We start from the raw sequence: 115,343 nt of genomic DNA, 5'->3' as shown, positions 1-115,343 counted from the left end.
CGGGTCCTTGGCGGCAAGCTTTTCTGCGTCACGGGCGGCGGCGCCGGTGTCGATCTTGGCGAGGATCTCTTCCACGCCCATGCGGCCCGTGCCGAACGTCTCGCCGTTCAGGAACACGGTCGGCACGGCCATGATCTGGCGTGCTTCGATTTCGCCCTGATACAGCGCGCCGTCAATGGCGACGTGCTGGATGCGCGGGTTGATCACGGACATCACGTTCAGCGCCTGGACGACGTCCGGGCAGTTCTGGCACGTGAGCGACATGTAGGTCTCGAAGCGGAAATCCCCTTCGATGTTGCGAATCTGTTCGATGACGTCGGCTTCGAGCTTGGGCGCATAGCCGCCCACTTGCAGCAGCGCCAGCACGAGCGAGGTGAACTCGTGGCCGGTCGGGATGGCGGCAAAACGCACGCCCACATCCGCGCCGGTGCGGCGGATCAGGAACGACGGTGCGCGCTCGGCGGCATCGCGTTGTTCCGTCAGCACGATCATGCTGGACTGCTCGGCCACGTCGCGCAGCAGGTCCATCATGTCGCGCGAGCCCTCGCTGTCATCGACGTTGGCGACCAGCTCAATGGGCTGCACGAGGCGTTCGAGGTAGGCCTTCAGTTGGGCCTTGACATCAGCATCCAGCATGACGACTTCCTTTATTCGTTGAGTCTGTAAAAAGGCGGCGACATATGCCGCCTACCCTTAAGCAAACGGCCGGCAGTGCCGGCCGTTGCGGTCAAGCGGCAAAGCCGCTTGGAACCTGTTCACGGTCCGTAGCGAGCGACCTGAGGTTGGCGCGAGAAGCGCAGCCGTACATGGGTACGGCGAGCATCGCAGGGCCAAGATCAGGCCGCGCAGTAGGACCGTGAGCAGGTTCGCTTAGATCTTGCCGACCAGGTCGAGCGACGGCTTGATCGTCTTGGCGCCTTCGTTCCACTTGGCCGGGCACACGTTGCCCGGGTTGTTGGCGACGAACTGGGCAGCCTTGAGCTTGCGCAGGGTTTCCTTCACGTCGCGGGCGATGGCGTTGTCGTGCACTTCCATCGTCTTGATCACGCCTTGCGGGTCGATCACGAACGTGCCACGCAGTGCCAGGCCTTCTTCCGGAATGTGCACGCCGAATGCGTTGGTCAGCGCGTGCGTCGGGTCACCCACCAGCGGGAACTGTGCCTTACCCACGGCCGGCGACGTTTCATGCCACACCTTGTGCGAGAAGTGCGTGTCGGTCGTGACGATGTAGACCTCGGCGCCAGCCTTCTGGAATTCAGCGTAGTTGTCCGCTGCGTCTTCCACTTCGGTCGGGCAGTTGAAGGTGAACGCGGCCGGCATGAAGATCAGCACGGACCACTTGCCCTTGAGCGACTCATCCGTGACTTCGATGAACTTGCCGTTGTGGAACGCTTGGGCCTTGAACGGTTGGACTTGAGTATTGATCAGCGACATAGTGGTTTTCGGTTGGGTTGCTTGGTTGACAACGGAGTAGATCGTATCGTCGATCGGTGCATTGCACAAGTTGATTGATATGATTTTATCGATTGTTTTTTTCTATTGCCCTGGCAATCGAGCGTCGCCAATCCGAAGCGCGGCATGCCTGCAACGTGCGTCTGCGTGCATAGGCGAAATTACACAGCGCACCCGCAGGTTGCACACGCTGCACGTTCCATCGCAGCGCACACATCACGTCCGGCCAAGGCGGCGTGAGCAAAGCGCCACCGGCTTGTCAGCGTCTGTCTGACTGGCATAGGTCTTGCGCCAGGAGGTCGATCGCAAACCTCCGCCGCGCATCGGCGCCCTCCACTGTTGAACAGCTGGATGCAGGCCCGGCAGGCGAATTCCCCCGGGAGCATGACCTTGTCGCTGAACGTTCTCTTCGTCGCTTCGGAAGCTGTGCCGCTGGCCAAGACCGGCGGCCTTGGAGATATGGTTGGAGCGTGCGCGAGCGCGCTCCGGCGTGCTGGCATGAAAGTCACGGTGATGCTGCCGGGCTATCCCGACGCCATCACGCAGTTGCAGCACACGCGCACCGTGTGCGAGTGGACCGACCTGCCCGGTGGCCCCGCGCGCCTGCTGAGCGGGCACATGGGCGCCCAAGGCATCCCGGTACTGCTGTTCGACGCGCCGGCACTGTTCGCGCGGCCGGGCAACCCATATCTGGATGCACATGGCGAGCCCTATGAAGACAACGCGCTGCGCTTTGCGGCGTTCAGTCAGGCCGCTGCGCGCGTCGCCGCAGGCGTGCCGGGTGTGCATCGCGCCGACATCGTGCAGGCGCACGATTGGCACGCTGGGCTGGTGCCGCTGTTCGTCAAGCGGGCGCAGGTGCCGGTGAAGACGGTCTTCACCATCCATAACCTCGCGTTCCAGGGCAATTTTCCGATGCACGTGGTGCCGGACATTGGCGTGCCGCCCGATGCAGCGCACGAAGCGGAGTTCTGGGGCCAATTCAGCTTTCTGAAGGCGGGCCTGCTATGGGCCGATCGCATCACCACGGTGAGCCATGCCTATGCGCGTGAAATCCTGACCGACACGGCGGGTTGCGGCATGCAGGACCTGCTGCGCGCGCGACAGCAAGACCTGGTCGCCATCCTCAACGGCATCGACAACGATGTGTGGAACCCGTCGAAGGATCCGCTCCTGCCGCAGCCGTTTGTGGCGTCCAACCTGAGCGGCAAGCACACCGCCAAGCGCGTGCTGCAGCAGCGCTTTGGCCTGCCCGAAGACGCCAAGGCCCCGTTGCTTGCCCTGGGCAGCCGCCTGACCCATCAAAAGATGGCCGACGTGACGTTGCAGGCGCTGCCGCAACTGCTCGAATCCAACCCGCAATTGCAGGTGGCCGTGCTCGGGTGCGGTGAACACGCGTACGAGACGGGCATGGCGGAACTGGCGGCGCGCTATCCGCGCCAGGTGGCTACCAAGATCGGGTACACCGAGGCCTACGCCCATCTGCTGCATGCTGGCGCCGATATCCTGCTGCATGGCAGCCGCTTCGAGCCGTGCGGCCTGACGCCGCTCTACTCGATGCGCTACGGCACCGTGCCCATCGCCTCACGCGTGGGCGGCCTGATGGACACCATCACCGACCACGGCTCGCCCGAAGCGGCCGTGCACGGCGCCACGGGCTTCCTGTTTGACGGCGACACCGCCGACGCCATGGTCGCCGCAGTTGAGCGCGCGTTGCACATCTTCGCCCAGCCGCAGGCGTGGCGCATCCTCCAGTACAACGGCATGACGACCGACTTCGGGTGGTCGCAGCCTGCCCGCGAATACATCGCGCTGTATCGCACCCTGGTGCCGGCCGCCACGCCCATGCCCGCTGTGGCGCTGGTGCAGGCGCCCGTCGCACCGGACGCTGTGCACACACCCCGCCCCGACCAACCTGTGCGTACGCCGGCGCGGCGACGCTCGCCGGCGCTGTCCGATGAGATCCGAGCGCACGCGGTGGCGCGCGCCGCCAGTGCCGAAAAAATCCGTGCCTGACCGCGCCTGACGCCCTGCCCCCGCTTTCACGCATGCCAGAGACCAAGTCGCCCAAGCCCGTTACGCCTCGCAAAACCACAGCCGCACTGAAGGCGGCCAAGCCGCCCGGCAGCAAAGCCAAATCGGTCGCGAAGCCGGCCGCCGTGCTCGCCGAGGGCCCGCCGACTGCGGTGGAGCCCGCGTATGCACCTGCAATCTGCTACGTCCATCCATTGCAGTTGGGCAGGCTCGACCGCTGGGACGGCGTGCTCGATCGCATCGCCGCACTGGGTTTTGACCATGTGTTGATGGCGCCACCGTTTGCCGTGGGTGCGGCCGGCAACGTCTTCGTCACGCGGGACCATGCGCAACTGCATGCCGCGTTGGGCGGTGGGCCGGCCGACGCCGCGCTCGCCACGCTCGCCGAGCGCTGCCGCTCGCGCGGGCTGACGTTACTGCTGGATCTCGTGATCGATCGCGTGGCGATTGATGCGCCGCTGCGATCCGATCACCCCGACTGGTTCATCAGCCACGCCGAAGACGGCGACGCGCTGGACCCGCGCCTGCCGCCGTCCCACCTGGAGGTCGCCTCCTTCCGACACGACGACCCGCGCACCGCCGATGCCATCCTGACGTGGTGGACGCAGCAGTTGCGCAACTGGGCCGCATTGGGCATCGGAGGCTTCCGCTGCGAAGCCCCGGCCCGCCTGCCTGCCGAACGTTGGCGCACGCTGATCGCCGACGTGCGCAGGGAGGCCGCCGCCGTACGCTTCCTCGCATGGACGCCCGGCATGGATGGCGCGGCCGTCGATGCACTGGCAGGCGCAGGCTTTGACGCGACGTTCTCGTCGCTGCGCTGGTGGGATTTCCGCGCCGGCTGGATGGTGGAAGAGCATGCCCGCCTTGCCGCCGTGGCCCCGCCCATCGCCACCGTGGAAGCGCCATTTGGCACGCGCTACGGCCAGGCCTTTGGCGACGCCACGGTCCGTGAACGCGCATACCGCCGTCTCCTGCACGTGGCCGATACCCTTGATGCCGGCTGGCTGATGCCGCTGGGCTTTGAACGTGGGGCACTGCTGCCGATGCTGGCCGAGCGTGGTGATCCGTCCGACCAGCAATGGATCGACGCGCATGCCGCGTTCGACCTGAGCGACGCCGTGCGCGATGTGAATGCGACCATCCGCGCTGCCCGCGCGACGAATACCGTCGCACCGCATGCGGAACTGCGCATGCTGACGGGCCCGGACGCGCCCGCCACCGCCCTCTTGCGCGCTGATGGCCCCGACCTGCGTGCCGGCGATGCCGCCACGCTGACGGTCATCAACCCCGACCTCTACATGGGCGTGTCGGTGCATGCCGACCACTTCCTGCCCGGCGTAGCCGGCGGCTTTACGCGCGGTGTGGCGCTCGATCTGCTCACGGAACCGGTCGGCAGTTGCGACGACACCTTGCGCGCCAAGGCACGTCCGCTGGCGGAGATCGATCTGCTGCCTGGCGATGTGCAGGTCTGGCGCGTCTTCCGCAACGCCCCGGTGCGGAGTCCTGCCACGGCCAAGCCCGCCAAGATCCCGCGCGCCAAGGCCAGCGGAGCGCAGGACGCCGTCAACACAGCCATTGCCTCGCCGCGCATCGGTATCGAACAGGTGCAGCCCTCCGTTGAAGACGGACGCTTTGCCGTCAAGCGCCTGGTGGGCGACGACATCGTCGTCGAGGCCGACGTGCTGATGGACGGGCACGACAAGCTGGCCGTCCAGCTGCTGTGGCGCGCCCAGGATGAAGACTCCTGGCAGCACGTGCCGATGGTCGCGCTCGGCAACGACCGCTGGCGGGGCGCATTCCGGCCGGAGCGGTTGGGCCGGCACGTGTATGCCGTCGCTGCGTGGCGCGACGCGTTCGGCACCTACCGGTCTGAACTGGAGAAGAAGCACACCGCCGGCGTGGACGTGACGCTGGAGCTGGAAGAAGGCGCACGTCTGGTCGCACAGGCAGCCGAGCATGCGCCCAAGAATGCAGCCGCCGACGCGCTCCACAAGTTCGCCCAACTGCTGTCGGAGCCAGACCAGGCGCACCGTCTCAAGCTGCTGCTGGACCCCGTGACGGCGCTTGTGATGGCGCAGGCCTCGCACTACCGGCCGTTCTATGTCGAAAGCGTGGCGTACCCGCTCGACGTGGAACGCGCTGGCGCGGCATTCGCGAGCTGGTACGAACTGTTCCCCCGCTCGGCATCGGATGACGAACAGCGGCACGGCACGTTCGACGACGTGATCCGCCGCCTGGGCGCCATCCGCGGCATGGGCTTCGACGTCTTGTATTTCCCGCCCATCCACCCGATCGGCCGCACCAACCGCAAGGGCCGCAACAACAGCCTGCGCGCGGAGCGCGACGACCCCGGCAGCCCATACGCGATTGGCGCTGCCGAAGGCGGGCACGACGCCATCCACCCGCAGCTGGGCACGCTGGAAGACTTCCGCCGCCTGATGCGCGCGGCGCGTGAGAAGGGCCTGGAGCTGGCGCTGGACTTCGCCATTCAATGCTCGCCCGATCACCCCTGGCTGCGCGAGCACCCCGGCTGGTTTGCATGGCGCCCTGACGGCAGCATCAAATACGCCGAGAACCCGCCCAAGAAATACGAAGACATCGTCAACGTCGACTTCTATGCCGACGACGCCAAGCCCGGTCTGTGGACGGCGCTGCGTGACGTGGTGATGTTCTGGGCAGACGAAGGCGTGCGCCTGTTCCGCGTCGACAATCCGCACACCAAGCCGCTACCGTTCTGGGAATGGATGATCGGCGAGGTGCGCGCGCGCTATCCGGATACGGTGTTCCTGTCGGAGGCCTTTACGCGCCCCAAGGTGATGTACCGTCTGGCGAAGGTCGGGTTCTCGCAGTCGTACACGTACTTCACGTGGCGGCACACCAAGCAGGAATTCATCGATTACCTGACCGAGCTGACGCGCACGCCGGTGCGTGAATATTTCCGCCCGCACTTCTTCGTCAATACGCCGGATATCAATCCGGTGTTCCTGCAGACGTCGGGGCGGCCGGGTTTCCTGATTCGTGCAGCGCTGGCGGCCACGCTGTCCGGCCTGTGGGGCGTCTATAACGGCTTCGAGCTGTGCGAAGGCGCCGCGGTGCCCGGCAAGGAGGAGTACCTCGACTCCGAGAAGTACCAGTTGCGCGCGTGGGACCACAACCGCCCCGGCAACATCGTCAAGGAGATCGCACTGCTCAACCGCATCCGCCGAGCCAACCCGGCACTGCACTCGCATCTGGGCGTGACATTCCAGCCCGCCTCGGGCGACCGGATCCTGTTCTTCAGCAAATCGACGCCGCCCGTGCTGCCGGCGCGGCTGGAAACCGCACCGGCCGAACTGGCCGAACCGGCCAACGCGCTGTCGCCGGACCGCTTTGGAGACAACACGGTGTTCGTGGCGATCAACCTCGACCCGCACCACGCGCACGAATCCGACATCGAACTGCCACTGTGGCAATGGGGCCTGCCCGACCACGGCGCGCTGATGGCCGAGAACCTGGTCAACGGCCAGCGCACAGTGTGGCGCGGCAAGTGGCAGCACATCCGCCTTGAACCCGAGCAGCCGTTTGCCATCTGGCGCGTGCGCCCGGCCCTGCCTTCGGAGGAAAACCCGTCATGACGCGCAATCCGACCGCGCTGCTGGTGGACGACGCGCTCTGGTACAAGGACGCCGTCATCTATCAGCTTCACGTCAAATCGTTCTGCGATTCCGACAACGACGGCGTCGGAGACTTTCCCGGTCTGATCTCCAAGCTCGACTACATTGCCGAGTTGGGCGTGGACGTGATCTGGCTGCTGCCGTTCTATCCGTCGCCGCGCCGCGACGACGGCTACGACATCGCCGAATACCGCGGCGTGCACCCCGATTACGGCAACATGGCCGACGTGCGCCGCTTCATTGCCGAGGCGCATGCACGGGGCCTGCGCGTGATCACGGAACTGGTCATCAACCACACGTCGGATCAGCATCCGTGGTTCCAGCGGGCGCGGCGCGCCAAGCCGGGTTCTGCGCTGCGCGACTTCTACGTGTGGTCCGACAACGACAAGAAGTACGCCGGCACGCGCATCATCTTCATAGATACCGAGCCCTCGAACTGGACGTGGGACCCGGTGGCCAACGCCTACTACTGGCACCGCTTCTATTCCCACCAGCCCGATCTCAACTTCGACAACCCGCGCGTGCTCAAGGCCGTGATCGGCGTGATGAAGTTCTGGCTGAACCTGGGAGTGGACGGCCTGCGGCTCGATGCCGTGCCCTACCTCGTGGAGCGCGAAGGCACATCGAACGAGAACCTGCCCGAGACGCACGAAGTACTGCGCAAGATTCGCGCGGCCATGGACGGCGAATTCAAGAACCGCCTGCTGCTGGCCGAGGCCAACCAGTGGCCGGAAGACACGCAGGAATACTTCGGTGCCGGCGACGAATGCCACATGGCGTTCCACTTTCCGCTGATGCCGCGCATGTACATGGCGATCGCGCGTGAAGACCGCTTCCCGATCACCGACATCATGCGCCAGACGCCGGAGGTGCCGCCCGGCTGCCAATGGGCCATCTTCCTGCGCAATCACGACGAATTGACGCTCGAAATGGTGACCGACGCCGAGCGCGACTACCTCTGGGAGGTCTACGCCAGCGACCGCCGCGCGCGCCTGAACCTGGGCATCCGCCGCCGGCTGGCACCGCTGCTGGAACGCGACCGCCGCCGCGTCGAGCTGATGAACAGCCTGCTCTTCTCCATGCCCGGCACGCCCGTCATGTATTACGGCGACGAAATCGGCATGGGCGACAACATCCACCTGGGTGACCGCGACGGCGTGCGCACGCCAATGCAGTGGTCGCCCGACCGCAACGGCGGCTTCTCGCGCGCCGACCCCGAACAGCTCGTGCTGCCGGCCATCATGGGCTCGCTGTACGGCTATGAATCGGTGAACGTGGAAGCGCAGAGCCGCGACGCGCATTCGCTGCTGAACTGGACGCGCCGGCTGCTTGCCACACGCAAGCGGCATCGCGTGTTCGGGCGGGGTTCGATTCAGTTCCTGCAGCCGTCCAACCGCAAGGTGCTGGCGTATATCCGCGCGCTCGAGGGCGAAGCGCCCATCCTCTGCGTGGCGAACCTCTCCCGCGCCTCGCAGGCTGTGGAGCTGGATTTGTCCGCCTTTGCGCAGCGGGTGCCCGTCGAACTGATTGGCGGGACGGCATTTCCGCCCATCGGCCAGTTGTCGTATCTGCTCACGCTGCCGCCGTACGCCTTCTATTGGCTGGAGCTGCGCGAGAACGAGCCTGGCCCAACCTGGTCGCAACCGGCCTCAGAGCAATTGCCCGAGTTCACGACGCTGGTGCTGCGTGCCGGCTTGGATGCCCTGGCCGATACGCGACAGCGCGAGGCGCATCGCCAGTTGATCGAGCGCGAAATCCTGCCGAGCTATCTGCCGAAGCGGCGCTGGTTTGCCGCCAAGGACAGCGTGCTGCGGAGCGCGAAGTTTGCCTGGGGCGCGCCCGTGCCGGTGGATGCCTCATCGACCAACCGCCCGCTGGCTGGGGCGACGCGTCCGGAGGTGTTCCTCAACGAAGTGGCTGTCACGCTGGGCAGTCCGGACGGCACCGAGCGCGTCGAGCGCTACCTGCTGCCGCTTTCCATCGCATGGGAATCATCCACGCTGCCGGCGCTGCCCATCCAGCTTGCGCTGGCGCGCGTGCGGCGCGGCCGCCATGTGGGCTACCTCACTGACGCCTTCACCACCGAGACCTTCGCCCGCGCGCTGCTCACCAACCTCGTGCGCGGCACCACGCTGGAGGCCAATGACGGCACCGTGCATTTCGAGCCTGAGCCGAACATCGCAGAACTGGCGGAGCCGGCCGGGTCGGCTGCCAGCCCCGAAGCAGGCAGCACGCGGCCCGCGCCGCTGCCGCTCGCGCCCGACACGCCCATCCAGTGGCTGGCGGCCGAGCAATCGAACAGCTCACTGGTGATTGGCGAGTCGGTCATCGTCAAGCTCATCCGGCGTATCGCCACGGGCATCCACCCCGAGGTGGAGATGACGCGCCATCTCACGCGCGTGGGCTATGCCAACACGGCGGCGCTGATCGGCGAGGTCTCTCACCACGCTGCCGATGGTGAACGCGCCACGCTGGCCGTCATGCAGAGCTTCGTTCCCAACCAGGGCGATGCCTGGACATGGGCACTGGACTATCTGCGTCGCACCATCGACGAGCTGGCCGTGCAGATGGAGGGCGTGACCTCCGGCGATGGTGAGTCGTCTCCGGTTGCCGTGTCGGAGGCGCGCGTGGATACCGACGAGGCGCTGGCCGGCTACGTCAACTTCATCGGCGTGATCGGCACGCGGCTGGGCGAACTGCATGCCGCGCTGGCCGCGCCCACCGAAGACCCGAGCTTCGGCGCGCGCATTGCAGACGCCGACGATGCCGCCTACTGGACCGCCCGCGTGAGCGAACAGCTCACCCGCGCGCACGACAACCTGACGGCATGGCAACAGCAAAACCCCGACAGCCCGCGGCAAGCCGATGTGCAGTGGCTGCTGTCGCAACACCAGGCGCTGCTCGACGCCGCGCGCACGCATGCCGAAGACGGCCTGGGCGCCACGCTCTCGCGCATCCACGGCGATTTCCACCTCGGCCAGGTACTGGTGGCGCAGGGCGATGCCTTCCTGATCGACTTTGAAGGCGAGCCCTCCCGCCCGGTGGAAGAACGCCGGCGCAAGACCAGCCCGCTGCGCGACGTGGCCGGGCTCATGCGCTCGCTCGACTACGTGGTGGGCGCCATGCGTCAGGGCCCCGAACACGTGGCCGGCCCGGCGCAGGAACGCCGCAATCACCTGTTGGAACGCTTCCGCGCTGCGTCCACCGAACGCTTCCTAGAGGCGTATGCCGCTGCCATTCGCGGGCCCGATCTGAACGCGCCGGACCAGCCGGTGGTCGACTTTCATCTGCTCGATCTTTTCCTGCTGGAGAAGGCCGCGTACGAGGTCAACTACGAAGCATCCAACCGCCCGACCTGGCTGCCGATTCCGCTGGAAGGCTTCACGCGGGTGGCACGTCGCCTGCTGCATGCAGACCCAACATCACCCGCTGCAGAAGACTCGACCGGAGGCCCCCCGTGACAGCGCTCGACTTTGCCACGCCATCCAAAACCGCCGCCCAACCCGAAGCACCGGTCGTGCTGCCGCCCGGCGTCGACCAGATGCAGGTGGATGCGCTGACGCATGGCCGCCTGGGTGACCCGTTTGCAGTGCTGGGGCCGCATCGCCTCGACACCGAAGATGGCCCGCGCTGGGTCGTGCGCGCGTTCTATCCGGGGGCGCGCCGCGTGCAGGCCATCGACTCGCGCGGCCAGATCATCACGGAAATGAATCCGGTCGGGCGTACAGGCTTGTTTCACGGCCCGCTGCGCGCCGATGCGCAGGATGTGTATGGCCACCCGGAGCTCTATCGCCTGCGCATCATCTGGCCCGCCGGCACCGGACATGAAGCCGTGCAGGAAACCGAAGACCCGTACGCCTTCGGTCTGCTGCTGGGTGACCTCGACCTGCATCTGCTCAACGAGGGCACGCATTGGGCGCTGGCAAGCTGCCTGGGCGCGCAGGCGATGCGCCTCGACGGTATCAGCGGCGTGCGCTTTGCGGTGTGGGCGCCGAACGCGCAGCGCGTCTCGGTGGTGGGTGAGTTCAACCAGTGGGACGGCCGTCGCCACCCCATGCGCCTGCGCCACCAGGCCGGCGTGTGGGAACTGTTTCTGCCCAGCGGCCTGGGCGCGGGACCGGGCGCGCGCTACAAGTTCGAACTGATCGGCGCAGACGGCCGGCTGGTGGTCAAGGCCGACCCCGCCGCCCGCCAGACCGAACCGCCGCCCGCCACCGCCTCCGTCGTGGCCGACCCGGCGCCGCTGCGCTGGAACGACGACGCATGGATGCAAACGCGCGCCGAACGCCACAAGCCCGACGCGCCCATCAGCATTTATGAAGTGCATGCCGGCTCCTGGCTGCGCGATCTGGAGGACGGCGGCCGCAACCTGCACTGGGATGAACTGGCCGACCGGCTGATCCCCTACGTCACCGCGCTCGGCTTCACGCACATTGAACTGCTGCCAGTGGCGGAACACCCGTTCGGCGGCAGTTGGGGCTATCAGCCGCTGGGCCTGTTCGCACCGTCTGCGCGTTTCGGGGCGCCCGAGGCATTCGCGCGCTTTGTGGACCGCTGCCATCAGGCTGGCCTGGGCGTCATCGTCGATTGGGTGCCCGCGCACTTTCCGACCGACGCGCACGGGCTGGCGCAGTTTGACGGCACCGCGCTGTATGAACACCAGGACCCGCGCGAAGGTTTCCATCAGGACTGGAACACGCTCATCTACAACTTCGGCCGCAACGAAGTGCGCGGATTCCTCATCGCGAGCGGGCTGGAATGGCTGGAGCGGTTCCACATTGACGGCCTGCGCGTGGATGCCGTGGCGTCGATGCTGTATCGCGACTACTCGCGCCGCGCCGGCGAATGGGTGCCCAACCGCTACGGCGGCCGCGAAAACCTCGAAGCCGTGGCGTTCCTGCAGCAGATGAATACGGTCGTGCACGAACGCTGCCCCGGCGCCATCACCATCGCCGAAGAGTCGACCGCCTGGCCTGGCGTGACCGCGCCCGTGGAATTCAACGGCCTGGGCTTCGACTACAAGTGGAACATGGGTTGGATGCACGACACGCTGCACTACATGCAGCGCGACCCCGTGTACCGGCAGCACCATCACGACGGCATGACGTTCGGGCTGGTGTACGCGTTCTCCGAGCACTTCATCCTGCCGATCTCGCATGACGAAGTGGTGCACGGCAAGGGCTCGCTGCTGGGCAAGATGCCCGGCGATGAATGGCAACGGCTGGCGAACCTGCGCACCTACCTCGCGTTCATGTGGACGCACCCCGGCAAGAAGTTGCTGTTCATGGGCTGCGAGTTCGGGCAAGTGGGCGAGTGGAACCACGATGCATCGCCCGAATGGCATCTGCTGGACGACCCGCGGCACCGTGGCGTGCAGCGGCTGGTGCACGACCTCAATGCGCTGTACCGGAATGAACCGTCATTGCATGCGCGGGACACCGCGCCGGAAGGGTTCAACTGGGTGATTGGCGACGACCGCACCAACAGCGTGTTTGCTTTCCTGCGGCTGGATGGCGACGGGCGGCCGATGCTCGTGGTGGCAAACATGACGCCGGTGCCGCGGGAGGGGTATCGCATTGGCGTGCCACCTGCTGAAGGCGCCACGCATTGGCGGGAAGTGCTGAACACGGACGCTGCCGTGTATGGCGGCAGCGATTTCGGGAACAGCGGAGCGGTGGATGTGGACCACGTGGCCGCGCATGGGCAGGGGCAGTCGTTGGTGTTGAGGCTGCCGCCGTTGGGGGTTGTTGTTTTGAAGGTTTGATTTTGGGTTGGTGGTTTGCCTTCCTTTCATCCCCTGCCGGGGCTGACTCACTTTCTTTGTCTTGCCAAAGAAAGTAAGCAAAGAAAGGCGCGCCCGAGATGGCGAAAGACTCCTTGAATTTATGTCGCAGAGAGGGAGGGGAGGCAAACTCGCTTCGCTCAAACAGTTTCCCTTCCTTTTTCCTCTCTGCAACAGAAATTCAAGGCGCCATCTAGGGCTCCAACGGCCAAACCATCGACTACAAGTGCAGTAGGCACCAGCAGCACAACGCGAAGCAAAGCGAGCAACACAGCAACAAGCAAGTGCCACTCGGGCGTGCATACCAACGGTTCGGCCGTTGACGTTCCTGCCCTTGATGGCGCCTTGAATTTCCGTAAGCGGGCGGAAAAAAGAACGGGAACTGTCTGAGCGAAGCGAGTTTTCCCGTTCTCCGCCCGGTTACGAAAATTCAAGGAGGGGATCGCCATCTCGGGCGCGCCTTTCTTTGCTTACTTTCTTTGGCAAGACAAAGAAAGTGAGTCGGCCCCGGCAGGGGACGAAAGCGAGGCAAACCAGCAAGGCAAAGACAACCCTGACATCAATCACGAATGCTCCGCTTCCCGAAAACCCTCTCCCCCGGCAAACCATTCCCCCTTGGCGCTCATTGGGACGGCCTGGGCATCAACTTTGCGGTCTTCTCGGCAAACGCCACCAAGATCGAACTCTGCATCTTCGATCCCACCGGCCGAAAAGAGATGACGCGGTTTGCCCTGCCCGAATGCACCGACGAGGTCTGGCATGGCTACCTGCCCGGCGTGGAAGCCGGCCTCGTCTACGGCTACCGCGCCTACGGACCTTGGGAGCCGCAGCACGGCCATCGCTTCAACCCGCACAAGCTGCTGCTCGACCCCTACGCGCGCCGGCTGGTGGGCTCGCTGCGCTGGTCCGACGCACTGTTCGGCTATCGGCTCAACTCCAACCGCGGCGATCTTTCATTCGACCGCCGCGACAGCGCGCCGGCCATGCCCAAGGCCATCGTCACCGACGAATCGTTCAACTGGGGCAACGACGTCCGCCCGAACACGCCGTGGTCTCGCACCGTGATCTACGAAGGGCACGTTCGCGGGATGTCGATGCTGCGCGAAGACCTGCTGCCGCCTGAACGCGGCACGTTCAGCGCGCTCGGCGACAGCGTCTTCATCGACCGCCTGCAGCGGCTGGGCATCACCGCCATCGAGCTGCTGCCCATTCACGCCTTCCTGCAAGACCAGTTTCTGGTGGAGCGCGGCTTGCGCAACTATTGGGGCTACAACACGCTGTGCTTCTTCGCGCCAGAGCCGTCTTACCTCTCGGCACCATCGCTGCATGAGCTGAAAGTGGCGATCCGCCGGCTGCATGCGGCGGGCATCGAAGTGTTGCTCGACGTGGTCTATAACCACACGTGCGAAGGCAGCGAGCTGGGACCGACGCTGTCGTTTCGGGGCCTGGACAACGCGAGCTACTACCGCCTCGTGCCGGGCCAGGAGCGTTACTACATCAACGATACGGGCTGCGGCAACACGCTGAACCTGTCGCACCCGCGCGTGCTGCAGATGGTGATGGACTCTCTGCGCTACTGGGTCAATGCGTTCCACGTGGACGGCTTCCGCTTCGACCTGGGCGTCACGCTCGGGCGCGAGGGCAATGGCTTCGATCAGGGCTCGGGCTTCTTCGATGCCATCCGCCAGGACCCCGTGCTTTCCACCGTCAAGCTGATCTCCGAACCGTGGGACGTGGGCCCGGACGGCTACCAGGTCGGCAACCACCCGCCGGGCTTTGCGGAATGGAACGACCGCTTTCGCGATGGCATCCGCCGCTTCTGGCGCGGTGACTCGGGCCAGCGGCCCGACCTTGCCGCACGCCTGACCGGCAGTGGCGACTTGTTCGACCGCCGCCACCGCAGGCCTTGGGCGTCGGTCAATTACGTCGCCTCGCACGACGGTTTCACGCTGCACGACCTCGTCAGTTATGCCGACAAGCACAACGATGCCAACGGCGAAGACAACCGCGACGGCCACAACGACAACTGCAGCGCCAACTGGGGCGCCGAGGGCCCGACCGATGACCCCGCCATCCAAGCCCTGCGCGAACGCGTGAAACGTGCGCTGCTGGCCACGGTGTTCTTTTCCAATGGCACGCCGATGCTGTTGGCGGGCGACGAATTCGGCCGCACGCAAAACGGCAACAACAACGCCTATTGCCAGGACAACGCCCTGTCCTGGCTCGATTGGTCATTGCTGGAAAAAGACCCGGGGCAGGCGCTCGCCCGCTATACGGCGCGGCTGATCGCACTGCGCAAGGCCAGCCCTGCGCTGCGCTGGCCGCATTACGTGCACGGCAACACCGAGATCCTGCCGGGCGTGCCGGACATCGCCTGGTTTGACGAGCGCGGCCAGGTGCTTTCGCCCGACGCGTGGAACGACAGCGAGGCACGGGCGTTGGCGTTGCGCCGCGCCTGCGTCGAGACCATCGACGCGGAGGCGCGCCCGCACGTGGCGTTGTTGCTCATCAACGGTGCCGCGACAGACCTGACGTTCACGCTGCCCGAGCCTGCCATGGACTGGCTACTCGCCATCGACAGCGCAGCGCCGGAGCAAGACGCTCGGCCGCACAGCGGCAACACCCTGGACGTGGCGGGGCGCAGCGTAGTGCTGCTGCTCGCCACGCAGCTGGCCACGATCGCCCAGATTGCTGGGCAGCCGGATGCAGACGCCAGCGGCGAAACCCTCGGGCGGGTGTCCGACACACAGAACGCGCCACAGGGCGCACCGCAGAACGCCCCGCCCGAACAACCTGCGACCGACGACGAGCGCACCGCCCCCACCGCCGACCAGGCAGCGAGCGACGACAATGGAGACGCCACGCGATGACCGCACCTGCCCCCCGGTTTGCCCACGACATGCCGTTCGGTGCCACCGTCCTGGCGGACGGCAACACCCGATTCCGTTTGTGGGCCCCCGACGCGACCGCCGCCTGGATCGACTTCGACGACGTGCGCGGCGACGAGGCCATCCGCATGGACCCGGAACCCGACGGCTGGTATGCCGCCGTGGCACCCGTGGGTGCCGGAACATGCTACCGGTACCGCCTCACCAATCAGGACGGCGTGACACTGTCGGTGCCTGACCCCGCGGCCCGCGCGCAGTGGCAGGACATAGCGGGCCCAAGCCTCGTCGTCGATCCGCAGCGCTACCGGTGGCAGCACGCCGACTGGCAGGGCCGGCCCTGGCACGAGACGGTGCTGTACGAACTGCACGTCGGCGCGCTGGGCGGTTTCAAAGGTGTGCGCGGCCGGCTGCCGGAACTGGCGCGGCTGGGCATCACGGCCATCGAGTTGATGCCGGTGGCGGAATTTCCGGGTGCGCGCAACTGGGGCTATGACGGCGTACTGCCCTTTGCGCCTGACGCCAGCTACGGCACGCCGGACGACCTCAAGGCCTTGATCGACACCGCGCACGGGCTCGGCATCATGGTGTTTCTCGATGTGGTCTACAACCACTTCGGGCCGGATGGAAACTACCTGCACCACTACGCGCGCAGCTTCTTCCGCGACGATGTGCATACGCCCTGGGGCGCCGCCATCGATTTCCGCAAGCCGCATGTGCGCGAGTTCTTCATCCAGAACGCGTTGATGTGGCTGATGGAATATCGCTTTGACGGCCTGCGGCTCGACGCCGTGCACGCCATCACCGAGCGCGACTGGCTGGGCGAACTCGCCGCCCGCGTGCGACTGTCGGCCGAGCCTGGCCGGCATGTGCATCTGGTGCTGGAGAACGAGCACAACGCCGCATCGCTGCTGCGTGATGGCGACACCCACGGCGACTTCGACGCGCAGTGGAACGACGACGGCCACAACGTGCTCCACGTGTTACTGACCGGCGAGCGCGAAGCCTATTACGCCGCCTACGCCGAAGCACCGGCGCAGCGCCTTGCGCGCGTGCTGCAAGACGGCTTCTGCTACCAGGGCGAGCCATCTCCGATTCATGAGAACGCCCCGCGCGGCGAACCGAGCGCGCACTTGCCGCCCACCGCGTTCGTGCTGTTCCTGCAGAACCACGACCAGATCGGCAACCGCGCCTTTGGTGAACGGCTGACGCAGCTCGCCCATCCCGATGCGTTGTACGCCGCGCAGGTGCTGTTGCTGCTGAGCCCGCAGATTCCGATGCTGTTCATGGGTGAGGAATGGGGCAGCACCTGCCCGTTCCAATACTTCACCAGCCATCACGGCATGCTGGCCGAAGCCGTGCGGGAAGGCCGGCGCAGGGAGTTCGCCAAGTTCGAGGCATTTGCCGACCCGCACCAGCGCGAGCGCATTCCCGATCCCAACGACGAGTTGACGTTCCTTGCCTCGTCCCCCGGCGAGGCCAACCTGGCCGATCCCGCACAGCTGAACACGCTGAACCGCATGCACCGCCTGCTGGCGCTGCGCCACGCAGAGATCATCCCGCGCCTGCCCCGCGCCCGCGCGCTCGATGCGGTGGCACTGGGCCATGCCGGCGCCCTTGCCCGCTGGCGTATGGGCGACGGCAGCGTGCTCACGCTGATGGTGAATCTGTCCGATCAAGCCGTGGCGGTCCCTACGGTGCTGGCGGGCAGCCCTGCAGATCTGCTGCATGAATCGCGCGAGGGCGCCGCCGCCGCGCTCATCGCGCATCGCCTGCCGGAGCGCACGTGCGTGGCATTGCTGCACACGCCTTCACCAGCCTGACTCCAGCCCCCCTGACAACCGCAACGCGCCAACGTATCAACGCCCCCGCACACCATGGATCGCACGACCAACTCATCCGGCACGCAACGCACCCCGCTCCAGCAACTGGCCACCGAGGCCGGCCTGCTGGTGGACTGGGAAGACGCTGCGAGCCGGCCCATGCACGTGGCCGACGACGTGCTGCGGGCCGTGCTGCACAGCCTGGGGCTGCCTGCCGGCACGCCGGCCCAGGTGTCGGAAAGCCAGGCGCGCCTGCGCGCAGAAGCCGAAGAGGTGGCGATACCGCCGCTCGTGACAGGCGTGGTCGGACAGCCGATCGTGCTGCAGACTTGGGCGCCACAGGCGGCATTGCTGGACGGACAAACCTATCGCGTCGATCTGGAGTCCGGCGGCAGCACTGAGGGCAAAGTCAGCGCGAGCGCAAGCGAGCACCACGCAACGCTGCGCCTGGGGCCTGTGACTGCCGTGGGCTATCACCGCCTGACCATCGACGCCGGGCCGGGCACCGTGATCCAGGCCACGCTCGCCATTGCCCCGGCACGTTGCTACGGCGTGGCCGATGCATTACGCCAGCACAAGCGTCAGACCGACACCCGAGTGTGGGGTACCTCCGCACAACTCTATGGCCTGCGATGCGGGGCTGAGCGCGCCGCCAGCAGCGCAGGGCTCGGCGACTACACCGCTGCCGGCGCACTGGCACAGCGGCTCGCGCGGCACGGTGCAGATGCGCTGGCGCTCAGCCCCGTGCATGCCATGTTCACGGCCGACGCGCGTCGCTACTCGCCGTACTCGCCATCGAGCCGCCTGTTCATGAACGCGTGGATGATCGACCCCACCGCCCTTTTCGGAGAGGAAGCCGTCCGGCAAGCCGTGGTCGACTGCAACCTTGTCGCAGACTATGCACGCCTGGAAGCCGCTCCGCTCATCGACTGGCCCGCCAGCGGCAACGCCCGTATGACGGTGCTGCGCGCGTTGCATCACCGTTTGCTGCAGGCGCCGCTTGGAGACACCACCGCCCAGATGCTGCTGGACGATTTTCGTGCGTATTGCATCGACGGGGGCATCAGCCTGCGCGACCACGCGCACTTTGAGGCGCTGAACGCGCATCTGGGACCCGCGCACTGGAAGCAATGGCCGGAGCAATATCAGGATCCGAGCTACCTTGGCGTGCAGGCCTTCGCGCGCGAGCATGAGGATGCGGTGAATTTCCACCTCTTCCTGCAATGGGCTGCTACTCGCCAATGGGCCCTCGTGCAGCGCACCGCGGAAAGCGCCGGCATGGCCATCGGCCTGATTGCCGACCTGGCTGTGGGCACCGACAGCGCGGGCAGCCACGCATGGGCCCGCCAGCGGGACTTGCTGATCGGCGTCACCATAGGCGCGCCGCCCGACCTGTTCAACGCGCAGGGCCAGGATTGGGGGCTCACCACCTTCAGCCCGCGGGCCATGCGAACGCAGGGCTTTTCCGCGTTCATCGAAATGCTGCGTGCGGTCATGGCGGTGCCCGGCGGCGTGCGGATCGACCACGTGCTCGGACTCATGCGACTGTGGGTCATTCCGGATGGCGCACAGCCGCTGGACGGCGTGTACCTGCGCTACCCAATGCACGATCTGCTGCGGCTGGTCGCGCTGGAATCGTGGCGCAACCGCTGCATCGTCATCGGCGAGGATCTCGGCACCGTGCCGGCGGGCCTGCGTGAGACGCTGGCCGAAGACGGGCTGCTCGGCATGCGCATCCCCTGGTTTGAACGCGAATACACGCGCGACGATGCGCCCTTCAAGGCCCCTCACACGTGGGCGCCGGCCTCCGTTGCGATGACCAGCACGCACGATCTGCCCACGCTCGCCGGCTGGTGGATCGGCAACGATCTGCGCTGGCAAGTGCAACTCGGGCTGTTGCCGCCCGGCATGAACGAGACCGAGGCGTACGCGCGCCGCATGGACGACCGCGCCGCGCTCGTCGCTGCCTTTGCCGAGCACAACCGGCTGGTGCTGGCCGATGGCGGCGTGCCGATGATCGGCGTGGCGCCTCTGCAGGCTGCGCTGGAACAGGCGCGCGCCGCCAACGCAGCGCAAGCCGAAGTCATCCTGCAAGCAAGCGCACAGGACTTTGCGACGGCAGCCACGGTGTTCACGGGCGCCGCCCACACGCCGCTTGCTCTGGTGCCGCTGGAAGACTTGCTGGGGCTTGTCGAGCAGCCGAACCTGCCGAGCACGATCGACACACATCCAAACTGGCGTCGCCGCCTCCCGGCGCCCGCCCCGACGCTGCTCGACGCGCCCACGGTTCAGGCGCGCCTGTCAGCGCTGGCCAACGCGCGCATCAGCCTGTCATGAGCGAACCTACCACGCCACTCGCCCCCATCGCCCTCCAGCGGGTGCCCCGCGCCACGGTGCGGCTGCAACTGCACCGCGACTTTACGTTCGACCATGTGCGCGCGCTGCTGGACGACTTTGCAGCGCTCGGCATCTCGCACCTCTACACGTCGCCCATCACCACGGCGCAGCCGGGTTCCACGCATGGCTATGACGTTGTCGACCCGACACGCGTGAACCCGGAGCTGGGCGGCGAACCCGCCCTCGAACGCCTGGTGGAGGCACTGCATGCGCGCGGCATGGGGCTCGTTGTCGATATCGTGCCGAATCACATGGGTGTGGGTGGTGCACACAACGCGTGGTGGCTGGACGTGCTCGAATCCGGCCCTGAAAGCGCTTACGCCAACTTTTTCGATATCGACTGGCAGCCGTCACACCCCGGGCTGCGCAACAAGGTGCTCGCGCCGTTCCTCGGCGAAAACTACGCCGACGCACTGGCCGGGGGCCGACTGCAACTGGTCTACGACGAAGCGGCCGCGCGTCTGGCCATTGCGTACTACGATCACCGGTTCCCGATTGCGCTGGCCGACTACCCCGCGGTGCTGCGCACCGGCAACACGGACACCGCCACGCATGCGGTTGCCGACCGCTTTGCCGGGCTCGGCACCATCCGCTCGGTGCGAACGCGCCGCGAACGTGCAGACGAAGCACGCGATGCACTGCGCAACCTCGCCACCACCGAAGCAGGCGCAACACACATCGCCGAAGCCGTGCGCACGCTCAACGCGCAACACGATGAGCTTGATGCGCTGATGGCGCGCCAGCATTGGCGCCTTGCCCACTGGCGCACCGCCAATGACGAGATCAACTGGCGCCGCTTCTTCGATATCGGCTCGCTGGCCGGCTTGCGGATGGAGCGCGCCGAGGTATTCGAAGCGACGCACGCGCTGCTGTTCCGGCTCTATCGCCTGGGGTGGATTGACGGCGTGCGCATCGACCACGTTGATGGCCTGGCCGATCCGGCCGCATACTGCCGCCAACTGCGCCGCCGCCTGCAAGCCGAACACGCGGCACGCCCCGCCGACCGGCTAACGAATCACCCGTGGATTGTTGTCGAGAAAATCCTCGCCCACGATGAAGCCATGCGCACCGACTGGGGCGTCGACGGCACCAGCGGCTACGATTTCATGAACCAGGTGGGCGCGCTGCTGCACGACGCCCGCGGCGAGACCGCGCTCACGCAGGGCTGGCTCGAATGGATTGGTGCGCCGGTGGCGCAAGCGCCGTTTTCGGCCACAGCAGTACCTGCACGCCGCGAGATTCTGCATGCGCACTTTGCGGCAGAACTCGATGCAGCCGCGTCGGCGTTGCACGCAGTGGCACAGCAGGAGCGCAGCAGCCACGACGTGACGTGGCACGCCATTCGACGGGCGCTGGCCGAGGTGATCGTCCACTTTCCGGTGTATCGGACCTATGCGAATGCGCAACAACGCGATGCGCAGGACGCCGCCATCGTGCAATCCGCCCTGTCGGGGGCGGCGAGCTGCCTGCGGCGCGTCGACCAGCCTGTGCTCGGCTGGCTCGATGCCTGGCTGGGCGGGCAGCCGGCCGGGCAGGACAAGTTGCGCCAACTGGCGTTGCGGCGGTGTCAGCAGTTGTCGTCGCCGGTGGCGGCCAAAGCGGTGGAAGACACGGCGTGCTACCGCTACGGTCGGCTGCTCGCGCGCAACGAAGTCGGCGCGGATCCGGGCGAGTTCTCGATGAGCGCCAACGCGTTCCATCACGCCATGCAAGCGCGTGCCCTTACGTGGCCGCACGCCATGCTCACCACCGCCACGCACGACCATAAACGCGGTGAAGACGTGCGCGCCCGGTTGGCCGTGCTGTCGGAGCGGCCCGCGCAATGGTTGGCCGCCGCGCATCAATGGCGAACGGAACACGCTGCGTGGATCCGTCATCTGCCGACAGGCCCGGCCCCCTCACCTGCGGCGCAATGGATGCTGTACCAAACGCTGGTGGGCATCTGGCCGGCAGGGCTCGACTGGCGTGACGCCGATACCGTACGCGACCTGGCCGAGCGTGTCGCGCAATGGCAGGAAAAGGCCCAGCGCGAAGCCAAGCTGCGCACTGACTGGTTCGCCCCCGATGCAGACTATGAAGCCGCCAGCCGCGATTTCGTCTTGACGCTGCTGACAGGCGAGGCCGCTTCGACCTTCCTGCCCTCCCTCGCGGCCTTCGTTCAAAGCGTGGCCCCGGCCGCCGCCATCAACAGCCTCGCCCAGACCTTGCTGCGCACCACACTGCCCGGTGTGCCCGACCTGTACCAGGGCACCGATTTCTGGGACACCAGCCTGGTCGATCCCGACAACCGCCGGCCCGTTGACTACGCCGCACGGCACCGCGCATTGCGGGCATTGCAAGCGCATGCCGGAAACAGCCTGACCCCGCTGCTTGCGCATTGGACGGACGGCCGCATCAAGCAAGCCGTGCTGGCCCGTGCGCTGGCCCTGCGCGCCGCACTGCCGGCGGTGTTCGAATCCGGCGACTACCAGCCGCTTGCCGTGACCGGCAGCGGCGCACAGCACGTGCTCGCGTTTGCCCGGACGCATGGCGCCGACGCGATTGTCGTCATCGTGCCACTGCACGCGTCCGCCATGCTTGGCCATACCGCCACACCAACGTTTGCGGACGGCGCATGGCGGGACACTACGGTGAGCCTGCCGTCCGCGCTCTCGCATACCCCGCTGCATAGCGCATTCGACGGCGCGCCGCCGCTCCAGGGTCCGCGCCTGGCGTTGGGCCAGGTGCTCACGCCGTTGCCGGTCGCACTGCTCCACACCTGACCGCTTCTTCACCCGGCCGCACGGGTTAACACTGACTGCGTCGCCAGCCGGCCCGCCCTAGAATTCCTCTATTCATATAGATGACTAGAGCAATGCGTGAATCATGCGTTGCTCACGTCACCCGGAGGAGACTGCATGTTCGGCTGGTTCAAAGAGATTTCGAAAGGGGAAAAGCGCACGTTCTGGGCCTGCTTTGGCGGCTGGGCGCTCGACGCGCTGGACGTGCAGATGTTCAGCCTCGTCATCCCGACCATCATCGCGGCCTGGCACATCGGCAAGGCCGAGGCGGGGCTGGTGTCGGGCGTCACGCTGGTGGCGTCGGCGCTGGGCGGCTGGATTGCCGGCGCATTGACCGACCGCTTCGGCCGCGTGCGCACGCTGCAGATCACGGTACTGTGGTTCTCGCTGGCCACATTCGCGTCAGCCTTCGCGCAGAACTTCGAGCAGTTCCTCGTGCTGAAGGCCATCCAGGGCTTCGGCTTTGGCGGTGAATGGGCGGCGGGCGCCGTGCTGATGGCCGAGAGCATCCGCGCCAGCCATCGCGGCAAGGCCATGGGCACCGTGCAGAGCGCCTGGGCCGTGGGCTGGGGCGCCGCGGTGCTGCTGTATGCGCTCACGTATTCCTTCATTGAACCCGATCTTGCCTGGCGCGTGATGTTCGCTGCGGGGTTGCTGCCGGCGCTGCTCATCATCTACATCCGCCGTGGCGTGAAGGAACCGGTGCCGGCCGCCAAGCCGGACGCGGACGCCAACGCGATGCCGATCTCGCGCTTTCCGCTGCTCGACATCTTCCGCCCGCAGGTGCTGCGCATGACGCTGATCGGCGGCCTGTTGGGGGTAGGCGCGCACGGCGGTTACTACGCACTGATGACGTGGCTGCCGACGTATCTCAAGACAGAGCGGCACCTGTCGGTGCTCGGCACGGGCGGCTACCTGGCGGTGATCATCTTTGCTTTCTGGTGCGGCTGCGTGGCCAGCGCATGGCTGCTGGACGTGCTCGGCCGTCGCGGCAACATCCTGCTGTTCTCGTGCTGCTGCGTGGTCACCGTGCTGGTGTATCTGCTGGTGCCGCTGTCGGATGGCGCGATGCTGGTGCTGGGCTTTCCGCTAGGCTTCTTTGCGGCGGGCATTCCGGCCAGCATGGGCGCGTTGTTCAACGAGCTGTATCCGCAGGGGGTACGCGGCACGGGCGTCGGCTTTTGCTACAACTTCGGCCGCGTGGTATCTGCCGCGTTCCCGGTGCTGGTGGGCAAGATGAGCGCATCCATGTCGCTGGGCACGGCCATCGGCATCGACGCGGCCATCGCGTATTCGATCGTCGCAGTGGCTGTGCTGATGCTGCCCGAGACGAAGGGCCGTGACCTCGCTGCCGTCACGGTCTGAACTGCACCACAACATCATGACGACGCACCTGATCCGTCGCCGCCAGGAGACCCGATGCCCACCCGCCGCGCCTTCAACACCGGACTGCTTGCCATGCTAGGTTCCACCGCCCTTGCCGGCTGCTCCGCCACCGGCAGCAGCGACGTTTCGCGGGGGGGCCCCGCGCGCATCACGGCCATCGACACGCACGCACATGTGTTCGAACGCGGGCTGCAACTGGCCGATGCGCGCCGCTATGCGCCCACGTATGACGCCCCCCTGCCGGCCTATCTGGCGCAGCTCGACGCGCACGGCGTGTCGCACGGTGTGCTGGTGCAGCCGAGCTTCCTGGGCGTCGACAACAGCTACCTGCTGGCTGCACTCAAACAGGCGCCGCAACGCTTGCGCGGTGTGGCCGTGATCGACCCGGCAGCGCCCGAGACCCTGCTCACGCAGATGAACGCCGAGGGCATCGTCGGCATCCGTCTGAACCTGATCGGCGCGGCAGACCCGCAGTTGAAATCGCCCGTCTGGCAGGCCGCGCTGGCACGCCTGCATGCGCTCGGCTGGCACGTGGAACTGCACGTCGAGGCACGCCGCCTGCCTGCACTGCTGCAGCCGCTGCTGGAAGCACAGGTGAGCGTGGTGGTCGATCACTTCGGCCGCCCCGATCCTGCACTCGGCGTGGACGACCCGGGCTTTGCCGCATTGCTCGCCGCCGGCCGCTCGCGGCGCGTGTGGGTGAAGATTTCCGGTGCCTACCGGAACGGCGCAAACGGACGCGGTGAAGCCATTGCCCTGGCCGCCGTGCCGCGCCTGAAAGATGCGCTTGGCCTGGACCGCCTCGTCTGGGGCAGCGACTGGCCGCACACGCAGTTCGAATCGCAGATCGACTACGACAAGATGTGGGCCTTCGCCGGCGTGCTGCTGCCCAGCGCAGCAGACCGCAAGCAGGTGCTGGTCGACACGCCTGCGCAGCTGTTCCGCTTCGGCTGAACGCGCAACAGCTGCAGCGCCCCCCGCGCGATACCCCGTTTCGCGAATCACGAATTTCGCCGCGCGGGCCGCGCTCCTACACTGGCCGCTCCTCATCCTCTGCCGCCGTAAGGAGCAGCCATGCAGCAGCATCGACTCGTCGACCAGCAATTCGGCCAGGTCGCTCAGGCCTACCTGACCAGCGCCGTGCATGCGCGGGGCGACGATCTCGACGCGCTGGCCGCGCTGGCGCAATCTGCGCCGCACGCCAAGGTGCTCGATCTGGGCTGCGGCGGCGGGCACGTGAGCTTTGCCATGGCGCCGCACGTGGCGGTCATGGTGGCGTATGACCTGTCCGAAGACATGCTGAGCGTGGTGGCCGCCGAAGCCGCGCGCCGTGGGCTTGCGCAATTGCACACGCAGGCGGGCCGCGCCGAGCGCCTGCCCTTTGACGATGCTGCGTTCGACATCGTTGCCACGCGCTTTTCCGCTCACCACTGGTACGACGTGCGCAAAGGCCTGGCAGAAGCGCGCCGTGTACTGAAACCGGGCGGCAAGCTCGTCATCGTGGATATCGTCGCGCCGGAAGTGCCGCTGCTCGACACGCTGCTGCAGACCGCCGAGGTGCTGCGCGATGCGTCGCACGTACGCGACTACCGTGTGTCCGAATGGCAAGCCATGCTGGCCGAGGCCGGTTTCCAGTCCGACACGCCCCGCACCTGGAAGCTGACGATGGCCTTTGACAGCTGGATCGCCCGCATCCGCACCCCGCAGGTGCGGGCGGATGCCATCCGCGACCTGTTCGACCGCGCCGCCGACGAAGCGCGCACGTACTTTGCCGTGGCGCCCGACCATTCGTTTGCGATCGACGCGATGCTGATCGAGGCCACCTGAGCCACCTGAGCCACCTGAGCGGCGTAAGCGACCCGGGAGCCCTCATCCCCCCTCGTCCTTTTTGTCACACCCGTTAGAGGGGGACCGCGATGCGGCGCGGTTTTCGGGGTTTCGTTTAATCCAGAATAAAAAAAATGTGACAACGGAACACGTGTACGAACGCGGCGTTGTCGGTAGCCTTCCGGGTTACCGTCGGCTCCGGTCGGCATTGGCGCGCGGCCACTGCGCCAACTCCCCGATTCCATGTACGCCCTGTTCCCCGCCTTCGTCTCGTCGCTCTTCCTGTTCTACGGCGTCTACGTCGTGACCACGCGCGGCCGCACGCGAGCGAGCCTGGCGTTTCTCGGCATGACAACGCTCACATGCCTGTGGCAGGGCATCTGGGCGTTCCTCTTCCAAACGCACGACGTCGGCACGGCCCAGGTGCTTGCCAAGCTGGGCTGGATCGCCATCCTGATCATGCCGACCATGCTGTATCACTTTGCGGTGGAGGTGGCCGAAGCCCCGGGCGAGCGGCACTGGCTCCTGGCCGCCTATGCACTGGACGCCGCGCTGATCGGCTTGCTGCTGACCACCAACCTCGTCATCGATGGCGTGCATCAGTTCCACTTCGGTTTCTATCCAAAGGCTGGCGCGCTGGAGGCCGTGCATATCGCCCAGACGGCGGCGCTGGTCACGCGCGGCATGTGGGTGCTCTACCGCGAGCAGCGGCATGCCACCGCAGAAAAGCGCAAACGGTTGCTGACGTGCCTGATCGGTGTGGGGCTGATTTCTCTGGCGGCGGCCGACTACGCGGTCAACTACGGCATTGCGTTCTACCCGCCGGGCGTGCTCCCGCTGGCCGTTGCGCTGGGCATCATCGCCGTGGGTGTGGTCAAGTTCGACCTGATGCGCCCTTACGCGCTGGCCGCCACCGTTGCGCACGAGGTCCGCACGCCGCTGACCACCATCCGTTTGCAAGCCGCCGAAATTGCCCGCGCCTGGCCTGATGTGTACCGCGGCTATCTGCTTGCCATCGACAACGGCCTGTGCCAGCCGCCGCAGCATCCGGCCATGCTGGATCGCCTGTCCAAGCTGGCGGGTGCCATCACGTCGGAAGTCGCGTCCGCGCACAGCGTGATTGAAATGGCATTGGCCTCCGTCACGCTGGAGCGTCTCGACCGCCGCACGTTCGCGGCCCACTCGCTGCGCGAATGCGTGGAGACCGCCGTGGCGCAGTATCCGTTCCAGGCGGGTGAGCGCGAACGCGTGCACGTGCAGGCGTTCAACGCCGACTGGCGGTTCGTTGGCTCCGACACGCTGCTCGTGTATGTGCTGTTCAACCTGCTGAAGAACGCCCTGCATGCCATCCAGATCGCGCGCAAGGGGCACATCGAAATCTCCGCCCGCCAGGATGGCGACAGCTACGTGCTCGTGGTGCGCGACAGCGCCACCGGCATTCCGCCCAGCGTGCAGCGCCGCATCTTTGACCCGTTCTTCTCCACCAAGCATGTCGGCAAGGGCTCGGGCGTGGGGCTGACGTTCTGCCGCCGCGTCATGCAGGCATTCGGGGGGCGCATCCAATGTGAATCCGTGGTTGGGGAATACACGCTGTTCTCCATGCGGTTTCCCCAACCGCCTGCTATCTGACGTTTACACCTTTAGAACGTCAGGACGCGTGTGCCAGCTCCGGCAGCGTGTCCAGTTCGTACGCCTTCACACGCACGCGCACGTGCTCCGGCAACCGCTGAATGACGCGCTCGGCGTTGGCGCACACCACCTGCTGATACCCCAGCGACACCAGCCGCCCGCCTGAAACGAACCGGAACACCATGTAGAACGAGCACGGCTGCACCCGGAAGGTGTTCAGATGGCATTCCACGCGCTGAAACGGGAATGTCTCTTCAACGAATTCCTGATGCGCCAGCTTGGTCACGAAGATCACACGTCCGCTCATGAGCAGCTCAGCGTCAATGCATTCGTGGAACCAGCGCTCGCGCACCACGCCCTGCCACTCGAAATACCGGGCGAAATACGTGTTGGCGTAGGCGTTGGAATCCTTCAAATAGACATCGAAGGCGTACTGGAAGGTCTGCTGCGCAGAAATGGCTTTGGGCAGCTCGGCATTGCGCAGATAGTGGTCGACGACTGTGGCAATGGATTGGCCTGTCGGCATCGCATACTCCAAGAATGGAATTGGCTGCTGGCGGCAGCCGCGCATGCGCGGTGGACCCGCGCATGTGTCCATTCTTCCGATGCACTTGCCATTGCGTAACAAGGCAATGGCGTAGCCCTACGAACGGGCGGTCTACTCCCCGCCCACGACGCTGCGCAGACCCGGCGGACTCTGTTGAAAGCGGAACGTATTGCGTCCGCTGCGCTTGGCATCGTAGAGCGCCGCGTCGGCCCACTCGAACACCACGTCCAGGCGTTCGTCGCCCGGTGTGAGTGTGACAGCGCCAGCTGACAACGTGACGTACGGTGCGGCGACGGACGCCGCGTGCGGTTCGGCACGTTCGGCCACCAAGGCCACGGCGCGGGCCACGGCCTGGCGGGCGTCATCGCGGTTCAGATCGAACAGCATGGCGACGAATTCTTCGCCACCCACGCGGGCAATGAAGTCGTCGGGGTGACGGCATGCCGTGGCCAGCGTGTCGGCCACCATGCGCAGGCATTCGTCGCCTCGCAGATGTCCGTAGGTATCGTTGTATTGCTTGAAGCAGTCGATATCGAACAGCGCCAGCGTGACGGGTCGATTGTCGCGCCGGGCATGGTCGAACAGGCGAGGGGCCTGCGTTTCAAAGAAGCGGCGGTTGAACAGGTGTGTGAGCGCGTCGCGATTGACGTCATCCTCGAGCACAGTCAGCAAGGCCTGCGTGCGCTGCAGCTCGCTGCGCAGGGCATTCTGGGCGCTGGCCATGCCGGCGCGCTGCAACTGCTCGACCGTCACGTCGCGCAACAGCAGGAAGACGCCGGCGTGCCTGCCGCGCGCGTCGCTCAGGCCTTCAAGCGTGACTTCCAGCGTGCGCCCCGTCTCGGGCAGCCAGACCTGATGGCGGTTGGGCAGGCAAGTCCGCTCGAATTCGCGCAGGATGCCGGCCACGTCCAGCACGGCGGGCGGCATTGCATGCACCCGGGCAGTCGGCAACAGGTAACGCGCGGCGGCGTTGATGCTCGCGATGGAGCCATCGCGGGCCAGCACGATGCAACCGTCACGCATGGCTTCGATGATCTTGCCGCGTGCATACGCGGCGGTATCCCGCAGGCGTGGCCGCAGGACGATCCACCCGAGCAATGCGGTGCTGACGGCAAAGGTGGCGGGGGTCAGGTCACCGCCCAACGCCGTCGTCCAGCGTTGCAGATAGGCGAGATGCGCGACCAGCGGCAGCAGTTGCCCGATGACGAGCGCCAGCCGCACCTGCGTGCGCGATGAAACGTAAAGGTCCGAGGCGCCTTCGTCGATGGGCAGCACCAACAGCACAAGACTGATGGCCAGCAGCACGTAGTTGTAGGCGGTGCCGAGCCAGAACATGCGCCCGTGGTCGAACACCGCACGCTTTGCACCATCAAGGACGACGAAGCGCGAATCCAGCCATACCAGGTGGTGCAACTCATTGGTGGCGACCAGCCCGATGAAGGCGACGGCCACCAGCAGCGTCAGCACCCAGCCCGCACGCACCAGCGGCAATGCGTTCAGCTCGGGCCGGATGAGGCCAACGACCATGCGCAGCCACGCGGCCGGCACCATCATGATCCCGAGGTACGCGACCTTGGCCCAGCCCACGCGCGCGGGCATGTCGAAGGTAACCACCTCCATGAGGCGCGCGCCGCTCCACAGCGCGGTGCCGAGCGCGAGCAGCATGAAGGCGGAAACCTCCGCGTCGTCCCGGCGCGGCCATGACAAGCCGATCAGCGCGATGGAGACAAGCGCAGCGCAAGCCAGTGCGGCGATCAGCATGATGGGCACGCCGGGCGCGCAGGGCGATGCCGGCGAATGGCGACGCCAGCCGGTTGGTCCACGTGTATTCCCCGTTGGTTTGTTGTTCTTGCAGTGTATCGGGCGCGGTTGTCGGGTGAATGACCGCGTGTTGCGCCCCGATTAGCCGCCGATTCTATCGGCAGGAAATGTAAAAACTGAAGGCCCGTGCGGCTTTGCGGCGCCCGGCTGCGCCGTTGCGTGCCGGCATGCGTATATCGATCTGCCAATGAATTCGTTTGCGCAGCGCAACAATCCCCCTACGCTTGACCCCCTAAAAATCATCTGGGGGTTGTCATGCAAGCAAGCGTTTCGCGCGCATTCTCGTTGTCGGGTCTGGCGCCGGCATTGGCAAAATCGTCGCGCCAGGCGGTGGGGGTGGTCATCGGGGCCGCGCTCGCAGTGGCGGTGCTGCACGCGCCGCAAGCCCACGCCGACAAGCTGGACGACATCAAGAAGGCGGGCGTGCTGCGCGTGGGCGTGTTCGACGCCAATCCGCCATTCGGATACGCGGATGCCAAGACGGGTCAACCCGTTGGGTTGGACGTGGACTACGCGCAGGAAATTGCCAACAAGCTGGGCGTCAAGCTGGAGTTGCGCGCCACCAACCCGGCCAACCGCGTGCCTCTGCTCACGTCCGGCAAGGTCGATATCGTGGCCGCCAACTTCACCATTACCGACGAGCGCAAAAAGCAGATTGAATTCAGCACGCCGTACTTCGCCAGCGGCCTGCAGTTCATCGCCAAAAAGGGTGTGCTCAAGCAGCCGGACGATCTGAAGAAAGACGGCATCCGCCTGGGCGTGGACAAGGGCACCACGCAGGAAACCACGCTGCGCGAAGGCTATCCCAACGCCCGCGTGATTGCCTATGACGATTCGCCGCTCGCGCTCACCGCACTGCGCACCGGTGCCATCCAGGCATTTGCACAGGATGGCGCCAAGCTGGGCGCGCTGCTGGCCACGTTGCCCAACCGCAGCGAACTGGAGATCTCGCCATTCGTGCTGACGCGCGAGTACATGGGCATCGGTGTACCGAAGGGTGAAACCAAGCTGACGGCCACCATCGACCAGATCCTGCAAGGTCTCGAGAAGGACGGTACCGCCGGCCGCATCTATGACCGCTGGTTCGGCCCGAAGAGCGCAGCCCCGCTGCCGCGCGACTTCATCATCGGCAGCACCAAGTGAGCTTGAGCCTGCCGGCCCTCCTCCAGCCCCTGCCGCCGCGCTATCTCGGCTGGATGCTGGAGGGCTTCGGGATGACGCTGCTGGTGTCAGCGGCTGCCATCGCGGGCGGGCTGGCGGTTGGCCTGTTGCTCACGGCGCTGCGCGCAAGTTCACTGGCGTGGCTGCAGTCGCCGGCACGCGCGCTGGTGGCTTTTCTGCGCAAGACGCCGTTGCTGGTGCAACTGTTCTTCTGGTATTTCGGCGCGGCGCAATTGCTGGGCGAAGAGGTGGTGGGTGCCATCACCGGCTGGAACGGCATCGCCGTGGGCGCCTGGCGGTTGCCTGCGCCATCGTTCGAATTTCTGGCGGCCGCGTTCGGCATCGCGCTGTATGCCGGTGCGTTCTTCTCGGAAGAGCTGCGCGCCGGCATTCGGGCCGTGCCGCGCGGGCAGCGTGAGGCCGCGCTATCGCTGGGTTTCACGCCGCGTGCCGCCTTCCTGCGCGTAGTGCTGCCGCAGGCGCTGCGTGTGTCGGCGCTGCCGCTGCTGGGGCAATGCGCCAACACCATCAAGAACACCTCGCTCGCCATGGGTATCGGACTGGCCGAACTTGCGTATAGCGCGCGGCAGGTGGAGACCGACACGCTGCTCGCCTTCCAGGCCTTTGCCGTGGCAACCGTGCTGTATGCCGGAGTGATTCTGTTGCTGCAATGGGTGGCGCCCCGCGTGCTGCGGCGGCTTGGCTGGACATCGGCATCGACGCTGCCGGACGGAGCCCCCGCGTGACGATGGAAGCTGTACTCCTGCACCTGCGTTACCTGCTGATCGGACCGTATCCGAATGGTCCGCTGGCTGGGGCGGCGCTCACGTTGTGGATGGCGCTGTGGGCTTGCGTGATGGCCACGGCAGCGGGCGTCGGTTGTGCGCTGTTGCTGGACAGGCTCGACGCCACGCCGGGCTTGCGCCGGTTGGCGCGTCTGCTGCGCGGGCTGCTGGCCACGCTGCGGGCCATCCCGGTACTCATGCTGATGTTCTGGGCGTACTTTCTGATCCCCATGGCCCTGGGCGTGTCGGTGCCGGAAACCGCCACGGTGGTCGCCGCGCTTGCCGCCGTGGGCGCGGCCTATATCACCCAAAGCATGGAAGCCGGCTTGCGTGCCGTCGGTGCCGGGCAGCGCAATGCGGCACTGGCGCTGGGCATGTCGCCCCCACAGGCGCTGCTGACCGTGGTGCTGCCGCAGGCGTGGCGCATCATGCTGCCGTCACTCGCCAACCAATGGGTATCGACGGTCAAGGACACATCGCTGGCGTATATCGTGGGCGTGGTGGAACTGTCCACCGCCGCCAGCCAGGTCAACAGCCGCACGGTGGCCTACCCGGCCGAGGTGTTCGGCGCGGTGGCCGTGCTGTATTTCCTGCTGTGCACCGGCATCGAGGCCTTGCCCAATTGGTTGCGTACAGGCCCCCGCACGCCTGCGGCGCAACCGGCCCCCATGTCGACCTGGCAACGCTTTTTGCGCTGGCGCGAACGCCCTGTTTCTGATGCCGTGACTTAGGTCACATCGCTATCGTGGGTTCACAAAACGTCGGTATCATCGACAACATGACCGATACCCGCGCCACTACCCATCTCTATCCCGCGCACGACCTGGCGATCTGCACCGACGCCAACACTGCCGTCGAGCGCATCACCGCCATCTACGAGCGCTCCGCGCAGGCAATCCGCGATCGCTTCCACGCCTTTGCGCGCGGCGAGGACTGCAGCGAAGACCTCGCCGCCTGCTATCCGTACCTCGGCATCACCGTCGACCCGAAAACGCTGGTGAGCGACGCGCGGCCGGCGTGGGGCACAGTGGCGTATCCGGGCGTGTACGGTACGACGCTTACGCGCCCGGACCTCTTCCGTGACTACTACCGCGTGCAGATCGAACGCCTCCTGCACTATCACAACAGCCCCGTCGTGGTGGGCGTGAGCAACCGGCCGATTCCGCTGCCGTTCGTGGTGGAAGCGTCCACTGTGGACATCACGCCCGAACAGGCGCGCGCGCTGGGCGGTGCGTTTACGCTGCCCGACCTTGCGCAGATCGACGATTCCATTGCCAACGGCACATACCGCCCGGTTGGTGATGAACCGCAGCCCCTGTCGATGTTCACGGCCGAGCGCGTCGACCTGGCCCTGCAGCGCCTGTACCACTACACCGCCACGCACCCGAAGCACTTCCAGCGCTTCGTGCTGTTCACCAACTACCAGCGCTACGTCGATGAGTTTGCCGCCCTCGGCCGCAAGCTCATGGAAGACGGCAACGACGAGGGCTACATCCGCTTTGTCGAACCCGGCGACACCGAGCACGACCTCGGCATGCCTGCGCCGGACGACTCCCACCGCATCAAGGGCCTCCCCCAGATGCCCGCCTACCACCTGGTGCGCGAAGACCGCCTGGGCGTGACGCTGGTGAACATCGGCGTGGGCCCGTCCAACGCGAAGACCATCACCGATCACCTGGCCGTGCTGCGACCGCACTGCTGGATGATGATCGGCCACTGCGGCGGCCTGCGGCGTTCACAGCAGCTGGGCGACTACGTGCTCGCCCACGCCTATGTGCGCGACGACCACGTGCTCGACCAGGACCTGCCGCCGTGGGTGCCCGTGCCGCCCATCGCCGAGATCCAGGTGGCGCTGCAGGAGGCCGTGGCGCGCATCACGGGGCTCTCGGGCGCCGACATGAAGTCGCGCATGCGCACCGGCACGGTGGTCTCCACCGACGACCGCAACTGGGAGCTGAAGTACCAGGCGCTGTACAGCCGCTTCAACCAGTCGCGCGCGATTGCCATCGACATGGAAAGCGCGACGATTGCCGCCAACGGCTTCCGCCTGCGCGTGCCCTACGGCACCCTGCTGTGCGTGTCCGACAAGCCGCTGCATGGCGAACTGAAGCTGCGCGGCATGGCCAACCTGTTCTACCGCCAGCGTGTCAGCCAGCATTTGGACATCGGCATGGAGGCCGTGCGCCTGTTGCGCGAAAGCGGGGTTGAAGCGCTCCACTCGCGCAAGCTGCGCAGCTTTGACGAGCCCGCGTTCCGGTAGCGCGGGTCAGTGCGGCTGAGTGCGGGCGCTGCCTCCGGCAGTGCTTCGGCCTGCTGACGCACGCGCTCTGAGCCGCCACTGCGTTCAAGCCGCGCGAAACAACCCATGCAGGCCGAGCGGCGCCACGCCGTTCAGGCTTGCCGTGGCGACAGGCCCAGCGGAAACATTCCGTGCATCGAACGCCGTCAGCCTCGTACAGCCGGCATCCACATCGAATACCGTTCCGATCAGCCAACCCTCGCCTTCACGGGCGCTGGCCGATGCCGGCACGAACACGTGTTCTTCCACCAGCGTGCAGTGCCCGAAGCGGTATTGCTCGGCCTGCCCTGACTCCGTATCGACGCGCATGACGGTGTCGAAGCTGTGCAACGCCTGTGGGCCGCCATCCGACGATGGCGCCGTGTGGGCCACCATGAACAATGCGCGATGTCGCTGCGCGGTGCGCCGCGTGTCGATCTTCGGGAATTCGGCCACGTGCGCGGTGCTGAACTGCTCAGCCCGACCCGTTCGCAAGTTGAGTTGCACCTGCGTGTAGCGCGCACCGGGCGATGGACGAATCTGCCCGCGCATCAATTCACGCAGCGACGTGGTGACGACCGAGGCGTCGTCCGAGCGGATGTAATCGAGGTGGATCTCCTGCCCATCCGGCGAAGACCACGCATTGCCGAGGTGGAAGACGAAGCCTGCCGGCAACTCCAGCCAGCGCATGCGCGTGACGTCGTCTTTGTCGAGCACCAGCACGCGCATGCCCAGCTGCGGCCGCCAAACATGGGAATCGAGAAACGACATGCCGGCGTGCGACCGCTCCACGTCGTACACGAACGGCGGCAGCAGAAACACCAGGTGGCGCTGCGTCACGGCAAAGTCGTGCACCATCGCCATGTTCGGAACCTTGATGGACTCCACGCGCTTGAGTGCGCCGTCTGCACCCACGCAGTACACGGTCAGCAGACCGGCCGCGCTGCTCACGCCAAAATTCCACAGCGTGCCGTCCGGCTCGACCTTGGGATGGGCGGAAAACGGCATACCCTTGTAGTCGTCGCGCCAGGTCTGCACGCCCAGCGTGCGCAGCGAATCCGGATCGACACGCGTGGCCGAGCCGCCTTCCCACAGCGCGAGCATCTCGTCGCCGTGCATCACCAGGCTCGTGTTGGCAACGTTGATGCTGTCCGGCGAGGTTGCCGGCTCCATGTCCGGGCTGGCGGTGCCGAACGTCGCGCGCAACGGCCGGCCGGCGGTGGTGTCGGCGACGAACTTGTCGGTGCGCACGAACACGCCGCGGTGCGTCACGCCCTGCTCGCTGATGTCGTAGCGCTGGATCAGGCCGTCGCCATCAAAGAGATGGTGATAACGCACGCCGCCGATCTCGTGCCGTGCCGGGCCATTTCGGTAGAACGCACCGCGCAACGCAGGCGGGAAGACGCCGTCCACCTTCGCCGCGCGGGTCGGCATGTCGGCGCCGACACCCTGGTAACCGGCAAGCCATGGAGTTTGCGCGCGAGCTGCTGCAAACCCGGCAGCCCACGGGTCGGGGGTGGCGGCCATCACGTCGGTCAAGGTCAAACCAAAGGGTGCGGCGCCCAAGGCCGCAAGAAAGGATCGGCGTTGCATGACGGGCCCTCGCTCAGCATCAGTGCAGGTAGATCGTCACGCGCTGGTCGCCCTGCACGTCGATGGCGGCGTCGTCAAATGCGGGCGGACCGAAGCGGCCACGTGCATCGCGGCTGAAACCGTAGGGCTCGATGGGAATGCCGGCCGGGTTGGTGCCAAGTTTGCCGTCGTTATTCGCGTCATGAAAGACCGACAACGCGTAGCGCCCCGCCGGCAGATCTGGATACACGAAGGTGACGTTGCTGCCCGATACGCTATCGAGCGCGGCAATGTCAGCGCGGACGGCCGAATCGGCCTTCAGCCAGCCCGCGGCGTCGCGGAACATCGCGGCGCGTACCGCGCCTTGGCGCCCTTGTGCGCCCTCCACCACCACGGTCAGGGTCGCGGCGGAAGCGCTCGCCGCGAGCGTCGTCACGAGCAGGGGCACCGCAATGCGCGGTAGAGAAAACAGGGCAGTCATGAACCTCTCCTGAATGGCCGGCGCTACGTCGATAGGCCGGCGGTCAGGAGTCAATTTAGGCGGAGGCCCTGCCACGGGCAGCCCGCATGCGACGAAGTGCGGATGCGTGGGCGCAAACGGTGGCTTCGGGGCGATGAACGCATTGCAAGGCCTCGGGATCGGGCTGCATGCACCAATGAAAACGCCCGCCGGAGTGGGCGGGCGCTTATGACGTTGGAGGCTAGTGCGGCAAGCTGGACAAACGGTGCTCGGCTAGCAGCACGCTGGCGCTCAACGCAAGCTGGGGCGAGATGAAACCTTCTGGCATCTCGATGTCTTCCCAGTCGCGCACGATATGACCAGCGCGGCAAATCTGGAAACGGGCCGTCCAGCGATGATCGTCGCGTTGCAGCGGATCGACGAAGATGACATGCGCGCCATGTGTCACTTCCTGAATCGGCATTGTGGTTCCCCGTAGTTGATCGTTGGAAGACCACCTTAGCAAAGGCCCGTGACACAAATCTGTCCGCCGCTCACCTACAAATGGGGGAGGGCGCACCTCAACCGACCAGCGGATCAGGCCGCGCCGACGAACGCGTTCCTGGCAGGGGATGGTTATTCGGGCCGTAATACGTAAACACTGCAGAGAATTTGACCGCGCCCGTTTGGTTGGCACGTGCGGCGTGGAAGGTGTTGCAGTGGAACAGCAGTACATCACCGGGCAGCAGCGGCACGGGACGCGCGGTGTCGATCAGCGCCCGGTTCTCCGGCAATTCCTGGCGCAGGAACAGCTTGGCGTCGAACCGGTCGGCGGGCAGGTCAAGGTTGTGGCTGCCCGGAATGACCCACAGACAACCGTTGTCGACCGTCTCCTCCACCAGGGCCAGCCATGACGACACGAGTTCGTTCCGTGCGAACGACCAATAACGGCTGTCGCGGTGCCAATGTGTGGCGGTGCCAAACGCCGGGTGTTTGGTCATCACGCAATTGTGGTGCGCGAGCGAAAGGTGGACGGGGCCACCGATCAGTTGCGCGATCGCGGCGGCCACGCGCGGGTCGCGTGCCCACTCCGTATAAGGCGTGCCGCGCGAATCGGCGTCGAGCAGGCGGCGCACCGTCTGGCCGCCCTCGGCCTCGCGCGAGAGGGGTGCGCCGGCATAGCCGACGTCAGTCTCCAGCTCCACAGGTGCCGCCGGGCGGCCCAGCCCGTCCTGCGCGGCTGCAAGCAACGCGGCGCTCACTTGCTGGCTGGCGAAGCCGCGCAACACGACGTAGCCGTGCTCTTTGAAAAAGGCTTGCTGATCGTCGGAAAGCGGGTGTACCTGGGCGGCGGTGGGGGCAGACGCAGACATGTCGAAAAGAGCGTACGAAGACGGCGAAAGACAACGAGTGTAACGCGCCGCCGTATGCGTTGCAGGCCCCACACGCAACCGGCCTGCGCAGGATCAAACGCGGTATGTGCCGTCCTGCCCGAGCCTTACCAAAACGCCTGCTGGCCGGACAATCGGAAATACTTCGCGATCACCATCAAACCGAGCAGGCGCTCCTGGTCACGGTTCAGGAACTGCGCCACCCACCGATTGGCGTTACGGACGATGGCGAGCGCATCGCCCGGGTATTTCCGGTAATGGTCCATTTTCTCCTGGAGGTCGGAATAATCATCCTTCAGCAGAACATAATGGACTTCCGGGATCAGCCTCCCCTCCATGAACCACGTCTCATATCGGGGCCGCCGCATGAAGCAAAGCGAATTGGACGCCATGATCCATTTCAAATTCGTTGCAACGTCGTTCCCCTCGACGCTGACAATGAATTGATATCGCAATTGCTCCGCAATCGTCATGGGCGATTTGTAAGTCGCCTTCCCAATCTCCGATTTCCGAGTATCGCCGATATTGACGTTTGGAAGGTCGTGGCATCGCTCAACAAACGCTTTGCGATGCTCCTGATGGCAAGGACCGCGGAAAACCGCCATGGGCTTCTTGTCGTGGAAGGCGATCGTGTCGCGTGCCAGCGAAAAATGCCGGATGGCGTCGAGCTTCAGCAGAATCCCGTTATGGGGGCTAGTCTTGATCGGCCGGCTCTTTACGAACGCCGGGTGGTTCGGCTCAGCGGTCACGTCCCCGCAGTCGTAGTCAAAGCTGTAGCCCGGGCCAAAATAATCCATCAGATCAACGAGATCATAGAAATAGGTGCTCCCTATTTCACAATTTTTGTTGACAATGGTGCTGGTGGAGGATTTCAACAAGAACTTTGAATACTCCACGGCATTCTTGCTGGGGTCGAATGTTTCAGAAACGGAGTTGTAATAACTCAATCGATCAAAGACGTCCTGCATACGCCGCTGATCGCTTTTCTTTTTCAGAATCGCTTCAGCTCTTCCATTTTTTGTAGCACGGGCGAGAAAATGGCTGGAGGCATTCGAAAAGTAATACCAGAATTTTCTTGCAGAGACCCTGCTCAAACGGTACGTGAGATGACGCATGAACCAAAAGATGCCGCAAAAATAAACTTCGGGGCGCTGCTTTTCGGGTGAAAAATTTGAAGCCCCAACGTGCAGATGAAGTGGCGCATAAACCACTCAAAATTTGCCGCCGATGCAGCCGATCGCGCTCCCCCCTTAAGACAGCACGTCGGCCCTGTCGGTGCATCGCATCCGCGGCGGACCTCACTGTACCGTAAGAATCCTGCGGCTCAGCCCTGCCCGAGACGATTCCTGACGCCGAGCCCTCGGCTTGCGTACGGTGCGCATTGGCCGCCGCATGGCCGTTGTCGTGACGTCACACTTTTCTGTCATCCGAGGCTGGCGAGCCATCGGTACTGCGGCCACTGCATGGAACGCGGGCACGCGTGCGCCCGCGCGCGTTCTTGTTACTGAATCTCCAGGGCCGTCACGGTCAGTGCGCCATTCACTTTCTCCGCAACAAACCGAACTTTGCTGCCAACCTGCACTTTGCCAAGCATGGCCGGATCCTGGACGCGAAAGACCATCGTCATCGGCTCCATGCCAAGGTTGTTGAGGGGACCATGCTTGATGGTCAGCTTGCCCGCAGCGGTGTCGATCTTCTTGATCTCGCCATCTGACATGGGGGCGGCAGCGGTGGCCGCAGACGCAAAGGCAGCGTCTTCCGCTGCGTGGACGAACGGCGCGCCGGCCAGCAGCGCGGTCAGCATCAGGGCGTGACGAAACATGTTGGGCTCCTTGTCGAACGAGATGGTTGGGGAGGGGTCAGGACTTGTTGCCGCGCACTTGCACGGCGCCGCGCATGCCGGCCTCGAAATGCCCCGGCTGCAGACACGCAAACTCCACCGGGCCGGTGCGCGAGAAGTGCCAGACGATCTCGCCGCGCTGGCCCGGGTCAACGGTGACGGCGTTGGCGTCGGCGTGCTCCATCTCGGGGTGCTTGCGCATCTGCTCGGCGTGGGCAACGAGATCGGCCGGCGTGCCCAGCGTCATCTCATGCCGCACCTGCCCGCTGTTGATGACTTCGAAGCGGATGGTCTCGCCGCGCTGAACGGTGATCTGCGCGGGGGTGAAGCGCATGGTGTCGGTCATGTCGACGTGCACCGTGCGCGTGATGCGGGTCGCGTCGCCGGGTTCACCGATGGCGGCATCGCTGTGGTCATGCCCGCCGGCGTGATTGCCGGAGGCGTTGACGATGGCGGCCATGGACATCAGCGCGGCCAGGAAGGTGGAACGGATCAGATTGCGTTGCATGTTCGGTCTCGGTTTCGTATTGGATGTGGATTGAGGCATCGCTCAGTCGTCGATGCCGGTGCCGGTGTATTCGTAGGCGACGGTGCCCTTGGGGTGCTTGTACCAACCGGGGTCCGCATAACTGTTGCGCGGCAGATCTCGGCGCACCTTCATCACCGTGAACATGCCGCCCATTTCAATGGCGCCGAACGGGCCCTGCCCCGTCATCATGGGCAGCGTGTTGTTGGGCAGAGGCATTTCCATCTCGCCCATGTCGGCCATGCCGGCCTGGCCCATGCCCATGTAGTCGGGCACCAGCGCGTTCATTTTCTTGGCGAGGTCTTTCTGCTGCACGCCGATCATGGTCGGCACGTTGTGCCCCATCGCGTTCATCGTGTGGTGCGACTTGTGGCAGTGGAAGGCCCAATCGCCGGGGTTGTCTGCGATGAACTCGATGGCGCGCATCTGGCCCACGGCAATGTCCGTCGTCACCTCCGGCCAGCGCGCGCTGGGCTGAACCCAGCCGCCGTCTGTGCCGGCCACTTCGAAGGTGTGGCCATGCAGGTGCATCGGGTGGTTCGTCATCGTGAGGTTGCCCATGCGGATGCGCACGCGGTCGCCCAGACGCACCGGCAATGGGTCGATGCCGGGAAAGACGCGGCTGTTCCACGTCCACATGTTGAAGTCGGTCATCTGCGCCACGCGCGGCGTGTAGGAGCCGGGGTCGATGTCGTACGCGGCAAGCAGGAAGACAAAATCGCGGTCGACACGGTGCTGCGCCAGGTCTTTCGGATGCACGACGATCAAGCCCATCATGCCCATCGCCATTTGCACCATCTCGTCGGAATGCGGGTGGTACATGAAGGTGCCGGACTTCTTCATCTCGAACCCGTAGACGAAGGTCTTGCCCGGTGGAATGTGCGGCTGCGAAAGGCCACCCACACCGTCCATGCCGGCGGGCAGGATCATGCCGTGCCAGTGCACCGTGGTGTGCTCGGGTAGCTTGTTGGTGACAAAGATGCGCACGCGATCGCCTTCCACGCATTCGATCGTCGGGCCGGGGCTCTGGCCGTTGTAGCCCCAGAGGTGGCCCGTCATGCCGGGCGCGAATTCGCGCTCGACCGGTTCGGCCACGAGGTGGAACTCCTTCCAGCCACCGCGCATGCGCCATGGCAGCGTCCAACCGTTGAGGGTCACGACGGGGTTGTAGGGCCGGCCGTTGGGCGGCGCAAGGGGCGGTTGCGTGGCGGGCTTCGTTTGCAGCGGTGCTTCGGGCAGCGAGGCCGCGCCAGCGCGCGAGACCATCGCTGCGCCCAGCATGGCCGCGCCCGTGCCGCCGAGAAATTGACGTCGGGAAACCATGTTCAATGTCCTTGAGGAGGGTTCGGCGCTGTGGTGGCCGCATTCGCTTCAGCCGTCGGCAGCTTGCCGCCCAGCGCCATCTGCAGGTCGGTCTGTGTAATCCAGTAATCGCGCAGCGCGTCGATGTAGCCGTTCACGGCATTCACCTGCTCGCGCGCATCGGCCAGCAGTTCGAACACACTCACGAGCATGCCGTTGTAGCGCAGCAGCATCTCGTCGGAGATGCGCTTGCGCACGGGTACGACCTCGTCGCGGTAGTGGCGCGTGAGGTCGTATGCGGTCTGGTAGCGCACGTACGATTCGCGCACTTCGGAACGCGCACGCACAGCCGTGTCGGCAAGCTGATCGGCGGCCTGCATGTAGATCGACTGCGCACGTGCCACGCGGGCGCCGCCCCAGTCGAACAGCGGGATCTCGATGCTGATCTCGTAACCCGTTTCGCGTGGTTCGTTGGATTTGCTGTTGCGCACGTAGCCGAGGTCGAGCACGTTGATGAAGCGCGTAGCCTGCGTGAGCCCCAGCGACGATGCCAACCCCTCGACCTGCAACTTGCCGGCCTGGATATCGAGCCGGTTGCGCAGCGCATAGGCCTCGATCTGCTGCAGTTCAGGGCGATCCTTCGGCAGGTCGGGCAGCCGTTCCGGCAGCTTGAAGTCGGTATCTGCGCCCCATACACCCAGCAGGCGGATCAACGCTTCGCGCTCGGCCTGCGCCTGCTGGCGCGCGCGCGCCAAGGTGGCGGTGGCCTCTGCATAGAAAGCGTGCTCACGCGCGCGATCCAGCTTGCTGAAGTTGCCCGCAGACGCCAGGCGCTTGGCGAACTCGGCCCCGGCTTCGGCGGCTTGCTGAACCTGCTCGGCATAGCGCGCAGATTGCTCCGCAGCGACGGCATTGACGTATGCGCGGCGTGTCTCTGCGGCCACCTGCAGCATCCGGTTGGCGACCAGCAACTTGGTCTGCTCGAAGTAACGGCCTTCGATGCGCGTGGCCATCGGCAACGTCAGCAGGTTCAGGAACGACAGCGAGAACGTGCGCTCGATCGACAAGTCGCCGCCGCGGCGCGTGCGCTTGAAACTGAAACCGGGATTCGGCAAGCGGCTGGCCTGCACGAGCGCGGCTTCGGACAAGCCCAGCTCCGCATACGAAGCCTGCAGACCACGGTTGTTCAGCAGTGCGATCTGCACGGCAGTGTCCATCGTCAGGGGCTGGGCGAGCAGCTCGCGCGTGCGTTGCGCGGCGCTGTCGCGTGCTTCCGGTGAACGCTGCCACGTGGCGTCTTTCCCGAGCCTTTCGCGCGCCACATCGGCAACGGTCTTGAAGCCGCTGTCTTGCGTGATGGTGGCGCAGCCGCCCAGCAGCAGCGTGGCGGCCAGCGCCCACAGGACAAGGCGGCATGTGGATGGTTTGAGCACGGTGCCTCCTAGTGGTGATGCATGCCGGGCATGGACTCGCCGGCAGGCTTGTTGGAGGAAGCGGCCGGCGCGCTCGCGGGCAGGCTGTGTCCTGCGTGGCTGCCATGCGCCGCGCCGCCGGGCTGGGGCCTCACGGCCGCGTTGGTCTCGCGCCAGGGTGCGGGTCCGGTATCGCGATACGCGTGATAACTGTCGAATGTGCGCGGCGCGGCTATGTCCGGCACAGCGGCGTCCGCGTTCAGTGGATCAGTTGGGGAAGCTGTCGGCGCAGACGCCCCGCCCTGCGCCAAAACCCATGGCGGCGCCAACGCCAGCAGCGCGGCGGCCACGAACCTTCGTGTGAAAAGCATGAGAAACCTCGATCAGGCGTGATGACATACGGCCGCGTGCCGTGCACGAAGCCGCAGAACCAGAGGCCAGCCCACTCTATGGACGGACTGGTGGCGTCAAACGCGAATCGAGGGTGGACGTTGAAGCGCTTCGGGAATGAAGCTGCGGAAGGAAACGGCGAGGCCACGCGGCGCAGCGGCCGGCAGCTTGATCAGCGGCACACCAAGACTGGCGGCCAGGGGGACGACCGAACCGAGCGAACACGTCGCGCAGATCGGGCAGGTCTTGCAGTGCGACTGTGCCGGCGCTTTCGACTCGGCGCCGGAAGTCATGGCGTCTTCGTGCTCATGGCAGGCACCGGAAATGACGGCACCGTCCTCCGGCGCGACCATGACAACCGCCGCATCGTCCATTGCACCGCCGCGCGCCATCATGGCCGTCGCGGCAAACCCTTGCAGGGGCAGTGCCAGGACGACCAGCCAGAGCAGGAGGCGGGTCAGCAAGCGGTGCATCGAAAACCGGATGGGCTGAAAATCGTTTGCGGCGGAAGGCGCTAGTGTAGCGCGATGCCATCAAATTTCACGCAATGCAGCACAACGTGCGCCGCGCACGGCACAATGGCTGGCAGTTGCGTACCCATTTCTGCGCGCCCTGCTTTCCCCATCATTTCTGCTTCAACGCCCCATGAATACGCAATCCCACCAGCTCAGCATGACCGTGCTGATGACGCCCGACATGGCCAATTTTTCCGGCAACGTGCACGGCGGCCACATCCTCAAGTTTCTCGATCAGGTTGCGTATGCATGCGCGAGCCGCTATGCCGGCCGCTATGTGGTCACGCTGTCGGTGGACCAGGTAGTGTTCCGCCAGCCGATTCACGTGGGTGAACTGGTGACGTTCCTGGCGTCGGTCAACTACACCGGCCGCACGTCGATGGAAATCGGCATCAAGGTGGTCACGGAGAACATCCGCAACCAGGTCGTGCGCCATACCAACAGCTGCTATTTCACGATGGTGGCTGTCGATGACGACGGCAAACCGGCCGACGTACCGCCGCTGATGCCCGCCAACGCAGAGGAAAAGGAACGCTTTGAAGCCGCGCAGCAGCGCCGCGCCCTGCGCCAGGAAATGGAAGCCCGGCACAAGGCCATCAAAGCAACGTACAGCCCGCCCGTCGCGAACAATTAAACGCACATTGAAATCGGCAGCGCGGCGACACCCCGCGTCGCGCCAGCCTGCCTACGCAGACGGCAAAGCACTGCGAACCGCGTGGTACCGCGGTCGCGCATTGTTATCCACAGGCTTACCCACTGTTTCTGTGGATAACGCATCGGCCCTGACGCAGCCTACAGCGGAGGAAGCCCGTGCAGAAATGCGAGCACGGCGTCGTTGAACAACGCGGGCTTCTGCAATGGGGCGAAATGGCTCACGCCCGGCAGCAATACGAACCGGGCATCTGGGATGGTCCGCGCCAGATAGTGGGCGTGTTCGGGGCGGATGAACTCGTCGTGTTCGCTGTGTGCGATCGTCACGGGCACGCGCGTCGCCGCCAGCTCCGCGGCCGTTGCGTTCGGCTGCGTCTGCATCATTTCGGTGACGGCCGCGACGAATGCATCGAAATCGTCGGGCGTGGATGAGAGCGCGGTGTAATCCTTTCGGTGGCGCGCAAAACAGCGATCGATGACGGGCGTCGGTTCAAAAGGCTTGGCGCCACTTGGGTCCATGTTGCAGCCAAAGAAGAACACGCCCATAACGCGTTCCGGTGTCTGCATGGCCAGGGTGAGCGCAACGCAAGCACCATCGCTCCAGCCGATGAACGGCGCGCAGTCGATGCGCAGCATATTCATGACGGCGCGCACGTCAGACGCCATGCGTGTGTAGGCATAAGGTTGCGCATCGCGTGTGCTGCGGCCGTGTCCGCGGCTGTCGATGACGATGGGCCGATAGCCGGCAGTCATGAGTGCCGGCACCTGATACCCCCAGTTGCCGCTGTGGCCCAGCCCGCCATGCATCAGGATGACCGGCCTGCCGGTGCCGAAGGTCGCATACCAGATGCGGGCGCCATCGTGCTCGACATACCCTTGCGCAGCGGGGGCCGGCAGCGGTTTAGCCCCGTGGGCTGCAAACTCCGTCAGATCGTCGTCGAAGGCATCCATGTCGATCAGGTCTCAGTTGGCATAGCAAAGCGCCGCTAGCGTGCCTCTTCGATCTCGATACCGAGTTCGTTGAGCACCTCACGCGCCGAACGAAACGCCTCAATGGCAGCCGGTGCGCCGGCATAGATGGCGCTATGCAGCAGCACTTCGCGGATCTCCACCGCCGTTGCGCCGTTGTTGAGGGCGCCCCGCACATGGCCCTTCAGTTCAGTGCTGCGGCCCAGCGCGGCCAGCATCGCGCAGGTGCAGAGGCTGCGCGTCTTGAGGTCGATGCCCTCACGCTGCCACGTGCTGCCCCAGGCGTGCTCGTTCAGCCAGTCTTGCAGCGGCGCCGAGAAGGCATCCAGCCCGCTCATCGCCCGTTCCACGAATGCGTCGCCCATCACCTGCGCCCGGCGTGCGCGTCCGGCCTGCTTGTCTTGCTCCGACACGATGCCCTCCTCCGTTCTGAAAAAATCAGCCAATCAGGCTGGCTTGACCAGCAGCATCATCAGCGCGGTACCCAGCAGCACGGTGCAAAACGCCAGCCGCAGACGCCGCGCTGAAAAGCGATACGCCAACGCGACACCCCACGACACGCTCGCTATACCACCGGCTGCCAGCGGGATGCCCGTTCCCCAATCCACATGGCCGGCATGCGCATACGTGGCAAGTGCGATCAACGAGCCCGGCACCACCAGCGCGAGCGCCATGCCCTGGGCACGCGTCTGCGGCATTCCGAAGAACGTCACCAGCGCCGGCACCACCACCAGCCCACCGCCCACCGTGAAGATGCCCGACATCGCTCCGCTGGCGACGCCCATCAATGGCAGGGCAGCGGCCGGCATGGCACGTGGAGCAGCGTGCGCCGTATCACCGGCATGCGGCTTCGCTTTGAGCTGCGAGGCAAAGTACAGCGCCAGCACGATCAGAAATACCGCAAACGCCGTATGCAGCAGATGGGCATCGAGGCCCGCTGCAAAACGTGCGGCAACGTAGGTCGCCGCCATCGAGAACACGCAGATCAGCGCAACGGAGCGCAGATGCACCGGATGCCGCTGGTGATAGCGCCAGAAGCCGATCAGCACATTGGGCGCAATCATCACCAGCGCAGTGCCCTGAGCCAGGTGCTGGTCCATTCCATACAGATAGCCGAGCACAGGAATGGCGATCAGCCCGCCGCCAATGCCGAGCAAACCGCCTGCAACGCCAAGGCCCATGCCGAGCAGCACATTGGCCAGAGCCGTGAGAACCGCGTGAGACGCCATGCCGACAAGAAAGGGGGGACGAGAAACAAACGCGGCGGCGCGCTGTATCCGCTACAGCGCGCCGCCGGAAGTGAAGCTCGAATTGTAGCGCCCGTCGTCACGCAGGGGTCTACGCAAGATGCGCAGCGAAGCCTGATTTCCCGGGTGCGATTCCATCCCGCAACGTGAGCGCCGGAATCTCGCAATCACCCGCATTCTGCCGGCGGAAGGGGATCGGCGCAGTGGTGAACAAGGCGTCCAGTCGCTCGGCCAGCGCCCGCGTGATCCGCGCAAAGCGTGCCTCGTCCATGCGTCCGGTGCGGTAGCTCACGAACGGCGGCACCACATCGAAAGCGGGGAAATACGGAAGCCGTGCAGGATCGGGAACAAGATGTCGTCGATCGGGCCATTGATGCCGCGCGGTCTGTAGTGCGACTCCCAACCGCCCGTGGTAACGATCAGCATGGCGCGTTTGCCGGCGAGCGAGGCGATGGTGGATAGCCGTGGCAATGCGCAACGTGGGCTGCCGACAACGCTTCGCATGGCTGCCAGGTCCTTTTGCGCAATCTCCGTTTGCCGGGCCGGCGCAGCCCCGGTAGAGTCTCTTTCCAATGGGTTCTCACCCAGAGGTCTGGGCAAAACCGGAGTGATCCGGCGACGCAAAGCTATAGGGACTTCGCTGAACGAAGTCAGCCAGTTGCCCGCCAACCCGCACCGGGAGCGGGCCTGATGACACACGCACAGAATGGCGTGGTCGAGGGCACATCATGAAATCGATACAAACGCGAGGGCGTTCGCCCGCATCCGCCACCGTGGCCGTGGCATCGCAAACGGGCAGCGCAAAGCGCACGCTCGCTCGCGCCGCCTATGCAGCATTCGCTCTGGTGTCCGGCGCGCTGATGGGCGCATCGCATGCGCGCGCTGAAGGGCTGCTGGTGCCGTCCTACATTTATCCGTCGGGCAGCGGGGCCACGCAATGGACTGCACTGGCCACCGCAGCAGCCTCGGTACCGACCACGGTCATCCTCAACCCGGACAGCGGTCCTGGCACCACGCAGGATGCCAACTATGTGGCCGCCGTCGCCAAAGTGCGTGCCGCAGGCGGCAAGGTGATCGGGTACGTCTCCAGCTCGTACGCAAACCGGCCGTTGTCGGCCGTGGTGCAGGACATCAACACCTATCAGGCGCTGTACCAGGTCGACGGCTTCTTCATCGACGAGATGACGGCCGACAGCACAACCGCGCACGTCCAGTTCTACCAGTCGGTCTACAACTACATCAAAGGGTTGTCGCCCAACTACACAGTCACGGGCAACCCCGGCACCAATGTGCCGGAGATCTATGCCAGCCTGCCGGTGGCAGATCAGCTCGTCGTTTTCGAAGACAGCGCCCGGCACTACGCCAGCTATGCACCGCTGGCGTGGCAGGCGGGCTATCCGACGGCCCGGTTTGCGCACATCGTCTACGCGGCGTCGGCCGCGCAGATGCAAACGTTCGTTCGCAACGCGTCAGGCAAGGGCGCTGCCGCCGTCTTCATCACGAACAAGACGCTGCCGAACCCGTATGGCGCGCTGCCGACCTACTGGAGCCAGGAGGTGTCGGCCACGGCCGTCGCCCCGTGATGGCGCTGGTATGAGTTACGCGATATGTGCGGGCTGAGGCTCCGCACATGCTTTATATTCGGGCCACACCGCATCCCCCTTCGCCGCATGCCGGCGTTGATGCAACAACAAGGAGAACCCCGTGGCCCTTTCTTCCAACAAGCTGCCCCCTTGGACAATCGCCGCGCCGCTGCTGGCCTGGGTGGTGCTGGTGGGCGGCTCGTTCATGACGCCCCCGGGCTGGCTGATCGCGCTGATGGCGCTTGCGCTGGCCGGTGCCGTCTTCGCCGCCGTCCACCATGCCGAAGTCGTCGCGCACAAGGTGGGCGAGCCCTTCGGCACGCTCGTCCTGGCAATCGCCGTGACGGTGATCGAAGTCGCGCTGATCGTGTCGGTGATGCTCTCTTCCGGGCCAGAGAAAGCGGGATTGGCACGCGACACGGTGTTTGCCGCCGTCATGCTCATCTGCAACGGGATCGTAGGCGTATGCCTGTTCGTGGGCGGCCTGCGTCACCGTGAGCAAGCCTTCCAGGCGCCGGGCGCCACCGCGGCGCTGGCCGTGCTGGCTGCGCTCGTCACACTGACCATGGTGCTGCCCAATTACACGAGTTCAACGCCGGGGCCGGTCATGACGTCGTCGCAGCTGGCATTTGCCGGGGTGACATCGCTGGTGCTGTACGGCTGCTTCGTCATCGTGCAGACCATCCGCCACCGCGATTACTTCCTCGTCGACAGCGCCAACGAAGACACGCACGCCCCACCGCCGCCCGCACGCGTGGCGGCGCTCAGCGGGGTATTGCTGATGGTGTCGCTGGTGGCTGTCGTCGGTCTGGCGAAGGTGCTGTCGCCATCGGTGGAAGCGGCCATCCTGAATGCAGGCGCGCCGCCGGCCACCGTCGGCATTGTCATCGCCGCGCTGGTGCTGTTGCCCGAATGCCTGGCCGCCCTGCGCGCCGCCAATGCAGACCGCATCCAGACAAGCCTGAACCTCGCGCTGGGCTCGGCGCTGGCGAGTATCGGCCTGACCATACCGACCGTGGCCGCCGTGTTCATCTGGATCGGCCGACCGCTCGAACTGGGTCTGGGCCCGAAGGAAATGGTGCTGCTGTTCCTGACGCTGATCGTGTCGTCGCTCACGCTGGGCAAGGGCCGCACAACCATCCTGCAAGGCGTCGTGCATCTGGCAATCTTTGCGGCGTACCTGTTTCTCTCGATCGTGCCCTGAGCGGCACGCACAGCAGGTTGATGTTGGGGGCGCCGCAAGGCGCCCTTCGTTTTTCGTGCGCCATGCGCGACGTTACTGCACAGGCTCCATGCCCTGCAGCAACGTGGGAATCAGTTCCGACACCGTGGGGTGAATGTGCATGGCGCGGCTGATAGTGGTGTACGGCGCCTTGGCATACATCACGTCGAGGAGCGAATGCACCGCCTCATCGCCGCCCACACCGAGAATCGACGCGCCCAGGATTTCGTGCGTCTGCGCGTCGACCACCACGCGCATGAAGCCCTGGCTCTCGCCCTTCTCTACCGCGCGGCCGACACGCGTCATCGGGCGGTTGCCGACCAGCAGCGTGTGCCCCGATTGCTTCGCTTCCGACAGCGACATGCCGACACGCGCAAGTGGCGGGTCGATGTACATGGCGTACGCCTGGATGCGGTCCGACACCGTGCGCGCGTCGTCGTCGAGCAGATTGGCCGCCACGATTTCGTAGTCGTTGTAAGCCGTGTGCGTGAAGGCGCCCCGGCCGTTGCAATCGCCCAGGGCCCAGATGCCGGGAACATTGGTGCGCAACTGTTCGTCCACGCGGATATTGCCGCGCTTGTCCATTTCCACCCCGGCCTTGTCGAGGCCGAGATCGTCGGTATTGGGCACGCGCCCGACGGCCAGCAGCAGATGCGAGCCGGATACCTCGCGCGCGCCGCTGCCGCACTCCAGGCCGACCACGACACCGGCGCCGTCACGCCGCACGCTCAGGCAGTCAGCATTGAGCTGCACGTCGATGCCCTCGGCTTCCAAAATCTCGCGCACCGCCTGCGATACGTCTTCGTCTTCGCGCGCGATCAGGCGCGGCCCTTTCTCGACGATTGTCACGCGCGATCCAAAGCGGCGAAACATCTGGCCGAACTCCAGCCCGACGTAGCTCCCGCCAATCACAACAAGGTGCTCGGGCAGGAAATCCACGTCCATCATGGTGGAGTTGGTCAGAAACGGCACCTGATCGAGCCCGGGCATGGGCGGCACCAACGCCCGGCCGCCGACGTTGATGAAGATGCGCTCGGCTTCGAGCAGTTCGTCGCCGACGCGCACCGTACGCGCACTCTCGAAGCGGGCGTGGCCCTGGAAAACCGTGCCGTGCTCCAGGCCGCGTACCCATTGCTCGACGCCGTGGCTGGAGCGGCCGGAAATGTCATCCTTGCGGGCCTTTACGCGTTGCATGTCGACAGAGACGCCGCCATTGATCACCACACCGTATTCAGCCGCACGCTGCACCATGCGCGCCGCATAGGCGCTGGCCACCATCGCCTTCGTGGGAATACAGCCGGTGTTGACGCACGTACCGCCAAAGCGGCCGCGCTCGATGATGGCCACCTTCATGCCAGCGCCGGACAAGCGCGCAGCCAGCGGCGGCCCGGCCTGCCCAGTGCCGATGATGATGGCGTCGAAACGTTGGGTCATGGCGCTCTCCTCCGGGTGGTTGCCGACGGCAGCCGTCTCGTTATGGTAGGCGGCACACGTGGCAACGGCGAGTCTTGGTGACTGTTTTGGCCGACGCACCGCGCGACGGACACGGACAGCGCCGTCGCCGGAAAGAAAGCAGGAAGGCGGCAGGTGCGCTCAGTATCGAGCGCACCGGCGCATCAGATCAGTGGTGGTGGTGATGTTTGCCGTGGCGACGGTAGCCGCGGTCGTCGCGGTCGGAGTAGGAATTGCGCTGCACGTTGCCGCCCAGCGCTGCGCCCGCACCGCCGCCCAGGCCGGCGCCCACGATGCCGCCCGCGTGGCCGCCCATCGCATTGCCTGCAGCCGCGCCCACACCGCCGCCCAATGCACCTCCCACGATGGCGCCCTTGCGCTCGCGGCCGTTGGCCGTCAAGGCGCCGCCCGCGCCGCCGCCGATCGCCCCGCCGATCACGGAGCCGGCCTGCCCGCCGAGCGCGCCGCCAACGGCCGCTCCGCCCGCCCCACCCAGCGCGCCACCCAGCGCATTGCGCAGGTCATCCGCCGCTGCGGGCAGGGCCGTCAGGCCGGCGAGCGTTGCCACAATCAGGGCCGGTGCAATTTTCTTAAACATGGTGTTCCCCTTATGCGCAAATGCAGGATGCGGCACTCGACTCGACAAATGAGGGGGCCGATCCGGGCTCGATGACTTCGGGGCGGAGAATACAAGTCGCGCAGCGGGGCGGGTTAAACACATTCGTCAATCTCGTAACAGAATGTTGCTAGTTCGAGCGCGCCTGTAAGCCGTTGATAAGCCAGACAAACATCAGAACCGGAGACCGCATGCCCAGCTACATCGCCTTCCTGCGAGCAGTCAACGTCGGCGGCACTGGCAAACTGCCCATGGCCGAGCTGCGTGCGATGTGTGAATCGATCGGGCTGACCGGGGTACGCACCTACATTGCGAGCGGCAACGTGGTTTTTCAAAGCCGGCTCGCGGAAGCGACCATCAAGGCGAAGCTCGAACGCTGCCTGGAGGACTACGCCGGCAAACCCGTGGGCGTGCTCGTGCGCACGGGCGCGGAGCTGGCAGCGGTGCTGGAAGGCAATCCGTTCAAGACTGCGGCGCCCAATCGGACAGTCGCGATCTTTCTGGATACCCCACCGCCCCCCGATGCATTGGCCGCCGCCACCGGCCTTCGGACGGAAGAGATGGCACTGGGCACGCGCGAAATCTACGTGCACTACGGCGACGGCATGGCCGATTCCAAACTCAAGATCCCCGCCGCCAAGACGGGGACGGCCCGCAACATGAACACCATCGCCAAGCTGGTCGACTGGGCTACCGAATAGCGCCGGTCATTGCGCTGCCGCCTTGCGCTTGGTCATATGGTGCAAGTACGCCAGCAGATCGTTGAGCTCCGTATCGGACAGCGTCTTCTCGTCGATGCCGGCCATGCGTGCGTTGGGCCACCAGCGCAGCGATTGCGGATCGCGGATAAGGTGGCGCAGTTTCTCATCGCCGAGGTATTCCACCGGGCTGTACGGCACGTTCAGATCGGGGCCCAGGTTGGCATCGCCCGCCCGATTGAGCGTATGGCACGAAAAGCAGACGCGCTGGAACGTGGCGAAGCCACGCATGACAGGCCCATCTGCGGGCAGCCCTGCTGCGGGCCGGATAGCCGCGAAGCGCTCGCCCGGCAGCGCGGCCACGTCGATGCGCACGATGCTGTAAGTCCACAGGCTTTCGTTCACGACCGACGCCTTGGCCGGCGGCGCCGTCCAGATCAGCCGGAACGGGCCGATGTCCTGGCCCTTGAGCGTCGGCCACGGCGCGGCGGGGTCTTCCACGGCCAGCCACGCGCGCGGTCCGTCGGCGCGATCGCCCAGCAACAGGCGCATTGGCAGGTGCGAAACGTAGCCGTCGCTGGCGGCGGTGGTGGCGCTGGCGTCGGGGCTGACCGTCTGCCCTTGGAACAGCGCCGTCACCGGGATCGCCTTGAAGGTGAGGCGGCGCTTCAGATTTTGGTCTTCCACCGTCACGCTGGTCAGGCGTGGATCGTGCAGTAAGGCGTCGCGCGACAACGTGCGGTGGTCCGTACCGATGTTGACGGTCAGCGTCGCGCCATCATCCGGGGCATCCGCCGCATGGGCGGCGCTACCGAACGCTGCGCATGCGCAGAGCGCCCATCCGGCCATCGTTGCAAGCCAGTTCTTCATGAGGTCTCCTATGGACAAATTTGGGCCATTTCGTTGCGACGAGAGTGTAGGCAAGCGCACGCGCTTTGGCACGGTTTTCGTTATCGATACCTCTGTGCTTCCACGCGCTGCCTGACGGTCTGCAACGCGGCATCGAGCCGGTCGAGCGCGACGGAACCAAGCGCCAGCCGCAGCGCATGCGGTACCTGCTTGGACGTCGCAAACGGCTCTGCGGTCGACACGGAGATGCCGTCCTCCTGCAGCGCCACGACCACGCGATCGGCACGCACTTCCTGCGGCAGCGCCAGCCAGGCAAAGTACGACGCCGGATGGGTGACCAGCGTCAGCCCGGCCAGCGCCGTACGGGCAATCGCCTGGCGCGCTGCAGCATCGCGCCGCTTCTCGGCTTCCAGGCGGCCGACCGTGCCGTCGTCCAGCCATTCGCAGGCGAGACGGGTGACGACGGCCGGGGTGTTCCACGTCGTGGCGCGGATGGCGCGTTCCAGTTGCGGCACCCACGCAGCCGGCGCGGCAACGAAGCCGAAACGCAAGCCGGTGGCCACGCTTTTCGACAGGCCCGAAACGTAGACGGTCGATTCCGGCGCCAGCGCCGCCAGCGGCGCGGGCGGACTGTCGTCCAGAAAGGCGTAGGCCGCGTCTTCCATGGCAACCAGGCCGTGGCGACGCACGATGGTCGCCAGTTGGCGGCGCCACCCAATGCCGCTCACCCAGCCAAGCGGGTTGTGCAGTGTCGGCATGACGTAGACGGCGCGCACACGGCGGCGCGCGCAGAGCCGTTCCAGCGCCTCCAGGTCGAACCCTTGCCCGGCGGCCGGCAACGGCGCCAGTTCCAAATGCAGCATCTCGGCGACGACCTTGAAACCGGGATACGTCAGCGCGTCCACCGCCACCACATCGCCGGGCTTGAGGAGCGCCATGGCTGTCACGGCCAGACCGTGCTGTGCGCCATCGACCAGCAGCACGTTGTCCGGCGCGACGGGCACGCCGCGCTGTGCCAGGTGACGCGCCACGCAAGCGCGTTCATGCGCACGGCCACCATGGGGGGCGTAGCGCAACAGCGCATCCAGATCGCCTCCGGCGGCCAGCTTGCGCAATGCGCGGCTCAGCAACCGGGCTTGTCCGGGCAGCGACGGGTAGTTGAAGTTCAGATCCACCACGCCGTCGGCCACGGCCTGCTGATCAATACCGAGGCCGCGCGGCAGCGTGCTTTCGCGCACGAAGGTGCCGCGCCCCACTTCGCCGCTCACCAGGCCCATCGCCTCAAGCTCGGCATACACGCGCGTAGCCGTGACCAGCGCAACGCCGTGGCGCTGCGCCAGTTGCCGGTGCGTGGGCAGGCGGGTGCCGGGCGGCAGACGGCCGGCGCGGATCTGCGCGACCAGTTCGTCAACAAGCGGCTGGTAGCGGGCTTGGGTCATTTCTGAGTGTACTAAGGACAATTTTTTGATTGTATTGCCCCCTGCCCCTAGCATGCGATCTATCCCAACGCGACAGCACACCCGCCATGCACATCGCCATCCTCACTTTCGACGGGTTCAACGAACTGGATTCGCTCATCGCCTTCGGCGTGCTTCACCGCATCAAGAAACCAGATTGGCGCGTGAGCCTGTGTTGCCCACGCACCGAGATCACATCGATGAACGGCGTGACGATGCATGCGCAATCGCTTCTGGAAGACGCGCGCACCGCAGATGCCGTGCTCGTCGGCAGCGGCATCCGCACACGCGATGTGGTGGCCGACCCGGCGTTGATGGCGCGACTGGCGCTCGACCCATCACGTCAGTTGATCGGCGCGCAGTGCTCCGGCACGTTGGTGTTGGCCAAGCTGGGGCTGCTCGGCAACGTGCCGGCCTGCACGGACCTGACCACCAAACCCTGGGTGCAGGAGGCCGGCGTGGAAGTGCTGAACCAGCCGTTCTACGCCAACGGCAATATTGCGACGGCGGGCGGGTGCTTTGCTTCGCCGTACCTGGCGGCGTGGGTCATTGCGCGCACAGAAGGCATTGAAGCCGCCGCACAAGCGCTGCACTACGTTGCCCCCGTCGGCGAGAAAGAAGCCTACGTGGAAAACGCCCTGCGCAACCTGCGGCCTCACCTGCCCGGCTGATCGCGGTGGCGCGGGCAGGCAGATAGACTGGTCGGCCCTTCACGCATCGCAGACACGCGATCAGGAGTCACTTCTTGAACACGCTGACGACACTGAAGACGCTGGCCGTTCCTGTCACCCTTGCCGTTGCGCTGGTGGTCCACAGCGCCGGCGCGTGTGCGGCCGAAAGCCTCGGCAACGGCATCAAGCGCCGTGCGCCGCAGGGCATTTCCACCAAACTGTATGCGTGCGTCGACAAGGCGCCGGACAACGCCGACGCGATCGGCGCATGCCTTTCTGCGGAAAAGGCCGCGCAGGATGAGCGCCTGGACCATGCGTACAAGACGCTACTCGGGTCATTGAACGGCAACGCGAGAGACGCCCTGGTCAGTTCGGAGCAGGCGTGGCAGGACTTTCACGCCAGGACGGCGGCTCTTGAGGCTGCCATCTACGGCAAGAGCAAGCTCGACGACCTGCAGCGCCTGGAGAACGAAATCTTCCGCCTGAGCGAGCGCGCCAACGCGCTCGACAAATACCTGGCCGCGAAGGGTCAGTAAGCGGTTCAGGCGTCGGGCGCCGCCGACAACCACTGGCGCAGGATCGCCACGCTGTAGCGTGAATCGACCTGCGCGATGAACTGGGCGAAGTCCACGCTGGCCGCGTCATCGGCGCGGTCGGAAATCGTGCGGATCGCGGCAAACGGCACGCTCCACTCGTGGCACACCTGCGCCACCGCGGCGCCTTCCATCTCAACGGCCAAGGCATCCGGCAACGCCGTACGCAGCACCGCGCTTTCTGCCGAAGTGCAGACAAAGCGGTCTCCGCTGACGATCAGGCCGCGATGCACCTGCGGCGCCGCAATCCCGAAGGCCCGCATGACATCCGGGCCGAGCAGCGCATGCGGGTCGGCCAACACGGCGCCGGCGCTTTCCAGCAATCCGTTGGCGAGCGACGTGTCAGCGGGGAAGCGCGCCATGCCGGTCAGCGGAATCTCCCAGCGCGGGAATAGCGGCGACGCGTCGACATCGTGCTGCAGCAGTTCTTCCGACACCACGACGTCGCCCACGGCCACGCCCGGAGCCAATGCGCCCGCCACGCCAGCGAACACCACGGCGCGTACGTTGAACTGCGTGATCAACACCGCAGTGGTGGACGCCGCCGCCACCTTCCCGACGCGCGACAGCACCACAACGACCGCTTGGCCGTCCAACTCGCCCGTCCAGAAATCCCGGCTGCCGATGTGGATGCACTGCGCGCCGGACAGACACGGCAGCAGTTCGTTGATCTCTTCATGCAAGGCAGCAACGATGCCGATCGGGCCAAGGACGTTGGGCTGGGAAGACGGAGTGTTCATGCGGAATACGGCGCCGGCTTGGGGCGTGGATACGTCGAAAGACGCCATTGTCGCCGCAATCCGGCTCCGCCTTGCTCGCGCTCAGAGGCGCTGCGCCGCCCGCTGCACGGCGTCATGGCGATCGGCGCGCAAACGATCCAGCCGCGACGTCACTGCTGCAAGAATCTCCGGTGCCGCACGCTCTGGGCGGCCGCAATCGAACGGCGGTGCGGGCGCGTATTCGATACCGAGCTGCACGGCCTGCGCATGCTCGGCACCGGCGATGTCGGCCATGACCGTCAGCGCCATATCGATGCCGGCGGTTACGCCGCCGCCGGTAATGAGGTTGCCGTCACGGACTACGCGCGCTTCATCGACGGTGGCGCCGAACGCGGGCAGCAGGTTGCGCCATGCCCAGTGGCAGGCCGCGCGCTTGCCCTGCAGCAACCCCGCCGCGCCCAGCACGAGCGAGCCGCTGCAGACGGAGGTCACATAGCGTGCGCCGTCGGCCAGGCGCCGCACCTGACGCACGAACTCTGCGTCTTCCATGGCTTCGATCACGCCGAAACCGCCAGGCACGCAGATCAAGTCGGCGTGCGGAATATCGGCCAGCCGCTGCACGTTCGAGATGGTGAGACCACCGTCGGCATGGATCTCGCCACCGGCCGCGGAAGCCACCACGCATTGCGCGCCGGGCAGCCGCCAGAACACCTCATGCGGACCGGTGAAGTCGAGCTGGGTGACACGGTTGTACAGCGCAAAGACAACGATAAATGGGGAAGTCGTCATGGTTCGGCTCTCCTGAAAGTGATGTGATGGCGGGTTGACGCTTTACAGGATCGCGCTCTATCGTGTTGGCAGCAATGACCAGTCTCCCACTTTTTCTGCCATGGCCCACCGCATCGCTGTGCTCATCTTTCCGGACTTCCAGTTGCTCGACGCCGCGGGGCCTGTGGCGGCGTTTGAAGTTGCCAGCCGGTATCGGGACGACCACTACGCGCTGCGCACGATTGCCGCGCAGGCCGGCCTCGTACGCAGTTCTTCCGGGGCGCGCTGGGATGCCGACGCCCTGCCCCCGGCCAGCCAGGTCGACACGCTGCTCATTGCGGGCGGCGACGGCGTGGATGCGGCCATGGCGGATGCACGCACGCGCCGCTTCGTGCAACGCTGCGCAGCCCGCGGCGCGCGCGTTGCCAGCGTGTGTTCGGGCAGCCTGTTGCTGGCCGCCACGGGCTTGCTGAACGGCCGGCGCGCCACCACCCACTGGAGCCGCAGCGAGCAGTTCGCGCGCGCGTTCCCGCAGGTGCAGCTCGAACCGGACCACATCTACGTGAACGACGGCCCAATCTGGACCAGCGCCGGCATCAGCGCCGGCATCGATCTGGCGCTCGCGCTCATCGCCGAAGACCTGGGCGAGCGCCTGGCACGCGCGGTGGCGCGGCAGTTGGTCGTGTATTACCGCCGGCCCGGCGGGCAGTCGCAGTTTTCGGCGCTGAATGAGATGGATTCGGCACGCGGCCGCTTCAAGCCGCTGCTCGACCACGTGCGCCGCAACCTGGGCGCACCGCACCGTGTAGGCGATCTGGCCGAGCACGCCTGCATGAGCCCGCGCCATTTCGCCCGGGCGTTCCAGGTCGAAACCGGTCTCACCCCTGCAAAAGCCGTGGAAAAATTGCGCGTTGAGGCGGCCCGCGCCGCGCTGGAAAGCGGAGCTGCCTCCATGCAGCGGGTCGCCGCCGAATGCGGTTTTGGCGATACCGAGCGCATGCGACGGAGTTTCCAGCGCCTGCTTGGCGTCCCCCCTTCTTCGTTGCGCGCACGCTAACCCCACTTAAAGCCGCGTCACTGCGCCAATCACCTCCCTCAGGTCCGAACTTTGCGTCCTAGGCCCGACGCCGCCCGACATCGACAAGAAAGGGCGGGAGCCAGGTCACAAGCAACGCAAGGAGCGAAGGAGGAGATGCAAATGGACACTCGGGAAATGCTGGCCATCGTGGGGGTCACGCTGGCCGTGATCACGGCGTATTCGCTTGCCCGCGATCTGACCGACGAGCCGTTGGGCCTGCGGGCACCGCACAGCGGCCGGATGCATGTGCAAGCGCAGGTGAGTGCGCCGCATCAGTGACGCGCATGGCGCGCAAAGGCCAGCCCGCTTCCCTGATCGAATGGCCGCCTCGCCTGGTAGAAGACATCGCCCGGCGCCGTGCGGTGCTTTTCTTCGGGTCGGGCATTTCGGCCAATGCCCGCTCGGCCGATGGCTCACGGCATCCGCCCACGTGGGCAGAACTGCTGTGCCTGGCCGCCGATGCCATCGCGCCCGCCGCATCCCAACTGGCAGAAGAAGTTCGCGCCTTTGTCGCACGCGGCGATGTACTGACTGCTGCTGAAATCGTGCGCCGCGTGCTGGGCCAGCGCCGGCTGACCGCGCTGTTACGCCGTGAGCTGGTCACGCCACGCTTTGAAGTGGCACCAATCCACGATGCATTGCTCGCGCTCGATTTCCGCATCACGCTCACACCCAACTTCGACACGCTGTACGAAACGCGCGCCCATGCGCACGGCACAGCGCCGGTCGTGGTGTGCGACTACAGCAACCCCACCGTGGCAGCGCGTGTGCGTGAAGACTGCAACCTCATCATCAAGACACACGGCTCGATGAGCCATCCGGCCACGCTCATCTTCTCGCGCTGCGATTACGTGCAAGCGCGAGCCCGCTTCCGTGCCTTCTACGACCTGGTGGAGGCATTGCTGCGCACGCACACCTTCCTGTTTCTCGGCTGCGGCATCGACGACTCCGACATGCGCGCGCTGCTCGAAGCCTACGGCGCCGAACACCCCGGCGCCGAACGCCATTACTTCGTGACCGCCGCCGACACGTTCTCCGACGTCACTGCCGCCGTGCTGGAAGACGCGCTCAACCTGCATGTGCTGCGCTACCAGGCACAGGCAGCGGACCATTCGGCGCTGCTTGAGGCTGTCCGTGCGCTCGGCACGGCGGTTGAGCGCGAGCGCGGGGCCATGCGCGGCCGTCGCCCACGCGGTGCCGCGCGATGACGATCCGTATCGGCATCTCGGGTTGGCGCTACGAAGGGTGGCGTGGCGTGTTCTATCCGGAAGACCTGGCGCAACGCCGCGAGCTGGAGTTTGCGTCGCGCCAGTTCGACACCATCGAGATCAACGGGTCGCACTACTCGCTGCAGTCGATCAACAGTTGGCAGGCCTGGCATGACACCGTGCCCGATGGTTTCGTTTTTGCCGTCAAGGGGCCGCGGTATCTGACCCACATGCTGCGCTTTCGGGACGAGGCCGCGGTGCCGGCGCTGGCCAACTTCTTCGCTTCTGGGGTGCTGGCGCTGCGGCGCAAGCTCGGACCGTTTCTGTGGCAATTTCCGCCCAACTACCGGTTCGATGCCGAGCGCTTCGAGCGCTTTCTTTCGCTGTTGCCCCCCGACACGTCTGCTGCGCGTGCGTTGGCGCGGCAGCACGACGGGCGCGTCAAGGCCCCGTGGTTCGCCACGCGCGATCAGCGGCCCCTGCGCCATGCGGTGGAAGTGCGCCACGAAAGCTTCTGCACGCCGGAATTTGCGGCGCTCCTGCGTCGGCATCACGCCGCGCTGGTGGTCTCGCATGCGATTGCGGACTGGCCGTACCTTGAAGACGTGACGGCCGATTTCGTCTACCTGCGCCTGCACGGCGCCGATGCGCTCTACAGCGGCGCCTATGCGGATGCGGCGCTCAACCGCTGGGCCGATCGCATCCGCCAATGGGCCGCTGGCCGTGAGCCGCCCGATGCGCAACGCGTTGGCCCGCCCGCCAGACTGCGGCGCGGCGGCCGCGACATCTATTGCTATTTTGATAACGATAAAAAGGTCGAAGCGCCTTCCGATGCGCGGCGATTGCTCGAACGGCTGCAGCGTGCCGAGTAAGACGGCGGCTCAGGGCGAGCGCGCATTGCCTTATTCGCGCGGCGCCAACGCAACCACCTGACCGAGCCTCACCTGCGCCACCAGACCGCCGCCTTCGCGATTGCGCAACGTGAGCCCACCGCCTGCAGCCTCCGCCAACTGCTGTGCGATCGCCAAGCCCAACCCCGTGCCGCCCGTCTCGCGGCTGCGCGAATTCTCCAGCCGTACAAACGGCTGCAACACCGCCTCAAGCTTGTCTTCAGGAATGCCGGGTCCGCGGTCGCGCACCTCGATCACCACGGCGTCGCCGTCGCGACGCACATCCATTTCCGCCGCGCCGCCAAACTTGATGGCGTTGTCGGTCAGGTTGGTCAACACGCGGCGCAACGCGTGGGGGCGCGTGACGATGGCGCCGGTGGCGTGCTGCTCCAGGGTGACGGGCTTGCCCGTGTCCTGGTAGTCGTACACCAGGCTTTCGACAAACGATCCGACATCGATGCGCGAGGGCTTTTCACCATCGCCATGCGCACTGCGCGCATAGGCCAGGCCCTCCCGCACGAGGGTTTCAATCTCAGCCAGATCACTCAGCAGCTTGCGCTTCTCTTCAGAATCTTCGGCCAGTTCGGCGCGCAGCTTCATGCGGGTGATGGGCGTCAGCAGGTCATGCGAAATGGCGGCCAGAATCTGCACGCGCTCTTCGACAAAGCGGGCAATGCGCTCGCGCATGGCGTTGAAGGCATGTGCGGCGCGCGCCAGTTCGGTCGGACCGGTTTCATCCAGCGGCGGCGTCTGCGCGTTGGGGTTGAGCGCATCGGCGGCGTCGGCCAATGCAACCAGCGGGCGGATCGACAATCGCACCGCAAACCAGCAGCACACGATCAGCAACAGCAATTGCACCACCAGCACATACGGCAGCCACTGCGCAATGGGCGTCATGCGCGGATGCACATCGATGGTGAGCGTGCTGCCGTCGCTGAGCGTGAGGTGTGCCTGCAGCTGCTTGCCGTCGCCGGGTATCGACTCTACCGTCACCGGAAAGCGGCCGCCGCTGGCCTCGCTGATGCGGGCGGCGATGTCCTTGCCGCGCTGGGTCATCTCCGGCACGCCGGGCAAGCCCGGGCCGAGTATGTACTGATAGTTGCCGCGGTTCAGACGCGGCAGCCACTGCGGGCGCTCGTCGGCAGGCAGGCGGTCAAGGATGGCGATGGCCGTGGACACATCGGTTTCCAGCGTGCCGAGCATCACCTCGCGCGCGCTCATGTAGCGCTCGGAAAACAGCACGGCAAACGACAGCGCATACGCCACCACCAAACCCGCCAGCAGGATCACAAAGAGGCGCGAGCCGAGCGTCCGTGGCCATGCCCAGGCGCGCATGCTCATGGTTGCGGTCATTGGCGTGCCTCCTTGATCTCCACCGGCTTGGCAAAGACATAGCCCTCGCTGCGCACGGTCTTGATGTACGCCGGGTCGCGTGCATCGTCATTCAGGCGCTGACGCAGGCGGCTCACCAGCAGGTCGACGGATCGCTCGAACATCTCGGCCTCGCGGCCTTGCGTGAGGTTGAGCAGTTGATCGCGGTTGAACACGCGCATCGGGTGGTCGACAAACACGCGCAGCAGGCGGTATTCCGCGCCGCTCAGCGCAACGATGGTGCCCTCGGCATCGATCAGGTGGCGCGCGGTGGTGTCGAGCTGCCAGTCGCCAAAGGCCAGCATCTGCCCCGCTTCGGAAATCTGCAGGTTGGGCGGCAGCATGCGCGTGCGGCGCAACACGGCCTTGATGCGGGCGAGCAGCTCGCGCGCGGCAAACGGCTTGGCGAGGTAATCGTCAGCGCCCATTTCCAGGCCGATGATGCGATCGGTCTCGTCGTCGCGCGCCGTCAGCATCAACACGGGCGTGGCCTTGTGCTTGCCGGCGCGCAGTTCGCGGCACAGCACCAGGCCGTCGTCGCCGGGCAGCATCAGGTCGAGCACGATGAGGTCGACGCTGTTGGCCTCCAGGAACGCACGCATGTGGCGCCCATCGGGCGAGGCGGTCACACGCAGGCCGTTCTTGGTGAGATAGGTCGAAACAAGTTCGCGGATCTCGCGGTCATCATCGACGATCAGGATGTGGTCGACGTGGGCGTCCATGGGGGTGACCTCGGCACGATGGAAGGTGGAAGGAAGGCGCCATTTTGCGCCTGTCCGTGTGACGTCGCGAGCCCGTGTTGTATCGCAATGCATCTGACGGATGCGTTTGTACAGTTCGATACAAAGTCGCCCCTGCCGCGATACATGCCAGCTACGCGCGCGGCGTCTGATGGAGGCCATCCCGATCCCCTGTGGAGAAATGTCGACCATGAGCCTGCTGATACTCGCCTACGTGGGCGGCGCTCTGACCATCCTCAGTCCGTGCATCCTGCCCGTTCTGCCGTTCGTGCTGAGCCGAACCAATCAGCCTTTTGTGCGCGGCAAGTTGCCGATGCTCGCCGGCATGGCGCTCACCTTTGCCGGCTTTGCCACGCTGCTCTCGGCCGGCGGCGCGTGGGCGGTGCGGGCCAACGAGGTCGGCCGGTTTGCTGCACTCGCGCTGCTGGCGGTGTTCGGGCTGTCGCTGCTGTGGCCCAGGCTGGCCGATCTGATGGCCCGGCCGGCGGTGGCGCTGGGCAACCGGCTCGCGGGGCAAGCGTCAACGGGCGGGGCATCGGCGGAACCTTCGGTGGCAGGTTCACTGCTGCTGGGTGTGGCCACGGGGATGCTGTGGGCGCCGTGCGCGGGCTCGATCCTCGGTTTGGTGCTGACCGGCGTGGCGCTCAATGGCGCGAGCGTGTCCAGTGCGCTGGCGTTGACGGCTTATGCCGCAGGCGCGGCCACATCGCTGGCGGCAGCCTTGGGATTGGGCGGCCGTGTGTTCGCCGCCATGAAGCGCTCCGTAGGTCTGGGCGAATGGGCGCGTCGCATCATGGGCGCAAGCGTGCTGGGTGGCGTGGCGCTCATCGGGCTGGGGGCTGACACGGGCCTGCTGGCGCGCCTGTCTTCGGGCGGCAGCACGCAGCTTGAGCAGGCACTGGTGAACGTGCTGGGCGGGTTGGGCGTGACTCCGCCGGCACCACAGGGCAGCGTCAACTTGGTCTCCGAGACCAATGCTGCGCCTGCGGCGAAACCCAGCGGCTTGCCCGTGGAGGGGCGCCTGGCCTCGTTCGACGGCGCGGTGCAGTGGCTCAACTCCGCGCCCATTTCGGCCGAACAACTGCGCGGGAAGGTCACGCTGGTCTATTTCTGGACCTACTCGTGCATCAACTGCATCCGCACGCTGCCGTATCTGCGCGCCTGGGCCGACAAGTACAAGGACCAGGGCCTGACCGTGGTGGGCGTGCACGCGCCGGAATTCGCCTTTGAGAAGTCCCCCGAAAACGTTGCCCGCGCCGTCAGTGGCTTCCGCGTCGACTTTCCGGTGGCCATCGACAGCAACCACCGCATCTGGAACGCCTTCCACAACAGCTACTGGCCCGCCGCGTACTTTGCCGATGCCCAGGGCAACATCCGTCACCACCAGTTTGGCGAGGGCGATTACGCCACCTCTGAACATGTCATCCAGGCCTTGCTGGCCGAGGCAGGCAACCAGCAGGTAGCGGGCGGCGTGGTCGCACCCGATGCCCCCGGGGCCCAGGCCGCGCCGGACTTGGACAACGTCCGCTCTCCGGAAACCTACGTCGGCTACGCGCAAGCTGACCGCTTCGCATCGCCGGGCGGCGCGCAGATCGGCACGTCGCACGCATACAGCGTCGGCAAGCTCGGCCTGAACGATTGGGGCCTGTCCGGCCAATGGACCATCGACGCCGAACAAGCCACGCTCGACCGCGCCGACGGCAGCATCGTCTACCGATTCCATGCACGTGACCTGCACCTCGTGCTCGGGCCCGCCGCCGATGGCCGCGCCGTGCGCTTCACCGTCACGATCGACGGCAAGGCCCCCGGCGACAGCCACGGCGCCGATACCGATGCCCACGGCAACGGCGCCATCACGCAAACGCGCCTCTACCAGCTCGTGCGCCAGGCCGGCACGGTGGGTGAGCACACGTTCGAAATCCGCTTCCTCGATGCCGGGGCGCATGCCTACGCCTTCACTTTCCGCTGACGGCGCGCCGCCGTTTTGTACGCGTTTGTATCCATCGGCCAGACAGATACGTACCCAGACAAAACGGGCCTTCCGAGCTACTTCAGGGATACGTCGGCCTTCTTAAATACGTCTCGTGGCCCCGGCAACAAGCGCACAGCAAGCCGCTGACGCCGGGACGCAAATCCAACCCGCAGTCTTTCCCTTTCGTCAAAAGGAGATCACCATGACCCGCATCGAAAACGTTCTGTACACCGCCAAGGTCAACGTCACCGGCGGCCGCGACGGCCAGGCCCACAGCGACGACGACCGCCTGAACCTGAAGCTGTCGCCCCCGGGCAGCAGCGGCCACGGCACGAACCCCGAGCAGCTGTTTGCCGCGGGATGGTCTGCGTGCTTTATTGGTGCAATGGGCCGGGCGGCCATCCAGATGAAGATCAAGCTGCCGGCCGATCTGTCCTTGAACACCGAAGTCGACCTGGGCACCACCGATGATGCGTACTTCCTGCAAGCTCGGCTGAACGTGAGCCTGCCCGGCCTGGATCGCGAAGTGGCCCGAGCCGTGGTGGAAGCGGCCCACCAGCTCTGCCCGTATTCGAAGGCCACGCGCGGCAACATCCACGTCGAGCTGAACCTGGTCTGACGCTGCACATGGCCCGCCGCACGCTGCCAGCGACTGCGGGCCATCACCCGCAACTTTTTTCGGATTCCACACCATGCGCACGACCCTCCGCGCCGCACTTGCGGCACTCGCCATCGGCGCCGTCTACTTTGTCGGGACTGGCGCGCCCGCCTTCAGCCAGACCGCCGCGACCGGCGCGGCGGCACCGGAATTTGCAGGCATCAACCAGTGGCTGAACTCCCAGCCGCTGTCCATGAAGGACCTGCGCGGCAAGGTCGTGCTGGTGGATTTCTGGACGTATTCCTGCATCAACTGCCTCAACACGCTGCCCCACGTGAAGCAGTGGTACGACAAATACAAGGATCAGGGCCTGGTCGTGGTGGGCGTGCACACACCGGAATACGCGTTCGAAAAATCAACCGCCAACGTACAGGAAGCGCTCAAGCGCCTGGACGTGCGCTACCCGGTCGCGCAGGACAACAGCTACGCGACGTGGTCGGCCTTCCACAACCAGTTCTGGCCGGCGCTGTACCTGATCGATACCGACGGGCGCATCGTCTATCAGCACTTTGGCGAAGGCCGCTATGCCGAGACGGAAGCCGCCATCCAGAAGCTGCTGGCCAATCAAAAGCCGCAGAAGCCCGCGTGACGGCCCAGCGCGAGACAACCCGCCCCAGCGGTGCTTACGAGCGCCAGCGGGCGGGGCGTTTCTCCAGAAAGGCGTCGATGCCCTCGCCGGCGTCTTCTTCCATCATGTTGCGGGCCATGACGTCGCCCGCGTAGGCATAGGCATCGGCAAGCGGCATCTGCCGTTGCCGGTAGAACATCGCCTTGCCGTAGCGAATGGCGGTGGGGCTCTTCGACACGATGTCCGCCACCTTGCGGGCAATCGCGTCATCCAGGTCCGCCGCCGGCACGGCCTCGTTGATCAGGCCCCAGTCGGCCGCCGTGGCCGCATCGATGAAGCGGCCCGTCACCAACATGTCGAATGCGCGCTTCGGGAGCACGTTGCGCGACAACGCCACCGCCGGGGTTGAACAAAACAGGCCGACGTTGATACCCGACACCGCAAACCGCGCCGCATCCGAAGCAATGGCGAGGTCGCAACTGCCGACCAACTGACAACCCGCTGCGGTCGCCACGCCATGCACGCGCGCAATGACCGGCACCGGCAGCGCCTGGATCGCCTGCATCACCACACTGCACCTCGCGAACAGCGCTTGGTAATACGCAAGCTCGGGCGTGCCGCGCATTTCACGCAAATCGTGGCCGGCACAGAACGCCTTGCCCTCGGCGCCAAGCACCACGCAGCGCACCGTCGCGTCTTGCGCGATGTCGTCCAGCGTGCCCTGCAGCGCGTCGAGCATGGCTTCAGACAACGCGTTGAATTGCAGGGGCCGGTTCAGCCGCAGGGTGGCGACGCCGTCGCGGTCATCGCGTAAGACTGGCGGTTCGACGGCGGCGTGGGTGGTGGGTTGAGGTTGCATGCGCACTCCTTTACAGGGTGGTGCCGTAGGGGCACCAGTCTATTCCCGCACAGCGCGGGCTGCACTCGGGCGTTCCCCGTAACACCCGGCTGGCCGCCAGCGGCGGCAGGCCTGAAGGTTCTACCCCTTTGGCCGCGTTGACATCGGGCAGGCCACTGACTATCACGCGTCTATGACGTCGGTTGCCCCCGGGCAACGCAATCACATCGCAGTCGCACAGCACGTCACACCACAAGTGAACGCGTGACTCCGTCACCGCAAGGGGGCCAACGTGATGTCGGAAACGCTGGACATGCAGCGGGGCTTGTTGCTGAGCCTCTCCCCAGGACGCCGGACGTACTGGATGGCGCAGGCCGTGGCCTTGCTGTCGCTCGTGGTGCTGGTGTCGGCCGTGCCGTTTGCCAAGGTGCAGCTGGCGCAACTTCCGTCGTTCGTGCCGATTTACGAATCGGCCCTCATCCTCAATGACTTGATTACCGCAGCGCTGCTCTTCGGGCAGTTCGCCATCACGCGCTCGCGGGCCATGCTGGCGCTCGCCAGCGGCTACCTGTTCACGGCCACCACGGCGCTGGGGCACCTGCTGTCGTTTCCGGGGCTGTTCGCCCCAGGCGGGCTGCTGGGGGCAGGGCCGCAGAGCACCGCGTGGATCTACATGTTCTGGCACGCGGGCTTTCCGCTGTTTGTCATCGCTTACGCCGTGCTCAAGGGGCGTGAAGAGCGCGAGCCCGATCGCTTCCCGCCCTACACGCTGACACGGCACACGGCCCTTGGCACCGTGGCCGCTGTGCTCGGCGCATCGGCCGCATGCGTGGCGCTGGCCACTGCGGGCGAGCACCTGCTGCCGCCCATCATGGCCGCCCACCGCTACACGCCCACCATGGGGGTCGTCGCCGGCAGCACGTGGTGCATTTGCATGGCCGCGCTGGTCGTGCTGTGGCGCACCCGTCCGCACCTGACGCTCGATGTGTGGCTGATGGTCGTGCTGTGCGTGTGGATCTGCGATGTCGCGCTCAGCACCGTGTTCAACGGTGGGCGGTATGACCTGGGCTTCTATGCCGGCCGCGTGTTCGGGCTGCTTGGCGCGAGCTTTGTGCTGCTGTCGCTATTGATCGAAAACACCGTGCTGCATTCCCGGCTGGCGGCAGCACGGGCAGAACTCAGGCAGCTTGCGGCGGGCAACGTTGGGGATCGGCAAGGCTGACCCCCGGGCCATCCCTCCCCATCCCGCTACGCTCGCCCCACCTGCGCCCGCCGTGCCGGCATCGACATTGCCGCCACGCCCAACACCACGCAAGCCAGCCCTATCCAAGCTGAAGACGGCAACGATTCCCCCAGCAGTACCACGCCGATCGCCACCCCGATCGGCACACGCAGATAGGCCTGCGCAGTCGTACCGATCGCGCCGAGCGTTTGAATGAGCCGGAAGTAGATGGCAAACGCGAGGGCCGTAGAGAACACCTCCAGCGCCACCAACGCCATCAGCGAACGTGCAGAAGGCTGGAGCGCCCACGGGTGATCCACAAGCAGGCTGGCAGGGGTCAGCACGAACGCGCCTATCAGCAGCGAGCCGGTGGCAGGCGCCGCCGGGTGCAGCCCCTTGAACGACCGGCCGTAGATGGCCGCACCCGCGTAGCACGCCGTGGCCGCCACGATGGCCAGCTGCGGAACAAGCTGGCCGCCCAACCCATCAAGCGCGCTTGGCCCAATCACCAGACACGTGCCGACAAACCCTGCAATCACGCCGACCAGCTTGCGCAGCGACACCGGCTCGTGCCGTGTGATAAACGCCGTCGCCACAAAGACCATCACGGGCGACGTCGAATTGAGAATGGTCGCCAGACTCGCCCCCACCGAGCGCTCCGCCCAGGCGATGAGCGTGAACGGCACGACGCTATTCAGCAGCGCCTGCACGCCAAACCGCATCCAGACCTGACCGTCGCGCGGCAGGCGGATCTTGCGGCTGTGCATCCACAGCAACAGCAGCGTTGCCGCGATCACCGTTCTGGCGGCGATGAAGGTGAGCGGCGGAATGGTCTCCACGCCCACCCGAATGAACGTGTACGACGCGCCCCACAAGGTCGACAGCGTGAGGAGCAGGGCCAGGTCAGTGACGTGGCTGGATGCGGGTGTGGTGGTATGCGGCACGGAGTGCCCTCCTGTTTGGCGGTCAGACTGCCGCCACTCGATACAGGAGGATCGTAGCGAGGCTGGGCGCTGAGTGTGCGGGAAACGGTTTGGTGTGGGACGAAGTGTGGGCGTGGGTGTTCAGTCGTGCCGCGTCGATGTCGCCTGCTGCCACAACCGCACCAACTCCTCCGCCTGCTCGGGATAGGTCTCAAACTGCGCGACCCTAGGCGGAATGAGAAACCACGGCTGCTTGCTGCGCGTGTACACGTGTGCCGCGGGCGTGAAGGCTTGCTGGTTCTGCAGCGTGCCTGGCCGGAGCAACGCGATGTTTGGCCGGTTCAACGGCTCCGCCCACAGGCGCGTGTCGCAGCGCCTACAGATGCGGGCTCTGCGAGCGTGCCCGTTGCCGAGGTTGAATTCGGCAAGCGGCGCCTCTCCTTCCAGGATCTGCAGGTCCGGGCGGTGAACCCACATCACCGGCAACGCCGCGCCGCCGGTGCGACGTTGGCACATGGTGCAGTGGCAAACGTAGAAGGTGAGCGGATCAGCGAGGAGCTGGAATTTGACGCTGCCGCAGAGGCGGGAGCCTGGGTAGGGAGCGGGCATAAGGTTCACCGGCGAGGCGTGACACCAAGGCAGTCTGGCAGGAAAATTCGGCTCGACGCTTTGAAACAGCAAACTGAGGGGGACCAACTTGCAAACGCGTCATAGCGCGATGGATAGCACCACAACGTTGCCGACCATGATAGAGGACATCCCGGGGCTCGGCCGTCTCTACGCACCTACCGGCAATGCCGCTGTGCCCCATGTGCTGGTGCTGCATGGTTCAGAGGGCGCATGGTCTGGATTCGCACATCTGCAAGCGGCCATCTTCGCGGCCAGCGGTATCGCTGCACTACCGTTTGGATATAGCGTCGGCGGCAATCTTTGGAACGCTGGCCTGATCGAGAACGTCCCGTTAGACCGCACCGCCGCCGCGCTCAATGCAATGCGGAGCCGCTCGCGGTCGACGGGCAAAGTCGGCGTCTACGGGGTTTCGCGCGGCGCCGAGCATGCACTGCTACTCGCGGTCTTGATGGCAACCGACAGCACCCTGCATGCACCGGATGCGGTGGCTGTGCACGCACCCCCAGACGTGATATGCGGCGCGTTCGACGGCCGCGAGTGGAGAGACCCCGGCGACCCGGGTTGGCAGGCATGGGACCCCGCGCGGCGGGCCTGGACCTGGAAAGGCAGTTCAGAAGCACTACTACCCACTCAACCCATTGAAATTGAGCGCTATCCCGGCCCCTTGCTGATCAGCGCGGGCGAGAAGGACACCACATGGTCATCCGTCATGAGCAAGCGGCTGGCCGACCGGTATGCGGCCGGTGGAAGAACTGCAGAGCAGCTGCTGTTTCCCGAAGAAGGGCATGTTTTGTCGGCTAAAGCTACGATGCTTCGGGATAAACACGTATCGGTCTTTTTTGCGCAACATCTGGCAGAGCAATAAGGGCGACAGCGCGTACAGGGCTTGAAAGCGTTACGGCCAGGGGCATCCCGGCGTGTCTGGGCGGCGCCGCCCTTCGACAGTCAGGAAACTTGAGGACTCGCAAGGCTGCAAGGTCTCGCGACGGCAGGACAGCGCACCACGCAGCCGACCCACCCCAACAACCAAAAATCCTCACCTCAGGGTTATCCGCCATTTCGGCCGGCGCCCAGCTTTTCGACACTCCTGCCACACCACCAAAAAAACAAGGGGCGGAGACAGGTATGGACCGGAGGCAATTCGTACGGAGTTCAGTAGCACTGGGCGGCGCAATGATGCTCACGCCCCTGGCGCGCGCGGCGGAAGCCGGCGTGTTTGCAGACAAGATCGTCTTTGGACAGACGGTCGGGTTCGACAGCGTATGGGGCGGGCTTTACAAGAACTACACCAACGGCTTGCTGGCCGGCTTCGAGCAAGTCAACGCCCAGGGCGGCGTGGCGGGCCGCAAGCTGGTCGTCAAGCGGCTGGAGGACAACTACCTGCCCGACAAAACCGTGGCCAACGTCAAGACGCTGGTGCAGGAAGGCGTGTTCGGGCTTGTGTGCATGGGCGGCACTGGCAACACCATTGCTGCATTGCCGCTGCTGGAGCAATACCGCCTGCCGGTGGTCGGCGCCATGACCGGCGCCGGCGCCGTGCGCAAGCCCAGCGCACCACTCTTCCACACGCGCGCCAGCTACGCAGACGAAGTCGCGAAGATGGTGCAGCACGCCACCACCATCGGGCTCAAGCGCGTGGCCGTGGTCTACCAGGACAACCCGTTCGGCTCCGGTAATGCCGACGCCGCCAAGGCCGCCGCGGCAAAGTTCGGCGCGCAGATCGTCGCGCTCATCCCGCACAATGCGAAGGGCGACGATATCGACATGGTGGTCGACAAGATTGCCGCCGCCAACCCGCAGACCACGCTGTTGTTCACGTCCCCAGCATCGGTGGCCGACATGCTGACGCGCTATCAGGCCAAGCACGGCCCCGTGCCGCTGCCGCAGCCGTGGATCCTGTCGGTCACCACGCCCAAGACCGTGTTCGAGAAAGCCGGGCCGCTAGCCCACGGCGTGGCTGTCACGCAGGTCATGCCCGGGCCCAATGCACGCACCCAGCCGCTGGTGCGCGCGTTTCGCGAAGCCAACGACAAGTTTGGCGACCACGGCAACCAGACCTACGAAGCGGTGGAAGGCTTTCTCACCGCCCGTGTCATCGTGGACGGCCTGCGCGCCTGCGGCAGCAACCCCACGCGCGACGGCTTTATCCAGGCGCTGGAAGGCTTCGGCACGCGCGACTTTGGCGGCGTGCGGGTCCACTACGACCGCGCCAACCACGCCGGGCTGGATTACGTAGACGTCACGATGATCGGCAGCAACGGCCACCTCGTCGGCTGAGCACTTTGCCCGCTGGTGCCAACACGCGAGCCTGGGCGACTTCGCAATGCGGATGTTTCCTTGACGGACTCCGAGGCTCAGGGAGCCTCGGACCACGATGTCCCATCCGCCCTTACGGCGAAACCCTTAACGACACGCCAGCGGACCGCTGAATGCCCTGCGTTCCGTCTTGCGCCACAGCGTTGAGGTCGATGGAGTCGATGGACGCATTCGCGGGTCTTACCAACGTGGCCTTCCAATCCGTGCTCGTCGCTGAAGGGTTCACCGTCACCCCGATAAAGCCCGGGCCGGACGAATACTGCCACTGCACCGGGACGTTGCTACGAAACTCAACGGTGCTGTTGTTTGGAATCGCCGATTGCAAGGACAGGGTCGGGCCAGACAACGTCGTACCGACAAACGTGGAGTTGATGTAGACGTCCACCGACAGCCTGGGCGAAATGGTGACGGTATAGGGCAGCGTTGCGCCCGCCGTCGTGTATTGGCTCGCGCAGCCAGCGTCCTTGCACAACTGCAGCGTCAGGCTGCCTGTATAAGTGCCCGGCACAAGCGTCATGTTGGGCCGCAGGGTCGCGCTATAGCGCCCCGAGCCCACTGACGAGACATTCAACGCGCCGCCCCCGAAGCCCTGGCCTGAATCCACGACTCGGGCATACACAATACCGCTGGCCGTGCCGGACACAGCGGCCTGGACGGTGACTGTGGAATCCTGAAATGCATTCACATTGGCCTGTTGGCCCTGGAACCCCTTTGCCGACAGCGCTGACGGATTGAAACTGACGGTCATGTCAGGGCTACTGCTGTCGCCGCCGCCACACGCAGACAGCGTCATGGCAGCGAATACCATCGCGGCAATTGAAAAGGGTCGGGTAAGGCGATTAAGCACCGCAGCCTCCTAGGCTAAGTTGTTGATGTTCTTTTCAGTGTTTGCGGATCAATCTGCCAGGCTGTGATCGCCTGGTAGCCATCGAATCCCGCTGATGGTTCGGCCCGGGCAAATTAAAATCTACCGTCATAGAACTGGCAAACCCCCCATAGGGGGGCGGTTGCGCGGATACCCACGATCCGACTTAAAGAATGACTCGCTCAAGAAATGAGATCGAGGATAGGCGGCGGGCGAATGTCGTGGCTAAGTGGCGAGGGCGCGATCGAGGTACATCGCTGTGTTGATGTCGTACTGCTATCGTCATCTACCGGCAGAGCTCGCTGATGCTGTTCTCGCCCGTACTGGCCCGATGCTGGCGACACTGCCTCAGGACCGGCTTAACATCCAGAACGCAACGCAACACAACAACGCACGTTTCAAAGGGGTAGGAGTTGTCGAAAAAAATCATCTCTCTGGTCTTGGCCTGCGCTTGCAGCATGAGCATGAGCCAAGTGGCCTTCGGACAAATCTCGATGGATGCACCGCTGACAGACGCGCCGCCAGCCGAAGCACTGCAGTCGGAAGTCCTGCCGGCCGCCACACTGCAGGCGCAGGCCCCCAAGTTGGAAGCAGCGCCGCAAGCGCAAGCCCCCTCGCCCGAGCCTGCTCCAAGGGCGGAGCCCGTCCCGAAGGTCGAACAAACGAAGGTCGAACAAAGCTATTGGGCCGCCGAAGGCCTGAGCGAGCGGATGCGCAAGGCGCGTGCGATCACGCTGTATTTGATGGACCCGGCCCTGGCGTCGCTCAAGGCCGTGGATGAAGCGCACCTGAAAGACACCGGCTGCGAATACAGCACCGAAGACGGCGCGCTCATCGCCAACTTTGCCGATACGGTGGAAAGCGCCAGCGTGCGCAGCAGCTCGTTCTCACTGCAGTTCGAACCGCGTGAAGCCGTCTACCTGGCGCTGGGCGGCGGCAGCGAGCTGAAGCTGCTGTTCGAGAAGCCCTACCCGAACCAATCGGAAGTGCTGGGGCAGATCAATGGTCAACCGGTCTCGGCGAGCAAGAGCCTGGTGGAAGGCCTCTATCGATGGGCCGCGAAGGCTGGCCGCGTCCGGCGGTGCGAGGGCTTTGTGGGTCGGTACCGCTAAGCCCACCCTCGCGCCTTCAAAGCGCGGGCGCCAACGCCCGCAGGTTGGCCTCCAACACAAACTGCTGACACACGCTGGGCGCCAGCGGGTGGCTGAAGAAATAGCCCTGAAACCGCTCACAACCCAGGGCGGACAGGCGCTCAAGCTGCTGCTCCGTCTCCACGCCTTCCACCACCGTCGACAGGTTGAGCGTGCGGCTCAGGCTCGCAATGCTGCGCACGATGTGTTCGTTGATGCTGCCCGCGCTCACGTCGGCCAGCGAGCGGTCGATCTTCACGGTATCCAGCGGCAGCTCGCGCAGGTAGTGCAGCGACGTATGGCCCATCCCGAAATCGTCGAGCGCGACTTTCACGCCAGCCTCTCGCAGCTGCTTGAGGTTGCCGATGGCGGTGATATCCGGTAGCAGCATCGTCGATTCAGTGATCTCAAGTTCCAGCTGCGTGGGCGACAGCCCTTCGCGACGCAGGATGTCGAGCACGTTCCGGTACAGCCTGCAGTCCAGCAACTGCCGAGGTGAGAGATTCACGGCGACCACGAAATCGTCCGGCAAGACACCGCGCCACGCCGCGCGCTGCTGACACGCAAGCGACAGAATCCGTAGGCCGAGCTGATCGATCTTGCCAATGTCGTCGGCCAGCGCCACGGCAATGGGCGGGGCCACGCGCCCCAGCACCGGGTGCTGCCAGCGCAGCAGCGCCTCGGCCCCAAACACGCGCCCGGTGGCGCAATCCACCTGCGGCTGAAACTCCAGGAAAATCTGCCCGTCTTTCTTGATGGCGTTCTCCAGATCGCTGGCCAGCGCCACCGCCATGCGGCCTTCGTCCCCGGGCAGGTCCAGACAGCGCCGGCCCTTCAGGCTCACCTCGGGCGACTCGGCAATCTGCAACAAAGACGCAAGCACCTCCTGGCTGCGGCGCGCGGACAGAACATCCGCCATGCGCACAAATGGCAGGTAAATCGCCGCCCCCACCACCAGGCCGATGAGCTGGACGACCGCCCCCCACACCGAGCCCGTGGTTGCATAGCCGCTGAACAGCGCTGGGGTGGTCCACGCCACGGTGTAGCTGGTCTTGGGCATGAGGTCTGCAACCGTGGCCGCATAGGCGATCAGGATCTGCACCAGCGGCGTGAGCAGGAACGGAATCGCGTAGACCGGGTTGAGCACCAGCGGCAGCCCGAAGAGCAACGGCTCGTTCACGTTGAACAGCGCCGGCAGCATGACGATCAGCGCCATCTTGCGGCCGCGCTGCATGCGCCGCGACATCAGCAGCGCGAGCACGAGGCTAAGCGTGCCGCCCGAGCCGCCCATGCGCGCGAACACGGCAAAGAAGTGATAAGTAAAGATGAACTGTGGCTGCCCGCCGCTGGCAACCGCCGCCGCGTTGGCCTGCGTGGCCGGCTCCAGGATGTGCTGATGCACCATGTACAGCGCGTTGGGCCCGTGGATGCCAAACAGCCACAGCAACTGCGACACCGCTTCGTAGCCCAGGCCAAACAACAGGCTGTTGGCCGCATCCGAATACGGCGCTGCCAGTTGCGCATCCAGTGCGGCCATGAGCTGCGGCCAGCCCGCCCAAGCCATGCCGGCCTTGAGCACGGCAAACGCCAAGATCGTCAGCATGCCGGCCGGCACGACCGACAGCACATCGCCCACCAGAAGATCGTTGCTCAAATGGTGAGACGGAATGCGCAAACGCCGGATGCCGCACAGCTTCAGAAACAGCGTGCCGCCCAGTGACGCCACCACCAAGGCGCCAAACAGCCCCTGCCCCAGTGAGAGCGACGCCATCAACGATGCATTCGCAGCCGGCGCGATGAGCGTAAAGAAGCACGACACCACCACCACGGCCGCCACGGTGGGGTTGACCACGCGACGCCCGGCACGCTGGTTGTGCAACTGCGCCAACACATCGGCAAACCCGAAGAGAGCGACCAGCGCGCCGATGCCGATCGTGCCGGCCAGCACGCTGTCGCAAAAGGCATCCAGCCGCGCGCCAAAGGCCCCCACCAGCACGGCGCGTATGCCGGGAGTGGGCGGATAGCGCAGCAGCAGCGCCAGCGCGCCCACCATGATGAGCGGCAAAGAGAGCGCCAGCCCGCGCCGAATGGCAATGAAATACGGCCCGCGGTCCAAGCGCTCGGCGGCGCTCAACAACCTCAGCCAGGGCGATAGCGCCTGCGTCGTCATAGGACTCGATCTTGTTCGCGGTGGATCGGCAAACCCCAGGGGCAGCCCGAAGTGTTGCCTACGGACTACGAATCCTAATCGACATGACTCGCCATGCACTTAAGTGTCACTTTGCGCAATACGCAAAAAGGTCATCCGCCCATGGCAAGCTTTGTGCGATACCTAGGGGAAACCCGAGGTCTTGCCGCAGTATTGTCCCCAGGCCCGCACCACGGCAAGGCCATCGGCACCAACGTGGCGCCCATGCTGTGTACGGCGCGCCCCAGAATCTGCAACCATCTTGTTTATGTCGATTTCCATTCGTGCGCCCCGCACTGTGAAACTTCCTGCACCGTTTCTGTCTCTGTTCCGCCTCGTGCGCGACCCGCACCGGCGTTATCGGCATGCGCGGTACATCCATGCCACGCGCGTCGGGCTTGGCGTGCTGCTTTCCATTGCCGTGACGGCGGGCTTTGGCTGGCGGCATGGGGAGTGGGCCACGATCTCGTTGCTGATCGTCATTGCCGGCCTGCAGCACCACGGCAACATCCGCAAGCGCGCGGCCGAACGCGCCTGGGGCACGCTCATCGGCGCGGTGGCGGGCCTGTTGATCATTGTTCAGCAGACGTGGCTGGGGCATCTGCCGCTCACGTATGCGCTGACGGCCATCGCGTGCGGCATCTGCGCGTATCACGCCATTGGCAAGGGCGGCTATATCGCACTGCTGGCGGCCATCACGCTCGTCATCGTGGTTGGGCATGGTGACAACAGCCTGCTCGACGGCGCCTGGCGCACGCTCAACGTGCTGGTGGGGATTGCGATTGCGCTGCTGTTCTCGTTTGCGCTGCCGCTGTATGCCACATATTCGTGGCGCTACCGGCTGGCCGATGCGCTGCGCGAATGCGCCCGAGCGTATGCCAACCTCGGCCAGGCCGGTGATGCGCCGAGCGAGCGCAGCAAGCAGCTCGGCAAGCTCAATACGCTGCTCGTGCAGTTGCGCTCGCTCATGCCGTCGGTATCGAAAGAGATTGATGTGCCCCTGGAGCGGCTGGAGAGCATCCAGCGCAGCCTGCGCATCTGCATCAGCACGCTGGAGCTGCTCAACGCAACGCGCGGGCCGCTGGGGCAACCGAACACGGGCGCACGGCCCGCCGACGGTGCCGGCGCCCGGCGCCTTCGCGACACGTTGATCGGCATGTCGCGCGCGTTGCGGTTTGGCACGTTGGCACGTTTGGCAAGACCACGCGCGGCCGACTCCGCCGAAATCAGCCACGCCGCCGGCACGCCCACCGTGGAAAGTGCGCTGGCCGAAGGTTTTGCCAACGAGATCGAGAACCTGCGGCAGCAACTGCTGGCGATTGCGCCGCAGTGGAATATCGGTTGAAGCGCGGGGCGCCCGGCAACGTCCGAAGTACGGATCGAATCAATCGTCGAGGCTGGCGTGCTCGACTGACTTTATGGACGACTGCTTTTTTAGAGGGGGCGCACCTTCCGAATGCGAGATCCCCTGCCGACCCGTTCAATCCACCACTTCGGCAATCTCGTCCACTTCGAGTGTCCGGCCGAATTTGTTCTTCAAGCCCTGCCCCCACGCATGCACGTGCGCACCGGGGGTGAGGTATGACGCCAGCTCTGCTGCAGCGTGGGGCGGCACGCGCAACGAGGTGCCATCGTCCAGCAACGCGCCGCGCAGTTCCCCCTTCGGCCCAAAGAGCGACAGCTTGACCTGCCCCGTAGCTTCCATCGGTCGACGCGCACCGGCACGTTTTGCAGGTTTGTCACCCTTGGCGGGCGGGCCTTCATCAAGGATGACCTTGCCGCTCTCTGTGGTGAGCGAGATCGCGGCGATCATGTCGGCGCCGCGCGGCTTCACCCCGCGTATGCGGACTTTGTCGCCCAGCGCGACATGCCGGGCCAGGTGACGCGACAAGTGCGGCGGCACGTGGACCTGCCGAAGTGTGCGACCCCCGAGCACAAAACCATCGACATCGCCTTCAGGATTGAGAAGGAAGTTGCGGACCGTGCCGCGAACTTCCGGAAGACTTTCAGGATCGATCCAATGCATTGCGTATCCTCCTTTGCACGCTGTGCGTGCCGTGAGACGGGGTTGGAGGTGTCGCAACGATCATGCCTATGCGCTGCAGCCCACAAATATGTGGGCGCTGACTGTCACCCCCCCCCCCCGCGGCGACACGCATGTCTCAACCAATCTCATCGGCGCATGCTGGCTGTCCATCCTCCACACCCCGAGTTCAGAACTCCACGCTCCGAGTTCTGAACTCGACGTTCGAAGCTCCAAGCTCGGCATGTAGAGTTCTGAACCTCATGTTCCGAGTTCGGTGCCCCACGGTTGGACCTCTGAGCCTCATCTTTGGAGTTCCGAACCACACGTTTGGACCTCTGAACCCCATCTTTGGAGTTCCGAACCCCACGTTTGGACCTCTGAGCCCCATCTTTGGAGTTCCGAACCCCACGTTTGGACCTCTGAGCCTCACCTTTGGAGTTCCGAACCCCACGTTTGGACCTCTGAGCCCCATGCTCCGAGTTCAGAGCCCCGCGTTCGGCTCTCCTAGCTCCGATTTGTCGGACCTTGAACCGCGGCGGTTGGACCTCTGACCCCGGCGTTCGGCTGTTTTAGGTCGGCACGCGGGTGTCTACGCTCGGCGCGCGAGTGTTTGAGGTCGAAATTTCGAACGTCTGCGAGCGGCGCTGAGGTGTTGGCGCTCGACGCTTGGCCTGCAGTCCTGTGCGGCCTGGCCTATAAGTGTCGTGCGTAGCCCGTTGGGCTCGGCACGTATTGGCTGGGTACATATGGGGCTGGGCATTGTGCCCTGGCCTGGCGCCCCCGCCGTCCCGGGGTCGCTTTGCTGCTGTTTTTCTTTTATTTCTGCTTATTCGCACGCGCCAGCACGTGCAGAACATCCCACCGGAACAGATCCACCGTCACGCCATCCAGCGAGCTAAGAATGAACGCCCCGATCGCGTCCATAAATCCGGCCTGGAATTCGAGTGCCTTGTCCTTGACGTAGACCTGCTTATGACAGCGCAACGTCTGTGGCTCGAACTTGCGGTGCATCTTCATATCCATCCGCGCTTTGTGCAGGTACTCCTTGGCGGCCAAGGCGCCCTGTGCGTACAGGAGATTGTCATCGACGTTCATCGGGCACCTCCGGGCGGAGGCCGCCGCGTGAAGCTGGTGAACTGAAAGTTTGCGGGGCGATGCCCGCGTGGGATGGGGATGGGTACTGCTTGGGTCGGTTGATCCATTGTCTTGCCCTCTGGTTAAGTGAGGAGCCACCCACCTGGGAGGGTGGGCGGGCACACGACAAGGTCTGCAATACCGACGTTACTGTCATGACGGCAGGGCCGAAGCCCTCCCTGTCGGGCCCGCCCGAATGGGCGAACGACGACAGCGGTAGAAACTTGAGTTTCTTCCGGACAGGAACGATCGAGATTGCAGTCTCGGCTGCGGTTGTTGCCGCAGCGGGGGGAGTTTAGCGGGGGCTATCGCGACAACGCAAGCACCTCGAAATCTATGCTGGGTCGTTCACGATTTTCTCCACGATATCGCGAATTTCCGATACATATTCGTTCTTCCCGCTACACCATTGGCTTAGATTTTCTGAGCAGAAATTAGCTATATATGCCATATCAGCATGGGAGCCACCCACATAGCTTTCTATGGCCCCTTTCTTTAAAATAAAAATCCGCTCCGAATATTTATTCTGGATTGCAGCATCGATCCCCGGATTCCTTCGCCTAATTTCTTCCACAATCTCAACATTAGATACACTAACAAAATTTATAAACATATCAAGTACCGGCTTCCAGAGATCCCTTTTCGGCTTCGATACGCGATCCTTATCCTCCAAGAGCTTAGCGAAAGCCAATCCAAATGCATTTTTCTTATCGTCAGACAAACTATCAAGCTTACCCTGCCTCAAATCAGCATCGACCTCAGCTTTCTTCACTTGATCGATGATCATTTGATTGTTTGAGAATTTCATTGACAACACATTATCGAAATCCCCGACACAATATACCTTCAACCCAAATGACTCAAAAAACCTTTTCCATTTTTTAAACCCACCCTTCCCGCCCACATCGAGGATAGCCAGATCCTGAGTTACGTCAGGAAACCATTCCTTGAATATCGCCCGAAACAAGTACCGATCAGAATCGCCTTCCACCAGCACAACTTTCTTTGAGAAAAATGCGTACGTTGACCGCGTGTTATCTAGTATCTTTACTAAATCCCTTTGACTTTCTTCAAGGACAGGAGCACAAATAATAGACTCATTTTTCTCATTCAATGCAACACGACGCACCTTCCCGATTGTGTTTGAATTTATGAGGGATTCCGAGTGCGTAACTATTATGTACTGGCAATTCTTTTCTGAGTTTATCTCCTCCAAAATTCTAAGATACTCGTGCTGAAACTGATAATGCAGATGAATTTCCGGCTCATCAATTATCACCACGCCACCCTTTAGCTCGCCTCGCCCATACGCCTCGAACACAAGATGAACAATCGCTTTCTGTCCCGCACTAAGGCTATTAATATCAGGAAGTGGCTTATTCCGCTTTGTATCAATAAATAAGAATGAATACTGCCACGTCCTTTTATCCAGCAAGTTTATCTGGACCTTCAAACCAATTAAACTCAGCTTATCGTTTATCTTACTCAAAAACGGTAAGTTATTTGCATGATTCTCTGCATCTGGGGCGAGCCTTTCGTCTCCAAATTTCGCGTAGTGCCTTTCGGCCACAAGCAAACGGACAAGAGAAAAGACCGTGGGCTCAGTCATCTCTATTCCGTTTGCGCTTCGAGATATCTCGGCAATCCTCACAGCCTGAATTTGCTGTTCGACGCTCGCACCGGAAAGTGATACAGCGTTGACAAAATTGTTATAATTTCTATAACCGCCTATCAAAGCAAATGATTCAAAAAGCGGCGGAATATCATCCTTTCCAGACTCTGCGTTATATAGCAACGCCAATTCACGCAGAAAATTATACCTAGTCAAATATAATTCAGCGATATCATTACCGAAGTGATTAATTGAAACACTATAGTTATTGGCCCCCGAAGGGAATTTCACATCAACAACAACTTCCTCTATGCTCGGAACAAATTGCTGATACGCAATCGACTCAAGACTGTATCTATCCGCAATTTCCCTATATTTTTCTATATTGGAGACAATATTTTTAATATTATGTATGTCAATTGAATCCAATTTCAAAGAAACTCGAATTAACTGGTCTTCGCCAGGAGTATTCCAGTTCGGATCAAGTCGGAAACCGATGCGCAATCCCTGGTCGTTATGCCGCTGAACGATGCGCTTAACATCGCTTGGCGCAAGTGCCGCCCGTCTCCCATAGAAATCTCTCTCAACAGAGTAATGGCACAAAATTGCCCTCTTGAAGACAAAATTAATTATCTCCAATATCGTTGACTTCCCCGCTCCGTTTTGCCCTATGAGAATATTTGTATCGCCATCAAACCGGATCTCTGTAGCGTCATCAATGTCTTTGCTGTAAGGAAAACTCAAGACGTTAGATATTCTTATTGAAGAGATTTTCATAAATTATTCTTATTCCACATCGCGTTTAGAAATAAATCATTTATCACGGAGCCCCATCTGCAACGTATACCGACACCCCGTCCGGTAATTGCTACACCCCCAAAACGCCCCACCCTTCCCATTCCGCGCCACCAGCTTCACCCCGCAAGCCGGGCACGAAGGCGTCCGGTAATCCCCCTCAAACACCTTCGCCAGCAGCGCGGCCTGCTTGTCTTCGGCCAGCGCGCGGATGCGCTCCAGCACCGCCGGCCCGTCCAATAGCTGGATACCGGCAAGCTCGGAAAACTCCTGCACCGGGTTGCCGACATAACCGGACAAAGACCAAAACACGCCCCGCTTGACCTTGTGCGCCAGCATGGAGCCGCCCAGCGCCCGCACCTGCTCCACCTTCACGGGCTTGGACCACGCCTTGCACTGGACCACCGCCACGGGCGCGCTCTGGCCAGCCATGTACAGCGTGGCGTCAATGCCGCCGTCTGGGCCGTGGGGCACCGTCTTCACCGTGAAGCCCATCTGCTCGTAGTACTGCACGCACAGCAGCTCAAACCGCTTCCACTCAAGCGACTGGATGGCCTCCAGCGTCCAGCTTTGGGGCGGGGCGGGTTCTGCCGGCGTGGCGGCTTGTGGGGGCGTGGGGGTGTTGCGAGTTGGATTGGGCGGGTTGGGCGGGTTGCTGCCCGCTGCGTTGCGCGCAGGCTGGGGCGGCACCTTCGGCGGGCGGGATCGCCCAGTCGGTTCGGTGCGCGGGGGGCCGAGCCGGGCATCGGCCTGCTGGCTGCGCTCCCGCAGGTACGACAGCACGGCAAAGAAGCCGAGCAGCAGCGCAGGCATCCAGGCCAGCCCGCGCGCCAGCATGCCGACGCCGCTCAAGATCGGGTTGGCCGCAAACGCGCCCGGAATGACGTTGTGAAAAATCAGGTAACTGGCGCCCGCGCCAATCGCCAGCATCCACCAGGGCAGCGACAGGAGTACGTCGCTGGTGGATGCTTGTTTTCTCCTCCGCCCCATTTACCGCCCCCGGCCTAATGCTTTTAGATATTTAGGACTAGGCGCTTTCTCTGATAATCCGCTTCAAATCAGTGCGCCCGTTTTTTATTGGGAAAAAGCATAGGCGATGCGTCGGGATTGCGCTGCCCCCGTTGGGTGGGGTTTTGGGCGGTTTTTGGGGTGAGGTTGATCAATATCGAAGCCCGGAGCCGGATTTATATTTGGTGAAAATCTGAATTAAGAATTTCGCATGTGCGTGGCGCGGGCGACGGCCTTTCACTATGCCGCGGTTGGCACTTACTCCTGCAAATACTCTCGGGTACGATGCGGCACCGCATTTGCACAAAACGACCGGACACAGGCAGGTAATCCGGTGCATCAACCAACCCACCAACAAAGAGACGGCTCAAACGTTGATGAACCTCTACAAGAAATCTGTCCTGGCGCTGGTCTGCGCCATCTCTGTTTCGGCTTATGCAGCTGACAGCAAGCCATCCACCCCGAACACACCATCGCCGAGCCCGGTAAAAAAGCGAAGCAAATGCGATTGCTCTGCCATTCAGGAGAAGGTGGTCTCTTCGTTGGGCTTCGACCCAGCATCCGAGCAAGGTCAGATCATGCTGCGGTTTGTGAAGAGAGCAATGTCGAGCAACTCGAAGCTGAGCGAGCGGATACAGAGCTTCGGCGAGCCGTCCATGGCAGAGGAAAAGCTCTCAGCCGCCGAGCGGCTGCGCACTTTGGCGTTGATAAGAACCATGGTCACGGCCACACCCACCGACTGCAAGGTGTATTTGGACTCGATGAAGGAAGATGCCTCCGCAAACTTCCTGTCCAAAATGTCGCCCCAAGCGCTGCAGGCTATGCTCGACGCGATAGAGATCAGGGCGCTGCACGAGCCGTCCGACGACGAAACAGACACCGGCGGCACGATCGAAGAAAAGCTGGAAACCCATAAATATTTGCGTACGGCGTTCAAGCTCGACGAAAACGGGGTGCGCACGCCCCCACCGACGCAATGCGAACAGATTCCATTGATGATCGACCACGTGCTGGCAACGCCCAAGCCGAAGCAAGACCGGGCATCGCTTGCCTTGCTTCGCGCGTTGGACTTGCACCCCTCTGCGCCGCGAATGGTGTTGCGCCAACCCGAGACGTATTTGAACGAAGCCTTTGACGAGCGCGTTCTGCCGGAGGCAATTCGCAGCAGCCTGCCAGCGGACGGCAGCCGGCCGCTTCCGTTTAAACGTGCAGTGTTTGATTTGGAAGTCATCAGCAAGAGAGAGACAACAACCTCGCAACGATTGACCAGCACGGTCATCAACCGGCGAAACAATGGCGTCTTGGCCGGATTCACGGTTCCCACAGTGCCGTCAGGTGACGTCGACTGGACCGAGCTTGGGCTCGGTTATGGCCTGGCAACACTGCGGTCGCACTTCGTGGAGTCGAGAATCAACGCATCTCAGGCTAACCAGCTGGAGCAAGCTGCGGTGGCGGCGGCAAACACGCCACTGAAGGAAGGCATGACGCTACGCATCCCATTACCCCAGCCGGACTTCCGGGGCGACAAAGAGCGCGTCTGCACCGTCGGCAGCGAGAAACAAGCCTCGACGGTTTTCGCGAAGTTCACGGGCAGCGCCATTGACCTGCATTGCAAGGTCACCTCCTCTGAAGGCGTGGTCACAGAGCTTCATAGCGTCTGGTTGCGTGACTATCAGATGGAGTCGGGCCTGTCCGCCGAGAATAAATATGGCAGGACCGAGATCCTCATTCGAGATGTGAAGTTCGAGTAGGGCAACACATGAGAATCGCCGCCCTCTCCGATATTCACGGCAACCTCGCTGCCCTGGACGCCGTGCTGGAAGACATCCAAACCCAGGGCGCCGATCTGATCGTCAACCTCGGTGATATTGCGTCCGGCCCGCTACAGCCGCGCGAAACGGTGGATCGGTTGATGGCGCTGAACCTGCCGACCATTCGCGGCAATCACGAAAGGCAGGTTCTGGCGGGCGACCCGTCACGCATGGGTGCGTCGGATCAGTATGCGTTTGAGCAGTTGCGGCCGGATCAGCTCGCGTGGTTTGCCAGCCTGCCCGTGCTCCGGTACATCGGCGACGATGTTCTGCTCGTTCATGGGTCGGCCCAGGACGACCACACCTATTTTTTGGAATCCCTTTCTGAGAATGGATGCCGCGCGGCGACGCACGATGAAGTGCTCTATCGCGCAGAAGATGCCGACGCAAAGCTCGTGCTGTGTGGGCACACGCATATGCCACGCGCGATGAAGCTGGCGGACGGCCGCTTTATCGTCAACCCGGGCAGCGTCGGCCTGCAGGCCTACAGCGATGCCTATCCGTTTGCCCACACGATTGAAACCGGCAGCCCGCATGCGCGCTATGCCATCGTGACTGAACACGCAGGTATGTGGACGGCGGAGTTCCGTGCGGTTGAATACGCGTGGAACGATGCAGCGGCGATTGCGGAGCAACGGGGCCGGCAGGATTGGGCGATTGCGTTGCGCACTGGCAGGTTGGGAGCTTGAACTGGACGTGGACTTGCAGCCGCATGACGTGGTGCAAGGCAGCTTCACAGACTTTCCGCTGTGCCGCTGGCTGACTGGGCCGACGCCGTTGTTCTCTGGAGCACCAATAGGTTTTGCAGGCGTTAGCAGGTTGGGCGGCATTACGCTGTTTCGGCGCGTTTGAGAAACGTCATATATCCCGCCCATCGTCTCTAAATGCCGCGAGGTGTCACCCGACAAACTTATAATGACGCCCGGCCACCCGCCCACGCCACCGCGTGCCGCGCACAAAACTTGCGCCGCACCTGCAGTGGCGCCACCGGCCCGCTCCACCATCCGGCCGAGCCCTTTTGCCCAACGCCATGCCCTACCGCTTCCGTCCGTTGTCCGTTTTGTGTGCCGCTGCCAGCATCGCTGCCGTCCTGGCTGCGTGCAGTTCTGCGCCCACGCCGCTCTATCAGCAGGAGCAGTTCGATGCGACGGCAAGCCCCTATGCGCGCACCTTCCACGCCAAGTCTGACGCGACGTGCGAGGCGGCGCGCCGCGCGTTGCTGAGCCAGGGCTATGTGTCGAGTTCGCCGCGCGCAGACACCATCGATGGCAGCAAGAATTTCCAGCCGAGCAACGATTCGCACGTGGTGATCTCTTTCCACGTGGTGTGCGCAGAGGCCAATGCCGACGGCACCTCCAGCACGGCCTATGTGAACGCGGTGCAAGACCGCTACACGCTCAAGAAGACGAGCACGTCGGCAAGCGTGGGGTTGAGCATCCTCGGCTCGGTGTCGCTGCCCATCGGCTCGGGGGACGATTCGATGGTGAAGGTGGCCAGCGAGACGATTCCCGCCGGGGTGTTTTACGAGCGCTACTTCAACCTGGTCGACCACTTCCTGAAGATCGACCCGGCCCGCAAAGACCACAAGGTGGCCAAGGCGGCGGAGAAGGAACACGTGGCCCCGCTGCCCGAACCCGCGCCTACGCCGCAAGGCGAGCCCATGAAGATGACGACGCCCGTGGTGCCCACGCCGGCCGCGCCGCCTGTGCCGGTGGCGGCGCCGGCTTCGGCTCCGGCTGCTGCACCGGCACCGAAGGCGCCTGCTGAGGCCGCACCGGCATCGGCGCCTGCGGTGACTACGCCAACGGCACCCGCAGCGGCGCCTAGCCCGGCACCTGCGTCTGAACCCGCCGGTTCGACGACGGGTGGGGCGAGCTGAGAGGCTCCATCAAAAAACAAAGCCGCCTTTGAGGCGGCTTTTTTGTTGGGGGGTCGCATTGGACGTCGTCTGGCATCTGCACGGTTTCGGGGCTCGAATTTACCTCCACCGGCTCAGGCTTACCCGCCTTGAGTTGTGAGAGAGTCGCCTTGCCTTCGCGTTCTGCGGCAAGCACATCCATTCCTTCTTTCAGTTCAGCAAACAGGTCTCGTTTCATGGGCACGCACTATACGTTCATTGCCTGGAGTTCCAAATGCGTAAATGCTGTTTTGGCGGCATTCATTGAACACTCAACGCGGGCGTCAAACCTACGAGAATCAGTACCCGTCGCAAGCTTAGGAATGTGAGAGAGTGCAAGCCACGGCAGTGGCAAAGGCATCCACGTCACATCACGGGCGCGCAAGCTGTGGACCGCCTCCACCTCACATGCCGACGCCCGCCCGGTGAGGAGACACGCATGGTCAGCAAAAACACAATCTGTCTGTGGTACGACCGCGATGCGCTGGACGCGGCCAACTTCTACGCCCAGACTTTCCCAGACAGCAAAGTCACCGCCGTCCACCGCGCGCCGGGCAACTACCCCGCCGGCCAGGAGGGCGACGTGCTGACGGTGGAGTTCACCGTGGCGGGCATTCCGTGCCTGGGGCTGAACGGCGGCCCGCAGTTCAAACACAGCGAGGCGTTCTCGTTCCAGATTGCGACCGACGACCAGGCCGAGACCGATCGGCTGTGGAATGCCATCGTCAGCAACGGCGGGCAGGAAAGCGCCTGCGGCTGGTGCAAAGACAAGTGGGGGGTGTCGTGGCAGATCACGCCGCGCGCGCTCACTGCGGCCTATACCGATCCGGACCACGCAGCGGCCAAGCGCGCCTTCGACGCGATGATGACGATGCGCAAGATCGACATCGCCACGATCGAGGCGGCGCGGCGGGGGTGACGTTGCCGGGTGCCGAAGCCCGTGCAGGGACACTGCGCGCGGCGCCGGTCCGGCTCGGGTTTTCTACGCCGCGGGGCGCGGCACCGCCGCACGAAACCGATGTGCCAGCGTGTGATAGAACGACGGCGTCAACGCCTTGGAGACCTGGCTGGACAACAACGCCACAGCCATGAGCGGCAAGACCATCTCGTGGCCGTCGATCATCTCCATCACGATCACGAACGATGTGATGGGCGACTGCGTGACCGCCGCCAGGTAGCCGACCATGCAAAGCGCGGCAAGACTGGGCAGCGGTATGGAGGATGTTACGAGCGACATGACGTTGCCCAGCCCCGCCCCGATCGCCAGCGAAGGCGCGAAAATGCCGCCCGGAATGCCGGAGAGGTACGACGCAATGAGCGCCCCGAACTTGAGCACCGCATAGAACGGTGAAAGGGCTTGATGGGTTTCGAGCAGGCCGCGCGCTTCGGCATAGCCGCTGCCGAACGTGGTGCCGCCCGAAACCAGCCCAATCAATGCGATGGCGATACCGCACAGGAAGGCAAACCACACCGGTTGCGCTTGCCGGATATCAACCAGCCGCGCAGGCATCCAGCGGGGTATGTTGAGCAACAGCCAGCAGAACACGCCGCCCACCACGCCGCAGATGGCGCTCGCACCAATCACTACAGGCACCAGCGCCAGATGAAACTGCCCAATGGCCTGGATGCGCCCGAAATACAGGTAGTTGCCTTGCAGACCCAGCGCAACCACCCCGGAAAAAATAATGGCGGTGATGAGCGTGCCGCTGTTGCGTGCCACGAAACTGCGCGTCAGTTCTTCAATGGCAAAAACGACACCCGCCAGCGGCGTGTTGAACGCGGCCGCAAGCCCGGCCGCGGCACCCGCGAGGGCGAGCTGTCGCTCGATGTGCTTGCTGCTTCGACGATAGCCCCGCCGCATGGCGTACATGAGCGATGCGCCGATCTGCACCGTGGGCCCCTCCCGGCCGATCGTAAAGCCACAGAGGATGCCCACGAACGAGACCACGATCTTGCCGAACATGATCCGCAGGGAGAGCAGCGAGCTGGACAGGCGCCCATCCTCCAGCGTCGCAATGACCTGCGGAATGCCGCTGCCCTCGGCACCGCGAAAAAACCGGCGTGTCAGCCAGATGGCCAGGGCCGCGCCGACCGGTGTGATGATGATCGGCAGCCAAAACGCGTGCGAGACGATGCCGCGAAACAGCTCGAACCCAAGATCGATCGCCTTTGCATAAGCGACGGATACCAGACCCACGAGAACGGCACCAAGCCAGAAGATGCCGTAGTTTGCCCAGAGTCTCCTGGCCCGACGCACTGATCGATCTGCGATGTGGAGAGGAGAAAACATGGGAGGCTGCGGCGTCGGGTCCGTGGAGCGGAGATTATAGGACTGGCAACGCTTCGGCCTCCGCCTCGTCAGAGTCAGAGTCAGAGTCAGAGTCAGAGTCAGAGTCAGAGTCAGAGTCAGAACCAGGAACGCAGGCGATCAACGCAGGCTGACCAGCGTCTGCAGAATCGTGTCCTGCGTCTTGATGGTCTGCGCATTGGCCTGATACGAACGCTGCGCAACGATCATGTTGACGAGTTCGGCAGACAGATCCACGTTGGACTGCTCCGCAGATTGCGATTGCAGCAAACCGAACGACCCCATCCCCGGCGTGCCAAGGTTCGGCGCGCCGGAGTTGGACGTTTCCACCCACTGGTTGCCGCCGATGTTCTGCAGGCCGTCCGGCGCCTTGAAGTTGGCCATTGCAAACTGGCCCAGCACGGCGGTGCGGCCGTTGGAGTAGCGCGCCATCACCGTGCCGTCGTTGCCCACGGCGTAACTGGCAAGGCGACCGGTGGCGTAGCCGTCTTGCGAGACGCCCGGCGCGGTGTCGTTGTAGCCGCCGCCGTATTGCGTGGTGCCCGTCATGTCGATGCTGCCGATGCTCATGCCGGCAAAGGCCACGTTCACTTTGGACGGCGTAGAGGTCAATTGCCCGCTGCCGTTGAACGTGAGCGTGCTGATCGGGTTGCCGCCCGTGGGCGCCGCGCCGTCCACCATGGCGTGGACGTCCCACCCCGTGGCGGTGCGCACGTAGTAATTGGTGAGCGTATGAGCTTTGCCCGTGCCGTCATACACCTGCTGCGACACCGTATGGTTGAACGTGGCCGAGTTGGCCGGCGAGAACGGCGTGGTGGCCGGCACCTTGGCGCCCGCGTCCAGGTTGACGCCAAACACAGTGTTGGTGGTGGCCAGCGGCGCCAGATCGTTCACGGGAATCTGCAGGTTGACCAGCGCAGCCGTGTTGACTTTGCCCGTTGCATCCACGCCGTAGCCGGTCAGATTCTGGCCTGTGGCGGAGACGATGTAGCCGTTCTTGTCAGTATGGAACTGGCCGTTGCGGGTGTATGAAACCTGCCCGCTGCCCGGGTCCACCATGCGGTAGAACCCCGTGCCATTGATGGCGATGTCCAGCGGATTGCCCGTGCGCGTCACGTTGCCCTGCGTGAAGGACTGCGACACGCGGGTCACGTTCACGCCTTGCCCGATCTGGTTGTCCGACGCGCCTACCAGTGAGCGTGCATATACGTCGCCAAACACGGTGGTCGCCTTCTTGTAACCGACGGTGTTGGCGTTGGCGATGTTGCTGCCGATGGTGTCGAGCGATTTGGACGCAGCGTTGAGGCCGCTCAGGCCTTGTTGGAATCCCATGATGTTCTCGCTTGGAAAGTTGTACCGCTGTGTTGCGAGCCAATCCGTTGGAACGGCCGGCCGGCGCTAAAGACTCCGGAGTCGACCTCACGGCATCGCCCTCCGCACATCGACCATGATGTTTTCGTCTTTAAGCGGCGTGTTGTTTTTCCCTTGCGAACACCTTAATCATCGCGGTTTTAAATCGCTTTCTTACGATTCTTACGAGATTCTGATGTTGAAAATTTGAATTAGAAGGCTAAAAGCGCCGCATCATTTTGAATTGAATCTGGGTGCTTCATGATGGGCGGCGGTACTCGGCAGATGTCGCCTGGCGGCCTGCAGCGCAGGGCGGAGCCGGTGCATGCCGGTACGCGTGATAGAGTCGACCGCCATCCCTTTCCGGATCGTGTAGCCCTATGTCGACATTCGCGCTTGTCCCCAAGCAAACGGCGTTGTTGGTCATGCACTACCAGACCGACATCATGGCGTTGTTTCCATCGGTCGCGCCCACGCTGCTCTCCAACACCCGCGCGCTGTGCGATGCCGCGCGAGCCAAGGGCGTCAGCGTCTACTTTGCGAAGTTCCACTTCAGCCCCGGCTATCCGGAAGTCAGCCCGTTGAACAAGAACGGGCAAGGCGTGAAGCAACTGGGCCTGTTCGTTGAAGACCGCATCTCGCCGGAACTCGGCCGGCAACCCGATGAGTCGATCATCATCGCGCACCGCGCCAGCGTGTTCTACGGCACGGATCTGCAGGTGCGGTTATCCGCCAAGGGCGTCGATACCTTGATCATGGTGGGCGTTGCATCAACGGGCGTGATGCTTTCTTCCATTGCGCATGCAAGCGATGCGGACTACCGCCTGTTCACCGTGAAGGACTGCTGCTACGACCCGGACCCGATCGTGCACGAGCATCTTTTTGCGACGGCATTTGAGTCGCGCACGACGGTGGTGTCGCTGGCAGATGCGTTGTCGCTGCTGGAGTAATCACAGCAGGCCTTGGGCGAGCCTCAGGCGCTGACCACCTTGTTCTTGCCCGCGCGCTTGGCCTGATACATGGCGCGGTCGGCGCGCTGGATGGCCGCCATGGGCGGTTCGTCCTTGCCGACTTCCGCCACGCCGGCAGAGAAGGTGATAAACAGCCGCGTATCGCCCGCCACAAAGAAGCGCTGCGTGAGCGCCCGCTGCAGGCGGACGATGGTCTGCACGCCCTCTTCCAGACAGGTGTCCGGCATCAGGATCACGAATTCCTCGCCGCCAAAGCGCGCGAGCGTGTCTTGCGGGCGCATCGATTCGCGGGCCACCTGGGCAAGGTGAGACAGCGCATCGTCGCCAAAGCTGTGGCCGTGCGTGTCGTTGATCGACTTGAAGTCGTCGATGTCCAGAAACGCGATCGAGAGTGCACTGTTCTGGCGCGCCGCACGGGCAACTTCGCGCTCCAGCGCCTCTTCCAGGCCCTTGCGGTTGAGCGCGCCGGTCAGCAGGTCGTGACGCGCCGACGCCGACGCCATGTCGAGCGCCTTGCGCAGTTGGGCCACCTCGGCGGCGGCCTCTTCGGCCTTGACCTTCATCGCCGACAGCACGTCGCGGTTGCGGGCCGACTCCAGCGACATCCAGCGGGTGGCTGACAGCGCGTCCTGAATGGCCGGCGCGATCTCGGCAATGCTGTTGGCCGATTCGATCTTCTTGGCGCACGCTTCCATCTGACGGTGATGCTCGCCCGAGGTTTCGGCGGCGGCAGACAGGCGCTCCATGAAGGCTGCCAGCAGCCGCTTCATTTCTTCTTGCGCTTCGATCGACTTGGTTTTCAGCGAGCTTTGCTTCTGGATGACCTCCATGAGGCGACGCCGCAGGTCATCCAGCCGGCGCAGGCTGACCGGCGCTTCACTGGCCTTCATCAGGGCTTCGATCTGGCCGCGCAGCCAGCGGTCGTCCAACGACAGCTCAGCGATGTTCTCGAACACCAGTTGCAGCAGGCTCAGCAACGCCCGGCGGATCTCGCCCTGATCTTCCGCCGCCAGCGACAACCGGTGGTTGAACGTGGAGAGCTTGCCGTTCAGGCTGCCAAGGCCTTCGAATTCGGACCGGCAGGCCCGGATCAGCGCCCAGGCCGCGGGGCCGATGCTGGCATCGTCTTCACCGAGCACTGGCAGACAGCATTCGACCGTGCGCGCAAGCTGCTCGCGCAACTCGCGCACGAGCGCCATCCGCTCGGCATCCTGGGGGTCTGCGTCGGGCTTGCTGCCGGCGATTTCGTAATAGATCGAGGCAAAGTTGTCTGGCGTGGGCGCCAACCTGCGTGAGGCCAGCAGCTTGAGGGCGTGCCGGGCGGTCTCCGAGGGATTGTTTTCTATCATTCCGAACTACAGGGTGGCGAGCAGGGTTGGAGCGCGATTTTCCACGGTTCCGGGCCGACCGGAAAGCCGTCCGAAGGGTTATGTGGGCATTGCGCTGCAGGGTTGAAGCCGGCCGAATTGGGTGTCGCGGCAAGCATCTGCGCGAAGAGCGAGATCCCGATTGGCATCATCGTCACGCACGGCGTTTCGCCACCCAGCGTGCACCGTGAGCAACGGCGTGCTGCGCCGCGCGCCGGTCATCCGCGCGCCTGGATATGCCTCAGGAATGCAGGAGATTCGCCCCGTGCGCCGTAGAACCGGATGACCCCGGACACGTCGCCGTACTGCCTTACCAGGCCTTCTGCGGCAGCACGAATGCGCCGCACCCCGGGCACATTCTTCAGAAAGCAATCGACCAGCGCGGGATCGAAGCAGCGGCCGCTCTGGTCTGCCAGCGCTGCGAGTGCGTCCTCTTCGGGCATGCCTTCGCGGTAGACGCGCGGTTCAAGCATGGCGTCGAACGCATCGGCAACGGCCACGATGCGCGCGGCAAGTGGGACGTCTTCACCGGCAAGGCCAGCCGGATATCCGCTGCCGTCGAAATGTTCGTGATGATGGCGCGCAACGCTCGCTGCCATTTGCAACAGCGGATCGGCCGTCCCGCCAAGCAGCTCGGCGCCGATGTTCGAGTGCCGCTGCATGATCTCGTGCTCTGCGTCGGTCAACGAGGCAGGCTTGAGCAGGACGTCATCTGGAATGCCCAGCTTGCCGATGTCGTGCACGGGCGCCACCAGATAGATGCGCTGCTGCTCAACGTCGTCCAGCCCCAACACGTTTGCCAGATAGGCCGCGACAGCCGCAGTCCGGACCAGATGACCGAGAGCAGAGGGGTAACGCGATGCGCCCGCAAGCGTCAGGCTGGCAAGCATGATGTGGGGGCGGCTTTGTTGTGCCATGGAGCGAACTCTCTCTGTAGCCGTGGCGCCAGTCGAGACACGGGGATTTCTGAAAGGGTTGCACGATAGTCATCACGCAAGTGGACCGCAACCACCCACGTCGGTCATCTTTGATCTATCCCATCTGCAAGCGCCGCCACAACGTCGTTTTGCTGATCCCCAACGCTGCGCAGACGGCATCCGGTTCGCGTCTCTGCCGTAGCGACGTAGCTAGCGTCACCGTGTCACGAATGTCGAAAAGCTCGGCAGCAATCCACTTGCTCGGTTACTGCTGCGTCTCAGGACAGTGACAACAAAGAAATAATCGGACCGCGAAAATAAAACAACACCACAAAGCACGCAATAGAATAGTTGAATTTTGCAAACAAAAATCTTCGGCCCCAATGAAGAACTATTATCCACCCTCATATTCCCATCAAATTGAGCCATTTATATAGGGGGCCGGATGTTTGAACGAGGCGTTCGAGAATCAATGAACAGATTTCCGATTTTATTGCAGCCATTTCTCACTTGGCTCACAGGAAAACCGCTCGATGATTCAGAAAAACCATATTCAATTCCAAAGACAGCGGATATTGTAATGACGCCACTAATTGGCGCCCTTTCCATTCAACTCTTGGCACTGCTTTCAGAATCGAATACACCGGCCGCATGGCCTCTCATCTTTCTGCTATGGATTGTTCTAGTCGGAGTCTTGCGCAAATTGCAGGTCACGCACTTGCACCACGCCATTCACAATCGCCTCTTCTGCAGCGCAGCACTCAATAAATTCTACACAAAGTTAATTCCGTCGATCATTTTTGTTCAAAATGGCAGCGAATATAAGAAAGAACATCTTGCGCATCATAACGCAGACATTTTCACCACAAAACAAGACGCGGATGCCGCATTCCTAGCGCAGCTTGGATTTATACCTGGCCGAACGAGAAAGGAGTTATGGCAGACGCTTTGGATGACTGTCCTTAGCCCCGCTTTCCACGCACTGTTTCTTCAAGCACGCTTGAGATCGATTCTGATCCGAGGGAAGAGCCAGGAGCTAACGCTGGCATGGGTCATGGTTGGCCTCCATTTTGCGTTCGCCGCTCTGCTCGGCCTGAAGGCGTATCTGATTGCGGTGTTCATTCCCATGACGGCTCTGTACCACATCAGCGCCCTGCTCCAGTTCCTAACCGAACACGCGTGGGATGTGACCGGATCCGCTCCGTCCGACTGGGACGCGTACGCAGCACGGTGTTGGGGACGATTTTGCGGAGAGCGTTATCCCGAGAGTTCCGGCGGCGGCCTGATTAGAACCACGCGCTACATGATCCAGGTGGCGATTTGGAGCGTGCGAATGTCAGTGATCCATGCACCTGTCCGGCTAGGGTGTCTTGTCTCGGACTTACCCGCCCACGATTGGCATCACCTCGCGCATCTTGCGGGCCAGAACTCCCGAGACTGGCCTCGAAGCCTATACCTGCGTCAGGCCGCTATTGAATGCGGAGACAGGCCCGGTTTTGCCGGGCGGGAATTGTGGGGAATCTCAAACATGATCGAACATCAGTTCCGTTGGCTCGAATACGCACAGCAAACCCATTCAAGCTCTGTGGGCAAAGCGCTGGCTACAGCCGCTGATCAACAACTTTTCGTCGCAGTTGAATAAGATGGCATACGCAGACAACGCATGTAAGACGGTGATCGTCGTGAACTCGGAGTTCCCCGCCCCCACGATCATCAATGCCGTCGCACACTCTGTGCTGGGACTCATTGGATCCAACAGTCGGGATGCATGGAACCTGTTGGCATATCCCAGCCCAGCCTTTTCATCGGAAAGCCGCATCAGCGAGTTTCCTGCCATCGTGCTGCGAGCGAAACGCTCATCCGCCCTCGAGAAGTTGATTTGCGCGCTGCGCGATACAGGCATCCCGCACAACGCCTTCATTGACTCCATGATCGGCACCAGCGCTGAGAATCAGCAGGCAGCAACCCTGGCTGCGACGCCCGAGCAGAACAAGCTGATCTGCGTTGCGCTGTTTGGCCGTGAAGAAGCGATTCGCCCGCTCATCAAGTCGTTCTCCCTGTACAAGGAATCGGAGACCTCTCGTGTTGCACCGACGGAATGAAGCACCCCCGACCACGAAGGGATCCGACCGGGCCGCTCTTCTGCGGCTGACCATCCCAGTGGGGATGGGTTATTTACCCACCGGATTTGCCTTTGGCGTCCTTGCCATCCAAGCGGGATTGTCACCCGCCATCGTGGTCGCGATGAGCGTCTTCATCTTTGCCGGCGCACTCCAGTTTGCGGCAGTGCCGTTGTTGGGCATGACCACAGGGCTTGGCACATTTGCCATAACGACGTTACTGATCAACCTGCGCCATGTCCTCTACGCCATCCCGCTGATTGAGCAGCTGCCTGCTCGGCGCTGGCACCGGGCCTATGTCGTCGCTGCGCTGACAGACGAAAACTACTCCGTTCTCACCACCCTTCCGGCAAATAGGAGGCAGCAGTTCGCCATGTCCGTGACGTTGATTCATCACGGCTACTGGATCGCGGGAACCGCGCTTGGAGTGCTGTTCGGACAACAGGTTGCGAATTGGATTCCCAACCTGGACTTTGCGCTGCCTTCGCTGTTCACCATTCTCGCCATCGAACAGTACCTGACGCAAAGAAAACTGGCCCCGGCACTGGTAGGCGTATTGGCTTCCTTAATAGCGACGCGACTGGCGACAGACTATCTGTTGGTCACAGCCCTCGGATTGGGACTGGTCACGTTGCTAGCGCGCGCACTGGTCCGTGGTAGCGCCTTGGAAGCGTCCTGAAGGAGCGAGACGGAATGAGCAGCATTGAACAATGGATCGGCGTCGGCATCATGAGCGTACTGACGGTCCTTCTCAGGGCATCCCCGTTGATGATCAACCGCACGGTGCTACGCAGCCGGGCGGTGACCCAACTCAATCAGGAATTGCCGCTCTGCGTGATGGCCGTCTTGGTTGCGAACGCCCTTGGAAGCAGCGGGATGCCGAGTCAGATTGGCTTGGAATTGATTGCGCTTTGTGGTGTTGCCTTGACCTATCTGATGTGGCGAAACGCGCTGCTTAGCGTTCTCACCGGCATCGGCGGACTGACGCTGTTACGCACCCTCCTTTGATCGCCTGCAAAACGACACGTTGACCGGCGTGTCGCAGTGGTCCGGCGTGCCGCGCCGGAGGAAGGGACTTACCGCGCCGATGCCGCCTCCTGCAAGCGCCGCCACAACGTCGTTTTGCTGATCCCCAACGCTGCGCAGACGGCATCCCGATCACCGCCGTGGGCTGCCAGCGCTGCGCGGATCTCTTCCGCTTCAACGCCTCGGCTGCGCTCGCGCAGCGTCTGGGCCGCCGGTTTGCCGGCCGTGACGTGGGCAAACACTTCCGGTGCAATCAGCCGCAGCACATCTTGCGTGATGGCGTCGGTGTCATCGGTGTAAGCCAGTTCCACGGCAATCCGTTCGACCACGCTCTGCAATTCACGCACGTTGCCCGGCCAGGTGTAACGCCGCAGCGGGTCGGCAATGCCGGCCAGCACGCGGGCGGCATCTTCGGTGTCGGCAATGCGCAGCAGCAGACGAGGCTCGCGGCGAGCCGCCTGCACGAGCAGTTCAGCGGCCAGGGGCATCACGTCGTCGGGCCGCTCGCGCAGCGGCGGCAGCGCAATGCTCAGGATGTTGAGGCGGTAGTACAGATCTGCGCGGAAGGTGCCGGCCTCCACCGCATCCGTCAGCGCGCGGTGCGTGGCGGCCACCACGCGGATATCGACGCGCGTGGGCTCGGTGGAGCCCAGCCGCACCACCTCGCGCTCCTGCAATACGCGCAGCAGGCGGCTTTGCAACGGCAGCGGCATCTCGCCGATTTCATCGAGGAACAGCGTGCCGCGGTGCGCCGCTTCAATCAGCCCGGTCTTGCCGCCCTTGCGCGCGCCGGTGAAAGCGCCCTCTTCGTAGCCGAACAGTTCGCTTTCCAGCAGCGCTTCAGGAAACGCGCCGCAATTGATAGCGACGAAAGGAAAATCGCGCCGCGCGCTGAGCTGATGCATGCCCTGCGCAACCATCTCCTTGCCTGTGCCGGATTCGCCCAGCACAAGCACGGTGGCGTCGGACCTGGCATAACGGCGAACGAGCGTACGCACACGCTCCATCGGCAACGATTCGCCCACCAGGTCTTCCAGCCGGTAGCGCGCGCTGAACTGCTGCGGGCGCTGGCGTGAGCGCAGAGTGCGGTCCAGCCGCTCCACCGCGCGGGATTCCTGAAAGGTGAAGACCGTGCCTTCGGCGGCGCCCGCGCCGGCGCTCGCCAGTGGGCCGCGGTGGATGACGTAGTTCACGCCCTGCACGGTGCCCAGCGTGTCGCCATCGCTATCGGGCAGCAGGCCCAGCAGGTTGGGGGCGATGCTGAGCAGCGGTTGCCCGATGGCCTGCTTGGCTTCGATACCCAACGCCGTGGCCAGCCGCTGGTTGATGGCCTCCACGCGGCCCTGCGCATCCAGCGCGACCACACCGTCACGCAGATGCTGCAGCAGGTTGTCGAGCCGCTGGCGGCGCAGCGTTTCGCGGCGCGTGGCCTGCACGACTTCCAGCGCGGTATCGAACGCGGCACGCACGGAGTCGCGCGAATACAGAAACACGGCGTTCATGCCGGCCTGCGTCGCCAGGTCCGTCACCAGGCCGGGGCCGACCACCACGCCCACGCCGCGGTCGCGCAGGTCGAGCACGCAGCTCTCTGCACCCTGGCGGGAGGTGTACGAGGCAAACACCACGTCCATGCCATAGGCGGCGACAAAGCGGCGCACCTCCTCGGGCGTGTCGCCATGAGTGACGAGCGCCACCGATTCCGCATCGCGCCGGGCGCGGGCCAGCGCGTGCATCACGTCAAAACCCGTCGGGTTGATGACGACCACGGGCAGCGACAGACGCGGCTTCAGATAAGCGCCGTTGGACCCGCCCGCCACCACCACGTCAGGACGATCGGCGCCGGCGGCATCGATCTCGCGCACGATGTCTTCAAAGCCGCGCGTGATGACGCGCAGTTCGGCGCGGTCGTTGTACTCGGCGGCAATGTCGAGGAAGAGGTCGCTCAGGCGGCTGATACCGCAGGCCCAGATGCGGGGGCGGTCGGTCAGGTCGGTTGCAGTGGGGCTCATGGTGCGGTGCGGCAGGGAAAAACAGCAGTCCCGACATTATGCGCCGTGTTTCCATATTGAAATCGCGAATTTCGTTTCTGAAATCATGTGCGCGTAGGCGCCAACGTCACATTCATACAAATCAAAGGGTTACGTCTGCCCACGCGGGTGGCGCGCTTCCTGCTCTCTTGAGCCGTTCTTTTTGGAGCCTTCATGAGCACAACGCAACGACACCTCACCAGCGCCGGCGCCAAATTCCGTGCCGCCGTGGCTGAATCCCAACCGCTGCAAGTGGTGGGCGCCATCACCGCCTACGCTGCGAAGATGGCCGAGCAGACCGGCTTCAAGGCCGTGTACCTGTCGGGCGGCGGCGTGGCGGCCAACTCGCTGGGCATTCCGGACCTGGGCATCAGCACGATGGAAGACGTGCTGATCGACGCCCGCCGCATCACCGACGCCGTGCAGATCCCGCTGATGGTCGACATCGACACGGGCTGGGGCGGCGCCTTCAACATCGCACGCACCATTCGTTCGTTCATCAAGGCCGGTGTGGCCGCCGTTCACCTGGAAGACCAGGTTGGTCAAAAGCGTTGCGGCCATCGCCCCGGCAAGGAAGTCGTTTCCACCGACGAGATGGTCGACCGCGTGAAGGCCGCCGTGGACGCGCGCACCGATGACGATTTCGTCATCATGGCCCGCACCGATGCGGCCGCCTCCGAAGGCATCGATGCCGCCATCGAGCGCGCCGTCGCCTATGTGGAAGCGGGCGCCGACATGATCTTTCCGGAAGCCATGAAGACGCTGGACGACTACCGCCGCTTCAAGGCCGCCGTGAAGGTGCCCATCCTGGCCAACCTGACCGAGTTCGGCAGCACGCCTCTCTTTACCACCGACGAACTGCGTAGCGCCAACGTGGATATCGCGCTGTACTGCTGCGGCGCCTACCGCGCGATGAACGCAGCGGCACTCAACTTCTATCAGACCGTGATGCGTGACGGCACCCAGAAGGCGGCCGTGGAAACCATGCAGTCGCGCGCCGATCTATACCAATATCTTGGCTACCACGCGTACGAAGACAAGCTCGACGCGCTGTTTGCCGCACAGAAATAACGCCTCCGCATCCAAACCAATTCAACGCATCCAAGGAGACCACACCATGAGCGAAGCCGATAACAGCACGCCGAACGCAGGCGCCTTCAAGCCGAAGAAGTCCGTGGCCCTGTCGGGCGTGACAGCCGGCAACACCGCGCTATGTACCGTTGGCCGCACCGGCAACGACCTGCACTACCGCGGCTACGACATCCTCGACCTGGCCGGCGCGTGCGAGTTTGAAGAAGTCGCCCACCTGCTGGTGCACGGCAAGCTGCCGAACAAGGCCGAGCTGGCTGCCTACAAGGCCAAGCTGAAGGCGCTGCGCGGCCTGCCCGCCAACGTGAAGGCCGCCCTGGAATGGGTGCCCGCCTCCGCCCACCCGATGGACGTGATGCGCACGGGCGTGTCGGTGCTGGGCACGGTGCTGCCCGAAAAGGACGACCACGCCACCCCCGGCGCACGCGACATCGCCGACCGCCTGATGGCCTCGCTCGGCTCGATGCTGCTGTACTGGTACCACTACAGCCACAACGGCAAGCGCATCGAAGTCGAAACGGACGACGACTCCATCGGCGGCCACTTCCTGCACCTGCTGCACGGCGTGGAGCCGCCCAAGTCGTGGGTCGACGCCATGCACGTGTCGCTCAACCTGTATGCCGAGCACGAGTTCAACGCATCGACGTTTACCGGCCGCGTGATTGCCGGCACGGGCTCGGACATCTACTCCGCAATCACCGGCGCAATCGGTGCACTGCGCGGCCCGAAGCACGGCGGCGCCAATGAAGTCGCCTTCGAAATCCAGAAACGCTACGACACCCCGGACGAGGCCGAAGCCGACATCCGCCGCCGCGTGGAAGCCAAGGAAGTCGTGATCGGTTTCGGCCACCCGGTGTACACCGTGTCCGACCCGCGCAACAAGGTCATCAAGGAAGTCGCGCGCAAGCTGTCGAAGGAAGCCGGCAACACCAAGATGTTCGACATTGCCGAGCGCCTTGAAACCGTGATGTGGGACATCAAGAAGATGTTCCCCAACCTGGACTGGTTCAGCGCCGTGTCGTACCACATGATGGGCGTGCCGACCGCGATGTTCACCCCGCTGTTCGTGATCGCGCGGACGTCCGGCTGGGCAGCGCACATCATCGAGCAACGCATCGACAACAAGATCATCCGCCCGAGCGCCAACTACACCGGCCCCGACGACCTGAAGTTCGTACCGATCGGCAAGCGCCCGTAAGAAATAGGAAGGAAGAAAGGAGCGTCAACACAAACCCACCGACGGTGTGGCCGTTGACGTTCCTGCCCTTGATGGCGCCTTGAATTTCTGTAAGCGGGCGGAAAAAAGACGGGAAACTGTCTGAGCGAAGCGAGTTTTTCCCGTCTCCGCCTGGTTACAGAAATTCAAGGGGAAGTCGCCATCTCGGGCGCGCCTTTCTTTGCTTACTTTCTTTGGCAAGACAAAGAAAGTGAGTCGCCCCCGGCAGGGGGAGAAACAAGGGATGGACCCACACCATGAACACAGCACACCGCAAACCCCTCCCCGGCACGTCACTCGACTACTTCGACGCCAGAGAAGCCGTCGAAGCCATCCAACCGGGCGCCTACGACAAGCTCCCCTACACCTCCCGCGTCCTCGCCGAGAATCTGGTCCGCCGCTGCGACCCGACCACCCTCACCGACTCGCTCAAGCAACTCATCGAACGCAAGCGCGATCTGGATTTCCCCTGGTTTCCGGCGCGCGTGGTCTGCCATGACATCCTGGGCCAAACCGCGCTGGTCGACCTCGCCGGCCTGCGCGACGCCATTGCCGACCAGGGTGGCGACCCCGCCAAGGTCAACCCGGTCGTGCCAGTGCAGTTGATCGTCGACCACTCGCTGGCCGTAGAGTGCGGCGGCTTCGACCCCGACGCCTTCGCCAAGAACCGCGCCATTGAAGACCGCCGCAACGAAGACCGCTTCCACTTCATCGACTGGACCAAGCTCGCGTTCAAGAACGTCGATGTGATCCCGGCGGGCAACGGAATCATGCACCAGATCAACCTGGAGAAGATGTCTCCCGTCATCCAGGCACACGACGGCGTGGCTTACCCCGACACCTGCGTCGGCACCGACAGCCACACGCCCCACGTCGACGCACTCGGTGTGATCGCCATCGGCGTGGGCGGCCTGGAAGCCGAAAACGTGATGCTGGGCCGCGCCTCGTGGATGCGCCTGCCGGACATCGTGGGCGTGGAGTTGACCGGGCAGCGCCAGCCCGGCATCACCGCCACCGACATCGTGCTGGCGCTGACCGAATTCCTGCGCAAGCAAAAGGTGGTGGGCGCCTACCTCGAGTTTTACGGCGAAGGCGCATCCAAGCTCACGCTGGGCGACCGCGCCACCATCTCGAACATGGCCCCCGAGTACGGTGCCACCGCGGCAATGTTCTCGATTGACGACAACACGCTCGACTACCTGCGCCTCACGGGCCGCAGCGACGAGCAGGTCAAGCTGGTCGAGACGTATGCCAAGACCGCGGGCCTGTGGTCCGACACGCTCAAGAACGCCGAATACGAACGCGTGCTGCGCTTCGACCTGTCGAGCGTGGTGCGCAACATGGCCGGCCCGTCCAACCCGCACGCACGTGTGGCGACGACCGAACTGGCCGCCAAGGGCATCGCCGGCAAGTGGGAAGACACGCCGGGCCAGATGCCCGATGGCGCTGTCATCATCGCGGCCATCACGAGCTGCACGAATACCAGCAACCCGCGCAACGTGATTGCCGCGGCGCTGCTGGCGCGCAATGCCAACCGCCTGGGCCTGACCCGCAAACCGTGGGTGAAGAGTTCGCTCGCGCCGGGCTCCAAGGCCGTTGAGCTGTATCTGGAAGAGGCCGGCCTGAAGCACGAACTGGAAAAACTCGGCTTTGGCATCGTCGCGTTTGCCTGCACCACCTGCAACGGCATGAGCGGCGCGCTGGACCCGAAGATCCAGCAAGAGATCATCGACCGCGACCTGTACGCCACGGCCGTGCTGTCGGGCAACCGCAACTTCGACGGCCGCATCCACCCGTATGCCAAGCAGGCGTTCCTCGCATCCCCGCCGCTGGTGGTGGCCTATGCGATTGCAGGCACCGTGCGTTTCGATATCGAGCGCGACAGCTTCGGTACCGATGCCAACGGCAAGCCGATCCTGCTGAAAGACCTGTGGCCGACCGACGAAGAGATCGACGCCATCGTGCGCGCATCGGTCAAGCCGGAGCAGTTCCGCAAGGTGTACATCCCGATGTTCGAGCAGCGCAGCACGTCTGTGGCCAATGTGAGCCCGCTGTACGACTGGCGCCCGCAGAGCACCTACATCCGCCGCCCGCCCTATTGGGAAGGCGCGCTGGCCGGTGAGCGCACGCTCAAGGGCTTGCGCCCGCTGGCGGTGCTTGGCGACAACATCACGACCGATCACCTTTCGCCGTCCAACGCCATCCTGGCCAGCAGCGCCGCTGGTGAATACCTCGCCAAGATGGGCCTGCCGGAAGAAGACTTCAACTCGTACGCCACGCACCGCGGCGATCACCTGACCGCGCAACGCGCGACGTTTGCCAACCCGACGCTCATCAACGAGATGGCCGTGGTCGATGGCGCGGTGAAGAAAGGTTCGCTCGCGCGCATCGAGCCTGAAGGCAAGGTCACGCGCATGTGGGAAGCGATCGAGACCTACATGGACCGCAAGCAGCCGCTGATCGTGATTGCGGGCGCCGACTACGGCCAGGGCAGCTCACGCGACTGGGCCGCCAAGGGCGTGCGCCTGGCCGGCGTAGAAGCCATCGTGGCCGAAGGGTTCGAGCGCATCCATCGCACGAACCTGATCGGCATGGGCGTGTTGCCGCTGGAGTTCAAGCCCGGCACCACGCGCCTGACGCTCGGCATTGACGGCACCGAAACCTTTGATGTGATCGGCCAACGCAAACCGCGCACGGACCTCACGCTCGTCATCCACCGCAAGAACGGCGAACGTGTCGAAGTGCCCGTCACCTGCCGCCTGGACAGCGACGAGGAAGTGTCGATCTACGAAGCCGGCGGTGTGCTGCAGCGCTTTGCGCAGGACTTTTTGGAATCGAACAAGGAAGCAGCATGAGCCACCCCGCGCAAGTGAAGATTCCCGCCACCTACATGCGTGGCGGCACCAGCAAGGGCGTATTTTTCCGTCTGCAAGACTTGCCGTTTCCAGCGCAGCAGCCCGGCGCTGTGCGCGACGCGCTGCTCTTGCGCGTGATTGGCAGCCCCGACCCGTACGGCAAGCAGATCGACGGCATGGGCGGCGCCACGTCGAGCACCAGCAAGACGGTCATCCTCGCCAAGAGCACGCGCCCCGACCATGACGTGGATTACCTCTTCGGCCAAGTCTCCATCGACAAGCCGTTCGTCGACTGGTCGGGCAACTGCGGCAACCTCTCTGCAGCGGTTGGGCCGTTCGCCATCAGCAACGGTCTGGTCGATGCGAGCCGGGTGCCGCAAAACGGCATCGCCATCATCCGCATCTGGCAGGCCAACATCGGCAAGACCATCATTGCGCACGTGCCCATCACCAACGGCGCGGTGCAAGAGACGGGCGACTTCGAACTGGACGGTGTGACGTTCCCGGCGGCCGAAGTGCAACTCGAATTCCTCGACCCGGCGGCAGAAGAAGAGGGTGACGGGGGCGGCGCGATGTTCCCCACCGGCAACCTCGTCGACGATCTCGACGTGCCCGGCGTAGGCACGCTCAAGGCGACCATGATCAACGCGGGGATTCCCACGATCTTCCTCAACGCAGAGGCCATCGGCTATACCGGCACCGAGCTGCAGGACGCCATCAACGGCGATGCGAAAGCGCTGGCGATGTTCGAGACCATTCGGGCGCACGGCGCGGTGCGCATGGGCCTGATCAAGAGCATCGACCAAGCCGCCACGCGGCAGCACACGCCCAAGGTGGCGTTCGTCGCACCGCCGAAGGACTACGTGGCATCGAGCGGCAAGAAGGTCGGCGCGGGCGATGTGGATCTGCTCGTACGCGCGTTGTCGATGGGCAAGCTGCACCACGCCATGATGGGCACGGCCGCGGTCGCCATCGGCACGGCAGCCGCCATTCCAGGAACGCTGGTCAACCTGGCAGCGGGCGGTGGAGAACGTGGCGCGGTACGCTTCGGGCATCCGTCCGGCACCCTGCGCGTGGGCGCGGAGGCCAAGCTCGTTGACGGCGAATGGACGGTCACCAAGGCCATCATGAGCCGCAGCGCGCGCGTATTGATGGAAGGCTGGGTGCGCGTGCCGGGCTAAAGGCTGAACACGCGTGCAAAGCAAAACCGCCGCATCTGGCTGAGGGCTGGATGCGGCGGTTTTCTTTTCTTTTTTTGGAGGGGACTCAGGTTGCGCCGGTGTTCTTCATGCCGAGCACCTCGATCGGCGCAATGTCGGGTGGTGAGGCCAGCAACTCGGCCGCATTCGCCATGAGCGCCTTGGCAATCGGGCCGTCGAGATGTGCCTGGCGATCCTGCTCGCTGGCAAAGGCATCGAAGATGCCGAAGACATTGGGGGCAATGCGCAGCGCAAACCAGATGGGTGTGGTCGCTTCCTGGTTGGCCATTTGCAGACCGGCGGAAAGGAAATCGGCCACTGCCTGCTCTTTGCCCGGTTTGGCGGTCAGCCGGGCGAACAATGCGTACTGGATCATTGAAGTCTCCTGATGCGCGCGGGGGGACGCGCAGTCAGGCGTACTGTATGCCGAAAAACGGCAAGCCGCGTCATACGAACATGCTTAAGCGCCGTTCCGCACGCAACAGGAGCGGCTCGATGACGGGCCAGGCGCACAGGCCGGCCCGTCATGTTGCGCACGCTCAGTGATGCAATGCGCTGCCCACTGTGGTCAATGCGCCGCCCACGGCGCCCGTGACGGGTGCAAGCGGCGTCGCAGCCCCGGTGGACGTCAGCGACGTGCCGACGGTGGTGACAAGCGAGCCGACAGGCGCAGTCGCACCCCCAGCCGTCGTGCCGCCCCCAGCGGCGCCGCCCAGTGCGCCCGTCACGCTGCCCAGCGGATTGCTGCCACCGCCCACGCCGCCCAGTGCGCCGGTAATCGGTGCCAGCGGGTTGGCCGACGTTGCGCCGCCCGGCGTGGAGGTCACCCCGCCCAAGGCGGCCACCGTGTTGCCTGTGGCGGTCACCACACCGCCCAAACCGGAGACGACCGGGGCGTTGGTCGCCGTCAGCGACGTGCCGACATTCGCTACGCCGCCGCCCACCGTTTGCAGCAGGTTGGTTGCCGGAGCGCCTAGGCCCGTTGCGTTACCCAGTGTCTGCGTAGCGGTGGTCACCTGCGAGGTGAGCGGCACCACGGTCGAGCTGAGCTGCTGCGTGACCTGTTCCACCGGCCCGCTCGACAAGCCCGTGCCGAGCGTGCCGCCCGCACCGGCCACCGCCTGCCCAACCTGCGAGACCGCCCCGCCCACCGGTGATGTCACCGGCGAAAGCGGCTGCAGCGGCCCTGAACCGAGACTGCTGACAAGGGCACCCGTGGCATCGACGGTGTTGCCCGCTTGCGTCACCACGTTGCCGGTGCTCGATACCGTGGTGCCGATCGGGTTCGGGTTGGTACCAATGCTGCCCAGGCCCGACTGCACGCCGGTGCCCAGCGCCGACACCGTTTTGCCTACGTTGTCGACCACGTTGCCTAACCCCGATGCCCCCGGCAGATTGCTGCCGCCGATGGTCGAACCGAGTCCGCTGACGGCACCGCCTGTGGCCGTCAGCACGCCGCCACCCTTGTTGGCCACGTCGCCGGTGGGGGTGGTGGAGGCGGTGGGCGTCGTGCCGCCAGAGCCGTTGGAACCGGAGCCACCGCCACCATTGTTGGCCGAACTGCCGCCGCTGCCAGTGGTGCCGCTCATGTCGCCCGAGCCCGAACTGGCGCAACCGCCCAGTACAAGCAGGCCGGCCAAGGCCGCCGAAACCAGGGTCCCTCGTTGCAATGTCTTCATCTCTGTCTCCCGTTTCAAATATGCGCTTGATAATGCGCGGCCCCGCCCTACTCAGTGTTTTATCGGTGCACCTCCAGATTAACTGGATGGCACGATCAAATTAAGTCTATTAACCAATGCGGCGTCAATTGCAAACATTGTCAAACGCCTAAAACCCTCGTCATGACGACAATCTGCGTGAGAAGATCCCCGCCCGACGCGGTGCCAGCATGGCGCAAAGGTTCGCGCGCTGACGCACTCGGGCGATTATGTTTGAAGGCCTTGCTCTAAATTACCCAAAATGAGTTAAATCCACGGTCCGGTGTTATCTCGAAGCCATTCGTAAAAACGGGGGCACGGCATTGAAAGCCCTGGGGCGCGTTGCGGCACGCTCGCATCAAGGCGATGGCGTTCGATGACGATGCCGCGCACCGGTGCTGCGTCGATGAAGTGATCGTGATGACGCGCCATCACGCTCGCGCGGCGCAGGCTGGCGCGAATCGCCAGCGCGATGTTTAAGCCGATCAACCGCTGCGCCGCGTCAGCCGACCCGGACTTGCGCCACGGCTTCGCGCCATTGCGAGAACCGCAGGGCGCGCGCCTGCGCATCGCCATCGTCGCGCCCGTAACGCAAGGCGACGTAGCCTGCGGCGGCACTGCGCAAGGCGTGCGCCGCTTGCGGGAACTGCGCGGCAGCACGCTCGGCGTAGGCCATCGGGCCTTCGGCAGCACCGCGCGCGCAACCATGTCGCGCCAGGCGGTCACACAACCGCTGCCACTGGGCCTGCACGGGGTCAGGCTTGGGCTTGCGCTGCTGCCAGAGGAGCGGCAGCGCAGCGAGCAGGAACAAACCCGACACGCCCCACAGCACCGCGCGCGGGTCTGCCGCATCGAGCCCCAGCCACGCGAACAGGCGCGCCTGGCGGTTGCGGTCGTAGCCGAGCACCCAGCTGTTCCAGCCGCTGATCAGGCCATCCAGCCCCCAGCGCACGCTGCGCAGCCAGCCGGGTTCTTCTGCGCGGCGCGAGCGGAATTCGCTCGCGGGCACGGCGGCGGCCAGGCCACGTTCGACGCGTTGCGGCGCGACGGCGGCGGTGGGGTCCACGCGCACCCAGCCGCGCCCGTCGAGCCACACCTCAGCCCAGGCATGTGCATCGGACTGGCGCACGATGATGTCGCCGCTGACGGCGTTCACCTCGCCGCCGAGGTAGCCCACCACCACACGCGCGGGCACGCCCGCGGCACGCATCAGGAACACGAAGCTGCCCGCGTAGTGCTCGCAGAAACCGCGGTGCGTGCGGAAGAGGAAATCGTCGATCTGCTGATCCTGCAGCGGTTCGGGCTCAAGCGTGTAGGCAAACGGTGCGCTGCCAAACAGCTTGAGTGCGGCCGATACGCGATCGGCAGGTGGCAGCTCAGCCCATTGCGCTGCCAGCGCGCGCGCTTGGCCGTTACCCGGCGGCAACGCCAGCGCCATCTGCTGCGTGAGGGGGTCGAGCGGGCGGGCGTCGTCGGCGCGATTGCGCTCCGGCAGCCGCGAGCGCGCGTGATACCGCACACGCTGGTCGACCGGTTGCGTGCTGATGAACTCGCCGTCGATGCTGCGCCCGGTGCCGTCGCGCGCCTCGATCGACTGGCCGCGATCGAGCGCAAACAGCCAGCGCTGGCGCGTCGGTTCCAGCGTGATGTTGTAGTCGAACACGCCGGGCGCGCCGCCAGTTGCGTCCGCAGAATTGGGTACGCTTTCAGCTGCGGGACGTTGCCGCATCGACGCGGCCGTCCACGTCTGGCCATCGAAACGCCACAGCACCATGCCGCGCCAGTAGAGCGTATCGAGCGGTGGCGGCACGCCGGCAAAATCGACGCGGAAGGCAAGCTCATCTGAGAGGATCAACTGGCCGACGGAGCCGGGCGCCATGCGGTCCGACAGGCCGCTGACGGCGGTGTCGGCAGTTTGCGGCAGGCGCCACAGCGGATGATCCAGCCGGGGAAACAGCAGGAACAGCACGGCCGCGCACGGCAAACCCATGAGTACCAAACGCGCCAGCACGCGGGCCGGCGACACGCGCGCACGCGCCTGCGGATGCAGCAGCAACAGCCAGTTGCGCAACAGCAGCGCCACGGTTGCCAGCATGGTGGCGGCCAGCCACGGCGGCTGGTCGAACAGCACCTGCGAGAGCAGCAGGAAACAGCACAACTGCGTAACCAGCACGCCGTTGCGCACCGTGTGCGATTCCATCAGCTTGAGCACGAGAAACGCGCCCAGCAGCGCCACCGACAAGTCCCGCCCGATGTTTCCGCCGGTGCGCATGGCGAGTGCCAGCGTCACGACAAGCGTGGCGACGCCCGTCAGCCCCAACACCCATTTGCCAGGCAACGGCGCGCGCCGTACCCACAACAGCGCGCGCCAGAGCAGCAGCACGCCGAACACGGCGCACGTCACCAGCGGCAGGGCACGCAGCAGCGGCGCGAGCACGACGGCAAGCTGGGCGATCAGCCAGCCGTGCTCGCGGTGGGTCAGCGCACGGGCCGAGCCAAAGGCGGCCGCTTCGGTGCCGATGGTGGCGGTGGTCATGTGACTTCGCCTTCGGCTCCCGGCATCGCAGGCTTACCCCACAACGCCAAGGCACGCAAACACGCATCCCGATGCGCGACACCGCGTGCCGGTCCGATGACAACGCCAGGCAGGCTCAGCGTGTATTCGGGCTCATCGCCGGCGGGCGCGTGCTCGGCCGCCAGTACCCAGGCGCACAGGCGCGACAGCCGTTGTTCAACGTTCATCGACGGTGGCAGCGCTTCCCACGCGAGCACGCATTGCGCGTGGCGGACTTGCTGGCCGGTGCGGCTCATCCAGGTGTCGAGCCGCGCGCTGTGCTTCCACGCAATGCTGCGCAGCGCGTCACCGGGGCGGTAAGTGCGCAACTGGTCTGCGGCTTCTTCAACGTGGGTGCGGGCGGCGCGCGTGTCGTCTTCGTCGCCAGGGTCCGGCGCAAAGCTCGCGGGCAGCGGCGGCGCGGAAGGTTCCGGGGCCGGATAGACGAGCAAGGTCAGCGGTGCATCGGCATAGCTCCACGCGCGAAACAGGCCGAGCGGAAAACGCGTGGATACCGTCAGGCGCGGCAACTTGAACCAACCGCGCGGCTGATCGGCGAAAGACAACGCGGCCACGATGGCGTCCTGCGCATCGAGCGATGTTTCCACCGCGGCGGCTTGCGCGGCGCTCACATCCACACCCACGCGCGCCCACGGGGTGACGTTGGCCAACGCCACGCCCACGTTCAACGCATGGCCAGCAAACACCGCTTCGCCCGCCGCGCCGCGCACTTCCAGATCAACAAGGTTGCGATGCGTCTGCCACATGGCGGACGCGCCCACGCCGGCCAGCACGAAGGTCAGCAGAAAACCCAGGCTCACGTTGTAGTTGAGCGAGGTGAGCAGCATCACCACCAGCAGCAGCGCAAAGCCGCCGCCAGCCGCAGTGGGCAGGATGTAGACGTGATTGCGGTCCAGGCGGATGCGGCCTTCGCGTGGCGTGCGCGGCCGCTGCAGAAAGCGCTGCACGCGTGCCCGTGCAAAGCGCACGCCCGGCAGCAGCGCCAGGCCCGCACCGAGCAGACGCAGCGGTGCCAGCAGCAGAGACGTGAACCGCGCCATGGCGCTATGCGCTCAGGGAATGGCGACCGTGTCGAGCAGTCGCTGCGCCAGCGCGGTCGCCGACAGCGTGCCGCCCGTGGGCAGCAACCGATGCGCCGCCACGGCCTTGAATACGGCTTGGACGTCTTCGGGCAGCACTGCATCGCGGCCATCGATAAGCGCCCAGGCGCGCGCCGCTGCCAGCAACGCCAGCCCCGCGCGCGGCGACAGGCCCATCTGCACCTGCGCATCGGTGCGCGTGGCGTTCACCAGCGCGAGCACGTAATCGACGAGCGCCGGCGCCACGTGCACGGCATCGGCGGCGGCCTGCAACGCAACGACTTGCACGGCCGTCAACACGGGTTCGATGTCTTGCGGCGCCCCGCCCCCAAGGTATAGCGCGCGCTCCGAGCTTTGATCGGGATAACCGAGCGAGAGCCGCATCGTGAAGCGGTCCAGCTGCGACTCCGGCAGCGGATGCGTGCCGATCTGGTTCAACGGGTTCTGCGTTGCAATCACGAAGAACGGCTCGGGCAGCGGATACGTCGCCCCATCATGCGTGACCTGGCCTTCGGCCATGGCTTCGAGCAGCGCGCTTTGCGCCTTGGGCGTGGCCCGGTTGATCTCATCGGCCAGCACCACCTGCGCAAACAGCGGCCCAGGGTGGAATTCGAATGCGCCTTTCTCTTTCACGTAGATCGACACGCCGATCAGGTCGGTGGGCAGCAGATCGCTGGTGAACTGCACCCGCTGGTACTGCAACCCGAGCGTACGGGCCAGCGCATGCGCCAGCGTGGTCTTGCCCACGCCGGGCAGATCTTCCAGCAGCAGATGCCCGCGTGCGAGCAGACACGCCAGCGCCAGGCGGATCTGCAGCGGCTTGCCGAGCACGATGCGATCGAGCGCGCGTTGCGCCTGCGACAGCGCGGCCGGCAAGGTGAGCGGCGTGGCGGGTGCCGTGCGAACGGGAGACAGCGGGGCTTGATTGGGCGTCATCGAGGTGCAGCCGAGGCAACAATGCCACCGAGTGTAGCGGCATCGCACGACACCCGCGCGTCCATGTCTTGCCTGCGTGAGCGCGCTACAACATCAGTCTGGTTTGCGCGCGGGAATAGCCGCATCGAGCAACACGCGTGCCGTGCGCGGCAGGCTCCTGATGAGGCGCGGCGCATCGGTGCCAAAGGTCTGGCTCGCGGTGTAGGCACCTTCGATCAGAAAGGCCAGGTCGTCGGCCAGCGCATCGGGGTCGGTCGCGCCGGCGGCTTGGGCGCGGTCACGCAGGCGGGCGAGCAGCAGCGCCTTGTTGCGCTGAACAAACTGCCTCGCCGGATGCGTCAAGTCCGGAAACTCCGCCGCCACATTCACGAAGGGGCAGCCCCGGTAGCCGGGGCGTGAAGCGCGTTCGGATACGTCGATGAAGAACTGCAGCAGTTGCGCGCGCGCATCGTCGGGGTGCTTGGCCACGCTGGCGTCGAAGTAACCCCAGAAGCTCTCGTCGCTGCGCTCCAGGTAAGCAATGACGAGATCGTCCTTCGACTTGAACTGCCGGTACAGGCTCATCTTGTTGACGCCGGCCTTCTCCACCACCGCTTCGACGCCGACGGCCCGCACGCCTTCGTAGTAAAACAGTTGACGAGCCGCCTCGAGCAGGCTGGCGTGCGCGTCCTCACCGCTGATGCGGCGCTGAGTCGGTTTGGGCTGATCACCGGCGTTAACAGTGGAAACGGTGGAAAGTGCGCGAGGTCCGCGACGGGCGGCGGTGGCCATGGTGGTGCTCCTGCGGGCGCGACGGGCAACAAACCCCCAGCCGCGCCGGTGTCATTCGAATCTTGCTTGACATGTTACCGAGCGGTACCTACTATCGCAACCACGTTGTTACCGACCGGTAACGAATGCCACATTGTCGCCCCAGCAAGAATCAAAATCGGACACCCCATGCAGCGACTTGCCCGCCTCATCGCCCCACGTTTCCACTACAGCTGGCTCGCGCTCGCAGTGGTGTTCCTGATCCTGCTGTGCGCGGCCGGCACGCGCGCCACGCCCAGCGTGATGATGCTGCCGCTCGAGCACGAATTCGGCTGGAGCCGCAGCACGATCTCGCTGGCCATCTCGATCGGGATTGCGCTGTACGGGCTGACCGGGCCATTCGCGGCAGCATCGATGCAGTATTTCGGCATCCGCCCAACAGTGCTGGGGGCGCTGGCGGTGCTGGTGTCAGGCACGGCACTGTCGGCGATGATGCACGAGCCGTGGCAGATGGTGCTGCTGTGGGGCGTGATGGTGGGCGGCGGCACAGGTGTGGCGGCCATCACCCTGGGCGCGACGGTGGTCAACCGCTGGTTCACTTCGCATCGCGGCTTGGCGATGGGCATCCTGACGGCCAGCTCGGCCACGGGACAGCTCGTGTTCCTGCCGATGATGGCCGCAGTGGTCGAGCACTTCGGCTGGCGCCCGGTGGTGCTGATCGTGGCCGGCGCGCTGGCGCTGCTGTTGCCGGTCGTGTGGCTGCTGCTGCCGGAATCGCCCAAGAGCGTCGGTCTGCGCACCTATGGTGAACCCGCCGATGCGCCGGAAGCCGCCCAAGGCCCGCGCGCCAGCCCGATCACCCTGGCCATGCAGACGCTGGTGCAAGCGGCCCGCAAGCGCGATTTCTGGCTGCTGTTCGCGAGCTTCTTCATCTGCGGCGCAAGCACCAACGGCTACATCGGCACGCACTTCATTGCCATGTGCGCAGACCACGGGTTCTCTGAAGTGAAGGGCGCGAGCCTGCTCGCTGCGATGGGGATCTTCGATCTGGTCGGCACCACGCTGTCGGGCTGGCTGTCCGACCGCTACAACAGCCGCGTGCTGCTGTTCTGGTACTACGGGCTGCGCGGGCTGTCGCTGATCTACCTGCCGTATGCGTTCGGCTTCGAGTTCTTCGGCCTGCCGGTGTTCGCGATCTTTTACGGCCTGGACTGGATTGCCACCGTGCCGCCCACCGTGCGCCTGACCAACGACGTGTTCGGCAAGGCAGCCGCGCCCATCGTGTTCGGATGGATCGTCGCGGGCCACCAATTGGGCGCGGCATTCGCCACGCTGGGTGCAGGCATGATGCGCGCCTCGCTGGGCAACTACACGCTCGCTTCCATGATTTCGGGCGGGCTCTGCGTGGCGGGCGCCTTCCTGGTGCTGCGCATTCACCGCACGCCCAAGAAGGACGCCGAGCGTGCGGGTCAGCCGGCTACCGCGTAATCAAGGTTTCAGGAAACCGTACCTGGCCAGCACCGCCTGGCCCGCCGGCGACAGCACGTAAGCCACAAAGTCGGCCGCCTGCTGCGGCTGCTTCGTGCCCGACGTCACGGCGATCGGGTAGGTGAGCGGCACATTCAGCGGCACGGTGCTCGCCACCTTCACCTTGTCGGCGGCGATGGCGGCATCGGTCGAGAACACCAGGCCGGCCTCGACCTCGCCGCGCGACACATAGTCCAGCGCCTGGCGCACGTTCTGCGCCAGCACCGCCTTGGCCTCCACCGGCTCCCACAGCTTGGCCGCTTCCAGCGCACGCTTCGCATAACGGCCCACCGGCACCGACGCCGGATTGCCGATCGCCACGCGCTTCACGTCGGGCCTCGTCAGATCGACCAGCGCATGCACGGGTACCGTGGCCGTTGCGGGCACGATCAGCACCAGCTGGTTGGCGACAAAGTCGCGGCGCGTCTCCGTCTTGATGACCTTTTCCGCGGCGGCCTTGTTCATCGCATCCTGATCGGCGGAGGCAAATACGTCGGCCGGGGCGCCCTTCACGATCTGCTGCATCAGCACGTCGGACGCGCCGAAGTTGAGCACGACCTTGGTGTCCGGATGCAGGGCTTCGTACTGTTGCGCGATCGTCTTGAAGGCATTGGTCAGGCTGGCTGCGGCCGAGACAACGAGGTCCGCCGCCCGGGCTGGCGCTGCAAAACCCAGCGACAGCGCGGCGACCAGGCCAATGGCGCGCACATGCGCGCGAACCGACAAACGTTGCATGAAAGACCCAGAGTTGGATGAATGACCGGTCGTAATATACGAGCCGATATAACGCCTGGTCAACGCTCGACCTGAATGCCGGATATCACGCTTGCACCATAGGCCTCAAGAACGTTCGGCGCGGGCGGCTTCGTCAATGCAATCGGCAAGCCGCCCCGCAATGGGTTGGCGGCTATGGCGCGGGCGCTCGATCAGGCCGATCTCGCGGTAGAACGTGGCGTCGCCCAGGCTGACGGCGCGCGTGCCGGGCGGCCAGGTGCGTTGTGCGGCGGTCTGCGGGGCCAGTGCCACGCCCTGCCCGCGTGCCACGAGTTGCGTCATGCCTTGCAGCTCGTCGAGTTCGATCACGTCGTGCGGGGTGATGCGCTGGTCGCGCAGAAACTGGTCGACGCGGCGACCGCCGAACGAACGGCGGTCATAGCGGATGAACGGTTGATGCGCGAGCAGCGCGCGCCAGTCGTCGCCGGGCACACTGGCCGGCACCAGGAGCACGAAAGGCTCGGCCACCAGCGTGCGCCATTCCAGGTCGGCCGGTACCGCAAAGGGCGGGCGAATCAGCACGGCGAGGTCGATCTCGCCGGCATCCACCAGGCCGAGCAGGTCCAGCGAGACACCGGGCACGATGCGCGCACGGCAATGCGGGAATTCGCTGCGGAACTGCACCAGCGCATCCACCAGAAACGAGGTTTGCACCGAAGCGATCGCGCCGATGCGCACCAGGCCGCGCTGCTCGTTACCGCCGGCCTGGTCGCCCAGACGGTCGTACAGCGTGACGATGTGTTCGGCCAGGGCCAGCGCATCGCGCCCGGCGGCATTGAGCGTGGCCGACCTGCCCGTGCGATCGAAGAGTTGAAAGCCGAGCGATTCTTCCAGCCGCTGGATCTGCGCGCTCACCGCCGACTGCGTGAGGCCGATGCGCTCGCCAGCACCCGCAAACGTGCCGTGCCGGGCGACGGCGATGAAAGTCTTGAGTTCTCGAAGCATGGCGCGCGCGAATCAGGGCGGAAGCGCAAGGATACGCGCGCCGCGCCGCCTTACTTGGCAAACAGCGACGCCATGTTGGCGAACGCCTTGATCTCCATCGCATTGCCTGATGGATCGAGGAAGAACATCGTGGCCTGCTCGCCCACTTCACCCTTGAAGCGGATATGCGGCTCGATGATGAATTCGATGCCGGCGGCACGCAGCTTGTCGGCGGCGGCTTCCCACTCGGCCATGGAGAGCACCACGCCGAAGTGGCGCACGGGCACGTTGTCGCCATCGACGGCGCTGGTCTTGCGGTGGCCGATTTCGTCCGGCGCGAGATGGGCGACGATCTGGTGGCCGTAGAAGTTGAAATCCACCCATTCCGGCGAACTGCGGCCTTCCGGGCAGCCGAGGATACCGCCGTAGAACGCACGCGCCGCGGCAATATCATGCACAGGAAAAGCAAGGTGGAATGGGGCAAGCACAGGCGTGACGTTGCTCATGTTGGGGGGGCGCAGGCTGGGGAGGGTTGAAATCAGGCAGCACCGGCACGCAGCGGGGGGGCCGCTAACGCACCGGGCCACGCGAATGAGTCTATGCGCATCCACTCATGCACAAAAGCGATGTTTTT

Annotated in this window: 98 protein-coding genes, 1 pseudogene and 1 riboswitch (1 of these 100 cut by a window edge); of the genes and pseudogenes, 48 read left to right on the top strand and 51 right to left on the bottom strand. The window is 64.5% G+C overall.

All coding sequences use genetic code 11. The features are described from left to right. Positions 1 to 636, bottom strand: partial view of an alkyl hydroperoxide reductase subunit F gene (gene ahpF / locus N5B55_RS17800; RefSeq protein WP_304540785.1) — the beginning only. 939 nt of this gene lie to the left of the window's left edge; 636 of the gene's 1,575 nt are visible here — the first part of the coding sequence; it begins with the start codon at positions 634 to 636; the stop codon falls past the left edge of the window. Between the two features lie 234 nt (positions 637 to 870). Next, entirely contained in the window at positions 871 to 1,434 is a 564-nt protein-coding gene (gene ahpC / locus N5B55_RS17795) for an alkyl hydroperoxide reductase subunit C (RefSeq protein WP_004627987.1), read from the bottom strand. A 402-nt stretch (positions 1,435 to 1,836) separates the two neighbouring features. Here ahpC and glgA point away from each other — a divergent pair, with 402 nt between their 5' ends. The 12 genes from glgA to N5B55_RS17735 all read left to right on the top strand — a co-directional run bounded on the left by glgA (position 1,837) and on the right by N5B55_RS17735 (position 27,648). Beyond that, the gene (gene glgA, locus N5B55_RS17790) at positions 1,837 to 3,468 is read left to right on the top strand and encodes a glycogen synthase GlgA (RefSeq protein ID WP_304540781.1); all 1,632 of its coding nucleotides are present in this window, start codon (positions 1,837 to 1,839) and stop codon (positions 3,466 to 3,468) included. Between the two features lie 32 nt (positions 3,469 to 3,500). After that, the gene (locus N5B55_RS17785; protein ID WP_304540779.1) at positions 3,501 to 7,100 is read left to right on the top strand and encodes a maltotransferase domain-containing protein; all 3,600 of its coding nucleotides are present in this window, start codon (positions 3,501 to 3,503) and stop codon (positions 7,098 to 7,100) included. Beyond that, a complete protein-coding gene (treS, locus tag N5B55_RS17780) occupies positions 7,097 to 10,600 on the top strand; it encodes a maltose alpha-D-glucosyltransferase (protein ID WP_304540778.1) in 3,504 nt (1,167 codons plus the stop codon). The genes N5B55_RS17785 and treS overlap by 4 nt, the downstream gene beginning before the upstream one ends. Further along, entirely contained in the window at positions 10,597 to 12,903 is a 2,307-nt protein-coding gene (gene glgB, locus N5B55_RS17775) for a 1,4-alpha-glucan branching protein GlgB (RefSeq protein WP_304540776.1), read from the top strand. The genes treS and glgB overlap by 4 nt, the downstream gene beginning before the upstream one ends. Before the next feature lie 587 nt (positions 12,904 to 13,490). Continuing rightward, positions 13,491 to 15,791, top strand: coding sequence for a glycogen debranching protein GlgX (gene glgX / locus N5B55_RS17770; RefSeq protein WP_103519273.1), 2,301 nt, complete (start codon positions 13,491 to 13,493; stop codon positions 15,789 to 15,791). Beyond that, a complete protein-coding gene (gene treZ, locus N5B55_RS17765) occupies positions 15,788 to 17,629 on the top strand; it encodes a malto-oligosyltrehalose trehalohydrolase (RefSeq protein ID WP_304540773.1) in 1,842 nt (613 codons plus the stop codon). Before glgX ends, treZ begins: the two co-directional genes overlap by 4 nt. Positions 17,630 to 17,683: 54 nt before the next feature. Continuing rightward, complete coding sequence (gene malQ / locus N5B55_RS17760) at positions 17,684 to 19,966, top strand: 4-alpha-glucanotransferase (RefSeq protein ID WP_304540771.1); 2,283 nt, start codon at positions 17,684 to 17,686, stop codon at positions 19,964 to 19,966. After that, the gene (gene treY, locus N5B55_RS17755) at positions 19,963 to 22,788 is read left to right on the top strand and encodes a malto-oligosyltrehalose synthase (RefSeq protein WP_304540769.1); all 2,826 of its coding nucleotides are present in this window, start codon (positions 19,963 to 19,965) and stop codon (positions 22,786 to 22,788) included. The genes malQ and treY overlap by 4 nt, the downstream gene beginning before the upstream one ends. 135 nt (positions 22,789 to 22,923) lie before the next feature. Beyond that, positions 22,924 to 24,171, top strand: coding sequence for an MFS transporter (locus N5B55_RS17750; protein WP_009240351.1), 1,248 nt, complete (start codon positions 22,924 to 22,926; stop codon positions 24,169 to 24,171). Positions 24,172 to 24,225: 54 nt separating this feature from the next. After that, the gene (locus N5B55_RS17745) at positions 24,226 to 25,146 is read left to right on the top strand and encodes an amidohydrolase family protein (RefSeq protein ID WP_304540766.1); all 921 of its coding nucleotides are present in this window, start codon (positions 24,226 to 24,228) and stop codon (positions 25,144 to 25,146) included. A gap of 120 nt (positions 25,147 to 25,266) precedes the next feature. Then, a complete protein-coding gene (locus N5B55_RS17740; protein WP_304540764.1) occupies positions 25,267 to 26,019 on the top strand; it encodes a class I SAM-dependent methyltransferase in 753 nt (250 codons plus the stop codon). Positions 26,020 to 26,262: 243 nt separating this feature from the next. After that, a complete protein-coding gene (locus N5B55_RS17735; RefSeq protein WP_304540762.1) occupies positions 26,263 to 27,648 on the top strand; it encodes a sensor histidine kinase in 1,386 nt (461 codons plus the stop codon). 19 nt (positions 27,649 to 27,667) lie between these two features. Here N5B55_RS17735 and N5B55_RS17730 read toward each other — a convergent pair whose 3' ends face one another. Then, positions 27,668 to 28,174 (bottom strand): acyl-CoA thioesterase, encoded by a 507-nt coding sequence (locus N5B55_RS17730; protein WP_065853968.1) that lies wholly within the window; start codon positions 28,172 to 28,174, stop codon positions 27,668 to 27,670. Between the two features lie 132 nt (positions 28,175 to 28,306). Then, complete coding sequence (locus N5B55_RS17725; RefSeq protein ID WP_304540760.1) at positions 28,307 to 29,956, bottom strand: diguanylate cyclase domain-containing protein; 1,650 nt, start codon at positions 29,954 to 29,956, stop codon at positions 28,307 to 28,309. Between the two features lie 315 nt (positions 29,957 to 30,271). On the opposite strand from N5B55_RS17725, the gene N5B55_RS17720 reads away from it, so the two are divergent. Genes N5B55_RS17720 through N5B55_RS17705 form a run of 4 tightly spaced genes read left to right on the top strand, consistent with a single transcriptional unit; the run spans position 30,272 to position 34,222 of the window. Then, the gene (locus N5B55_RS17720) at positions 30,272 to 31,159 is read left to right on the top strand and encodes an ABC transporter substrate-binding protein (RefSeq protein ID WP_304540758.1); all 888 of its coding nucleotides are present in this window, start codon (positions 30,272 to 30,274) and stop codon (positions 31,157 to 31,159) included. A 53-nt stretch (positions 31,160 to 31,212) separates the two neighbouring features. After that, on the top strand, positions 31,213 to 31,923 hold the full coding sequence (locus tag N5B55_RS17715; protein WP_304541851.1) for an amino acid ABC transporter permease: 711 nt from the start codon (positions 31,213 to 31,215) through the stop codon (positions 31,921 to 31,923). Between the two features lie 2 nt (positions 31,924 to 31,925). Then, positions 31,926 to 32,693, top strand: a complete 768-nt coding sequence (locus N5B55_RS17710; protein ID WP_304541848.1) for an amino acid ABC transporter permease — start codon at positions 31,926 to 31,928, stop codon at positions 32,691 to 32,693. A gap of 47 nt (positions 32,694 to 32,740) precedes the next feature. Then, positions 32,741 to 34,222 carry an AMP nucleosidase gene (locus tag N5B55_RS17705; RefSeq protein ID WP_116576679.1) on the top strand — a complete coding sequence of 494 codons (1,482 nt, stop codon included), beginning with the start codon at positions 32,741 to 32,743 and terminating at the stop codon, positions 34,220 to 34,222. Between the two features lie 84 nt (positions 34,223 to 34,306). On the opposite strand, the gene N5B55_RS17700 is transcribed toward N5B55_RS17705, so the two are convergent. From N5B55_RS17700 to N5B55_RS17650, 11 genes are all read right to left on the bottom strand, one after another. Then, positions 34,307 to 35,833, bottom strand: a complete 1,527-nt coding sequence (locus tag N5B55_RS17700; protein ID WP_304540756.1) for a carotenoid oxygenase family protein — start codon at positions 35,831 to 35,833, stop codon at positions 34,307 to 34,309. A 19-nt stretch (positions 35,834 to 35,852) separates the two neighbouring features. Next, a complete protein-coding gene (locus N5B55_RS17695; protein WP_304540754.1) occupies positions 35,853 to 36,293 on the bottom strand; it encodes a DUF2141 domain-containing protein in 441 nt (146 codons plus the stop codon). 220 nt (positions 36,294 to 36,513) lie between these two features. Further along, the gene (locus N5B55_RS17690) at positions 36,514 to 36,735 is read right to left on the bottom strand and encodes a hypothetical protein (protein ID WP_065853955.1); all 222 of its coding nucleotides are present in this window, start codon (positions 36,733 to 36,735) and stop codon (positions 36,514 to 36,516) included. 97 nt (positions 36,736 to 36,832) lie between these two features. Continuing rightward, a complete protein-coding gene (locus tag N5B55_RS17685; protein ID WP_304540749.1) occupies positions 36,833 to 37,624 on the bottom strand; it encodes a phytanoyl-CoA dioxygenase family protein in 792 nt (263 codons plus the stop codon). A 125-nt stretch (positions 37,625 to 37,749) separates the two neighbouring features. Continuing rightward, positions 37,750 to 38,853: a glycosyl transferase family 90 gene (locus tag N5B55_RS17680; RefSeq protein WP_304540747.1), complete on the bottom strand. Its 1,104-nt coding sequence runs from the start codon at positions 38,851 to 38,853 to the stop codon at positions 37,750 to 37,752. Positions 38,854 to 39,143: 290 nt separating this feature from the next. Then, positions 39,144 to 39,464: a copper-binding protein gene (locus N5B55_RS17675; protein ID WP_304540745.1), complete on the bottom strand. Its 321-nt coding sequence runs from the start codon at positions 39,462 to 39,464 to the stop codon at positions 39,144 to 39,146. A gap of 37 nt (positions 39,465 to 39,501) precedes the next feature. Further along, positions 39,502 to 39,990: a cupredoxin domain-containing protein gene (locus N5B55_RS17670; protein ID WP_304540743.1), complete on the bottom strand. Its 489-nt coding sequence runs from the start codon at positions 39,988 to 39,990 to the stop codon at positions 39,502 to 39,504. A 42-nt stretch (positions 39,991 to 40,032) separates the two neighbouring features. After that, complete coding sequence (locus N5B55_RS17665; RefSeq protein ID WP_304540742.1) at positions 40,033 to 41,331, bottom strand: copper oxidase; 1,299 nt, start codon at positions 41,329 to 41,331, stop codon at positions 40,033 to 40,035. A 2-nt stretch (positions 41,332 to 41,333) separates the two neighbouring features. Beyond that, the gene (locus N5B55_RS17660) at positions 41,334 to 42,743 is read right to left on the bottom strand and encodes a TolC family protein (RefSeq protein WP_304540740.1); all 1,410 of its coding nucleotides are present in this window, start codon (positions 42,741 to 42,743) and stop codon (positions 41,334 to 41,336) included. Between the two features lie 8 nt (positions 42,744 to 42,751). After that, positions 42,752 to 43,093: a hypothetical protein gene (locus tag N5B55_RS17655; RefSeq protein WP_304540737.1), complete on the bottom strand. Its 342-nt coding sequence runs from the start codon at positions 43,091 to 43,093 to the stop codon at positions 42,752 to 42,754. A 96-nt stretch (positions 43,094 to 43,189) separates the two neighbouring features. Beyond that, on the bottom strand, positions 43,190 to 43,585 hold the full coding sequence (locus tag N5B55_RS17650) for a DUF2946 family protein (RefSeq protein WP_304540736.1): 396 nt from the start codon (positions 43,583 to 43,585) through the stop codon (positions 43,190 to 43,192). 172 nt (positions 43,586 to 43,757) lie between these two features. On the opposite strand from N5B55_RS17650, the gene N5B55_RS17645 reads away from it, so the two are divergent. Further along, entirely contained in the window at positions 43,758 to 44,261 is a 504-nt protein-coding gene (locus N5B55_RS17645; RefSeq protein WP_178961610.1) for an acyl-CoA thioesterase, read from the top strand. 158 nt (positions 44,262 to 44,419) lie between these two features. Here the strand turns inward: N5B55_RS17645 and N5B55_RS17640 are convergent, their stop codons facing one another. The 4 genes and pseudogenes from N5B55_RS17640 to N5B55_RS17625 all read right to left on the bottom strand — a co-directional run. Further along, positions 44,420 to 45,229, bottom strand: a complete 810-nt coding sequence (locus N5B55_RS17640) for an alpha/beta fold hydrolase (protein ID WP_304540733.1) — start codon at positions 45,227 to 45,229, stop codon at positions 44,420 to 44,422. Positions 45,230 to 45,264: 35 nt separating this feature from the next. Further along, complete coding sequence (locus N5B55_RS17635) at positions 45,265 to 45,660, bottom strand: carboxymuconolactone decarboxylase family protein (protein ID WP_009240327.1); 396 nt, start codon at positions 45,658 to 45,660, stop codon at positions 45,265 to 45,267. Between the two features lie 33 nt (positions 45,661 to 45,693). Further along, positions 45,694 to 46,476 (bottom strand): sulfite exporter TauE/SafE family protein, encoded by a 783-nt coding sequence (locus N5B55_RS17630; protein ID WP_304540729.1) that lies wholly within the window; start codon positions 46,474 to 46,476, stop codon positions 45,694 to 45,696. 109 nt (positions 46,477 to 46,585) lie between these two features. Beyond that, positions 46,586 to 46,941 (bottom strand): annotated as a pseudogene (locus tag N5B55_RS17625) (NAD(P)H-dependent oxidoreductase); the annotation flags it as partial. 138 nt (positions 46,942 to 47,079) lie between these two features. Beyond that, a riboswitch (cyclic di-GMP riboswitch) is annotated at positions 47,080 to 47,160 on the top strand. A 62-nt stretch (positions 47,161 to 47,222) separates the two neighbouring features. Here N5B55_RS17625 and N5B55_RS17620 point away from each other — a divergent pair. Both N5B55_RS17620 and N5B55_RS17615 read left to right on the top strand, forming a co-directional pair. Then, positions 47,223 to 48,077, top strand: coding sequence for a spherulation-specific family 4 protein (locus N5B55_RS17620; protein WP_304540728.1), 855 nt, complete (start codon positions 47,223 to 47,225; stop codon positions 48,075 to 48,077). Between the two features lie 121 nt (positions 48,078 to 48,198). Then, positions 48,199 to 49,281, top strand: coding sequence for a calcium:proton antiporter (locus N5B55_RS17615; protein ID WP_304540726.1), 1,083 nt, complete (start codon positions 48,199 to 48,201; stop codon positions 49,279 to 49,281). 72 nt (positions 49,282 to 49,353) lie between these two features. Here the strand turns inward: N5B55_RS17615 and N5B55_RS17610 are convergent, their stop codons facing one another. Both N5B55_RS17610 and N5B55_RS17605 read right to left on the bottom strand, forming a co-directional pair. Then, the gene (locus tag N5B55_RS17610; protein WP_304540724.1) at positions 49,354 to 50,733 is read right to left on the bottom strand and encodes an FAD-containing oxidoreductase; all 1,380 of its coding nucleotides are present in this window, start codon (positions 50,731 to 50,733) and stop codon (positions 49,354 to 49,356) included. Positions 50,734 to 50,920: 187 nt separating this feature from the next. After that, positions 50,921 to 51,349 (bottom strand): hypothetical protein, encoded by a 429-nt coding sequence (locus N5B55_RS17605; RefSeq protein WP_304540722.1) that lies wholly within the window; start codon positions 51,347 to 51,349, stop codon positions 50,921 to 50,923. 209 nt (positions 51,350 to 51,558) lie between these two features. On the opposite strand from N5B55_RS17605, the gene N5B55_RS17600 reads away from it, so the two are divergent. Next, positions 51,559 to 52,068: a DUF1697 domain-containing protein gene (locus tag N5B55_RS17600; RefSeq protein WP_304540720.1), complete on the top strand. Its 510-nt coding sequence runs from the start codon at positions 51,559 to 51,561 to the stop codon at positions 52,066 to 52,068. Between the two features lie 6 nt (positions 52,069 to 52,074). Here the strand turns inward: N5B55_RS17600 and N5B55_RS17595 are convergent, their stop codons facing one another. After that, positions 52,075 to 52,935: a c-type cytochrome gene (locus N5B55_RS17595; RefSeq protein ID WP_178961603.1), complete on the bottom strand. Its 861-nt coding sequence runs from the start codon at positions 52,933 to 52,935 to the stop codon at positions 52,075 to 52,077. Between the two features lie 80 nt (positions 52,936 to 53,015). Continuing rightward, a complete protein-coding gene (locus tag N5B55_RS17590; protein ID WP_304540717.1) occupies positions 53,016 to 54,353 on the bottom strand; it encodes an aminotransferase-like domain-containing protein in 1,338 nt (445 codons plus the stop codon). Positions 54,354 to 54,439: 86 nt separating this feature from the next. Here N5B55_RS17590 and N5B55_RS17585 point away from each other — a divergent pair, with 86 nt between their 5' ends. Both N5B55_RS17585 and N5B55_RS17580 read left to right on the top strand, forming a co-directional pair. Next, positions 54,440 to 55,042: a DJ-1/PfpI family protein gene (locus N5B55_RS17585; RefSeq protein ID WP_304540715.1), complete on the top strand. Its 603-nt coding sequence runs from the start codon at positions 54,440 to 54,442 to the stop codon at positions 55,040 to 55,042. A gap of 74 nt (positions 55,043 to 55,116) precedes the next feature. Next, on the top strand, positions 55,117 to 55,578 hold the full coding sequence (locus tag N5B55_RS17580; protein WP_304540714.1) for a lysozyme inhibitor LprI family protein: 462 nt from the start codon (positions 55,117 to 55,119) through the stop codon (positions 55,576 to 55,578). A gap of 5 nt (positions 55,579 to 55,583) precedes the next feature. Here N5B55_RS17580 and N5B55_RS17575 read toward each other — a convergent pair whose 3' ends face one another. Both N5B55_RS17575 and N5B55_RS17570 read right to left on the bottom strand, forming a co-directional pair. Continuing rightward, entirely contained in the window at positions 55,584 to 56,375 is a 792-nt protein-coding gene (locus tag N5B55_RS17575) for a 5'-methylthioadenosine/adenosylhomocysteine nucleosidase (protein WP_304540712.1), read from the bottom strand. 81 nt (positions 56,376 to 56,456) lie between these two features. Continuing rightward, on the bottom strand, positions 56,457 to 57,143 hold the full coding sequence (locus N5B55_RS17570) for a DJ-1/PfpI family protein (protein WP_065859570.1): 687 nt from the start codon (positions 57,141 to 57,143) through the stop codon (positions 56,457 to 56,459). Positions 57,144 to 57,243: 100 nt separating this feature from the next. On the opposite strand from N5B55_RS17570, the gene N5B55_RS17565 reads away from it, so the two are divergent. The 4 genes from N5B55_RS17565 (at position 57,244) to N5B55_RS17550 (ending at position 60,280) form a co-directional block, all read left to right on the top strand. Continuing rightward, on the top strand, positions 57,244 to 58,179 hold the full coding sequence (locus N5B55_RS17565; RefSeq protein ID WP_065859569.1) for a GlxA family transcriptional regulator: 936 nt from the start codon (positions 57,244 to 57,246) through the stop codon (positions 58,177 to 58,179). Positions 58,180 to 58,320: 141 nt separating this feature from the next. Then, positions 58,321 to 58,479, top strand: a complete 159-nt coding sequence (locus N5B55_RS17560) for a hypothetical protein (RefSeq protein WP_173004132.1) — start codon at positions 58,321 to 58,323, stop codon at positions 58,477 to 58,479. A 5-nt stretch (positions 58,480 to 58,484) separates the two neighbouring features. Next, on the top strand, positions 58,485 to 59,408 hold the full coding sequence (locus N5B55_RS17555; protein ID WP_304540708.1) for an SIR2 family protein: 924 nt from the start codon (positions 58,485 to 58,487) through the stop codon (positions 59,406 to 59,408). Further along, positions 59,405 to 60,280: a DUF72 domain-containing protein gene (locus N5B55_RS17550; RefSeq protein ID WP_304540706.1), complete on the top strand. Its 876-nt coding sequence runs from the start codon at positions 59,405 to 59,407 to the stop codon at positions 60,278 to 60,280. Before N5B55_RS17555 ends, N5B55_RS17550 begins: the two co-directional genes overlap by 4 nt. 30 nt (positions 60,281 to 60,310) lie before the next feature. On the opposite strand, the gene N5B55_RS17545 is transcribed toward N5B55_RS17550, so the two are convergent. Beyond that, entirely contained in the window at positions 60,311 to 61,651 is a 1,341-nt protein-coding gene (locus N5B55_RS17545; protein WP_369812447.1) for a sensor histidine kinase, read from the bottom strand. Further along, complete coding sequence (locus tag N5B55_RS17540; RefSeq protein WP_065859566.1) at positions 61,648 to 62,391, bottom strand: response regulator; 744 nt, start codon at positions 62,389 to 62,391, stop codon at positions 61,648 to 61,650. The genes N5B55_RS17545 and N5B55_RS17540 overlap by 4 nt, the downstream gene beginning before the upstream one ends. Before the next feature lie 208 nt (positions 62,392 to 62,599). On the opposite strand from N5B55_RS17540, the gene N5B55_RS17535 reads away from it, so the two are divergent. From N5B55_RS17535 to N5B55_RS17525, 3 genes are all read left to right on the top strand, one after another. After that, on the top strand, positions 62,600 to 64,378 hold the full coding sequence (locus tag N5B55_RS17535) for a cytochrome c biogenesis protein DipZ (protein ID WP_304540704.1): 1,779 nt from the start codon (positions 62,600 to 62,602) through the stop codon (positions 64,376 to 64,378). A 205-nt stretch (positions 64,379 to 64,583) separates the two neighbouring features. After that, on the top strand, positions 64,584 to 65,000 hold the full coding sequence (locus tag N5B55_RS17530) for an organic hydroperoxide resistance protein (RefSeq protein WP_304540702.1): 417 nt from the start codon (positions 64,584 to 64,586) through the stop codon (positions 64,998 to 65,000). 73 nt (positions 65,001 to 65,073) lie between these two features. Next, the gene (locus N5B55_RS17525) at positions 65,074 to 65,628 is read left to right on the top strand and encodes a thioredoxin family protein (RefSeq protein WP_178961591.1); all 555 of its coding nucleotides are present in this window, start codon (positions 65,074 to 65,076) and stop codon (positions 65,626 to 65,628) included. Positions 65,629 to 65,662: 34 nt separating this feature from the next. Here the strand turns inward: N5B55_RS17525 and N5B55_RS17520 are convergent, their stop codons facing one another. Continuing rightward, positions 65,663 to 66,466, bottom strand: coding sequence for an enoyl-CoA hydratase (locus N5B55_RS17520; RefSeq protein ID WP_304540699.1), 804 nt, complete (start codon positions 66,464 to 66,466; stop codon positions 65,663 to 65,665). A 274-nt stretch (positions 66,467 to 66,740) separates the two neighbouring features. Between N5B55_RS17520 and N5B55_RS17515 the strand changes: the two genes are divergently transcribed. Then, complete coding sequence (locus tag N5B55_RS17515) at positions 66,741 to 67,667, top strand: MASE4 domain-containing protein (protein ID WP_304540697.1); 927 nt, start codon at positions 66,741 to 66,743, stop codon at positions 67,665 to 67,667. A gap of 26 nt (positions 67,668 to 67,693) precedes the next feature. On the opposite strand, the gene N5B55_RS17510 is transcribed toward N5B55_RS17515, so the two are convergent. Together N5B55_RS17510 and N5B55_RS17505 are read right to left on the bottom strand one after the other, a co-directional pair. After that, the gene (locus N5B55_RS17510) at positions 67,694 to 68,611 is read right to left on the bottom strand and encodes a DMT family transporter (RefSeq protein ID WP_304540695.1); all 918 of its coding nucleotides are present in this window, start codon (positions 68,609 to 68,611) and stop codon (positions 67,694 to 67,696) included. A gap of 120 nt (positions 68,612 to 68,731) precedes the next feature. Beyond that, on the bottom strand, positions 68,732 to 69,199 hold the full coding sequence (locus N5B55_RS17505; RefSeq protein WP_304540693.1) for a GFA family protein: 468 nt from the start codon (positions 69,197 to 69,199) through the stop codon (positions 68,732 to 68,734). A 109-nt stretch (positions 69,200 to 69,308) separates the two neighbouring features. Between N5B55_RS17505 and N5B55_RS17500 the strand changes: the two genes are divergently transcribed. Further along, a complete protein-coding gene (locus N5B55_RS17500; RefSeq protein ID WP_304540691.1) occupies positions 69,309 to 70,085 on the top strand; it encodes an alpha/beta hydrolase family protein in 777 nt (258 codons plus the stop codon). 308 nt (positions 70,086 to 70,393) lie between these two features. Continuing rightward, a complete protein-coding gene (locus N5B55_RS17495; RefSeq protein ID WP_304540689.1) occupies positions 70,394 to 71,497 on the top strand; it encodes an ABC transporter substrate-binding protein in 1,104 nt (367 codons plus the stop codon). A 112-nt stretch (positions 71,498 to 71,609) separates the two neighbouring features. Here the strand turns inward: N5B55_RS17495 and N5B55_RS17490 are convergent, their stop codons facing one another. Continuing rightward, positions 71,610 to 72,284, bottom strand: coding sequence for a hypothetical protein (locus tag N5B55_RS17490; RefSeq protein WP_304540687.1), 675 nt, complete (start codon positions 72,282 to 72,284; stop codon positions 71,610 to 71,612). A gap of 581 nt (positions 72,285 to 72,865) precedes the next feature. Between N5B55_RS17490 and N5B55_RS17485 the strand changes: the two genes are divergently transcribed. Beyond that, positions 72,866 to 73,513, top strand: a complete 648-nt coding sequence (locus N5B55_RS17485; RefSeq protein WP_304540685.1) for a hypothetical protein — start codon at positions 72,866 to 72,868, stop codon at positions 73,511 to 73,513. A gap of 16 nt (positions 73,514 to 73,529) precedes the next feature. On the opposite strand, the gene N5B55_RS17480 is transcribed toward N5B55_RS17485, so the two are convergent. Beyond that, the gene (locus tag N5B55_RS17480; protein WP_304540683.1) at positions 73,530 to 75,701 is read right to left on the bottom strand and encodes a PTS sugar transporter subunit IIC/EAL domain-containing protein; all 2,172 of its coding nucleotides are present in this window, start codon (positions 75,699 to 75,701) and stop codon (positions 73,530 to 73,532) included. A 286-nt stretch (positions 75,702 to 75,987) separates the two neighbouring features. On the opposite strand from N5B55_RS17480, the gene N5B55_RS17475 reads away from it, so the two are divergent. Then, entirely contained in the window at positions 75,988 to 77,064 is a 1,077-nt protein-coding gene (locus N5B55_RS17475; RefSeq protein WP_304540680.1) for an FUSC family protein, read from the top strand. 135 nt (positions 77,065 to 77,199) lie between these two features. Here N5B55_RS17475 and N5B55_RS17470 read toward each other — a convergent pair whose 3' ends face one another. The 4 genes from N5B55_RS17470 to N5B55_RS17455 form a co-directional block, all read right to left on the bottom strand. Continuing rightward, complete coding sequence (locus N5B55_RS17470) at positions 77,200 to 77,745, bottom strand: hypothetical protein (protein ID WP_065859554.1); 546 nt, start codon at positions 77,743 to 77,745, stop codon at positions 77,200 to 77,202. An 816-nt stretch (positions 77,746 to 78,561) separates the two neighbouring features. Beyond that, a complete protein-coding gene (locus N5B55_RS17465; RefSeq protein WP_009240302.1) occupies positions 78,562 to 78,840 on the bottom strand; it encodes a hypothetical protein in 279 nt (92 codons plus the stop codon). Positions 78,841 to 79,213: 373 nt separating this feature from the next. Beyond that, positions 79,214 to 81,268, bottom strand: coding sequence for an AAA family ATPase (locus N5B55_RS17460; RefSeq protein WP_304540673.1), 2,055 nt, complete (start codon positions 81,266 to 81,268; stop codon positions 79,214 to 79,216). A 36-nt stretch (positions 81,269 to 81,304) separates the two neighbouring features. Next, entirely contained in the window at positions 81,305 to 82,276 is a 972-nt protein-coding gene (locus tag N5B55_RS17455; RefSeq protein WP_304540671.1) for a restriction endonuclease, read from the bottom strand. A gap of 395 nt (positions 82,277 to 82,671) precedes the next feature. Between N5B55_RS17455 and N5B55_RS17450 the strand changes: the two genes are divergently transcribed. The 4 genes from N5B55_RS17450 (at position 82,672) to N5B55_RS17435 (ending at position 86,921) form a co-directional block, all read left to right on the top strand. Next, entirely contained in the window at positions 82,672 to 84,045 is a 1,374-nt protein-coding gene (locus N5B55_RS17450) for a hypothetical protein (protein ID WP_304540669.1), read from the top strand. An 8-nt stretch (positions 84,046 to 84,053) separates the two neighbouring features. After that, the gene (locus tag N5B55_RS17445; protein WP_304540667.1) at positions 84,054 to 84,794 is read left to right on the top strand and encodes a metallophosphoesterase family protein; all 741 of its coding nucleotides are present in this window, start codon (positions 84,054 to 84,056) and stop codon (positions 84,792 to 84,794) included. Positions 84,795 to 85,135: 341 nt separating this feature from the next. Next, positions 85,136 to 85,984, top strand: a complete 849-nt coding sequence (locus tag N5B55_RS17440) for a DUF2242 domain-containing protein (RefSeq protein WP_178961568.1) — start codon at positions 85,136 to 85,138, stop codon at positions 85,982 to 85,984. A 457-nt stretch (positions 85,985 to 86,441) separates the two neighbouring features. Then, positions 86,442 to 86,921, top strand: a complete 480-nt coding sequence (locus tag N5B55_RS17435) for a VOC family protein (protein ID WP_304540664.1) — start codon at positions 86,442 to 86,444, stop codon at positions 86,919 to 86,921. Positions 86,922 to 86,984: 63 nt separating this feature from the next. On the opposite strand, the gene N5B55_RS17430 is transcribed toward N5B55_RS17435, so the two are convergent. Both N5B55_RS17430 and flgE read right to left on the bottom strand, forming a co-directional pair. Next, the gene (locus N5B55_RS17430; RefSeq protein WP_154205522.1) at positions 86,985 to 88,292 is read right to left on the bottom strand and encodes a chloride channel protein; all 1,308 of its coding nucleotides are present in this window, start codon (positions 88,290 to 88,292) and stop codon (positions 86,985 to 86,987) included. A gap of 138 nt (positions 88,293 to 88,430) precedes the next feature. Beyond that, positions 88,431 to 89,642 carry a flagellar hook protein FlgE gene (flgE, locus tag N5B55_RS17425; protein WP_154205521.1) on the bottom strand — a complete coding sequence of 404 codons (1,212 nt, stop codon included), beginning with the start codon at positions 89,640 to 89,642 and terminating at the stop codon, positions 88,431 to 88,433. A 398-nt stretch (positions 89,643 to 90,040) separates the two neighbouring features. On the opposite strand from flgE, the gene N5B55_RS17420 reads away from it, so the two are divergent. Beyond that, positions 90,041 to 90,610, top strand: a complete 570-nt coding sequence (locus N5B55_RS17420) for an isochorismatase family cysteine hydrolase (protein ID WP_304540661.1) — start codon at positions 90,041 to 90,043, stop codon at positions 90,608 to 90,610. Positions 90,611 to 90,633: 23 nt separating this feature from the next. On the opposite strand, the gene N5B55_RS17415 is transcribed toward N5B55_RS17420, so the two are convergent. Continuing rightward, positions 90,634 to 91,980, bottom strand: a complete 1,347-nt coding sequence (locus N5B55_RS17415) for a GGDEF domain-containing protein (protein WP_065859530.1) — start codon at positions 91,978 to 91,980, stop codon at positions 90,634 to 90,636. 236 nt (positions 91,981 to 92,216) lie between these two features. Further along, positions 92,217 to 92,915: an HD-GYP domain-containing protein gene (locus tag N5B55_RS17410; RefSeq protein ID WP_304540658.1), complete on the bottom strand. Its 699-nt coding sequence runs from the start codon at positions 92,913 to 92,915 to the stop codon at positions 92,217 to 92,219. A gap of 472 nt (positions 92,916 to 93,387) precedes the next feature. Between N5B55_RS17410 and N5B55_RS17405 the strand changes: the two genes are divergently transcribed. The 4 genes from N5B55_RS17405 (at position 93,388) to N5B55_RS17390 (ending at position 96,043) form a co-directional block, all read left to right on the top strand. Beyond that, positions 93,388 to 94,557, top strand: coding sequence for a fatty acid desaturase (locus tag N5B55_RS17405; RefSeq protein ID WP_304540656.1), 1,170 nt, complete (start codon positions 93,388 to 93,390; stop codon positions 94,555 to 94,557). A gap of 1 nt (position 94,558) precedes the next feature. Beyond that, positions 94,559 to 95,017: a DUF2000 family protein gene (locus N5B55_RS17400; RefSeq protein WP_304540654.1), complete on the top strand. Its 459-nt coding sequence runs from the start codon at positions 94,559 to 94,561 to the stop codon at positions 95,015 to 95,017. 64 nt (positions 95,018 to 95,081) lie between these two features. Beyond that, entirely contained in the window at positions 95,082 to 95,714 is a 633-nt protein-coding gene (locus N5B55_RS17395; RefSeq protein ID WP_304540652.1) for an AzlC family ABC transporter permease, read from the top strand. 14 nt (positions 95,715 to 95,728) lie between these two features. Next, a complete protein-coding gene (locus N5B55_RS17390; RefSeq protein ID WP_304540650.1) occupies positions 95,729 to 96,043 on the top strand; it encodes an AzlD domain-containing protein in 315 nt (104 codons plus the stop codon). A 68-nt stretch (positions 96,044 to 96,111) separates the two neighbouring features. Here N5B55_RS17390 and prpR read toward each other — a convergent pair whose 3' ends face one another. After that, positions 96,112 to 98,070, bottom strand: coding sequence for a propionate catabolism operon regulatory protein PrpR (gene prpR, locus N5B55_RS17385; RefSeq protein ID WP_304540648.1), 1,959 nt, complete (start codon positions 98,068 to 98,070; stop codon positions 96,112 to 96,114). A 192-nt stretch (positions 98,071 to 98,262) separates the two neighbouring features. Here prpR and prpB point away from each other — a divergent pair, with 192 nt between their 5' ends. The 4 genes from prpB to prpF all read left to right on the top strand — a co-directional run bounded on the left by prpB (position 98,263) and on the right by prpF (position 104,429). Further along, a complete protein-coding gene (gene prpB, locus N5B55_RS17380; protein ID WP_065859523.1) occupies positions 98,263 to 99,159 on the top strand; it encodes a methylisocitrate lyase in 897 nt (298 codons plus the stop codon). Positions 99,160 to 99,205: 46 nt separating this feature from the next. Then, the gene (prpC, locus tag N5B55_RS17375; protein WP_065859522.1) at positions 99,206 to 100,375 is read left to right on the top strand and encodes a bifunctional 2-methylcitrate synthase/citrate synthase; all 1,170 of its coding nucleotides are present in this window, start codon (positions 99,206 to 99,208) and stop codon (positions 100,373 to 100,375) included. Between the two features lie 275 nt (positions 100,376 to 100,650). Continuing rightward, on the top strand, positions 100,651 to 103,248 hold the full coding sequence (gene acnD / locus N5B55_RS17370; RefSeq protein WP_304540645.1) for a Fe/S-dependent 2-methylisocitrate dehydratase AcnD: 2,598 nt from the start codon (positions 100,651 to 100,653) through the stop codon (positions 103,246 to 103,248). Beyond that, positions 103,245 to 104,429, top strand: a complete 1,185-nt coding sequence (gene prpF / locus N5B55_RS17365) for a 2-methylaconitate cis-trans isomerase PrpF (RefSeq protein WP_304540643.1) — start codon at positions 103,245 to 103,247, stop codon at positions 104,427 to 104,429. The genes acnD and prpF overlap by 4 nt, the downstream gene beginning before the upstream one ends. Before the next feature lie 85 nt (positions 104,430 to 104,514). On the opposite strand, the gene N5B55_RS17360 is transcribed toward prpF, so the two are convergent. The 7 genes from N5B55_RS17360 to N5B55_RS17330 all read right to left on the bottom strand — a co-directional run bounded on the left by N5B55_RS17360 (position 104,515) and on the right by N5B55_RS17330 (position 111,505). Further along, entirely contained in the window at positions 104,515 to 104,823 is a 309-nt protein-coding gene (locus N5B55_RS17360) for a putative quinol monooxygenase (RefSeq protein WP_154205515.1), read from the bottom strand. Positions 104,824 to 104,986: 163 nt separating this feature from the next. After that, positions 104,987 to 106,126, bottom strand: a complete 1,140-nt coding sequence (locus N5B55_RS17355) for a collagen-like triple helix repeat-containing protein (protein WP_304540640.1) — start codon at positions 106,124 to 106,126, stop codon at positions 104,987 to 104,989. Positions 106,127 to 106,411: 285 nt separating this feature from the next. Beyond that, the gene (locus N5B55_RS17350) at positions 106,412 to 106,633 is read right to left on the bottom strand and encodes a hypothetical protein (RefSeq protein WP_304540637.1); all 222 of its coding nucleotides are present in this window, start codon (positions 106,631 to 106,633) and stop codon (positions 106,412 to 106,414) included. 13 nt (positions 106,634 to 106,646) lie between these two features. Then, on the bottom strand, positions 106,647 to 108,680 hold the full coding sequence (locus tag N5B55_RS17345; protein WP_304540635.1) for a transglutaminase TgpA family protein: 2,034 nt from the start codon (positions 108,678 to 108,680) through the stop codon (positions 106,647 to 106,649). Beyond that, positions 108,677 to 109,759, bottom strand: coding sequence for a DUF58 domain-containing protein (locus N5B55_RS17340; protein WP_304540634.1), 1,083 nt, complete (start codon positions 109,757 to 109,759; stop codon positions 108,677 to 108,679). Before N5B55_RS17340 ends, N5B55_RS17345 begins: the two co-directional genes overlap by 4 nt. Before the next feature lie 12 nt (positions 109,760 to 109,771). Continuing rightward, entirely contained in the window at positions 109,772 to 110,734 is a 963-nt protein-coding gene (locus N5B55_RS17335) for an AAA family ATPase (protein ID WP_009240272.1), read from the bottom strand. Between the two features lie 93 nt (positions 110,735 to 110,827). Further along, positions 110,828 to 111,505, bottom strand: coding sequence for a TetR/AcrR family transcriptional regulator (locus N5B55_RS17330; protein ID WP_065859512.1), 678 nt, complete (start codon positions 111,503 to 111,505; stop codon positions 110,828 to 110,830). 168 nt (positions 111,506 to 111,673) lie between these two features. Between N5B55_RS17330 and N5B55_RS17325 the strand changes: the two genes are divergently transcribed. Further along, the gene (locus N5B55_RS17325; RefSeq protein WP_304540629.1) at positions 111,674 to 112,972 is read left to right on the top strand and encodes an MFS transporter; all 1,299 of its coding nucleotides are present in this window, start codon (positions 111,674 to 111,676) and stop codon (positions 112,970 to 112,972) included. Here the strand turns inward: N5B55_RS17325 and modA are convergent, their stop codons facing one another. The 3 genes from modA to N5B55_RS17310 all read right to left on the bottom strand — a co-directional run bounded on the left by modA (position 112,973) and on the right by N5B55_RS17310 (position 115,215). Further along, entirely contained in the window at positions 112,973 to 113,746 is a 774-nt protein-coding gene (gene modA / locus N5B55_RS17320) for a molybdate ABC transporter substrate-binding protein (RefSeq protein ID WP_304540627.1), read from the bottom strand. Between the two features lie 105 nt (positions 113,747 to 113,851). Continuing rightward, complete coding sequence (locus N5B55_RS17315; RefSeq protein WP_065859506.1) at positions 113,852 to 114,730, bottom strand: LysR family transcriptional regulator; 879 nt, start codon at positions 114,728 to 114,730, stop codon at positions 113,852 to 113,854. A gap of 50 nt (positions 114,731 to 114,780) precedes the next feature. Further along, positions 114,781 to 115,215: a VOC family protein gene (locus N5B55_RS17310; protein ID WP_065859504.1), complete on the bottom strand. Its 435-nt coding sequence runs from the start codon at positions 115,213 to 115,215 to the stop codon at positions 114,781 to 114,783. Positions 115,216 to 115,343: the final 128 nt, after the last annotated feature.

The sequence above is a fragment of the Ralstonia pickettii genome (assembly GCF_030582395.1).
Classification (GTDB): Bacteria; Pseudomonadota; Gammaproteobacteria; order Burkholderiales; family Burkholderiaceae; genus Ralstonia; species Ralstonia pickettii_D.
The sequence above is the reverse complement of the archived record's forward strand: the minus strand, read 5'-3'. Positions and strand labels throughout refer to the sequence as shown.

Bases quoted from the DNA above. Each gene is read 5' to 3' on its own strand.
- N5B55_RS17485 (WP_304540685.1), top strand. From the start codon at position 72,866: ATGAGCCAAGTGGCCTTCGGACAAATCTCGATGGATGCACCGCTGACA.
- N5B55_RS17545 (WP_369812447.1), bottom strand. From the start codon at position 61,651: ATGACCGCAACCATGAGCATGCGCGCCTGGGCATGGCCACGGACGCTC.
- N5B55_RS17445 (WP_304540667.1), top strand. From the start codon at position 84,054: ATGAGAATCGCCGCCCTCTCCGATATTCACGGCAACCTCGCTGCCCTG.
- N5B55_RS17585 (WP_304540715.1), top strand. From the start codon at position 54,440: ATGCACATCGCCATCCTCACTTTCGACGGGTTCAACGAACTGGATTCG.
- glgA (WP_304540781.1), top strand. From the start codon at position 1,837: ATGACCTTGTCGCTGAACGTTCTCTTCGTCGCTTCGGAAGCTGTGCCG.
- N5B55_RS17500 (WP_304540691.1), top strand. From the start codon at position 69,309: ATGGATAGCACCACAACGTTGCCGACCATGATAGAGGACATCCCGGGG.
- N5B55_RS17730 (WP_065853968.1), bottom strand. From the start codon at position 28,174: ATGCCGACAGGCCAATCCATTGCCACAGTCGTCGACCACTATCTGCGC.
- malQ (WP_304540771.1), top strand. From the start codon at position 17,684: ATGGATCGCACGACCAACTCATCCGGCACGCAACGCACCCCGCTCCAG.
- N5B55_RS17685 (WP_304540749.1), bottom strand. From the start codon at position 37,624: ATGTCTGCGTCTGCCCCCACCGCCGCCCAGGTACACCCGCTTTCCGAC.
- N5B55_RS17360 (WP_154205515.1), bottom strand. From the start codon at position 104,823: ATGATCCAGTACGCATTGTTCGCCCGGCTGACCGCCAAACCGGGCAAA.
- N5B55_RS17740 (WP_304540764.1), top strand. From the start codon at position 25,267: ATGCAGCAGCATCGACTCGTCGACCAGCAATTCGGCCAGGTCGCTCAG.
- N5B55_RS17315 (WP_065859506.1), bottom strand. From the start codon at position 114,730: ATGCTTCGAGAACTCAAGACTTTCATCGCCGTCGCCCGGCACGGCACG.
- N5B55_RS17325 (WP_304540629.1), top strand. From the start codon at position 111,674: ATGCAGCGACTTGCCCGCCTCATCGCCCCACGTTTCCACTACAGCTGG.
- prpF (WP_304540643.1), top strand. From the start codon at position 103,245: ATGAGCCACCCCGCGCAAGTGAAGATTCCCGCCACCTACATGCGTGGC.
- N5B55_RS17590 (WP_304540717.1), bottom strand. From the start codon at position 54,353: ATGACCCAAGCCCGCTACCAGCCGCTTGTTGACGAACTGGTCGCGCAG.
- N5B55_RS17415 (WP_065859530.1), bottom strand. From the start codon at position 91,980: ATGATAGAAAACAATCCCTCGGAGACCGCCCGGCACGCCCTCAAGCTG.
- N5B55_RS17695 (WP_304540754.1), bottom strand. From the start codon at position 36,293: ATGACTGCCCTGTTTTCTCTACCGCGCATTGCGGTGCCCCTGCTCGTG.
- N5B55_RS17595 (WP_178961603.1), bottom strand. From the start codon at position 52,935: ATGAAGAACTGGCTTGCAACGATGGCCGGATGGGCGCTCTGCGCATGC.
- N5B55_RS17520 (WP_304540699.1), bottom strand. From the start codon at position 66,466: ATGCAACCTCAACCCACCACCCACGCCGCCGTCGAACCGCCAGTCTTA.
- acnD (WP_304540645.1), top strand. From the start codon at position 100,651: ATGAACACAGCACACCGCAAACCCCTCCCCGGCACGTCACTCGACTAC.
- N5B55_RS17430 (WP_154205522.1), bottom strand. From the start codon at position 88,292: ATGTTTTCTCCTCTCCACATCGCAGATCGATCAGTGCGTCGGGCCAGG.
- N5B55_RS17705 (WP_116576679.1), top strand. From the start codon at position 32,741: ATGACCGATACCCGCGCCACTACCCATCTCTATCCCGCGCACGACCTG.
- N5B55_RS17435 (WP_304540664.1), top strand. From the start codon at position 86,442: ATGGTCAGCAAAAACACAATCTGTCTGTGGTACGACCGCGATGCGCTG.
- N5B55_RS17460 (WP_304540673.1), bottom strand. From the start codon at position 81,268: ATGAAAATCTCTTCAATAAGAATATCTAACGTCTTGAGTTTTCCTTAC.
- N5B55_RS17715 (WP_304541851.1), top strand. From the start codon at position 31,213: ATGCTGGAGGGCTTCGGGATGACGCTGCTGGTGTCAGCGGCTGCCATC.
- N5B55_RS17345 (WP_304540635.1), bottom strand. From the start codon at position 108,680: ATGACCACCGCCACCATCGGCACCGAAGCGGCCGCCTTTGGCTCGGCC.
- N5B55_RS17495 (WP_304540689.1), top strand. From the start codon at position 70,394: ATGATGCTCACGCCCCTGGCGCGCGCGGCGGAAGCCGGCGTGTTTGCA.
- N5B55_RS17505 (WP_304540693.1), bottom strand. From the start codon at position 69,199: ATGCCCGCTCCCTACCCAGGCTCCCGCCTCTGCGGCAGCGTCAAATTC.
- N5B55_RS17340 (WP_304540634.1), bottom strand. From the start codon at position 109,759: ATGGCGCGGTTCACGTCTCTGCTGCTGGCACCGCTGCGTCTGCTCGGT.
- glgX (WP_103519273.1), top strand. From the start codon at position 13,491: ATGCTCCGCTTCCCGAAAACCCTCTCCCCCGGCAAACCATTCCCCCTT.
- N5B55_RS17475 (WP_304540680.1), top strand. From the start codon at position 75,988: ATGTCGATTTCCATTCGTGCGCCCCGCACTGTGAAACTTCCTGCACCG.
- prpC (WP_065859522.1), top strand. From the start codon at position 99,206: ATGAGCGAAGCCGATAACAGCACGCCGAACGCAGGCGCCTTCAAGCCG.
- N5B55_RS17720 (WP_304540758.1), top strand. From the start codon at position 30,272: ATGCAAGCAAGCGTTTCGCGCGCATTCTCGTTGTCGGGTCTGGCGCCG.
- N5B55_RS17655 (WP_304540737.1), bottom strand. From the start codon at position 43,093: ATGCTTTTCACACGAAGGTTCGTGGCCGCCGCGCTGCTGGCGTTGGCG.
- N5B55_RS17310 (WP_065859504.1), bottom strand. From the start codon at position 115,215: ATGAGCAACGTCACGCCTGTGCTTGCCCCATTCCACCTTGCTTTTCCT.
- N5B55_RS17400 (WP_304540654.1), top strand. From the start codon at position 94,559: ATGGCATACGCAGACAACGCATGTAAGACGGTGATCGTCGTGAACTCG.
- N5B55_RS17600 (WP_304540720.1), top strand. From the start codon at position 51,559: ATGCCCAGCTACATCGCCTTCCTGCGAGCAGTCAACGTCGGCGGCACT.
- prpR (WP_304540648.1), bottom strand. From the start codon at position 98,070: ATGAGCCCCACTGCAACCGACCTGACCGACCGCCCCCGCATCTGGGCC.
- N5B55_RS17405 (WP_304540656.1), top strand. From the start codon at position 93,388: ATGAACAGATTTCCGATTTTATTGCAGCCATTTCTCACTTGGCTCACA.
- N5B55_RS17690 (WP_065853955.1), bottom strand. From the start codon at position 36,735: ATGCCGATTCAGGAAGTGACACATGGCGCGCATGTCATCTTCGTCGAT.
- N5B55_RS17555 (WP_304540708.1), top strand. From the start codon at position 58,485: ATGGCGCGCAAAGGCCAGCCCGCTTCCCTGATCGAATGGCCGCCTCGC.
- N5B55_RS17650 (WP_304540736.1), bottom strand. From the start codon at position 43,585: ATGCACCGCTTGCTGACCCGCCTCCTGCTCTGGCTGGTCGTCCTGGCA.
- N5B55_RS17410 (WP_304540658.1), bottom strand. From the start codon at position 92,915: ATGGCACAACAAAGCCGCCCCCACATCATGCTTGCCAGCCTGACGCTT.
- N5B55_RS17665 (WP_304540742.1), bottom strand. From the start codon at position 41,331: ATGGTTTCCCGACGTCAATTTCTCGGCGGCACGGGCGCGGCCATGCTG.
- treZ (WP_304540773.1), top strand. From the start codon at position 15,788: ATGACCGCACCTGCCCCCCGGTTTGCCCACGACATGCCGTTCGGTGCC.
- N5B55_RS17645 (WP_178961610.1), top strand. From the start codon at position 43,758: ATGAATACGCAATCCCACCAGCTCAGCATGACCGTGCTGATGACGCCC.
- N5B55_RS17490 (WP_304540687.1), bottom strand. From the start codon at position 72,284: ATGACCGTCAGTTTCAATCCGTCAGCGCTGTCGGCAAAGGGGTTCCAG.
- treS (WP_304540778.1), top strand. From the start codon at position 7,097: ATGACGCGCAATCCGACCGCGCTGCTGGTGGACGACGCGCTCTGGTAC.
- N5B55_RS17670 (WP_304540743.1), bottom strand. From the start codon at position 39,990: ATGCAACGCAATCTGATCCGTTCCACCTTCCTGGCCGCGCTGATGTCC.
- N5B55_RS17710 (WP_304541848.1), top strand. From the start codon at position 31,926: ATGGAAGCTGTACTCCTGCACCTGCGTTACCTGCTGATCGGACCGTAT.
- N5B55_RS17640 (WP_304540733.1), bottom strand. From the start codon at position 45,229: ATGGATGCCTTCGACGACGATCTGACGGAGTTTGCAGCCCACGGGGCT.
- N5B55_RS17465 (WP_009240302.1), bottom strand. From the start codon at position 78,840: ATGAACGTCGATGACAATCTCCTGTACGCACAGGGCGCCTTGGCCGCC.
- N5B55_RS17575 (WP_304540712.1), bottom strand. From the start codon at position 56,375: ATGAACACTCCGTCTTCCCAGCCCAACGTCCTTGGCCCGATCGGCATC.
- N5B55_RS17330 (WP_065859512.1), bottom strand. From the start codon at position 111,505: ATGGCCACCGCCGCCCGTCGCGGACCTCGCGCACTTTCCACCGTTTCC.
- N5B55_RS17515 (WP_304540697.1), top strand. From the start codon at position 66,741: ATGTCGGAAACGCTGGACATGCAGCGGGGCTTGTTGCTGAGCCTCTCC.
- N5B55_RS17395 (WP_304540652.1), top strand. From the start codon at position 95,082: ATGGGTTATTTACCCACCGGATTTGCCTTTGGCGTCCTTGCCATCCAA.
- N5B55_RS17565 (WP_065859569.1), top strand. From the start codon at position 57,244: ATGGCCCACCGCATCGCTGTGCTCATCTTTCCGGACTTCCAGTTGCTC.
- prpB (WP_065859523.1), top strand. From the start codon at position 98,263: ATGAGCACAACGCAACGACACCTCACCAGCGCCGGCGCCAAATTCCGT.
- N5B55_RS17440 (WP_178961568.1), top strand. From the start codon at position 85,136: ATGCCCTACCGCTTCCGTCCGTTGTCCGTTTTGTGTGCCGCTGCCAGC.
- N5B55_RS17630 (WP_304540729.1), bottom strand. From the start codon at position 46,476: ATGGCGTCTCACGCGGTTCTCACGGCTCTGGCCAATGTGCTGCTCGGC.
- N5B55_RS17540 (WP_065859566.1), bottom strand. From the start codon at position 62,391: ATGGACGCCCACGTCGACCACATCCTGATCGTCGATGATGACCGCGAG.
- N5B55_RS17700 (WP_304540756.1), bottom strand. From the start codon at position 35,833: ATGCAACGCCGATCCTTTCTTGCGGCCTTGGGCGCCGCACCCTTTGGT.
- N5B55_RS17450 (WP_304540669.1), top strand. From the start codon at position 82,672: ATGAACCTCTACAAGAAATCTGTCCTGGCGCTGGTCTGCGCCATCTCT.
- N5B55_RS17355 (WP_304540640.1), bottom strand. From the start codon at position 106,126: ATGAAGACATTGCAACGAGGGACCCTGGTTTCGGCGGCCTTGGCCGGC.
- N5B55_RS17560 (WP_173004132.1), top strand. From the start codon at position 58,321: ATGGACACTCGGGAAATGCTGGCCATCGTGGGGGTCACGCTGGCCGTG.
- N5B55_RS17785 (WP_304540779.1), top strand. From the start codon at position 3,501: ATGCCAGAGACCAAGTCGCCCAAGCCCGTTACGCCTCGCAAAACCACA.
- N5B55_RS17750 (WP_009240351.1), top strand. From the start codon at position 22,924: ATGTTCGGCTGGTTCAAAGAGATTTCGAAAGGGGAAAAGCGCACGTTC.
- N5B55_RS17620 (WP_304540728.1), top strand. From the start codon at position 47,223: ATGAAATCGATACAAACGCGAGGGCGTTCGCCCGCATCCGCCACCGTG.
- N5B55_RS17735 (WP_304540762.1), top strand. From the start codon at position 26,263: ATGTACGCCCTGTTCCCCGCCTTCGTCTCGTCGCTCTTCCTGTTCTAC.
- modA (WP_304540627.1), bottom strand. From the start codon at position 113,746: ATGCAACGTTTGTCGGTTCGCGCGCATGTGCGCGCCATTGGCCTGGTC.
- N5B55_RS17525 (WP_178961591.1), top strand. From the start codon at position 65,074: ATGCGCACGACCCTCCGCGCCGCACTTGCGGCACTCGCCATCGGCGCC.
- flgE (WP_154205521.1), bottom strand. From the start codon at position 89,642: ATGGGATTCCAACAAGGCCTGAGCGGCCTCAACGCTGCGTCCAAATCG.
- N5B55_RS17605 (WP_304540722.1), bottom strand. From the start codon at position 51,349: ATGTTTAAGAAAATTGCACCGGCCCTGATTGTGGCAACGCTCGCCGGC.
- N5B55_RS17455 (WP_304540671.1), bottom strand. From the start codon at position 82,276: ATGGGGCGGAGGAGAAAACAAGCATCCACCAGCGACGTACTCCTGTCG.
- N5B55_RS17390 (WP_304540650.1), top strand. From the start codon at position 95,729: ATGAGCAGCATTGAACAATGGATCGGCGTCGGCATCATGAGCGTACTG.
- N5B55_RS17535 (WP_304540704.1), top strand. From the start codon at position 62,600: ATGAGCCTGCTGATACTCGCCTACGTGGGCGGCGCTCTGACCATCCTC.
- N5B55_RS17675 (WP_304540745.1), bottom strand. From the start codon at position 39,464: ATGTTTCGTCACGCCCTGATGCTGACCGCGCTGCTGGCCGGCGCGCCG.
- N5B55_RS17335 (WP_009240272.1), bottom strand. From the start codon at position 110,734: ATGACGCCCAATCAAGCCCCGCTGTCTCCCGTTCGCACGGCACCCGCC.
- N5B55_RS17530 (WP_304540702.1), top strand. From the start codon at position 64,584: ATGACCCGCATCGAAAACGTTCTGTACACCGCCAAGGTCAACGTCACC.
- N5B55_RS17570 (WP_065859570.1), bottom strand. From the start codon at position 57,143: ATGACGACTTCCCCATTTATCGTTGTCTTTGCGCTGTACAACCGTGTC.
- N5B55_RS17470 (WP_065859554.1), bottom strand. From the start codon at position 77,745: ATGCATTGGATCGATCCTGAAAGTCTTCCGGAAGTTCGCGGCACGGTC.
- N5B55_RS17610 (WP_304540724.1), bottom strand. From the start codon at position 50,733: ATGACCCAACGTTTCGACGCCATCATCATCGGCACTGGGCAGGCCGGG.
- N5B55_RS17745 (WP_304540766.1), top strand. From the start codon at position 24,226: ATGCCCACCCGCCGCGCCTTCAACACCGGACTGCTTGCCATGCTAGGT.
- N5B55_RS17725 (WP_304540760.1), bottom strand. From the start codon at position 29,956: ATGCTGATCGCCGCACTGGCTTGCGCTGCGCTTGTCTCCATCGCGCTG.
- N5B55_RS17480 (WP_304540683.1), bottom strand. From the start codon at position 75,701: ATGACGACGCAGGCGCTATCGCCCTGGCTGAGGTTGTTGAGCGCCGCC.
- treY (WP_304540769.1), top strand. From the start codon at position 19,963: ATGAGCGAACCTACCACGCCACTCGCCCCCATCGCCCTCCAGCGGGTG.
- N5B55_RS17550 (WP_304540706.1), top strand. From the start codon at position 59,405: ATGACGATCCGTATCGGCATCTCGGGTTGGCGCTACGAAGGGTGGCGT.
- N5B55_RS17420 (WP_304540661.1), top strand. From the start codon at position 90,041: ATGTCGACATTCGCGCTTGTCCCCAAGCAAACGGCGTTGTTGGTCATG.
- ahpC (WP_004627987.1), bottom strand. From the start codon at position 1,434: ATGTCGCTGATCAATACTCAAGTCCAACCGTTCAAGGCCCAAGCGTTC.